The following is a 111,301-nucleotide window of genomic DNA, read 5'->3' on the forward strand; positions in this document are numbered from 1 at the left end:
CGAACGGCTGAAGGAAGGCGACATGCTGGAGTCCACCTTCAGCGAATTCGCCGAACAGTCGGAGGACCTCTATCGCACGCTGATCCACGAGCGCGACCAGTACATGGCGGCCCACCTGCGGCGCCTGGCCGCGTCCGGCAACCACCGCCGCATCCTCGCCGTGGTCGGTGCCGGGCACCTGTCCGGGATCGCAACCCAAGCGGAAGACGAACTGACGCCGCCCGACGCCATCCTGGACTCCCTCGACCAATCACCGCCCAAGGCACGCTGGCCCAAGGTCCTGCCGTGGGTGATCGTCGCCGTGATCCTGACCGGCTTCGTGATCGGTTTCCTGCGCAATCCGGACATCGGCCTGCAGATGGTGATGGACTGGGTGATGATCAACGGCGGCCTGGCCGCCATTGGCGCGATTATCGCGCTCGCGCATCCGCTGACCGTGGTCACAGCGGCGCTGGCCGCACCCCTGACCTCGCTGAACCCGACCATCGGGGTAGGCTTCGTCGCGGCCGCGGCCGAGCTGTTTCTGCGCAAACCGCGGGTCGACGACTTTGCCCGCCTGCGCCAGGACACCACCACCCCGAGGGGCTGGTGGCGCAACCGGGTCTCGCGCGTGCTGCTGGTCTTCCTGCTGACGACGCTCGGCTCCGCGGCCGGCACCTATATCGGCGGTGCACGCGTATTCAGCCACCTGTTCGGTAGCTGACCTACTCCGGGATCCGCAGCACCAGCTTGCCGCGACGCCCGCCGGCCTCGATACGCCGGTGCGCCTCGGCCGCCTCGGCCAGCGGCAGGCTGTCCTCCACGTTGACCTGCAGCCGCCCGCTGGCCAGGCGCGCGAGCCCCTCGGCCACCAGCGTGGCCTGGTGCTTCAGGCGCCGGCGATCCCCTTCCAGCATCGGGGTCAGCATCAGCTCCAGGCTGATACTGGGGTTGCGCAGGCGCGCCGCGTTCCAGTCGACGTCATCCGGCGGCGCCAGCAGGGTCACCAGATCACCGCCGTAGGCCACCTGTGCCAGCCCATCGCGGAAGACCGGCCCGCCCACGGTGTCCAGCACGATGTCGAAACCGCGCCCGTCGGTGTAGCCCCGGATCGACTCCCCGGCGTCGGGCCGGGTCAGGTCGACCACGTCGCCGCCCAGGCTGGTGACCAGGCGCTGCGCCTCTTCGCGACGCACCAGCCCCAGGACCCGGGCCCCGGCCGCGCGCGCGATCTGCACGGCCATCTGCCCCACCCCGCCTGCAGCGGCATGCACCAGTACGGTCTGTCCACGCTGCAGATCGGCGCGCTCGAACAATGCCTCCCAGGCCGTGAGCCAGGTCAGCGGCAAAGCCGCGGCCTGCAGGTCCGTCACCGCGGCCGGTACCGGCACCACGGCCGCCTCCGGGACCACCACCTGCTCGGCATAGGTACCCGGGTCCGCCCCCACGCCACCAAAGCAGAAGGCCACGCGCTGCCCCGGGCGGACATGGCGCACACCGCTGGCGCAGGACTCGACCACGCCGACACCGTCACAGCCGGGCGTGTTACGTGGTGCCCCTGGCACCAGCATGCCCCGTGCCCGAACCTTGGTGTCGACGGGGTTCACGCCGGCCGCCAGCAGCCGAATCTTTACGTCTTCAGTCCCTTCAAGCTCGGGCTCGGGGACTTCCTTCAGTTGCAGGACATCCGCCCCACCGGGCGCGTCGAAAACAATTGCTCGCATCGAGCGACTCCTCGTGCTTGAACATGCCTTTTGGATTTTGAGACCGCGTCAGGAAGTCTTGCCAGCGGCACACTAGAGCCCGATCCCGATGCCGATCCCGAAACGCACGCCCGACGACGGCCTCGGGGGTTCCGGGTCCGGCCACAGGTGGACCGAGTAGGCATCCAGCAGCGGGAAGACATAGGCCAGCTGCCCGATCGAGCCCTCCTCGGTCCCCGAGACCGTCCCCACCGCCGTAACGCGGCGTCCCGGGCGGTAGTCGACCGGATCGGCAAAACCATCGAGCTTGAGGCGAAAACGCCCCGTATTCGCCTGTCGTGTCTGCGGCTCCTGGCGCTGCAGCGGGTAGCTGACCACCTCTAGCACCGTACTGTCCGCACGGTTGTCGACGCGGGCAATCACCCCGCCCCAGACCTGGTCCTCGGCGGGCAGATTGTCAGCCGTCACGCTGCGCGGGGGCACCGGATCACCCACCGCATCGGGGATGTCCAGCGGGCCGGAGGCGCAACCCGCCAGCAGCACCGGCGCAAACACCAGCACCAGCGCAGCGACCCGGGTGCGCCATGCGTTACCAGTACCAGGGATCATATCGCCAGGGGTCGTGACGCCAGTGGTAGGGGTGCGGCCGCCAGTACGGGCCCATATAGCCCGGCGGGCCCCAAGGGTCGTAGTAATACGGATCGCGCGGCGGGGGGCGCTTGGCCCACAGGTGTACCGTCTGTGCGTCGATACGGACGAAGCGATAGTCGAACTCGCCAATTGAGCCGTCCTCTATGCCATCCAGCCGGCCGCGCACCGTGACCTCGCGCCCCTCCGCGTACACCTGGGGATCGAGGAAGTCGTCGATATAGGCACGGAACCGGCCCTCCGACTGGTCGACCTCGCGCGGACGAGCCTCGCGATTGAGCGGGCGCGCCACCACCTCGAGCCGGGTGCCGTCCCGGGTGTTCTCGACCTTTGCAATGACACCGCCCCAGACCACGGCCTGGCCCTTGGTCGCCTCGGGGTCGGCCAGGACCTCGGCGCGGGTCAGGGGCTCCTCCGGCAGGGGCTCGATCCCTTCGGGGATACTCGCACAGCCCACGAGCAACCCGCCCAGCAGCAAGCCGGTCAGCGCAGAAAAGTGACGCAGAAGGTTCATGCCTCTAGGACCGCCCGCAGCGCATCAAGGTTCGCGTCACTCCGGGCCTGACGCACAAAGCGCCTCGACATCCACGATCTCGTGCTGGGCCGCCTCCACGGCCCGCAGCAGGTCCTCCGGCTCCAGCCCGACGGCCTGCCAGACATCCTCGTCCACCGGTGGGGCATCGGCCCAGTCGCGCGAGTCAATCTCGGCCAGGTGGGCCCCGGTATTGGCAAGATGCACCAGCATCACCGCCAACCGGTGCCCCTCGGGCGCTGACTGCGGGTGGTGGTGCCCAGCCACACAGGCCACCAGCCCCTCCGGCAGTCCCCAGTGGGCGGCCAGCGCCCCGCCCAGTTCCGCGTGATCGAAACCCAGCTGCTCGCGCTCGGCCCGCTGCGGACTGGGCCCCGCCCCGATATCCAGGCTGGAGAGAAATGCGCGGTGCGCCGCCTCCGGCGACTGGGTGAACAGCAAGAGCTTGCCCAGATCATGCAGCAGCCCGGCGAGAAACACGCTACCGGCCTGGCGCGGCAGGACGCGGTCAGCCAGGTGGCGGGCGATGACCGCACAGTAGGCGGAATGGCGCCAGAACACCTCCAGCGGCAGACGCTCCTGGTCGGGGATGCGGCCGGTCGCGCGGGTGATCGCACCGGCCACGACCAGACGCTTGAGGGTGTCGCGTCCGAGCAGGTTCACCGCGCGTTCCACGGTATCGACGCTGCGCGTCTGTGCATACGCCGGGCTGTTGGCCAGGCGCAGAACGAGGGCCACCAGACCGGGGTCCCGCCCCAGGGTTGCGGCGATCTGTCCCGGTGTACTGTTGTCATCCTCCAGCAGGCGCGCGACTTCGAACACGACCTGCGGCATCGCCAGCAGCTTGTCGGCCGACTGGACGCGCGCCTCGAGGCTTTCCGTTGCGTGCATCTCGGACATCCTGGTTCTCCACAACAGGGCCGCACGCCCCGCTGTATCTACTGTAGCCCCATGCCCCCCGCCAGGGAAACGAAGCCCGGGCAAATCGCGGCGGAACGAACCATAATCAGGTACTCGGATCACTAATTGTTGCTTGCACCCCACAACGGAGGTTGTCCCATGGCGTTTCGACTGACCGCTGCACTACTGGCCTTTACCCTCCCCGGCCTGGCGCTGGCCGGCATCCAGACCGAGGAGGTCACCTACGATCATGATGGCGAGGAGATGACCGGCTATCTCGCCTACCCCGACAGCGACGGCCCCCACCCGGGCGTCCTGGTGGTCCATGAATGGTGGGGCCACAACGAATACGCCCGCGACCGGGCCGAGCAACTGGCACGCGAGGGCTATGCCGCCTTCGCACTGGACATGTACGGCAGCGGCAAGAGAGCCGACCACCCATCCGAGGCGGGAGAGTTCGCCGGACAGATTCGCGGCAACCGCGACCTGATGCTGGGCCGCTTCGAGGCCGCCCATGACTGGCTCAAGGAGCACGATGCCACAGCCGACCAGGCGCTGGCGGCGGTGGGCTACTGCTTCGGCGGCACGGTGGTGCTGGAGGCCGCGCGTGCCGGAATGGACCTGGCCCTGGTTGCCAGCTTCCATGGCGCACTGGTGACTGACCACCCGGCGAGTGCGGGCGACGTCACGGCGGAAGTCCTGGTCTTCAACGGTGCGGCCGACCCGATGGTCCCGCCGGAGCAGGTGGCGGACTTCCGCGAGGAGATGGATAACGCCGAGGCCACCTATACCTTTGTCGACTTCTCCGGTGTGGTGCACAGTTTCACCAACCCCGGGGCCGACGAGATCGCCGAGAAGTTCGACATGCCGGTGGGCTACGACGAGCGGGCTGACCGCGACTCGTGGAAGCACCTGCTGAGCGCCCTGGAACGCATGTAGTTCGAGTATCTGGCACTGCTCGAGCGTGGCGGGCCCGTTGCCCGCCACGCTCGATTTACGCTACCCGGCCCCGCCGATCCGGTCAGAAGTTGCGGAAAAAGATCAGGGTCCCAAGCCCCACCACCACGGCCACCATGACCAGGATCGCCAGCTTCAGCCAGCGCCAGCCGCGAGAAGGCGCCGGACGACTGCGGCGCTTGCGCGATGAAGGCCTGGCCGCGGGCGTATCGGCCGCCATCGCCGGTGCGGGCGACATCGGTTCGTTGGCACGGGCCACCAGCGGTTCATGCGCCTCCCCGCGCGCAGCGGGGGCGTCACGTTCCTGCCCCGAAAGAGACGTCGCCGACCCCAGCTCCAATTCGCGGATGCGGGCTCGCAGAGTCTGATTGCGTTCGCGCGACTCCTCCAGTTCCTGCTCACGACGGGCCAGCCGTTCAGCAAGGGCCGAGGAGGAGCCGTCCTGCTCCGAACAGCGGGCCTCCAGGTCGGCCCGTGCCCGCTCGGCTGCGGCGGCACGCTCACACTGCTGATTGCGCTCCTGACGCAGCCGGGACGCCTCTTCCAGGGCCTGATCCCGCTCCTTCTGCACGGTCTCGCGCAAGCGGTCCAGCTCGACCAGCTCGTGGTCCAGCCGGATATTCTCGTTCTCGAACTCGCGCACGCGGGCACGTAGTACTTCTAGCTCCTCGACCCGCTCGGACGAGTCCGGAGTGGCCGTCTCCTCGCCCGGATCTTCGCCCGCGATCAGCTCGGCCGCCTGCAGCTCGGCGAGCTGGCCTTCGCTTTCCTCGGCGCGCTGCAAGGCGGCCGTCGCCTCATCGCGCGCCTCGCTCAGCGCGGTGCGCAGGCGTTCGATCTCGCGCTGCGCCTCGCGCTCACTGGCGGATTGCTGGCGTAGCATCAACTCGCGACGCAGCCGGTCCACTTCCTGCCGCAGGAGCTGGTCGCCGCCACCCCCTGTAGTCAGCGGCAGCAGATCATTGACCACCTCGCGCACGCGACCGGGCACAAAGGGTTTCATCAACACAGCGTTGGCGCCCAGTTGCAGCCATTCGCGACTGGCTTCCTCGTCGCTCTCCTGACCGGTGATGATGGCCACCGGAAGATCGGCCGGGAGCCCTTCGGCACCATCGCGAATCCGCAGCAGCAGGTCCTGGCCATCCAGGCCCGGCATAGACAGGTCCGTCAGCACCAGACCGATATCGGCATTGCGCTGCAGGAGCGACCAGGCCTCTTCGCCGTCCGCCGCCTCGTAGACCACACGCTCACCCTGCAGGATGCGCTGCAGGGCGATCCGGATCACCTTGGAATCATCCACTACCAGAATGGCGGTGCGGGTCGTTGCCGATTGTTGTTCAGTCATCAAAGCCCCCCGGGGCACGTCACGTACCGCGCTCCCCTGCACGGCCGGACTCAAGTCCCGCTCTGAAGGTTACGCATGCGCCCGGCCCGGCGCCAGCGCACGCTGCGGCCCGGCGAGAACCGGGTCACGTTTTTGCGCAGCGCTTAAACGGGCTTCGACTTCCACTGGACCGCATACAGATCCCGCCGCCGATCGCGCAGGTTGCGCACCGAGCCGTGGTTACGCAGCTCCTTCAGGTTGTCGAGGTCGAGGTCGACGATCAGGGTCATCTCGGTATTCGGCGTCGCCTCCGCGGCCACCGCGTCATGCGGGAACGCGAAGTCGGACGGCGTGAACACCGCCGCCTGCGAGTACTGCATGTCCATGTTCTCGACCCTGGGGAGGTTGCCGACCGAGCCGGACATCACCACATAGCACTCGTTCTCGATGGCCCGCGCCTGGGCGCAGCGGCGCACCCGCAGATAGGCATTCTTGGTATCGGTCCAGAACGGCACGAACAGGATCTGCAGCCCCTTCTCGGCCATCACCCGGGGCAGCTCCGGAAACTCCACGTCATAGCAGATCAGGATGCCGATCTTGCCGAAGTCGGTGTCGAATACGTGCACCTCGTCGCCACCCTGCAGCCCCCAGTAGGCGACCTCGTCGGGGGTGACATGCACCTTGTACTGTCGGTCCCAGGTCCCGTCACGCCGACACAGATAGGAGACATTGCGCAGGACCTCGTCGCTGTACTCCGGCATCGACCCGGCGACGATGTTGATGTTGTAGGCGAGCGCCAGGCGCACCATCTCCTCGCGGATCTGCTCGGTGTATTCGGCCAGATGGCGCACGGCCTCGGCCGGATACTCCTGGTTGAACGCGCCCATCAGCGGGCCATTGAAGAACTCCGGGAACAGGACGCAGTCGGAGCGGTAGCCGGAGACGGCATCCACGAAGTACTCGACTTGCTGAAACAGCGAGTCGAGGTCCGGTGTCGGGCGCATCTGCCACTGGACCACGCCGATGCGCACGTCCGAACGGCTGCCCCCGATCAGCTTCTCCTTCTCCTCGTAGTAGATGTTCAGCCACTCGATCAGCGTCGCGTAGGCGCCCGATTTCTCGTCGTCCGGGAGGTAGTTGGTGATGATCTTGCGAACGTGGAAATCGTTGGCCAGCTGGAAGGTCAGGATCGGATCGGTGATCTCGTGATTCTTGACCTTCTCCACGTACTGCTGCGGGGTCAGGTCGTCCCGGTGCTGCTCGTAGCCCGGGATGCGCCCACCGGCCACGATCGCGCGCAGATTGAGCTTCTGGCACAGCTCCTTGCGCGCGTCATACAAGCGACGGCCGAGGCGCAGGCCGCGATACTCGGGGTGGACAAAGATATCGACGCCGTAAAGGGTGTCGCCATCCGGGTCGTGGGTCGTCAGGAACCCGTTTCCGGTGATCTGCCAGTAGCTGTGCTGATCACCGAATCGCTTGTACTCGACGATCAGGCTGATTGCCGCAGCCACCACCTTGCCCTTGTCCTCGATACAGATCTGGCCTTCGGGAAAACGGGAGATCTGTGACCGAAACTGGGCCTCGCTCCAGGCCCCGTCGAGGTCGTGGTAGACCCGCTCCATGATCTCGCGGATGTCGTCGTAGTCCTCCATCCGTGTCGGCCGCAGCGTCAGGCGGTGCGGGACATTGGGGTCGGCGTCTTGCTGATTGCTCACGCGTTAAGTACTCCGTGACGGGACCGCTCGCCGGTCGGTTCAGAAAATCCAGGCCAGCAGCAGCCAGAAAAAGACAAAGAACAAGAAAAAGCCGGGGATCATGAACTGCAACTCGCCGATCAGCCCCTCACCAGCGGCCAGCGCGAACACCAGCATGACCAGCACCGAGACGATCGCGGCGACCAGGGCCGCCATCTGCAGCCCAATGCCATCGTCGAACGTGATCGCGACCCACTCGGACAGCCCGGGCAGGGTGACGGCCGCGCCCAGCACGATCAACGCCACCAGCAACGCGGCCAGCGCCGAGGTCCCCAGCAGTATGCGCAGGGCCAGGCGGCTGTCGCGGCGATCGCCGGAACTCACGCGGCTGCCTCGCGACGATCGCGCACGTAGTCACGCACGCGGTGCGGATCGGGGATACCGCTCACACGGAACTCCGGGTTGTCGCCGGTGGTGTACACCGCAATCTCGCCGACCCGGAAGATCCGGTTCCAGAAGCTCTGATCGACCTTCACGGTGCGGATCTGGCCAATGTCCAGGTCCACATGGGACTTGCTGAGCAGGCCCTCCTCCAGGTGCACCTGATCGGCATCGATGCGCAGACGCACCGAGCGCGTCTGCAGATACCACCACAGCAGGATCAACAGCCCCAGACCAAAGGCCGCGATCAGCAGGACACTGAAGATGAAACCGAACGGGTGATTGCGAAACATCGCCGGGCGGGCGTCGATCGCGGGCGCACGACTGGACATGGGACCTCCGGTTCGCGGACAGGTCCCGACAGTGTGCCAGATGGAGCGCCCGCCGCGGGTGTCTCCAGGCGATGCTGCCGCGCCGGTCAAGGAACGCGGTATCGCGTATCAGGCGGGGCGGCTCATGTTCTTGCCGTAGAAGATCTCCATCATCTCGTGCTTGAGCAACTTGGCGATGCGCTTGGCCTCTTTCGCCGAGTAGTCATCCTTGCCCAGGCCGAACAGGTAGCTGTCGAGATCGAAATCCTTGAGCACCATCTTGGTGTGGAACAGGTACTCCTGGTACACGTTCACGTCCACCATCTGGTACTTCTCCTTGGTGTCGCGCGAGAGGAAGTCCTGGATGGAGTTGATCTTGTGATCGATGAAGTGCTTCTTGCCACGCACGTCGCGGGTAAAGCCGCGCACGCGGTAGTCCATGATCACGATGTCCGACTCGAAGCTGTGGATCAGGTAGTTCAGCGCGCGTAGCGGGGAGATGCGACCACAGGTGGAAACATCGATATCCGCGCGGAAGGTTGCGATCCCGCCCTCCGGGTGCGCCTCCGGATAGGTATGGACCGTGATATGACTCTTGTCGAGGTGACCGACCACCGTTTCCGGCAGCGGGCCCGGGCCTTCGGTGTAGCCGATCATCTCGGTCGCCACCGGCTCCTCGGATATCAGCATCGTCACCGAGGCGCCCTGCGGGTCGTAGTCCTGGCGCGAGATATCCAGGATGTTGGCCCCGATCAGGTGGGCCACGTCCGTCAGGATCTGCGTCAGACGCTGGGCGTTGTAGGCCTCGTCGATGTACGCAATGTACTCGTCACGATGGCGTTCGCCGGAGGCGTAGCAGATATCGTAGATATTGAAGCTCAGGCTCTTGGTCAGGTTGTTGAACCCGTGGAGCTTGATCTGCTTCTTGTGACGGGGCATGGCGTTTCCTCTTGCCCGGTGCGCAGGGAACGGCGGATTGTAGACGTCCCGGGGCGTCAGGGAAACACGCTACGCCCTTTGGGGAAAATTCCCGCCGACTGCGCGGGTGTCTCAGCGGGGCGCGGGGCCCTCGAGGATTTCGAAGTCGTGGGTAACCCGGGCCGCCGCCCCCAGCATCAGCGAGGCCGAGCAGTACTTCTCCGCGGACAACTCCACCGCGCGCCCCACCTGCTTCTCGGACAGGCCATGGCCGTAGACCCGAAAGTGCACGTGGATGTCGGTGAACACCTTGGGCACCGTCTCGGCCCGCGTACCGTCCACTGTGACCTCGCAGTCGAGGACCTCCTGGCGTCCCTTCTTGAGCATCGCCACGACATCGAAACTGGTGCAGCCACCCAGCCCCAGCAGCAGCATCTCCATCGGGCGGGCGCCCAGGTTCCGACCACCGGCATCCGGGGGGCCGTCCATCACGATCGCGTGGCCGCTGCCGGTCTCGCCGACAAACGCCACCTGTTCCAGCCACTTCACCCTGACCTGCATGCGCGTCTCCTTTTGCCCACAACTTCGGCCCGTTTGGAAGGCCCTGTGTGGCCTATACTCAACAAAAAATGCATGAACTTTGAGATGCAAGACACAAAATCAAATGCTGGTCGTTGGATTTTGTGACTCGATCCCGACACCCGGGTCCCGCTCACGGAGGGCTGAATTACACTGAAAACCGTCCTCACCAAGCGAGACGTTAAAAGCCATGGATGCCATGACTATGAATAATCCGTTCGTCTACCGCCCGGCGCAGCCGTCGCCGGCACTGGAGCGCTTCCTCGGTTACTGCCATCGCCGGCACTACCGCAAGCGCACGACGATCATTCACTCCGGCACGGTACCGGATACGTTGTACTACGTCGTCAGCGGTTCCGTTTCCGTGTTGGGCGAGAACAACGGCCACGAGCTCGTCCTGGCCTACCTGAACAAGGGCGAGTTCTTCGGCGAACTCGGCATGTTCGAGGATGACCCGCGTTCGGCGACGGTCGTCACCCGCGAGGATACCGAGACCGCCGAGATCCCCTACACCCAGTTCCGCGAGATCGCGCAGCGCGACCCGGAGATCCTGATGCTGCTGACCAGCCAGATCGCCACCCGCCTGCGCCAGACCTCGCGCAAGGTGATGGACCTGGCCTTTGTCGATGTCACCGGCCGCATTGCCCACACCCTGCTGGATCTGGCACGCCAGCCCGACGCCATGACCCACCCGGACGGCATGCAGCTGCGCATCACCCGCCAGGAGATCGCGCGCATCGTCGGCTGCTCTCGCGAGATGGCCGGGCGTGTCCTGAAGGACCTGGAGGAACGCGGGCTGATCACCGCCCACGGCAAGACCATCGTGGTGTTCGGCACCCGCTGAGCGGCACCCTGGCGAAAACCTGCCCGCAGCCAATACGGGCGGGCGCCGCGCCCGCAAGCAAGCAAGCAAGCAAACCCCGGGCGACTTGTTGCCGTGGTACTAGTCTTCGCCGCGGAACAGCCGGCCCAGCGCCTGGCCCGGATCCTCGGTCCGCATGAAGGCTTCGCCTACCAGGAAGGCATTCACCCCCGACTCCTGCATGCGCGCCACATCCTCACGGGTATGGATGCCGCTCTCGGTGACCAGTAGCGCCGAGTCCGGCACCTGGTCCTTCAGCTCCAGCGTGGTCTCCAGGCGCGTCTCGAAGGTGCGCAGGTCGCGGTTGTTGATGCCGATCAGATCCGCCCCGATCTTCTTCGCGCGCTCGAGCTCCTCGGCATCGTGCACCTCGACCAGGGCATCCATGCCCAGCTCGCGGGTCAGGAAGTACAGTTCGTGCAGCGCGGTGTCATCCAGCGCGGCGGCGATCAGCAGCACGCAGTCCGCCCCCAGCACCCGCGCCTCGTAAACCTGGTAGAGGTCGATCACGAAATCCTTGCGCAGGATCGGCAGCTGGCAGGCCACGCGCGCATCCCGCAGATCCCCGTCACGCCCCTTGAAGAAGTCCACGTCGGTCAGCACCGACAGGCAGGTGGCCCCGTGTTCCTCGTAGCTGCGGGCAAAGACCTCGGGGTTGAAGTTCGGGCTGATCTGCCCCTGGCTAGGGCTGGCTTTCTTGATCTCCGCGATCACGGCCGCGCGGCCGGCATCGATATCGCGCTGTAACGCCGCCCGGAACCCGCGCGGCTCCGGGGCCGACCCCATCCAGCCACGCAGCTCGCGCAACGGCCAGAAGGCCTCGCGTTCCTTCAGTTCCTCGCGCTTGCGCTCGAGGATCCGCTTGAGGATGTCCGGGACGTCAGTCATCAGCTTCCTGCTCCTTGATTGGTCAATCGTGCACTGGTCGCCTGCAGCCGCTCCAGGCGCTCGCGGGCGGCACCCGAATCGATCGCCTCGGCCGCACGGCCAACGCCCGCGGCCAGCGACTCGGCGCCACCCCCGGCGTAGATCGCGGCCCCGGCGTTCAGCAGGACGATATCGCGAGCCGCGCCGGCCTGCCCCTCCAGCACCCCGCGCAGCATCGCGGCCGAGGCCTCCACGCTGTCGACCCGGATCGCGTCCAGCCCGCTCCGTGCCAGCCCGAAATCCTCGGGCACGACGGTGTACTCCTCGATCGCGCCATCCTTCAGCTCGGCCACACGCGTCGGGGCACCGATGCTGATCTCGTCCAGCCCGTCCTCGGCGTGCACCACCAGCACATGCTCGCTGCCCAGTCCCTTCAGGGCCTCGGCCAGCGGCCGCACCCAGGCATCGGAGAACACGCCCAGCACCTGATTCGGCGCCCCGGCAGGGTTGGTCAGCGGGCCCAGCACATTGAACAGCGTGCGCACGCCCAGCTCCTTGCGCGGGCCGATCGCGTGTTTCATCGCACCATGATGGGCCGGAGCAAACAGGAAGCCAACGCCGACCTCTTCGATGCAGGACCCAACCGCCTCCGGCGCCAGCCCGAGATGGATCCCCAGGTGCTCCAGCACGTCCGCGGAGCCGGACTTCGACGACACCGAGCGGTTGCCGTGCTTGGCCACCCGCACGCCACCGGCCGCCGCGACCAACGCCGAGGCGGTGGAGATATTGAAGGTGCCGGAGGCATCGCCGCCGGTGCCGCAGGTATCGACCAGCCCGGTGCGCGGGACATCCACGCGGGTCGCCAGCTCGCGCATTACACCGGCCGCCGCGCGGATCTCCTCGATGGTCTCGCCCTTCATGCGCAGGGCCACCAGCAGCCCGCCAATCTGGGCGTCGGTGGCCTCTCCGGTCATCACTAACTGCATCACGGCGGTCATGGCCGCCTCGTCCAGGTTCTGACATTCGATCAGGGCCGCTATGGCTTGCTGCACGGTCACAGGGCTGCTCCTGTCGGGGAATGGGGAGCGCTAGTGTAACGCCCGCTCCCGCGCGGCACGAACCAGGGAAACGCTGCCCCCTATGCACACTCGCGTTGGTACCCCAGGTTTTCCGAGGCTAGGCGCGGCCCTTGCCGGTAGTGGTTCTACCGGCAAGGGCCGCAACGCAGGATCCGGGAACCTGGGGTGCCAGCCTCGAAGGGGCTCGGCCGCCCGTTTTTGATCACAACGGGCGCGGGAACAGCGTTGCGGTTCCCTTGTGCAGAATGACTGCACGGCAGTCACCGCGCCTTGTTCGCACGCAAAAGCGACTCGAGCGCGAGTGTGCATAGGGGTCAGCGTTTCCCTAATCCTCCGCCGAACCAGACAAAAGCAGCAAAGAGCCAGATGACCGCCGCACCGGCGACCAGGTGCAGCAGGACGTCATCCAGCCAGTCGACCACGAAGAGCGTGAGCAGGGCTGCAAACCCGAGCTGAATAAAGGCCTGCATCGCCGAGGCCATACCGCGCGCCCCCGGATAGCAGTCCAGCGCCAGCAGGGTCAGCGAGGGCATCCCGAGGGCCAGGGCAAAGCTGTACAGCGCAAACGGCAGGGTCACCGCCGCCACCGAGGGTTCCGGGGCCAGCGCCGCCCAGCCCACCAGCGCCAGCGAAATCCCGGTGAGCAGCAAGCCGATGCGGACCGTGACCTCGGGCGCCACGCGCCCGGCACTCCAGCCGGAGGCCACGCCCCCCAGCATCAGCCCGACCACCATGGGCGCGAACAGCCACCAGAAATCGCGCTCGCCCCCGCCGAGATGGACATAGATCAGCGCAGGCGAGGCCGCGACGAACAGGAACTTGGCCCCGAACAGGGTGGTATGCACCAGCACCGGCTGCAGGAACTGCAGGTTGCGCAACGTACCCGCATAGCGCCCCAGCACCAGCCGCGGCCGGCTGGACACGCGCCCGACCGGGGGCAGGGTCTCCGGCAGCCAGAGACGCGCGGCCAGCAACAGCACGACCCCGTAGAGCACCAGGAACGCGAACACCGACCGCCACCCGAACGCGGACTGCAGATAGCCGCCCAGGATGGGCGCGATCGCAGGCCCCATCGCGAACATGATCGTCACAATCGCGAATACGCGCCGCGAATCGATGGGGTCGAAACGGTCGCGCACCAGGGCACGGCTCACCACCACCCCCGCCGCCGCCGCGAAGCCCTGGCCGATCCGCAACCCGATCACTTGCCAGTACTCCACCGCCACCACCAGCAGCGCGGATGTCGCGACATAGGCCACTAGCGCCCACAGCACGACCGGACGCCGGCCAAAGGCATCCGACAGCGGCCCGGCTACCAGCGTGGCCAGGGCAAAGGCGACCAGATAGGAGGACAGCGTCGCCTGCATCGCCGCACCGTCGACGGACAGGTCCGCGGCCATCGCCGGAAACGACGGCAGGTAGGTATCCAGCGAGAACGGCGCCAACAGCGCCAGGGGCGCGACCAGCAGCGCGAAACGCAGCCGGGTGCGGCGTTCTAGGGAAGCACTGGTCAATGTACGCGCCCGCGCTCGAGTCGCTTTTGCGTGCGAACAAGGCGCGGTGACCGCCGTGCAGTCATTCTGCACAAGGGAGCCGCAACGCCGTGCGCACACCCGTTTTTGATAACAACGGGCGGCCGAGCCCCCGCATTGAATAGCTTGTGGGGTTGGAGCCCCATGTTCCCCGATCCTGCGTTGCGCCCCGAATCAATCAAAAACGGGCCGGTAGAACCACTACCCGCTGCACGATGCTCCTGGTCTCGGAAAACACGGGGCACCAACGCGGGTGCGTACATTGACCAGTGCTTCCCTCCGCTCACGCCGGCTGGGGCAGGCGGCGCAGGAAGTTGTCGAGGAGCTCGTGCCCCTGCCGGGTCAGGATGGATTCGGGGTGGAACTGCACGCCCTCGACGTCCAGTTCACGGTGGCGCAGACCCATGATCTCGTCGCGGGTGCCATCCTCGCGCTCGGTCCAGGCGGTGACCTCCAGGCAATCGGGCAGCGAGGCCGACTCCACTACCAGGGAGTGATAGCGCGTGGCCTCCAGCGGATTCTCGAGGCCCGCGAAGACCCCCACCCCGGTGTGATGCACCGGGGAGGTCTTGCCATGCATGATCTCGCGGGCCCGCACCACGCGCCCGCCGAACACCTGGCCAATCGCCTGATGCCCGAGACAGACCCCCAGGATCGGGATCTGCCCGGCAAAGCGGCGGATCACCTCCATCGACACCCCTGCCTCGTTCGGGGTGCAGGGCCCGGGCGAGATCATGATCCCGGCCGGTGCCAGCTCGGCGACCTGGTCGGGCGTGATCCGGTCGTTGCGGTGCACCTCGACCTCCGCCCCCAGCTCGCCCAGGTACTGGACCAGATTGAAGGTGAACGAGTCGTAGTTGTCGATCATCAGGATCATGCCGGGATTCCCTCCGCCGCACCGGGCCGGTACAGATCGCAGACTAGCGCGAGTGCGCCCCGCGTGCCCGACAACCGCGCTCGCGCTGCCCGTTCTGCGTCGGTCATCACGCCCTCAGCCACGGTGCCTGCGCGGCCCCAGTCCGCCCAGCGCCATCTCGGCGGCACGGACCACCGCGCGCCCCTTGTTCAGGGTCTCCTGCCACTCGTTCTCGGGCACCGAGTCATGCACCACCCCGGCACCGGCCTGGATGTGCAGCTCGCCGTCGTGCAGTACGGCCGTGCGGATCGCGATCGCGGTATCCATGTTGCCAGACCAGGAGAGGTAGCCGACCGCGCCGGAATACGGTCCGCGCTTGACCGGCTCCAGCTCGTCGATGATCTCCAGCGCGCGGATCTTCGGCGCGCCGGAGACCGTGCCGGCCGGGAAGGTCGCCCGCAGCACGTCCATCGGCGAGTGCCCCGGGGCGAGCTGGCCCTCGACGTTGGAGACGATGTGCATCACGTGCGAGTAGCGCTCGATGCTCATGGTGTCGGTCACCTCCACCGAGCCGATCTCGCAGACCCGACCAACGTCGTTGCGCCCGAGGTCGATCAGCATCAGGTGCTCGGCGCGTTCCTTCGGATCGGCCAGCAACTCGACCTCCAGCGCGCGGTCCTCCTCCTCGGTACGCCCGCGCGGGCGGGTACCGGCGATCGGACGCACGGTCACGCGGTCATCCTCCAGCCGCACCAGGATCTCCGGCGAGGCCCCGACCACATGGTGGTCGTCCAGGTCCAGGTAGTACATGTAGGGCGACGGGTTCAGCGCCCGCAGCGCGCGGTAGAGGTTCAGCGGGGGCGCCGAGAACGGCACGCTCATGCGCTGCGCCAGCACCACCTGCATCACGTCGCCGTCCATGATGTATTCCTGCGCCCGCGCCACGGCAGCCTGGAAGCCCTCGGCCGACCAGCCCGGCACATACTCCGGCACCGCGTGCGGGTGCGGCGGGTCCTCCGGCGGTACCAGCGGCTCGCCGATCCGGCTCTCCAGCTCGTCGAGGCGTTCGGCCGCCACGGCCTGTCCGTCGGGGCGCGAGGTATCGGCATGCACCACGAGATACAGCCGCCCGGAGAGGTTGTCGTAGACCACGACCTCCTCGGAGACCATCAGCAGGATGTCCGGCAGCCCCAGCGCATCGGGCTTTTCCGGGCCCTCCAGGCGCGGCTCGATCAGGCGCACGGTCTCGAAGCCGAAGTAGCCGACCAGGCCACCGGTGAAGCGCGGCAGGCCCGGCAGCTCGGCAACCTTGAAGCGCGCCTGGTAGGCCTCGATCCAGGCCAGTGGATCGGTCTCGGTGGTCTGCTCGACCAGGTCACCGTCGGTCTCCACCGTGATGTCGTGACCGTGCACCCGCACCCGGGTCCGCGCCGGCAGGCCGATAAAAGAATAGCGGCCCCAGCGTTCCCCGCCCTGCACCGACTCGAACAGGTAGGAATACGGCCGGTTGGCCAGCTTCAGGAAGATGGACAGCGGGGTCTCGAGATCCGCCAGGACCTCGCGCACCAGCGGGATGCGGTTATAGCCCTCGCGGGCCAGGGCGTCGAACTGTTCGGGGGTCATCACAAGGGTTCCTGACAAGAGAGGGGCAGACGGCGCGGCAGATCAATCGCCGTTTCGCCATCGCCCCGCTGTCCGGTCCATTGCGATCATGTCAGGCCGCCCGGGCTGGCAGCAGTCCCGGCAGTTCGTCCAGGCGATCCAGCACGGCGTCTGGATTTTCGTCGCGGATGTCGTCGCCGTGATTGTAGCCGTAGGTCATGCAGACGATCTGGAAGCCCGCCGCGCGCGCCGCCTTCACGTCGCTCTTCGAGTCCCCGACCATCAGCGACTCGGAGGGGTCGACACCCAGCTCGTTCGCCGCGTGCAACAGCGGCGCCGGGTCGGGCTTTTTCTGCGGCAGGGCATCACCGGCGACCACGATCTCGAAGTCATCGAGGATGCCCTTCTCGCGCAGCAGCGGCACGGTGAAGCGCTCGGCCTTGTTGGTCACGCAGCCCAGGCGGTAACCGGCGGCCTTCAGCTGGTCCAGCCCCTCGCGCACCCCCGGGTACAGCGGCGAGCGCCCGGCGGTGTTCTCCTGGTAGATGCGCATGAACACCGGCAGGGCCCGCTCGAAGGTCTCCGGGTCCGGCTCGCCGTCGAGCGCATTGAGCAGCGCCCGCTTGACCAGCCTCTCCACGCCGTTGCCGACCCAGTTGCGCACGGCCGCCTCGCCGCGCTCGGGCAGGCCGAGCTCGCGCATCATGGCATCCACGCTATAGGCGAGGTCCGGCACGCTGTCGATCAGCGTGCCGTCCAGGTCGATCAGGATCATGCGGGGGCGCTTCAGGGACATCCTGGTCTCCGGGCGAATCAGGCCTTGGCCATCTCGTCGCGCATCTGCTGGATGATGCTGTTGTAGCGGTTCGCGTCGGAGTCGCTGGACGCGCCGAAGATCGCGGAGCCGGCGACGAAGGTATCCGCACCCGCAGCCTTGATCTCGCGAATGTTGTCGGCCTTCACACCACCGTCGATCTCGAGGCGGATATCACGCCCGGATTCGTCGATCATCTTGCGCGCGGCGCGCAGCTTGTCGAGGGTGGCCGGGATGAACTTCTGGCCGCCAAAGCCCGGGTTCACCGACATCAGCAGGATCATGTCGACCTTGTCCATCACGTATTCCAGGTAGGACAGCGGGGTCGCCGGGTTGAACACCAGACCCGCCTTGCAGCCCTCGGCGTGGATCAACTGCAGGGTGCGGTCGATGTGGTCGGAGGCCTCCGGGTGGAAGGTGATGTAGCTGGCGCCGGCCTGGGCGAAGTCCGGGATGATGCGGTCCACCGGCTTGACCATCAGGTGCACGTCGATCGGCGCAGTCACGCCGTGCTTGCGCAGGGCATCGCAGACCAGCGGGCCGATGGTCAGGTTCGGCACGTAGTGGTTGTCCATCACGTCGAAGTGGACGATGTCCGCGCCGGAGGCCAGGACGTTGTCGACTTCCTCGCCCAGACGGGCAAAGTCGGCGGAGAGGATGGACGGGGCAATGAAATCGGGTTGTGCCATGGGAAGCCTCGCAGAAATCTCTGGGATAGCGGGACCGACCATCGGCCACGCTCTCGGAACCGCGGAACTTTACCGGATGCCGCCATGGCAGGCAAAAGGCGGCGCATGCGACAGGCCCTCCAACGCAAACGGGCCGGGGAAACCCCGGCCCGTCGGCTTGCCACTTCGCGGTTGCCTGAATCAGTTGAATTCGGACTCGATGAAGGCGGCCACGTTGGCGATGTCGTCATCGCTCAGCGCCTGGGCATGCGGGCGCATCAGACCGGTATGGGAACCGACCTCTTCACCGGCGCGGTAGCGCTCGAGCTTGTCGGTCACGTATTCGGCGTCACGACCGGCCAGCGCGGGGAAGATCGCCTGCCCCTTGCCCTGTGCACCATGGCAGCTCAGGCAGGTGGACTGGTACTTGGACTGGCCAGCCTGGATGTCGGCCGCCTGCGCGGCGGAGGACAGCATCAGCACACTCCCTGCGATCCCGGCCAGAACGAACAGCTTGGTTTTCATTGTTGTGGTCTCCTCGTTTGCAGCTCACCAACGGGGTTGCACCCCATCGTGAAGTGAACGTTAGCAGGGCTTCCCTGAACGGTTCATTAACATAAAAACCGGTAGGGAAATGCGGCCACAAGAAGGTTTGAACGGATCAGCGCCCGTGCACATAGCGTTCGTCAGACCAGGTCGCCAGCCACTCCGGGCGCACCATCACCAGACCGGTGACGACCATGCCGTTGAGGACAGCCTCGGGCAGCACGAGCAGGGCCAGATAGCGCACGTAATCGCGGTAGATATCGCCCCAGGCCAGGTCGGTGAACAGCCCGTAGATCACCGCCGAGGTCAGCACCGTGGCCGCCACCGTCAGGGCCCCGCCGAGGAACGCGACCCCGTACAGGTAGATGAACATGTGGCGGGGCAGCCAGGCCTCAGTCGCCCGCAGCAGCCCCCAGGTCACAGCTACCGGAAGCACGCCCGCCAGCAGGACTGTCAGCGGAAAGGCCGCAAGCGGCAGCGCCCCCAGCAGGGCCAGTCCCGCGACCACCAGAAATACCATCAAGATCGCCAGCTGCCAGCCGAACATCAGCGTAATCGTGGCCATGCCAAGAAAGTGCAGCGCCAGGCCCTCCAGGGTCTGTGCACGCAGACCCCAGATCAGAAACAGACACAGCGTGGCGATCACAAAGAGCTGCGTGCGCCCGGGGACAAAGAAGGCCTCCCAAGGCATGCGTCGCAGCATGATCAGCAGCCCCGCCCCCAGCAGGAGGGCGGACAGCACGCGGAGCGCAACCGGGAGTTCGCCCGCCCCCTCGACCATGGTCAGTCGGGCTCGCGTTCGGCGGCCGCGACGGTGTACTCGCGGCCCTGCTTGACCTTGTCGTAGTTGCCGAACACTTCCTTGAACCCCTTCTCGATAAACCGCCGCAACCCGGTAATGGTTACGACATAGATGCGACCACCGGGGTTCATCTGCTCGTGGGCATCCAGCAGATAGGTGTAGAGCATCTCCCGGCCCACCTTGGCCGGCAGGTTCGAGGCCACGAGATCGAAACGGCGGTCACGGATCTGGGCAAAACCGTTGCTGTTTACGCACTCGACGTTGGTAATGCCGTTGAGCTCGGCGTTGCGCCGGCTGTACTCGACCGCCAGGAAATTGGTGTCCACCAGCGTCGTCATGCCCTGCGGGGCCTTGCGCGCCAGGGTCAGGCCGATCGGGCCATAGCCGCAGCCCAGGTCCAGGCAGTCATCACTCGGACGCACATCGATGCGATCCAGCAGCATGCGCGTGCCATCATCGATCCGGCGCGGCGAAAAAAGCCCCCAGGTCGTGCGAAAGCGCAGGGACTCGCCCGCCAGGGTATCGGCGAATTCGAGGTCGCGCTTGAGCTCCGCCTGACGCGCCCGGCGCGAACGGGAATCCGGGAACGCCTCGGTCACTCGGACACCCCCGCCGCCCGCACCAGGTCCTGCCACAGCCCCTCGGCGATGGACGCCGGGGCCATCGCATCGTCCTCGCCAGGCAGGCCCAGCACGCTCAGGTGCCCCATCTTGCGCCCCGCCCGCGCCTCGCTCTTGCCATACAGATGCAGGCGCGCACGCCCGGCCTCCAGCACGTCGGACCAGTCCGGACTTCCGTCCGCGGGCCACAGCCCCCCCAGCAGATTGACCATCGCCACCGGGGTGGTCAGGCGCGCCGGGGCGAGCCCCAGACCGCAGATCGCGCGCACCTGCTGCTCGAACTGGGAGACGGTGCAGGCGTCCAGCGTGTAATGACCGGTGTTGTGCGGGCGCGGGGCGATCTCGTTGACCAGCAGGTCTCCACTCATCGTCAGAAAGAACTCGACCGCCAGCACCCCGCAATAGTCCAGGCGGTCGGCAATCAACTGCGCGATCGCCACCGCGCGCCCGGACAGTTCCTCGTCGACGCGCGCCGGCACCCGGCTCAGGTGCAGGATGCCGCCTCGATGCACATTTTCGGATACCGGGAAGGCCTCGCTGCGACCATCTGCGGTGCGCGCCACCACGACCGACAGTTCGCGCTCGAGCTGCACCCGCTCCTCGAGCACGCAGTCCACACCACCGAGCTCCGCGTGCGCGGCCGCCAGATCGCCGATGTGATCCATCGGGCGCTGTCCCTTGCCGTCGTACCCCAGGCGGGCCGTCTTCAGGATCGCCGGGAAGGATGGCGCGCCGGTGGTGTCCTCGCCACCATCGCCACCGGCCGTGACCGGGCGCCAAGGCGCGACCGCCACCCCGATCTCGGCGAGAAAGCGCTTCTCCTCCAGCCGGTCCTGGGCCACGCCCAGCGCGCAAAGGCCGGGCCGCAGACAGGCATTGGCCTCCAGCCACTCCAGTGCCGGGCGCGGGATATTCTCGAATTCGCAGGTAATCACCGCGCACTGGTCGGCCAGTGCCGATAGCGTCTCCGCATCCTCGTAGGGCTGGCAAAGGTGTCGCGTGGCGACCTGTCCGGCGGGGCTGTGCGGGTCGGGATCCAGCACCCACACAGCATAACCCATCTCGCGCGCGGCCCGCACAAAGTAGCGGCCGAGCTGCCCGCCGCCGAGCAGCCCCAGTGTGGCGGGAGGCAGGATCATGATGCGGCCGGCGGCAGGATCTGGTTCAGCACCGTATCGCGCTGCGCACGCCGGAAAGCGTCCAGACGTTCGCACAGGGCGGGGTCGGAGTTGGCGAGCATCGCGGTGGCAAACAAGGCGGCATTGGCCGCACCGGCCTCGCCAATGGCGAAGGTCGCGACCGGGATCCCCTTCGGCATCTGCACGATCGACAGTAGCGAGTCCTGCCCCTTCAGATGGCGCGAAGCCACCGGTACGCCAAGTACCGGCACCGAGGTCTTGGCGGCCAGCATCCCGGGCAGGTGCGCAGCCCCCCCGGCCCCGGCAATGATCGCGGCCAGGCCTCGTTCGCGGGCCTGCTCGGCATATTCGAACAGGAGATCCGGGGTACGGTGGGCGGAGACCACACGCGCCTCGTAGGGCACGCCCAGTTCCTCCAGCACATCTACCGCGCGTTCCATCGTCGCCCAGTCGGAGGTACTGCCCATCACCACGCCCACGCGCGCAGCGGTTGTGTCGTTGTTGGCCGTCATGGACGGAACCTTAGCCGCCCCGCCTCGGGGCGACAAGCCCGCAACGGGGCCGAATCCTTACGGCGCCGGGCGGACACCGCTCGATCGACCTCTCGCGCGCTGCTCATCTCAGTTCCGCCAGCAGCTGACGGATCATGCGCTCGGCCTGGGAACCATAGCCCCCGCCAAACAGGTGGTCGTGGTTCAGGATGTGGTAGAGGTTGTAGAGCGTCTTGCGCACCGGGTAGCCGGCATCGACCGGACGGATCTCCTCGTAGGCGTTGAAGAAGTCCTGCCCGGGATGACCGAACAGCTCCATCATGGCCAGGTCCGCCTCCGGATCCCCGTAGTAAACGGCCGGATCGAACAGCACGGCCGTACCATCGGACTGGAAGCCCCAGTTGCCGCTCCACAGGTCCCCGTGCAACAGCGACGGCTCGGGGCGGTAGTCGCTGAAGAACCCGCCCAGACTCGCTTCCAGAGACTCCAGCGCCTGGATCAGCGAATGCGCGGCCCCGCGCTCGCGCGCCAGACTCCGCTGGAAGCCCAGGCGCTCGTCGCGATAGAACGACACCCAGTCATCGTGCTGGCGGTTCGACTGCGGCGTCGAGCCAATGTAATTGTCGTGATCCAGCCCGAAGCGCGCCGCCATCTTCATGTGCATGTCGGCCACCCCGTGCCCCAGCGCGACCCCGTCGCGCCGGCCACCCAGGTCCAGCTCCTCCAGCACGATGAAGCAGGCACCCCCCGCCTTGCCCGTACCGATCACCGCGGGGATCTTCACCCGCTCGCAGCGGGCCAGCTCCTCCAGTCCGCGCGCCTCGGCGGCAAACATCGCCTCGGCCATCGCGCCCCGGTTGAGCTTCACGAAAAAACTCCGGCCATCGGTCCCGGTCACGCGCTGGGCCTGGTTGATCGAGCCCCCGGAACAGGCCTGGCTTCCTGTCGGCTCGAACGCGCTTGCGGTATGGTCCGTGATGCACTGGGCCACCGCCGCCGTGATGGCGTCAGGGCCCGCAGAATCCAATTGGTTCATCCTCGGTATCCGGCTTGCTGATCAACATGCAGGGTAACGGTTGCCGCGGGATTCGTCAGGAGACTCACCCATGGCCTTTCGCAAACTCGAGCCACTGTGCGACAAGATCGGCGCCGACCGCATCCGCGCGGTCATCGACGACTTCTATCGCCGCCTGTCCAGCGACCCGGAGATCGGGCACCACTTCGAACGCATTCAGGACTTCGAGTCCCATGTCCGGCGCATCTCGGATTTCTGGTACATGAACCTGGGCGGACGTCTGGAACAGCCGCCCACGATCGACATGGTCGGCAAGCATGCGCCGATGAACCTGACCGAGGCCGATCTGGCGATCTGGATGCGGCACTTCAAGGCGACCACCGAGGAGCATCTGGAGGCGCCACTAGCGGCCGAGTGGCAGCAGCTGGCCGAGGGCATCGCCAGCCGGATGCGCGAGGACATCATTCGCTAGCGTCGCCCTACCCTCCTGCCCTGTTGGGGCGGGGCCTGATTCGGCATCCGGTGTTTACGGTGCCTTCGGCCGGCCGCCTGCCTGCGCTGTCTCGGCAGCGCGCCCCGAGTTACTTCTTTGCTCGTGCAAAGGAGTAACCAAGAAACACGCCCGGGATTCGCCCAGGAACCTTGCTCCGGCCGCGCCAGGCCGGCGGCGCTGAAACTCGCTGCGCTGTCGCTCCGCTCAGACAGTCAGCGCCTCTCTTCCGGCCTGTCACGCCCTCCACAAGGGGCTCATATCGGGAGGGTAGGTCAAAACCAGTCGTGTTCCAGCGCTTCTGGCTATCCCTTACGCCGTAGGGTGCGTTGAGCGCAGCGAAACGCACCCTGCCAACGCCGGGGCAACCCCCTGATGCGATTCGCTGCGCTCATCCGCATCCTACATGGGGGTTGGCGCCCGCTCGCGGGCGCGGCACGCCAGGGCCACAGGCCGCGCGTGCCTAGATATGGGAACACCTAGCCTTCAACCATTGCCACGAACGTCTGGATCGCCGTTGTCTTGACCTTCTCCCCCCGTATGAAGCCCCTTGCGGAAGGGTCCTCGGGACGGAAAAGAGGCGCTGACTGTCTGAGCGGAGCCAAAGGCGTAGCGAGTTTCAGCGCCGCCGGCCCGAGGGCCCTGGAGCAAGGTCCCCGGGCGGAATCCGGGTGCCCTTCTTTGGGTACTTTCTTGGGCAAGCAAGAAAGTACCTCGCGGCGCGCTGGCGAGACAGCGCTTGGCAGGCGGCTGGACGAAGCCAGAGTAAACACCGACGACGAACCAGGGCCAGCCTCAGCGCGTGAAGCAGCCCCGGCCCGTCAGCAGGCGTTTTCGGTGTAGCCCGGCGCATCGCAGAAGGCGCGCCCGAGCGCGAGGTCCTCGCGCATGTTGCGCAGCGCCTGGAGGTGATCCTCGCGGCTCGCCGCGAGTTTGGACTCCGGCGCCACCGGGAACAGCAGCTGCGACAGCGACGGCGGGTCCTGCCCCAGACGCACCGCATAGACGATCTGGTAGGCATACACCCGGCGCACGTAATCGCGCGTCTCCGAGAACGGGATCAGCTCGGCCCAGATATCGGCGTCCAACTCGCCATCGTCCGGCAGCCAGGAGCGCACGCGATGCGCCCCGGCGTTGTAGGCCGCCGTAGACAGCAGGCTGTGCCCGCCAAAGCGGTCCAGGTTGCGCCGCAGGTAGTAGGTGCCCAGCGTCGCATTGGTCGCCGGGTCGAGGATGTCCCAATCGGAGTTGACCCGGACCCCGGCACTGGAGGCAATCGAGCGCCCGGTCGCCGGCATGACCTGCATCACCCCCAACGCACCGGCCCCGGAGCGCACGTCATGCAGAAAGGCGCTCTCCTGGCGGGCAATCGCCATCGCCCAGGCCGGGTCGATGCCCTGTTTCTCCGCGCCCGGGACGATCACGGAATCGAAGGCCAGCGGGAAGCGCAGCTCGATATCGTCCCAGTTGCGGGCCCGCGCAATGGTGAAGATCGCGCGGTCGTACCAGTTCCAGTCGGCGAACTCGGCGGCCGCGGCCTCGAGCTCGGGCGGCTCCATGTTGGCCACGGTACGGGTCCACTCGCGGCGTGCCTCGGCGTAGCGGTCCAGCGCCACCAGCTCGCGCATGCGCTGCATGGACGGGCGGTCCATGACCGATTCACGCGCACCATTGGCCAGCTGCAGGGGCTGGTGCCCGATGCGGTAGGGCTGGCCCAGACGATCGGCGGCCAGGAACCCGTGGAAGTTGCGCTCCCGCGCCGCCCGTTCGTAGAAGAAACGTGCCTCGTCGGCATCGTCCAGTTGCTCCAGCGCCCGTGCATACCAGTACTGCCAGGCGGTCTCGTCGCGGGCATCGCGGCTCATGGAGCGGATCGCGCTTTTGACCGTCTCCCAGTCGCCATCATGGAGCGCGGCACGTACCTGCCACTGGCGCAGCTGGTCGTCGAAGACCTCCGCGTCGAGCCCCTCCATGAACTCCAGCGTCTCGGAGCGGAAACGGAGGGCAAGGCGCAGCGCGAGCGCATGCTCAATCTCGCGGGCGGTCTCGGCCGGGAAGCCCAGACGCTCGCCGCGCTCCTCCCAGCCCTTCAGTGCCGCATCCAGGTCCTGCGGAATCCAGCGCTTGAACGCCTGTTCCAGCATCGCCTCGGCAGAACGATGATCGTCCGCGCGGACGTCGACCTCGACCACCCGTGCCGGGCGCGACTCGAGCTCCAGCCAGCGCTCCGCCCAGTCGCGATCGGCGCTGGCCAGGTAGCGGCGCAGGTAGCTCGCGAGCCCGGTCTGGCGCGCCTGCATCGCCAGGGTGAAACGCTCCCAGGCCAGCTCATCGGTCAGCCCGCCGGCATCGCGCCAGGCCTTGAGCGCCGGATCACAGGCACTGGGACGGGACTGGCCGTGCAGCCAGATGGAGTCCATGTCCTCGATCGCCGCGGAGGTGTTGCCGGTCTCGATCAGTGCCTTGCGCCGCTGGCAGTCCTGCGTGACGGAGAGATCGCGCCCGTCGTCGGCGAACTCGAGATACCGCGACCAGGCCTCTTCGCGGGCCAGATAGGAGAGGTAGTTGCTGCGCAACTGGCCGGCCAGCGGGGTGTCGTCGTGCTCTTCGATAAAGGCGCGCACGGCATCGGGGTCCGCACGCCCCAGGTCGCGAGCCAGCTCGCGATGATCCAGATAGGGCGTCAGCGGATAGCCCTCGAGCGTGCTGCGGGCATTGCGATAGGCCGTCATGTCGCCACGACTCAGGGCGCGTTCGGCATGCAGGAACAGGCTGCGTTCGAAGACCATCCCGGTTGGGCCCGGGTTAGCCGCCGGAGCCCCGGCGGCGAAGGCCATGACCAGACCGGTCAGACCCGTGGTGAGTATCCTGGGCAGGCGCATTGGATTGCGTTCTCGCTTGGCTGATCCGTTCATATTCCGCACGACCGGTGGCGGGCGCAATGGTCTTGTGGTGATTTCGCACCGGCCGGGCCGCATTCCGCGACAATCCCGCGACGCCCCGGCGCGGCGCTTGTGACCGGTTTCACTCGCGTTCGATCACCGAGAACGCCCCGCGTTCCAGGCCATCCAGGGTCCAGGAGGCCACCCGGTAGCGCACCAGTCGCAGGGTCGGATGCCCCACCGCGGCGGTCATGCGCCGCACCTGGCGGTTGCGGCCCTCGTGCAGCGACAGCGCGAGCCAGGTCGTCGGGACGGACTTGCGGAAGCGTACGGGCGGGTCGCGCTCCGGCAGATCGGGCGGCGCCATGCTCTCGACTTTCGCCGGCTGCGTGCGTCCATCCTTCAGATCCACCCCGGTGCGCAGGGCCTCCAGGGCGGCGTCATCGGGCTCTCCCTCCACCTGTACCCAGTAGGTCTTGCTGGTCTTGTGGCGCGGCTGGGTCAGCCGCGCATTCAGGCGCCCGTCGTCGGTCAGCACCATCAGCCCCTCGCTGTCGCGGTCCAGGCGCCCGGCCGGGTAGACCCCGGGGATGTCGATGTAATCCGCCAGCGTGGGGCGCCCTTCCGGGTCGGTGAACTGCGGCAGCACGCCCCAGGGCTTGTGGAACAAAACGATTCGGTGCATCAATCGCAGCGCACGGTTACACGCTCGGCAAAATGGCGCCCCAGGTCATAGTCCACCGTGGCTCCGTAATCGAGCATCATGGCCTTGGCGACGAGTTGGGGATCCGGGCGGGGGCGCTCCAGCTCTGCGCTGCAGCCCGCGGCCGCGAGCCCGTCGGCCTCGACGATGCGCGTACCGGCCGGCTCCTCGTGCAGGAGCTCGATGAAATAGGTCGGGTCGTAGACCTTGTACGCCAGGGTCTCGGAACCCACATCGACTGGCTCGTCCAGCGCCAGGCGGAAACGGAAGAACAGCAGCCCGTCTTCCATGCGCATGGACGGATCGGGCTCGGCAGCGACGTCCACCGCGCGCCCGCCGGCCTCGACATGGCTGTACCACTCGTATTCCTCGAGGTTGCCGAGGATCTCACGGGCGAGCGCCTGCAGCTTCTCCTCTTCGGTCGCGCCCTCCTGATGCGCCAGGGCATCCTCGTAGAGGTACTGCCCGTAGGTCGGGTCGAAGCGCCAGCGATGCAGCATATGGGTGATGCGCCCCTCGCCATCGCGCTCCAGCGTGATCTCCAGATCAATCCAGGCATGCGGATGCGCCTGTACCGGCGCACTGACCAGCAGCAACCACACCAGGCCCGCGGCAAGGATGGCGTAGAGAAGAGAACGTGGCCTCATGCAATCTCCGGGGTCGTGGACCGCCAGGCACCGGCGGCCGCCAGCAGGCGACCATGATAATCGCGCGCGACCCCGAGTTCCGCGAGCCAGCGCGCGGCATCGGGTTTCGGCCCGGTGGGTTGCAGGGCGTCGAGCCCCGGCAGGTCGGGGATGCGGTCCGCCAGCCCGGTCAGGCGGCGCGACAGGCGCAGCCGGTCCGACTGCTCGGCAATGCGCGCGGCCACGACATCAGCGCGGCGGATATTGCAACGCGCCACGGCCTGCGGTTCGGCCAGCACTGTGTCCAGATCGCCCAGGCGGCGCAGGATCCGCGCCGCGGTCCTGGGGCCCACGCCCTCGATACCCGGGATGTTGTCGCTGGCATCGCCCGCCAGGGCGAGCATGTCGGCCACCTGCTCCGGACGGATACGAAAGCGCTTCTCGATCGCACGACGATCCAGCGCGGTCCCGCGCTCCGGATCATGCATCCGGTCCTGGTCACCGAGGATGACCTGGGTCAGGTCCTTGTCCGCACTCTTGACCTCGATGCGACAGCCCGCGGCGCGGCCGACACGCGCCAGGCTGGCGATCAGGTCGTCGGCCTCGTACTCGGGATGGGCCAGGGTCCGGAAGCCGAGTTGACCAAGCAGCTCCCGGATACGCGCGAACTGTTCGCGCAGCTCCGGTGGCGCCGGCGGGCGGTGGGCCTTGTAGGTGGGGTCGAGCCGGTGGCGAAAGCCCCGGCGCAGGCTCTCGTCGAAACAAAAGGCGATCGGACCCGGGGCGCAGGCGGGCAGCCACTGGCAGAGCGAATGAACCAGCCCGTGCACGGCCCCTCCCGGCCTCCCGAGCGGATCCAGGTCCAGGCCGCGCGCGAACCAGGCACGAAAGACAAAGATGCTGGAGTCGACCAGCGTCAGGGTCGGGCACGGCAGCCCCGGGCGCGACTCAGTGCAGGCGCTCAAGGTCCTTGCGCACCCCGGCGATGGACTGGTCGAAGGCCGCGCGTTCATCCGCGTCCAGTTCCAGCTCGATCACCCGTTCCATGCCGCCCTGGCCAAGGATGCAGGGCACGCCCATGGCCACATCGCGTTCCCCGTACTCACCCTCCAGCAGGGCCACGGTCGGCAGCACGCGCCGGCGATCCACGGCGATCGCCTCGACCATCTCGGCGATGGCCGCGGCGGGCGCGCCATAGGCGCTGGAGGTCTGTTTCAGGGCAAGGATCTCGGCACCCCCGTGGCGGGTACGCTCGACGATGTTGTCGAGCGTCGCCTGGTCCATGAAGTGGTGCAGCGGCACGCCGTTGACACTGGAATAGCGCAACAGCGGCACCATCGCATCGCCATGACCACCCAGGACCAGGGCCTGGATGTCGTGGGTGGACAGCCCCGTCTCCAGGGCGATGAAGGCCTCCATGCGCGAGGTATCCAGCACCCCGGCCTGCCCGAAGATCCGGTCGCGACTCCAGCCGGTCTTCTGCCAGGCGCGGTAGGTCAGCACGTCCACCGGGTTGGACACGACCAGGATGCGGCTCTGCGGCGCATGGACGAGGATGTCCTGCAGGATCTGGTCGAGGATCTCGACGTTCTTGTCCAGGACATCGGAGCGCGACATGCCCGGCTTGCGCGGCAGCCCGGCCGTGACGATTACCAGTTCCGCGCCAGCGATCACCGAGGGTTCGTGACTACCGACCAGGCGCGTATCGAAGCGCAGCAGGGGCGCGGTCTCCTGGATGTCCAGCGCCGCACCGGCCGCCGCACCCTCGCGCACGTCCAGCAACGCGATCTCGCGGGCGACATCGCGCCGAGCCAGGAACTGGGCGGTGGATTCGCCGACGCGTCCGGCTCCGATAATGGCGATTTTCTGCATGCTTCCCTCGTATGACGGAGGTGGAGTTTGGAGAAGCGCTGATCAATCAGCGTCTCCTTAGCGGCGGGCAACCCCGCTGTCGCGCGCGGCCTGTGCGACCGCCTGCGGCACAGTATCGATCAGGCGCGGATCGAACGGGGTCGGCAGAATGTAGTGCGGACCAAACTCGAGCGCCTCCAGGCCATAGGCGTCCAGCACGGCCTGCGGGATCGGCTCGCGAGCCAGTTCGGCCAGCGCATGCACGGCCGCGACCAGCATCTCGTCATTGATCCGGCGCGCGCGCACATCCAGCGCACCGCGGAAGATGAACGGGAAGCCCAGCACGTTGTTGACCTGGTTGGGGTAGTCCGAACGGCCTGTCGCCATGATCAGGTCGTCGCGCGTCTCGAGCGCCAGTTCCGGCCGGATCTCCGGATCCGGGTTGGACAGCGCGAAGATCACCGGCTTTGGTGCCATGGACTTCAGCATCTCGGGCGTCAGCAGATCGGGGCCCGACAGCCCGATGAAGACATCCGCCCCCTCGCAGGCGTCCTCCAGCGTGCGCGCCTCGGTATCGACCGCGAAGATCTGCTTGTACTCGTTCAGGTCGTTGCGCTGGCTGTGGATCACGCCCTTGCGGTCCACCATGAACAGGTTCTTCTTGCTCGCCCCCAGGCGCAGCAGCAGTTGCATGGAGGCGATGCCGGCCGCGCCGGCGCCAACGCAGACGATCTTCGCGTCACTGAGCTTCTTGCCCTGGATCTCCAGGGCATTGACCAGACCGGCCGCGGTGATGACCGCCGTGCCATGCTGGTCATCGTGGAAGACGGGGATATCCAGACGCTCGGACAGGCGGCGCTCGATCTCGAAGCAGTGCGGCGCGGCGATGTCCTCGAGGTTGATCCCGCCGAAGCCGCCGGCAATGCGGGCCACGGTGTTGATGAAGTCCTCCGGCTGCGGCGCATCCACCTCGATGTCGTAGACGTCGATGTTGGCGAAGGCCTTGAACAGGACGCCCTTGCCCTCCATCACCGGCTTGGCTGCCAGCGCACCGACATTGCCCAGTCCCAGCACGGCCGTGCCATCGGTGATCACCGCGACCAGGTTGCCCTTGCCGGTATAGCGGTAGGCCAGCTCCGGATCGGAGGCAATCGCGCGCACCGGCGCGGCCACGCCCGGCGAATACGCCAGGGAGAGATCATCCTGGGTCGCCGTGGGCTTGGTGATGTGGATGGCCAGTTTCCCGGCCGGCTGCTGTTCGTGGTAGTCCAGCGCGCGCTGGGTGAAATCGTTGGACATGGCGTTGCGGGGCCTTTCAAGCAGTGGCTGTCAGAGTGCAGCGGGGTTCCGGGGGCGGTCCGGCCCCGCGACCGGTCAGTTGACCGGGTGGGTCGGCACCGAGGAGCGCCGGGCCTGTTCGTACAGCGGCCGGAACTCGTCGGCCATGCGGGTCAGGTCGCGCTGGCGCGACTCGGGCGCCGGGTGCGTGCTCAGGAACACCGGATGACTTCCGTTGGCCTGTTCCGCCATCTTGCGCCACAGGCTCGCGGCCGCATCCGGATCATAACCGGCCCGCGCGGCCAGTTCGATCCCAATGCGGTCGGCCTCCGCCTCCATCCGGCGGCTGTGCGGCAGCTGCACCGCGAGCGCGGCCCCCAGGGCGGCGCCGGTCAGTGCGACGGGCGAGCGGTCGCCGGTCATCGCATAGCCCGCTACCGCGAGATTGCTGGCCAGGGCCACCGACATCTTCTCGGCCGTGTGCGCGGACAGCGCATGGGCGATCTCGTGGCCGATGATCTGCGCCAGCTCGTCGTCGGTCAGTTCCAGTTGCTCGATGATGCCGGAGTAGATCGCCATCTTGCCACCGGCCATGGCGAAGGCGTTGACCGTGTCCGGTGCCTCGATCACGCGAATCTCCCAATCCCAGTCGGCGGTCTCGGGGCGATACTTGACCGCCTGTGCCACCACGCGCTCGGTAATCTGCTGTACGCGCGCGGTCATCTGGGGGTCGGCGTCCACCCGCCCCTCCTCGCGCGCCGGAGCGAGCATCTCCACATAGGCCGTGCGCGAGGCATCGATTGCCTGATTCTCGGAGACGAGCATCAGCTGCGAGCGCCCGGTGACCGGATTGGTGGTACAGCCCGGCAGCGCGACGGCCAGGCCCGCGCCGATCAGCAGCGTCAGGGCCAGCGCCGCCCAGCGTCGGGGAAACAGGCGGGACAGGGCGTTCATGGATCAAGTACCTCGAGATCAAAGGGGTGGCGGATGCGCATCCGCCCTCGCTCCCTCCAAGGATACACCGCGCCGCGCGCAACAACGGTGTTACCCAGCAGTGAGCGTGGTTCCAGATCCTCGAAAAAATCGCGGTCATCCCCGGAGATCAGCAGATCCAGTGGACCGTCCAGGACCAGGACCCAGTGCGGGTCGTGCACGCGCACGTCGATCACCTCGCCCTGGACCCGCAGCCGCCCCTGCGAGCGCTCGCGCGGCGGCTCCAGCCAGCCGACCGGGAAGGCCTCGAGCCGCTCCATCCAGAGCCCTCGCGACTCTGCCCGTGCCGCGGCCTCGGCCCCGTAGTAGCACTCATCCAGGGGATCCGGTTCCGGCCCAGGGCGCGGCATCGCCAGGCCATCCCCAATCAGGCTGGCCGCCAGCAGCGGCCCATCGTCGATCCAGGCATGCATGCGCAGGCGGCCATAGGCGTCGCGGGCCGGACGTCCCGGCAACAGCACCAGGCGCTGATCGACGCCGCGCAGGCGTTCCTCCAGGGACTCGCGCAAGTCCAGCCCGAAGCCCACTGGCAGCAGCTGTGGCGCGACCGATGGAAGTGGGGCCGCCGGTGCCAGACCCAGCAGACGGATGTGCCGCCCGTCTTCCAGGTCCAGGGCATCCGGCGTCCAGACACGCTCGACCGTCACGCGCTGCAGATCACGCGGATCGTGGTCCTCCAGCGCGCACTGCGCCGCGGCCACCGGGGCGATCAGCCACGCCGACAGCGCGACCAAACCAACGAGGGCGCCCCACGGGACGCCCTCGTTGAGTGGCACGAGCATCCGCTGGACGCCCCGCCAGAAACCGCCTCGCGCCATCGGGCGCGAACGCACTTTAGAATGCGAAGCGGCGGTTGAACTTGTCGACCTGACCGGCGGTGTCAACGATCTTCTGCTTGCCGGTGTAGAACGGATGGCACTGCGAGCACACGTCCAAATGCATCTCGTCCTTCGAGAGAGTGGAGCGGGTCTCGAACTGCGCGCCGCAGCTGCAGATGACCTTGACGTTGTGGTAGTTCGGATGAATGTCGGCTTTCATGGTCGGCTCACGCGTGTTCTGGCGAAAAGTGCGATAGCATAGCCGCCTTTCCGGGGCTGTTGCAAGGTCCTTCGTGAAGGCCGGGAGGCGGGCCCTGTGTATGCAAGCCCCTGAAGATAGAGCCCCTTCGAGGCATTTGGGGCGGCCTGTGGATAACCTTGTGGACGAATTGTCCGCGACTGCCGCACCCGGGACCAAGTGGCGCAGCGCCACCCACCCCCGACCGACAACCCGGCCGCGCAACCCGTTAAATCAAAAGGACAATCCGGGAGAACACCGGCTGACGCACCAGGAACCGGGCGCGCCCGGAACAGCTCCCAGAAGGCGATAACGTACTGTGAATAAAAGCAACACCCCGTCTCTCGACAACGCGCAGCGCGTGGGCTTTGTCAGCCTCGGCTGCCCGAAGGCACTGGTCGACTCCGAACAGATCCTGACGCGCCTGCGTGCCGAAGGCTACGAGATCGCCGCGGACTACGACGGCGCGGACCTGGTGGTCGTCAATACCTGCGGCTTTATCGACGATGCGGTGGCCGAATCCCTGGACGCGATCGGCGAGGCCATGGATGCCAATGGCCGGGTGATCGTCACGGGCTGTCTGGGCAAGGATGCCGAGCGCATTCACGAGACCCACCCGGGCGTGCTCGCGGTCACCGGCCCGCATGCCTACGAGGAAGTGGTGGGCGTGGTGCACGAACACCTGCCGCCGCCGGCGACCCCGTTCGAGTCGCTGGTGCCGCCGCAAGGGATCCGCCTGACCCCGCGCCACTATGCCTACCTGAAGATCTCCGAGGGCTGCAACCACCGCTGCAGCTTCTGCATCATCCCCAGCCTGCGCGGCGACCTGGTCAGCCGCCCGATCGGCGAGGTGCTGGCCGAGGCGGAGCGCCTGGCCGCGGCCGGCGTGCGCGAGATCCTGGTGATCTCGCAGGACACCTCGGCCTATGGGGTGGACGTGAAGTACCGCACTGGCTTCCATGGCGGGCGCCCGATCCGTTCCGACATCGCCCACCTGGCCGAGGCACTGGGCCAGCTCGGCATCTGGGTGCGTCTGCACTATGTCTACCCCTACCCGCACGTGGATCGGCTGATCCCGCTGATGGGCTCGGGCGAGGACGGTGGGATCCTGCCGTATCTGGACATGCCGCTGCAGCACGGCCACCCCCGGGTACTCAAGGCGATGCGCCGCCCGGCCGCCGCCGAGCGCGTACTGGAACGCATCGCGAGCTGGCGCGAGCAGGTCCCCGACCTGACCCTGCGCTCGACCTTTATCGTGGGCTTTCCGGGCGAAACCGAGGCCGAGTTCGAGACCCTGCTGGAGTTCCTGCACGAGGCGCAGCTGGACCGCGTCGGGGCCTTTGCCTACTCGCCCGTGGAGGGCGCGGCAGCCAATGACCTGCCGGACCCGGTGCCGGAGGCCGTGCGCGAGGAGCGACTGGCGCGCTTCATGGACGTGCAGGCCCGGATCAGCGCCGAGCGGTTGCGCCGCCGGATCGGCAGCCAGCCGGTAGTGCTGGTCGACGAGGTGCACACGGACGGGACCGTGATTGCCCGCTCTGCCGCGGAGGCCCCGGAGATCGACGGCGTGATCCGCGTGGCCGGGGTCGACCCGGAATCGGTGGATGCCGGGGACTTCATCGAGGTCGCGATCACCGACACCGACGAGCACGACCTGATCGCCGAACTGCCAGACGACTGACCACAAGCCGACCGAACGGAAGCACTGATGAGCGACGCCCTGCTGGAAAGCCACATCCCCGATCTCGAACTGGTCCATCGCGGCAAGGTGCGCGACCTGTACGCGGTCGACGCCGACCACTTGCTGATGGTCACCACCGACCGCCTGTCGGCCTTTGACGTGATCCTGCCCACCCCGATCCCGGGCAAGGGGCGGATGCTGACCGCAATTACCGAGTTCTGGATGCACAAGGTCGAACGCGAGCTGGGCATCCCCAACCAGCTGACCGACATCGCGCTGGAACAGGTGGTCCCCGACCCGGCGATCCGGGCGCCACTGGAGGGTCGCAGTCTGGTGATTCGCCGGCTCGAGGCGCTGCCGGTGGAGGCCGTGGTGCGCGGCTACCTGATCGGGTCCGGCTGGAAAGACTACCAGGCCAGCGGCGCGGTCTGCGGCATCCCGCTGCCGGCCAGCCTGGAACTGGCCTCGAAGCTGCCGGAGGCCATCTTCACCCCCAGCACCAAGGCAGCGGTCGGCGATCACGACGCGAACATCGACTTCGCCACCGTGGTAGGCACGATCGGCGAGGAACGGGCGCAACAGGTGCGCGACGCCGCACTGGCGATCTACGCGATGGCGCGCGACTACGCGGCCGAGCGTGGGATCATCATCGCCGATACCAAATTCGAGTTCGGGGTGGACGCGAACGGGGCCCTGCACCTGATCGACGAAGTCCTCACGCCGGACTCCTCGCGCTTCTGGCCGGCGGACCAGTATGCGCCAGGCCGCAGCCCCGAGTCGTTCGACAAACAGTACGTGCGCGACTATCTCGAGACCCTGGACTGGGACAAGACCGCTCCCGGACCCGAGCTGCCGCCCGAGGTCGCGGAGCAAACGGCTGCGCGCTACCGCGAGGCCCTGGAACGCCTGACCCGCGACGCATGATCGAAATGCCGCCACAGGGCTTGTTCGTCACGGGCAGCGACACCGGCGTCGGCAAGACCTTCGTTGGCTGCGCCCTGCTGGCAGCGTGGCGCGCCGAGGGCCTGGACCCGCAGCCACGCAAGCCGGTGGAATCTGGCTGCCCCGAGCGCGACGGCACGCTGTTCCCCGAGGATGGCGCCGCCCTGACCGCGGCGGCCGGCCTTCCCGCAACGGCCGTGGCGCAGGTGACGCCGTGGCGGTTTCCCGATGCGCTGGCACCCGATCAGGCCGCTGCGCGCCAGGGTGTGCAGCTGACGGTCGCGGAACTGGTTCAGGCCTGCGAGGTGCCGGGTGGTGGCCCCCGACTGGTGGAGGGTGCGGGCGGGTTCTATTCGCCGCTGTGCGGCGATGGCCTGAACGCCGACCTGGCGCAGACCCTGGGCCTCCCGGTCCTGCTGGTCGCCGAGGACCGGCTAGGGGTGTTGAACACCTGCCTGCTGACGCTGGAGGCCCTGGAACGTCGTGGCCTGCAACTGGCCGGGATCGTGCTCAACCGTCGCCACGCCGATACCGATCCCCTGCTGGACAATGCCGGGGCGCTGGCCCGGTACACGGCCGCACCCATCCTGTCGCTGCCGGAGGGGATAGCCCCGGAGGAGGCGACTCAGAAGCTCTCCACCTGGAAGTCGTCCTGGCGGATGCCGCCTTCGCCCGGGGTGACCTCGTCCAGGGTTTGATCCGGGCGCATGTCGCCGCTCCCGGTCGTCGGCTCGGCGGCCTCTTCGGGCTGGCGGAAGGAGGCCAGCAGGTCGCGCAGCTCGCGCGTCCCGGCGTGATCCACGCGTCGGCTCTCGATGATGTGCACCGGTCGCTGCGCCTCGCCGTAGTACGCCTCGTTGAAGTCGTCACGCACGGTCAGGCGCGAGCCGGACAGGCTCATCCCCAGATAGGCCCCACGCGAGCGGGAATAGGTCAGGAAGTCGGCCGTCGGGGTGGAGCCACGCCCGGCCCCGACCGGACCGGCGGCAACGGAGGCATCGGCGCCGAGACGGATCGCCGAACCGAACATCGAGTCCACCGCATCCTGGGTGCGCGCGACCATCACCACCTCGGCGGCATCACCCCCGAACTGCATACCAAAACTGATCGACCCGGCCGAATAGAAGGCAACCGGCGAGTAGTCGCCCTTGTCCTCGTCCCAGGCGAGGAACACACCCATGCCCCCGGAGCCCCCGATCAGGAACGCGCCGCGTCCAATACGCGGGAAGATGACGACACCTCGGGCGGTGCGCAGATCTTCCTGAAGGTGTTCGTATTCGGGGTGCGTGGCCATACGCTCCAGCGTGACCTTCGCCCGGTCGACAATGTCCTGCGGGTCAACCTCGCGGCTGAACGGGTTGGCGTGGGCAGTGGCGGACAGCGCAGCCACCACCAGCGCGGTCAGGCAAAGATGGATCAGTCGCTGCATTGGGTAAACGCTCCGGATTGCTCGGAATTGGCGACATGATCGCATAAAAAAAGGGGGCCGAAGCCCCCTTTTCCGTGCTGCGATCCGCAGATCAGTTGACCTTGGGATCCAGCTCGCCGGACAGGTAGCGCTTGACCATGTCGTCCAGGGAGATCGGCTTGATCTTGGACGCCATGCCGGCGCAACCGAAGGCCTCGTAACGGGCCTGGCAGATGTCCTTCATGGCCGCGGTGGAGGCCTTCAGGAATTTGCGCGGGTCGAATTCCTTCGGATTCTCGGCCAGGAACTTGCGCACCGCACCGGTGGAGGCCATACGCAGGTCGGTGTCGATGTTGACCTTGCGCACGCCGTGCTTGATGCCTTCCTGGATCTCTTCAACCGGCACGCCATAGGTCTCGCCCATGTCGCCGCCGTACTTGTTGATGATTTCCAGCCACTCCTGCGGAACGGAGGAGGAGCCGTGCATGACCAGATGGGTATCCGGGATGCGGTTGTGGATCTCCTTGATGCGCTGGATGGCCAGGATGTCACCGGTCGGCGGACGGGTGAACTTGTAGGCGCCGTGGGAGGTACCAATGGCGATCGCCAGGGCGTCGCACTTGGTGTTCTTCACGAAGTCGGCAGCCTCGTCCGGGTCGGTCAGCAGCTGGTCGTGGGACAGCTTGCCTTCGGCACCGGAGCCGTCTTCCTCGCCGGCCATGCCGGTTTCCAGGGAACCCAGGCAGCCCAGCTCGCCTTCCACGGACACACCACAGGCGTGGGCGATCTCGGAGACCTTGGCGGTCACGTCACGGTTGTAGTCGTAGCTGGCCGGGGTCTTCATGTCGGGCATCAAGGAGCCGTCCATCATCACCGAGCTGAAGCCGGACTGGATGGAGCGCAGGCAGACCGCCGGCTCGGAGCCGTGGTCCTGGTGCAGCACGACCGGGATGTCCGGATACTGCTCGATGGCGGCAATGATGTTGTGACGCAGGAAGGGCTCGCCGGCGTACTTGCGGGCACCGGCGGAGGCCTGAATGATCACCGGGGAGTCGACCGCGGCGGCCGCTTCCATGATCGAGTGGACCTGTTCCATGTTGTTGGCGTTGTACGCCGGCATGCCATAGCCGTGCTCGGCGGCATGGTCCAGCAGTTGGCGAAGGGAGATCAGTGCCATGGGTTCCTCCTTAACGGGATCGGACTGACGTAGAAAAAACTCTTGGGTTTGCCAGGGGGCCGCGTCGGCTCACAGCTCGTCGCCAACGCGCACGATCTTCATGGCATTGGTACCGCCATGTTCGCCCTGCAAATCACCCTTGGTAATGATAACCAGCCCGCCATCCTGCACGACGCCCTCGGCCCGGAGCAAGTTGACCGCCTCACGGTTCAGGCTCTCGTGGCTTTCGGGGATCGGCTCCAGGATCCGGGGGTATACCCCGCGATAGAGCGTCATACGGCGGCTGGTGGACTCGTGCTGGGTGAGCGCGTAGATCGGAATACCGGAGCTGATACGCGACATCCACAGGGCCGTGGAACCGGATTCGGTCAGTGCGGCAATGGCCGCCACGTCCAGGTGGTTCGCCGTGTACATCGTGGCCATCGCGATGGCCTCGTCGACGCGGCCAAAGGTCGAATCCATGCGGTGGTCCGACTGACGCGCGGCGCGTTGGCGCTCGGCGGCCTCGCAGATCCGGTCCATGCTCTCGACCACGCGCGCCGGATAGCGTCCCGTCGCGGTCTCGCCGGAGAGCATCACCGCGTCCGTGCCGTCAAGCACCGCGTTGGCCACATCGAAGACCTCGGCACGCGTCGGGATCGGGTTCTGAATCATGGTCTCCATCATCTGGGTCGCCGTGATGACCAGACGATTGAGCGTACGCGCCCGCGAGATCAGGGTCTTCTGCACGCCGGGCAGCTCGGCGTCACCAATCTCCACGCCGAGGTCCCCGCGCGCGATCATGATCACCTCGGAGGCCGCGATGATCTCGTCGATCACCTCCAGGGCCTCGGAGCGCTCGATCTTCGCGCAGATCCCGGCCTCCCAGCCGGCGTCATTCAGCAGGCTGCGCGCCAGGTGCAGATCTTGCGCGGAACGCGGGAAGGAGACGGCCAGGTAGTCCACCTGCAGCTCGGCCGCCAGACGGATATCCTCGCGGTCCTTTTCGGTGATCGCGGGGGCGGACAGGCCACCGCCCTGGCGGTTGATGCCCTTGTTGTTGGACAACTCGCCCCCGACCACGACGGTCGTCTCGATGCGCGCCCCGTTGACGGCGGTCACCTTGAGCACGATACGCCCGTCATCCAGCAACAGGATGTCGTCGGGGCGCACGTCCTGCGGCAGTTCCTTGTAGGTCAGCCCGACCTGGGTCCCATCCCCGGCGTCGCGATCCAGGTCCCCGTCCAGCGCGAAGGACGCGCCTTCCTGGAGTTGGACCCGACCTTCGCGAAAGCGGTCGATGCGGATCTTGGGGCCCTGCAGATCGCCAAGGACGCCGACGCAGCGACCCGCGCGATCCGCCGCGGCGCGCAGGCGGGCGAGCCGGGTACGATGGTCATCCGGGTCGCCATGCGAGAAGTTCAATCGAACGACATCCACGCCGGCCAGGATGATGGCCTCCATGGCCTCGTCGGTATCCGTGGCCGGCCCGAGGGTGGCCACGATCTTGGTACGTCTCATCCGCGTCGTTCTCCGTCAGCGGAGAGCGCGCCGGGCATCAGCCGCGGGCGCGCTCTTCCAGGATGGCGACGGCCGGCAGGGTCTTGCCTTCGAGAAACTCGAGGAAGGCGCCACCACCGGTGGAGATGTAGCTGATGCGATCGGCCAGGTTGTACTTGTCGATCGCGGCCAGGGTGTCGCCCCCGCCGGCGATGGAGAACGCATTGCTCTCGGCGATGGCCTCGCCCAGGGCCTTGGTACCGGCGGCGAACTGGTCGAACTCGAACACGCCGACCGGGCCATTCCAGACGATGGTGCCAGCGTTGCGCAGGGCCTCGGCGTAGGTCGCCGCGGTATCGGGGCCGACGTCGAAGATCATGTCGTCATCGGCTACGGCATCGACAGACTTGGTCTCGGCCGGGGTGGACTCAGAGAATTCCTTGCCCACGGTCACGTCGGTCGGCACCGGGATCTCGCCGCCCTTGGCGCGAGCCGCCTCCATCAGGCGCTTGGACTCATCGACCAGATCGGCCTCGTACAACGACTTGCCGACACCGTGGCCCTGGGCCGCGATGAAGGTATTGGCGATGCCGCCACCGACGATCAGCTGATCCACCACGCTGGACAGCGATTCCAGCACGGTGAGCTTGGTCGAGACCTTGGAGCCGCCCACGATGGCCACCAGCGGGCGCTTCGGGGTCTCGAGGGCCTTGCCCAGGGCCTCGAGTTCCTTGGCCAGCAGCGGACCGGCGCAGGCCTGCGGGGCAAACTTCGCCACACCATGGGTCGAGGCCTGGGCGCGGTGAGCGGTACCAAAGGCATCCATCACGAACACGTCGCACAGGGCCGCGTACTTTTTGGCGAGCGCCTCGTCGTCTTTCTTCTCGCCCGCATTGAAGCGGACGTTTTCGAGCAGGATGACCTCACCCGGCTGGGCGTCCACACCGTCGAGGTAATCCCGCACCAGGCGCACTTCGCGGCCCAGCAGACCGGCCATGTGCTCGGCGACCGGGGACAGGGAATCCTCCTCGGAGAACTCGCCCTCGGTCGGGCGGCCCAGGTGCGACATCAGCATCACCGCGGCGCCGGCGTCCAGCGCCTTCTGCACGGTCTCCAGGCTCGCACGGATACGCGCGTCGGAGGTGACCTTGCCGCCTTTCACCGGCACGTTCAGGTCCTGGCGCACCAGCACGCGGCGGCCATTCAGGTCGAGATCGGTCATCTTGATGACAGACATGGGAGTACCTCTCGGAAATACGTTGAACAGATAAAGGCTTCGGGCCAGCCCCGTTCGGGACTCGCCCCAGGCCTCTGGATCCCGGCCAACCCGGGACAAGGAAAACGGCCGGGCCCGCGAGGACCCGGCCGTCAGGCCTTACTTGGCGACGTGCTCCACCATGCGCAGCATGTTGCAGGTGTAGCCGTACTCGTTGTCGTACCAGGCGACGACCTTCACGAAGGTCGGGTCCAGCTGGATGCCGGCGCCGGCGTCAAACACGGACGGGGCGGTGTAGCCACGGAAGTCCGTGGAGACCACCAGCTCGTCGGTGTAACCCAGCACGCCCTTCAGCTCGCCCTCAGAGGCCTTCTTCATGGCCGCGCAGACGTCGTCGTACTTGGCGTCGCCGTTCAGTTCCACGGTCAGGTCGACTACGGAGACGTCGGAGGTCGGCACACGGAAGGCCATACCGGTCAGCTTGCCGTTCAGTTCCGGCAGCACCTTGCCCACGGCCTTGGCCGCACCGGTGGACGACGGGATGATGTTCTCCAGGATGCCGCGGCCGCCGCGCCAGTCCTTCATGGACGGGCCGTCAACGGTCTTCTGGGTCGCGGTGGCGGCGTGCACGGTGGTCATCAGGCCACGCTTGATGCCCCAGGTGTCGTTCAGCACCTTGGCCACCGGGGCCAGGGCGTTGGTGGTGCAGGAGGCGGCGGAGACCATGTTCTGGCCCGCGTAGTCACCGTGGTTCACGCCGTAGACGAACATCGGGGTGTCGTCCTTGGACGGCGCGGACATCACGACCTTCTTGGCGCCGGCGTCCAGGTGCTTCTGGGCGGTCTCGGCGGTCAGGAACAGGCCGGTGGACTCGATCACGATGTCGGCGTTGATGTCGCCCCACTTCAGCGCGGACGGGTCCTTCTCGGCGGTCAGGCGGATGCGGTTGCCGTTCACCACCAGGTGGTCGCCGTCGACGCTGATGTCGCCTTCGAAGCGGCCGTGCACGGAGTCGTAGCGCAGCATGTAGGCCAGGTACTCCGGATCCAGCAGGTCGTTGATACCGACCACCTGGAGGTTCGGGAAGTCCTTGGCGATGGCGCGGAAGGCCATGCGGCCGATACGACCGAAGCCGTTAATACCAACCTTGATCGACATAGGATGTCTCCTCTCTTTCTTGCTTATGCGAAATCGATGCGGACGTAAGCTTAGCCGTTCAGCACGTCACGGGCGATCTGGGCGACGTTCTCCGGCTTGAAGCCAAAGTAGTCGAACAGGGCGCCACCCGGGGCCGACTCGCCGAAGCGATCCATGCCGAACACGGCGCCGTCCAGTCCGGTGAACTTGTACCAGCCCGCGGTGGCGCCGGCCTCGACGGCCACGCGCTTGCGCACAGCGGCCGGCAGCACGGCCTCGCGGTAGGCGGGGTCCTGCTGCTCGAACAGTTCGACGCAGGGCATGGAGACGACGCGCGCCTTCTTGCCCTCGCCGGCGAGCTCCTCGGCCGCCTTCACTGCCAGCTCGACCTCGGAGCCGGTCGCGATGAAGATCAGGTCCGGGGTGCCGTCGCAGTCTTTCAGCACATAGCCGCCTCGGGCGATATTGGCGAGCTGCTCGCCATCACGCTCCATGTGCGGCAGGCCCTGACGCGACAGGATGAACGCGGACGGGCCATCGGTGCGTTCGATGCCGGCCTTCCAGGCGACGGCGGTCTCGACCGCGTCGCAGGGGCGCCAGACGTTCAGGTTGGGGATCAGGCGCAGGCTCGGGGTCTGCTCGATCGGCTGGTGGGTCGGGCCGTCTTCGCCCAGACCGATAGAGTCATGGGTCAGGACATACATCACGCGCTGCTTCATCAGCGCGGACATGCGGATACCGTTACGGGCATAGTCGGAGAAGATCAGGAAGGTACCGCCGTACGGGATAAAGCCGCCGTGCAGGGCGATGCCGTTCATGATCGCGGCCATGCCGAACTCGCGCACGCCGTAGTAGACGTAGTTGCCCGCGGCATCGTCCTTGCTGACGCCCTTGGAGCCGGAATACATGGTCAGGTTGGAGCCGGCCAGGTCGGCGGAGCCGCCCAGCAGCTCCGGGACGGCCGGGGCCATGCCGGCGATCGCGTTCTGCGAGGCCTTGCGCGAGGCGACCTTCTCGGCCTTCTCGACAGTTTCCTTGATGTAGGCGTTGGCCTTTTCGCTCCAGTCGGACGGCAGGTCACCGGCCATACGGCGTTCGAACTCGGCGGCCAGTTCCGGATGCGCCTGCTTGTACGCGGCAAAGCGCTCCTTCCACTCGGCCTCGGCCTTGGCACCCTTGTCCTTCGCGCTCCAGCCTTCGTAGATGTCGTTCGGGATCTCGAACGGGGCGTGGTTCCAGCCCAGTTCCTTGCGGGTCAGCGCGATTTCGTCGTCACCCAGGGCGGCGCCGTGGCACTCTTCCTTGCCGGACTTGTTCGGCGAACCAAAGCCGATCACGGTGCGGCAGCAGATCAGGCTCGGTTTGCCGGTTTCCTTGCGCGCCTCTTCGATCGCGGCCTTGACCGCATCGGCGTCGTGACCATCGACGCCACGCACGACGTGCCAGCCATAGGCCTCGAAGCGGCCGGGGGTGTCGTCGGTGAACCAGCCTTCCACTTCGCCGTCGATGGAGATGCCGTTGTCATCCCAGAAGGCGACCAGCTTGCCCAGGCCCAGGGTGCCAGCCAGCGCGCAGGTCTCGTGGGAGATCCCTTCCATCATGCAGCCGTCGCCGAGGAAGGCGTAGGTGTTGTGGTCGACGATGTCGTGCCCGGGCTGGTTGAAGTGCGCAGCCATCATCTTCTCGGCCAGCGCCATGCCCACCGCGTTGGAGATCCCCTGGCCCAGCGGACCGGTGGTGGTCTCCACACCCGCGGTGTAGCCGTACTCCGGGTGGCCCGGGGTCTTGGAGTGCAGCTGACGGAACTGCTTGAGCTCGTCCATCGGCAGGTCGTAGCCGGTCAGGTGCAGCAGCGAGTAGACCAGCATGGAGCCGTGGCCGTTGGACATCACGAAGCGGTCGCGGTCGGGCCAGTGCGGGTTGCCCGGGTTGTGCTGCATGTAGTCGTTCCACAGCACTTCGGCGATGTCCGCCATCCCCATCGGCGCGCCCGGGTGGCCGGAATTGGCCTTCTGGACGGCATCCATCGACAGGGCGCGAATGGCATTGGCAAGCTCTCTACGGGTCGGCATGCTGAACTCCTGCTCTTTCGAAATAGTGTTTGGGTTCGGCTGGCGGCGATCAGCGGCGCGGGGCACCAGCGGCGGCCAGACCCGGACAGGTCGACCGATCGAGGGCACACAGATCCTGCCGGCGCTCAAAGACACGGAATGGCCCGAGCAGCCCCAGCAAAGGCGATGCATTTTGGCCACTTTCCGCGATCGGGGCAAGTCGGCGCCAGGGCGCACCAGAACGCGGTCTCAACGGGATTCGTGCGGCCCGGGGCCCCACAAACACCGGGAGGGGGGCTTAGAAAATCTCGTCGAGTTGCGTTACAGTACTGGTCGTTTTGCGCAAAACTAAATCGAAACGACCCACAAAGGAACGCCTAATGTCCAACGATTACATCTTCACCTCGGAATCGGTTTCCGCGGGCCATCCCGACAAGATGGCCGACCTGGTCTCCGACACCATCGTCGACGCCATCATCGAGCAGGATCCGCATGCGCGTATCGCCTGCGAGACCGCCACCAAGACCGGCATGGTCATGCTGCTGGGCGAGATCACCACCGGCGCGCAGATCGATTACGAGCGCCTGGTGCGCGAGACCGTCTGCGAGATCGGCTACAACGATTCCGACGTCGGCTTCGACGGCAAGACCTGCGCCGTGCTGAACGTGCTGGGTGAACAGTCCCAGGACATCGCCATGGGCGTGGACCGCGACGTCTCCGACCGCGCCACCCAGGGTGCCGGTGACCAGGGCCTGATGTTCGGCTACGCCGCGCGCGAAACCGATACGCTGATGCCCGCCCCGATCTTCTACGCCCACAAGATGGTGCGTATCCAGTCCGAACTGATGAAGAGCGGCAAGCTGCCGTGGCTGCGCCCGGACGCCAAGTCCCAGGTCTCGCTGCGCTACGAAGACGGCAAGCCGGCCGGCCTGGACGCGGTGGTCCTGTCCACCCAGCACAGCCCGGACATCTCGCAGAAGGATCTGCAGGAAGCGATCTACGAAGAGATCTTCAAGAAGGTGCTGCCGAACGAATGGCTGAGCCAGGTCTCCGACGACAAGATCCACATCAACCCGACCGGCAAGTTCGAGATCGGGGGCCCGGTGGGTGACGCCGGTCTGACCGGCCGCAAGATCATTGTTGACACCTACGGCGGCATGGCCCGTCACGGTGGTGGCGCGTTCTCCGGCAAGGACCCGTCCAAGGTGGACCGTTCCGCTGCCTACGCCGGCCGCTACGTGGCCAAGAACATCGTCGCCGCCGGCCTGGCCGACAAGTGCGAGATCCAGGTCTCCTACGCCATCGGCGTGGCCGAGCCGACCTCGATCACCGTCGACACCTTCGGCACCGGCAAGGTCGACGATCGCAAGATTGAAGGCTTCGTGCGCGAAGTGTTTGATCTGCGCCCGTGGGGCCTGATCCAGATGATGGATCTGCTGCGCCCGATCTACAAGGCGACCGCCGCCTATGGTCACTTCGGCCGCGAAGACGTCGACCTCCCCTGGGAGCGTACCGACAAGGCCGAGGAACTTAAGAAGATGGCGGGCCTCTAAAAGCACCCGACATTTTGTAAGCGAAATACCCATCCGGCTGAGGAGCGCTGCAGCGGTTTAACCGTCAGGCTCAGCCGGATGCCCCCCTGAAACGTGAACACGGCGCTCATCCAGATAACCGGAGAAGTTGATCCATGAATGCTGTGATGAACGACAAGAAAACCACCGATTACGTCGTCAAGGACATCAACCTTGCCGAGTTCGGCCGCAAGGAAATTGCGATCGCCGAGACCGAGATGCCCGGTCTGATCCAGACCCGCGAAGAATTCGCGGCCTCCAAGCCGCTGAAGGGCGCCAAGATTGCAGGCTCCCTGCACATGACGATCCAGACCGCGGTTCTGATCCAGACCCTGGAAGCCCTGGGTGCGGACGTACGCTGGGCCTCCTGCAACATCTACTCCACCCAGGACCACGCCGCGGCCGCGATCGCCGACAACGGCACCCCGGTCTTCGCCGTGAAGGGCGAGACCCTGGAAGAGTATTGGGACTACTGCCACCGCATCTTCGAATTCGACGGCGGCGCCAACATGATCCTGGACGACGGCGGTGACGCCACGCTGCTCCTGCACATCGGCGCCAAGGCCGAGAAGGACCAGTCCGTCATCTCCAACCCGGAGAACGAAGAAGAAGTCGCCCTGTTTGCCTCGATCAAGGATCGTCTGGCCAAGCAGCCGACCTGGTACTCCGAGCAGCTCGCCAAGATCAAGGGCGTGACCGAAGAGACCACCACCGGTGTCCATCGCCTGTACCAGATGGCGAAGGACGGCGAGCTGGCCTTCCCGGCGATCAACGTCAACGACTCGGTCACCAAGTCCAAGTTCGACAACCTGTACGGCTGCCGCGAGTCCACCGTGGACTCCATCAAGCGCGCCACCGACGTGATGATCGCGGGCAAGATCGCCGTGGTCTGTGGCTACGGTGACGTCGGCAAGGGTGCGGCTCAGTCGCTGGCCGGCCTGGGTGCCACCGTGTGGGTCACCGAGATCGACCCGATCTGCGCCCTGCAGGCCGCCATGGAAGGTTTCCGCGTGGTCACGATGGAAGACGCGGCCGACAAGGCCGAGATCTTCGTTACCGCCACCGGTAACAAGGACGTGATCACCGAAGATCACATGACCCGCATGAAGAACCAGGCCATCGTCTGCAACATCGGCCACTTCGACTCCGAGATCGCCGTGGCCGCGATGCGCAAGTACGAGTGGGAGAACATCAAGCCGCAGGTTGACCACATCATCCTGCCGAACGGCAACCGGATCATCATGCTGGCCGAAGGCCGTCTGGTGAACCTGGGCTGCGGCACCGGTCATCCGAGCTTCGTGATGTCCAACTCCTTCACCAACCAGACCCTGGCCCAGATCGAGCTGTGGACGAAGGGTGACCAGTACGACAAGAACGTCTTCGTGCTGCCGAAGCACCTGGACGAGAAGGTCGCACAGCTGCACCTGTTCAAGCTGGGCGCCAACCTGACCCGTCTTACCGACGATCAGGCGGCGTACCTGGGTATGTCGGTGGATGGCCCGTTCAAGCCGGAACACTACCGCTACTGATCGGCCAGCCTCACATTTCAATTCGTTGCTAATGTGAACGCCGAGGCGGGCCGCATGTTCGTGCGGTCCGCCTTCTTTTTGTCTGGAGGACAAACATGTCTACCCAAAAACGCGTCTTCAGCGTTGAGTTTTTCCCGCCCAAGGACGAGGCCGGGGCCGAACGACTGGCCAAGGCCCGCAAGCGCCTGGGCGCACTGAATCCCGAGTTCTATTCCGTCACCTTCGGCGCCGGCGGCTCGACCCGCGACCGCACCCTGGAGACGGTCCGGGACATCATCGACAACGACGGCATCCCGGCCGCCCCTCACGTCTCCTGCATCTCCTCGACCAAGGGCGAGCTGCACGAGCTGCTGTCGACCTACCGCGACATCGGCGTTAACCGCATTGTCGCACTGCGCGGCGACCTGCCGTCCGGCACCAAGAACTCCGGCGGCGACTTCCGCTATGCCTCCGAGCTCGTGGAGTTCGTGCGCGCCGAGTTCGGCGACCAGTTCAAGATCGAGGTCGCGGCCTATCCGGAGTTCCATCCTCAGGCCCCGAACGCCGAGAAAGACCTGGAGAACTTCAAGACCAAGGTCGACGCCGGCGCGGACGCCGCGATCACCCAGTATTTCTACAACGTGGACGCCTACGAGGCCTTCATGGAACGGGTGGAGAAGATGGGCATCACCATCCCGATCATTGTCGGGATCATGCCGATCACCAACTACACCCAGATCGTGCGCTTCTCCGAGATGTGCGGCGCCGAGATCCCCCGTTACATCCGCAAGCGGATGGAGGCCTACGGTGACGACAAGGAGTCGATCCGCAAGTTTGGCATCGAGGTCGCCACGCGCCTGACCGACGACGTCCTCGACAAGGGCGCCCCGGGGATCCACTTCTACTCCATGAACCAGGCCGGTCCGACCGAGACCATCTGGAAGAACCTGGACCTGGACAACCGTCGGTAACACCCGATGCGCTGCCCCCGGCTGCTGATCAACGACACGGATCTGGCCGCGGGGCAGTCTATTCCCGCGTCGCAGGACCGGCTGCACTACGCCACCAATGTCCTGCGTCTCAAGAACCATGCTGCCTGCCGGGTGTTCGACGGTCAGGGCAACGAATTCCACGCCCGTCTGGATATCACCGGACGGCGCACCGGCACCTTCCACCTGGGCGAGCGCGCCGCCGCCGCCACCACACCCGCACGCCCCATTGAGCTGCTCCAGGGCATTGCCCGGGGAGACCATATGGATCTGGCGGTCCAGAAGGCGGTGGAGCTGGGTGTCAGCATGATCCGGCCCGTGCTCTGCGAACGCAGCCGTTCGGCCGCAGCCCATCGGGGACTGGACAAGCGCCATGCCCACTGGGCCGGGATCATCCAGGCCGCCGCCGAACAATGCGGCCGTAACGAGCTACCGCTTCTGGCACCACCAGCCACACTGGACGACGCGCTGGGCGCCAGCTCACCCGGCCTCGACCTGGTCGCGGACGAACAGGGCCCGCCCCTGTCCGGGGCACTCGACGCGTTCGGGAAGGGGGGCACGTCCGGACGGGTACGGATACTGATCGGACCCGAGGGGGGGCTAACTGACGAGGAACGCCTCCAGACGCGCAAGGCGGGGTTTCAATCCGTCTCCATGGGCCCCCGCACCCTGCGCACGGAGACGGCCGCGATCAGCCTTTTGACCCTGGTGCAATGGAAGCTCGGGGATCTCGACGGTGGGGCGGCCCTCACCTGACGTTCGAGGCCGTCGGCCTATGCCGTTTCCGGCTGCGAGAGCTCGAGCAAGCGATCCTCGATCGCATCAAGTCGCAGCAGGTGACTGGTCACTCCCGACGCCTTTACCCGCCACGCCCACGGAGAGGCATCCGCCTCATCGACGGCATAGATGTTTTGCGGCGTGATGCGCACCGGATGTGGCGTGCCGCGCACCTCCAGCGCATAAAACGGCAGCCGCTCCGGCTGGGTAATGGCCTGCATGACCAGCAGACGGGTGAACCGACGCTGCGCATCCTCGGTTGGGTGTTCGGGATACAACAGTCGGTGAACATTGACCACGGGCACCTGGACGTCCTGCCAGATCAGCGTGGGCTCCAGCCAGGGGATGTCCGCGTGCTCGTGATCAGTCTGCACGGCACCTGCCCGGGTGGTGACCTCGAGAAAGGCACTACGCGGCAACAGGATGGACCCGGTGTCCAGCTGCACAATCACCGACTCGACCGACGGCGCGCGGGTCTCTTCACTCATGCGACGACCTCCTCAAGATGACGCCGGATTTCGTCCAGCAGGTCATTCTCCAGGTACGGCTTGCCCAGATAGCCATTGACGCCCAGCCGCGAGGCCCGCTCGCGATGCTTCGTGCCACTGCGCGATGTGATCATGATAATCGGCACCTGGCTCAGCTCCGGATGGTCGCGGACATGGGCGGCGAACTCGAAGCCGTCCATACGCGGCATCTCCACATCCAGCAGGATCAGCTGCGGTCGCCGCTCCTCCAGCATCGTCACGGCATCGAGACCGTCGCGGGCCGTGACCACATCGTACCCATGGCGGGCGAGCAGACGCGCGGTGACCTTGCGGATGGTGATCGAGTCATCCACGACCATGACGCGTGGGGCGCCGGCAATCTCCGCCGGCATACCCGTGTCGACGGTGCCCGCCGTAGCCGCCGCGAAACGCACCAGCATGCTCAAGTCGAGGATCAGCATGACCGAGCCATCGCCCTGCAGGGTCGCACCAGCGACCCCCGGGATGCGGCTCAAGACCGGGCCTACCGATTTCACGACCACTTCCTGGCTTCCCAGCAACCCGTCGATCCGCAGCGCCACGCGCTGATCGTCAGCGCGCACCAGCAACAGCGGGAACGCGTGGTCCGGCAGATGGCTGGCGCTGGCCTGCGTCTCGATCCCCATCAGGTCACCCAGGGCCCGCACGGCATAGTCCTGACCCGCGTAAGGATAGCTCACATGCCCGTCGCCGCTGGCCACGACCTCGTCCGCATGCGCCCGCACGACGCCCTCCACGGACGCCATGGGCACGGCGAAGGTCTCCTCGCCCACCTGAACCAGCAATGCCTGCGAGATCGCCAGCGTAAACGGCAACCGCATGGTAAAGCGCGAGCCTCGTCCGGGCGTGGATTCGATCTCCAGCGTGCCGCCCAGCTGCTTGACGTCGCTGTTCACCACGTCCAACCCCACCCCGCGACCGGCCACCTGCGACACCTCCGCGGCGGTGGAGAACCCGGACTGCAGGATCAATTGCAGGGCCTGGGCATCGGTAATCTCGGCATCGGAGGCCAGCAGCCCGCGCTCCACGGCTCGCGTGCGGATGGCATGGGCATCAATCCCGGCGCCATCGTCCGTCACTTGCAGGCGGATCTCGCTGCCTGACTGTTCGAGCGACACCCCGATCTGGCCCGTTTCCGACTTGCCGGCCGCGCGCCGCGCGTCGCTGTCCTCGATCCCGTGCGCAATCGCATTGCGCAGCAGGTGCTCAAGCGGGGCGACCAGCCGTTCCAGCAATGCGCGGTCGAGCTCGGCCCCCTGCCCGGAAAACTCCACACGGACCGACTTGCCCATGTCGTCGCCGGCCTGGCGTACCACGCGCCGCAGGCGCGGGGCCATACGTGCGAACCGCACCATGCGCTGGCGCATCAGCTGGTCCTGGAGATCGGTCCCCACGCGACGCTGCTGCAGCAGGATGCCGCCGGCATTCTGTAGCTCGTCACCCACGTCCTGCTTCAGGGCCTCAAGGTCACTGACACTCTCGGCCAGCGCACGCGAGAGCTGCTGGATCCCGGAATAGCGGTCCATCTCCAGCGGATCGAAATCCACCGCCTCGTCACCGCTCTCCTTCTCGACCCGGAACAGAATCTGCGCCTCGGTCTCGATCTCGAGCTTGCGCAGCTGCTCGCGCAAGCGAGCGATCGTCCGCTCCAGTTCATCGACCTGACCTTCGACGCGACCCACGGTTTGCTCGAAGCGACGATGAAAGGTCGCAAGCTCGCCGGCATGATTGACCAGCGCATCCAGCACCTCGGCATCCATGCGCACCTGGTCCTGGATACGGCGCGCCTCCATCGGCACGGGGTGCGCGACCGTCTCCGACTCGTCGTCGTCCGCCAGGAGGGCCGCGGGTTCGATCTCCTCGGCCTCACTGCGGGCGGCCGGCTGGCTCTCGAACTCTTCGCCGCCACCGGATGCCCACTCGCGCAACGCCGGCAGGGTCTCGCTGGCCTCTTCGTTCGTCTGCCAGCTACCGACCCCGCGCTCGACCAGGTGCTGGACATCGGTCAATGCGCGCTCGACCAGCCGGAAGAATCCTTCTCGGGGCTCCAGTCCGGTCTCGGTCTCCACGCCCAAGGCACTTTCCAGGGCATGGGCAATCGCCCCTACCACCTCGAAACCAGCCATCCGGGCACTGCCCTTCAGCGTATGCACCTCGCGCTGGAAGGCATTCTGATCCGGCCCCGGACGGCCGTCGGGCTCGGCGCCCACCGCTTCGGCCTCCGCTGGCTCGGGCGTCAAAGGCGTCGCGGACTCGACATCCGGTTGCGGTGGCTCGAGCGCCGATCCGAGCCCATCCGACTGTGGCGGCTCGGAGACCTGCTCGGCGGCATCCTCGTCGGCAGCACGCAGCAACTGCTCGGCGGTCGCATGGTCGAGGAGCTCGTAGACCTCGGGCGACCACTCGGGTGGTGCCTCCGTCTTGACCGGGTCAGGGTGCTCGTCGGCCACTGCATCTGCCACGTAGCGCTCGAGTTCGGCGAGCAGAGTCTGAGCTCGCGCCGCCAGCGGCCACTCCATCTCGCGATGGATGCGCACGATGCGCTCGAACGGCCCGCAAACGGCGTAGATGCCGCGGATATCGGCCGTTCGGGCACTACCGTTCAGGGTATGCAGTGCACGTTCGAGCTCGTGATTCGGCACCCTGTCGGGCCGGTTCCCGGACGCGTCGATCCATTCGCGAAGGGTAGCCAGATGGGTACGGGCCTCGGCCGAGAACACCTGCCAGAGTTGCGGGTCAGTACCCGCGTCCTCGGGCAACTCGAGCGTTTCGTCGTTCGTTTCCAGCGCGGGCTCCACGGGGACACCCGACTTGAGCTCGGCCTCGGGCCCGTCCAGCGACACCCCCAGCTCCTGTGAATCCAGGTCGAGCGGCTCCGCCGACTCCAGTTCTTCTTCCGGGGCCTCCAGAATGGGGGCCGCCGGCCATTCGGGCTCGGCCCCGCCTGCGGCAGGCTCGAGGGCATCCATACTGCGCGCGAGCTCGGCAAAATCGTCCTCGGCACCGGCCGGCACCTCGGCGGCTTCTTCCGCCGGCTCCATCTCGCCGGACAGCAGTGCCTGCAGACGCAAGGCGATATCCAGCACCGGGGTGTCCGGGCCGGCATCATCCCGGACTTCTGCTACCAGGCCCGGCAGGACTGCAATCGCATCCTCAAGTGCCTGGATGGTCGCGAAGTCCGCCTCTTGGCCGCCTTCCAGCAGGCGATTCAGGAATGACTCCACAACCCAGGCGAATTCGCCCAGACGCAAGGCACCCGCCAGGCGGCCGGAACCCTTGAGCGTATGGAAGGAACGACGGATCACCGTCAGGGCATCCATGTCGGAGGGCGCGGCCTGCCAGCGCGGGAACTGCTCACCGAGGCTTTCGATCTCCTCGTCGGCTTCCTCGAGGAAGATATCGAGAATCTCGGGATCGATATCCGGCCCCCGGACCTGCGAGGACAACACAGACTCGTCGTAATGCAGATGTTCTGCACTCGAGACTTGCACCGGGGCCGGATTGGTTTCGGATACTGTCTCCTGCTCCGGGATATTCTCCTTGGCCTCACCAAACACGGCCAGCGGCTCTTCCTGTCCCGCGACCTCTTCAACGTCGTCACCCGGCGAGGCCCCTTCCCCGCTCGCACCCACGGACACATCGGTCAGTGAAACGGGGCGTTCGGCCCCATCGCCACCGGAGATGGCACCCAGACGCTGCAGTGCGGCCACGCCCCGCTCGTGGACACTATCCAGTTCGCGCCAGGGCTGCCCGGAGGACTCCAGCGCCAGCTCGATCGAGCTCAACACCTCCGCCAGCGCCCCGACCTCGTCCTCGCCCAGGTCCTGTGCCGCCAGCCCGGCGTCAGCGCGGGCCTCCAGGTAGCGGATCAACGGCTGCAACAGGGCCTGCAGGGCCTCGAAACCACCGATCGACATCGCACCGTCGACCCGCTCCAGCGCACCGCGGGCCTCGCGCAACCCGTTATCCGCGCCTTCCCCGGAGAGGTACCCAAGCAAGGTATCGCGCACACGCCGCACGTCCACCAGGGCCTCCTGGTAGACCGCCGCGGCCAGATGGCGATCGAAGTCGGCACGCGGGCCGCTGGCCGCGCGCCGACGCAGGCCCGATTCGAGCAGCGACTCCAGCGCCAGGAGATGCTCGGCCAACTCCATGTCGACCTGTTCATCGGAGTGCCCGGCCCGCTCCGGCGTCAGGGTCTCTGTCAGGGCATCGGTGTGGCGCTGCCCCGCCTCCAGGCCGAGCAGGCTCAGGGTCGAGCCGATACGCTCGACCTGTTCGCTCAGACTGGCCAGCTCCTCGTGGCCGCGCTGTTCCGAGCGCATCAGCACATCCAGGCGCTCTCGCACCTCGGCCAGGTCATCTTCCAGGGCGGCGCGCAGATTCTGATAAACCGCCTGGCCGACCCCTCCGCCGTCGTCGCCTTGCAGCGCGTGCAGACCGAACACCTCGCGCACCGCGCGCGCCTGCTCGCCATCGGAGCTTGACCCCGCAATGTGGAACAGCAAGGTCTTGATCAGGTCATCCGGAATGGCGTGATCGGGCTCCGAGCCATCGTCGTGCGACTCGCAGTGCTCGCTGAGGATGCCCAGGTAGCGCCCGAGCTCGCGGTCCACGCGCCCGATCAGGCGGCGAATGTCGGTACCGGCCTCGAGGCCCTCGTCGGCGAGCGACTCCAGGATGCCACCGGTAATCCAGAACAGGCGCCGGAGATCCCCGGGCGGGACCATTTCCTCGATCTGCTGTGCAACGGGCTTCAGGCGGCGGGCCGCCGCGGTCACATCACCGCGGACCAGCTCGAGAAGCTCGCGCTGAAATCCCCGACGAGCCTCCTGCAGGCGCCGTGCGCGCTCCTGAGGCTGCGGCGCCTCGCCACCGGCCCCAACGCGACCGTCGTCCACCGCCTGCAGATCCGGCATCAGGGCCGCGACGTCCATCAGCAAGGTGGCGCCCCGCGCTGCCCGCAGCTCGTTGAGCAGCGGGACCAGGATCATCGGCGAAGGCAGTTCCGAGTCGCCCTCCTGCTCAAGGTAGTCGGGCAACTGCAGCGCGGCACGCAAGAGCGCCTCGGTTGCCTCCGGGCTGGGCGGCTCGGCCCCCTGCTGCAGATCCATCACCTGCAACATCTCGTCGCAGATCAGGACCACGCTCTCGACCTGCACCATGGTCAGAGTGCCGCGAATCTGCTCCAGTCCCGCGCGGGCCTCCTCCAGACACTCGCCACAGGCGGGGTCCTCGGCATAACGACGCAGGGCGTCCTGGAGCTCGACAAAGAGCTTGTCGAGTTCGTCGCGGACCCAATTCAGTGCGCTGGGTGCCATATCTGCGGCCCGGCGTCAGGCGCGCTGCTCGTTCGGGACGGTTTCCTCGGACGACGCATCGGGCTCGGCGGCAGCCTCGCCAGGCTCGGGTAGCGTCGGGTCGGGGAGCTTGAAGTCCGACACCGAGGACTGGAGCTGCGCGGACAGTTGCGCCAGGTCGCCGATGGCGGCCGCGGTGGACTGGGTGCCCTGGGTGGTCTCCGAGGTGATCTCGCGGATCTGGCCCATGATCGAGGTCACGTTGCGCGCCATCTCGGACTGCTGGCGCGCCGAGTTCGCGATACCGTCGATCAGGTCCGCCAGATCGGCAGAGACCTGCTCGATCTCGGCCAGCGCCTCGCCCGCTGCCTGGGCCATCTCGGCCCCGGACACCACGTTGGCGGTACTTTGTTCCATCGACGAGACCGCCTCGCTGGTATCCGCCTGGATCGCTTTGACCAGACCCTCGACCTGACGGGTCGCCCCGGAGGAGCGTTCCGCGAGGCGCTGGACCTCGTCCGCCACCACCGCGAACCCGCGGCCCGCCTCGCCTGCGGCGGATGCCTGGATCGCCGCGTTCAACGCAAGCACGTTGGTCTGTTCAGCGATGTCATTGATCAGCCCGATGATGTCGCCGATCTCCTGCGAGGATTCGCCCAGGCGCTTGATCCGTTTCGCGGTCTCCTGGATCTGCTCGCGGATAGTGTCCATCCCCTCGATCGAGCGGCGCACCGTGGCCGCCCCCTTGGACGCGATTTCCACGGAGTTTCGTGCCACCTGGGCCGACTGCCCGGCATCCTGCGCGACTTTGTCGACCGAATGGCTCACCTCGTCGATCGCGTCGTTCGCCTGCTGGATCTCGCGGGCCTGTTCCTCGGACTTCTCGGCCAGCCCGAGCACCTGCGAGCGGGTGGCGGCCGAGGATTCGCTGATATCCGCCGCCACCGTGTTGATGGTCGCGACCAGCGTTCGCAGGTTCTCGATCGCGTAGTTCATCGAGTCCGCGATCGCGCCAGTGAAGTCCTCGGTCACGGTCGCGTTGACGGTGAGATCCCCGTCGGCGAGGTTCATCATCTCGTCGAGCAGGCGCAGGATCGCCTGCTGGTTACGTTCATTCTGCGCCTCGGTCTCGGCCAGTTCGCGCTTGGTGTCGCGATAGAGGAACAGGCCCATCGCGATCAGCAGCAACAGCGCCAGGCCACCCAGGGCGAAGCCGACCAGGGCGATCACACCCGCCTGTTCGGCCTCCCGGTTCAGGGCGACTTCCAGGCCACCGGTCACGTCCAGCATTGCCCCCGAGCGGGCCTCGACGGCCGAGGCCGCAGCGTTGATCTCGAAAATCTGCGACGAGGTATCCAGCACCCCTTCGACCGCCTCGCTGAAGGCGATGAACAGGGTCGCGATCTCCTGCAGAGTGCGCTGGGTCTCGGCATCGTTAACACGCTCGATGCCCAGGGGCTCGAAGCCCTCGATCAGGCCGTCGAGCACACGCCCGTACAGCGTGGCATCACGCTCGAAGCGCTCGATCGCGGTGGCCGCGGCCGCACCACCCTGCAACACCTGGTTGAGGTTGTTGGCGATACGCTGAATCAGCATCGTCTGGCGCGAGGCCACATAGATCTGCTCCGGCGATTCCCCAATCTGGACCATGCGCCGCACGACGTCATCGGACAGGCGTGCCAGCTCCGGCGAGAAGGCCTCCACCGCCTCGGAGAATTCCGTCACCTGCTCGATATCATCCGAGCCCACGATGACGGTGGTGACGTCGTCGCGATAAAGCGACCACTCGCGATTGACGGCCGCGAGCTCACTGGAGACCGCCTCCGGCAGCGGCAGCAGGCCGTCGCCACCATCGCGCAGGCGCTCGAGCTGGTCGTCGAAGCGATTACGCAACTCCGTGATATCGGTAATCGCCTGTTCGGAGCCCCCGGCCGCTTCCAGGGTACCCGTCGCCAATCGCTGCGAAAGCAGCTGCATCTCGCTGGCCAGGGCAACACGGTCGCGATACTGACTTTGCTCGAATTCGTGGTAGGTAAAGGCCACGCCCGTCGCGATCAGGGCCAGCACCAGCAGCCCCCCGAGGACGATATTGCGCAAGCGTCGACTCGATCCCATACGTCAAACCCCCTGTTGCAGCCCGTCGGCTCCGCTTATACAGCTGCCGCGGTCTGTTCGGTATTCGATGCCCCAGCCAGCTCCATGCCGGCAAAGCGATTGGTGTCATTCAAAAGCAGATCCAGATCCAGCACCGGGTGCAGTCGGTGCCCGAGATCGAATCCGCCGGTAATAAAGGGGCGCACGCCATCAGGCACCGACACCTCCAGTCGCCGTTGCGAAGGAATGCAGCGACGCATGCCCTCGACCTGGCTCACCAGCAACCCGGCCATCCCGTGCCCCTGAGGGGCCACCACCACACGCTGCCCGCTCGCGTCGTGCGGCAGCGGGGTGTCCAGCAGCAGCTTGCCCATATCGAAAACCGGCAGGACCAGCCCGCGCAGATTCCCCACACCCAGCACGGCCGGATCCGCCAGCGGCACGCGCGTCAGCGACAGCGGATCGGCCACCTCGGCGATCGAGTCCATGTCGACCAGAAAACGGAAATCGGCGACACGGAGCAACACCCCGCGCCAGCCCGTGCCGATATCCCGTCGCAGTTCACGGTTCACGCGACGCCCTTCGCGATCAAGACTCGCGAGCAGGGCGTAGGGCGTGGACCTCTCGACCTTCATGCGTTGAGGTACTTCCCGATGGTCTGCAGCAGCTCCTTCTCCGCCACCGGCTTGGTGATGTAGTCCCGGGCCCCCTGGCGCATGGCCCAGACCCGGTCCGTGGCCTGGTCCTTGGTGGACACCACGACCACGGGTACATGCGAGGTCTCGTCGGATTTCGACAAGTCGCGGGTGGCCTGGAAGCCATTGAGCCCCGGCATCACCACATCCATCAGCACCAGATCCGGGACCTGTGCTTTGGCCGCGGCCACGCCCTCCTCGCCGCTTTCAGCCGTGGTCACGGCATGGCCATGCTTTTCCAGCATGGTGCGCAGGACATGGATCTCGGTCGGGGAGTCATCAACGATCAGGATGCGGGCCATGGGTCGTTCCTTGTCGGCATCTTGTGGTGCGGCGGGTTTCAGCTTCCTGCCGGGCGAGTGTACTGGCGCATCGCACCCAGGAGGTCATCCCGGGTGAAGGGCTTGGTCAGGTAATCCTCGGAGCCAACCACGCGGCCCTTGGCCTTGTCGAATACGCTGTCCTTGCTCGACAGCATGATGATCGGCGTAGCCCGGAACCGTTTGTTGTTCTTGATCAGGGCACAGGTCTGGTAGCCATCCAGACGCGGCATCATGACATCGATGAAAATGATATCCGGGTTGGAGTTGGCCACCTTGGACAGGGCCTCGAAGCCATCCACGGCCGTAATCACGTCCGCACCGTGCTTCTGCAGCAAGGATTCGGCGGTGCGCCGAATGGTCTTGCTGTCATCAATCACCATGACTTTCAGCCCCTGAAACTCGGCAGCCGATTCCGCTTCTGCCAGTGCGTTCGCCACCCTGCTCCCCCTGAAGGCTCTCTGCGCCCCCGAATCTATCGGAAGCTCGAGTCCGTGACAAACAGCACCCAATGATATTGCCTGCCCCCGCGAGCAGCGCAAGGAGTGCGAGCGAGCGCACACAGTTGCCCTGCCTCGACGGAGATCCATGAGGGCCGCGATGACATGGCATACTCGGGCCACACTTCGACACCGCGGAACCGCTCGTGGCGCATGACATCGCTGTCCTGATGGACCCAATCACCAGCATCAAGCCCTGGAAGGACACCACCTTCGCCATGCTGCTCGCCGCCCAGGCACGCGGGCACCGCCTGCACTACCTGGAACCCGGCGACCTGTGGATCGAAGAGGGGCGCGCGCAGGTCCGCAGCCGCCCGGTGGCAGTGCGCGACCAGCGCGAGGACTACTACACCCTGGGGCCCGAGCAAGAAGGCGACGCCAGCCGCTTCGATCTCCTGCTGATGCGCAAAGATCCGCCGTTCGACCTCGAGTACATCTACGCCACCTACGCCCTGGACCTGGCCGAGCGGGACGGCGTGCGCGTGGTCAACCGACCCGAGGCCCTGCGCGACGTGAACGAGAAGGCCTTCGCCACGCATTTCGTCGACTGCGGGCCACCGACCCTGATCACCCGCGACCGCGCGCGCATCCGCGCCTTCCTCGAGCACCACGGCGACATCGTCGTCAAGCCGCTGGACGGCATGGGCGGGGCCTCGGTGTTCCGCATCCGCGAGGGCGACCCCAACCTCTCGGTCATCCTCGAGACCATGACCGAATTCGACCGGCGCACCATCGTCGCCCAGCGCTTCCTGCCGGAATACACCGCCGGCGACAAGCGCATCATCCTGATCGGGGGTGAACCCTACGATCATGCACTGGCACGGATCCCGGCCGAGGGCGAGACCCGGGCCAATCTGGCCGCCGGCGGGCGTGGCGAAGCCGTTCCCCTGACCGATCGCGACCGCTGGATCTGCGCGCAGATCGCCCCCGAGCTCAAGCGCCGAGGCCTGGACTTCGTCGGCATCGACGTGATCGGCGACTACCTGACCGAGATCAACGTCACCAGCCCCACCGGCGTGCGTGAGCTCGATGCCGCCCGCGGCGACGATCTCGCCGGCCATTTCATCGACTACCTGACCCATCCCTGACCCCGCGAGGTGATGCCCATGCCGATCCCGTTTCCGCGCACCCGCCAGGCCTTCCTTGGACCGATCCTGCTCGCCGCGCTGGCCCTGGCCGGCTGCGACCGCGACACACCGGACACCGAGACCCTGAATTTCTTCGCCTTCGGCACGATCGTGGATGTCACGCTCTACCCCGCCGGGGCCTACGACCTGGAGGCGCTGGAATCCGAGTTGCAGGCCGAACTGGAGATCCTGCATACCTCCTGGCATGCCTGGGAGCCGGGATCGCTCGGACGTACCAATGAACTGCTGGCGCTTCGGGCCGAGTTCAGCGCCCCGCCCTCTGTCCTGCCACTGATCGAACGTGGCAAGGAAATGGAAGAGCTGAGCGACGGCCTGTTCAACCCGGCGCTGGGCAAGCTGATCGCCGCCTGGGGCTTTCATCAGGACGAGCCCGAGGGCCCGCCACCGGACGACGACACCCTGGAGGCGCTGCTAGAGGATACGCCCAGCATGCGCGACGTCGAACGCAACGGGGTACGTCTGCGCGGCCAGCACGCGGACCTGCAACTGGACTTCGGGGGGCTCGCCAAGGGTCTCGCCGTCGAACGCATGCTCGACCTGTTGCAGGGCCAGGGCGTGGAGGCCGCGATCTTCAACGCCGGTGGCGACCTCATGACCCTCGGTCGCCCCACGGACCGGGCATGGCAGGTCGCGATCCGCCACCCGCAGGGCGGCATTCTCGGGAGCATCGAGCTTGATGCAGGCGAGGCGTTGTTCAGCTCCGGCGACTACGAGCGCGGCTACGAATGGGAAGGCGAACACATCCACCATGTGATCGACCCGCGCAGCGGGCGCCCCAGCGAAGGCATCCACGGCGCTACCGTGCTGCACAGCGACCCCGCCCTGGCCGACGCCGCCGCGACCACGCTGATGATTGCCGGCCCCGAGGAATGGCCGCGCTACGCCCGCAAGATGGGTATCGAGGCCGCCCTGGTGGTACTCGATGACCGCATCGAGGCGACCCCGGCGATGGCCGAACGCGTGCGCCTGGAAGAAGGCCAGCCCTCGCTCGAGGAGCGCCAACTGCCGTGACGTTTTCTGGCCTGCGCTGGGGCGACGGGGTGATCGCCACCCTGGCCAGTGGCGTTGTGGTCGCGGCCTTTGCCCTCGCCTACCTGCCGGATAGCGAGGCCTCCATGCTGGTCATCACCCAGACTGGCGAGCCGCCGCGGCAGGAACCCCTGGACCGCACCCGCGAGATCGAGATTCAGGGCCCAGCCGGCATCACCCGCGTGCAGATCGAGCCGGGCAGGGCCCGCTGCGCCGACTCCCCCGGTACACGCAATATCTGCGAGAACAGCGGCTGGCTGCAGCGACACGGCGAGATCGCGGTCAGCCTGCCCAACCGGCTGACCCTGCAGGTGCAGGGCCGCGGCCCCGGCTACGACAGCCTTCATTACTGAGCCCGGCGTGACCGCCTCCACCCCCGACACGCTGACACAGCGCGACCGTGCGATCGCCGCGCTGGCCGCCATCGCTATTGGCGTCCAGATTCTGGAGGCGGCGATCCCGAGCCCGGTTCCGGGCATCAAGCCGGGGCTCGCGAACATCGTGACCCTGATCGCCCTGCTGACCCTCGGCTGGCGCGCGGCGGTGGCGGTGACCCTGATCCGGGTCGTTGGCGCCGCCCTGCTACTCGGCACGCTGATGAGCCCCACCTTCTGGCTGTCGCTGGCCGGGGCCCTGGCCGCCCTGGCCGCGCTCGGCCTGCTGCGCCCACTGGCACCTCGGCATATCGGCGCGCTGGGCCTCGCCATCGCCGCGGCGATGGCGCACATCACCGGCCAGTTCCTGCTGGCCTGGGGCGTGATCATCCCCCACCCGAACCTGCCACTGGTGCTACCCCCACTATTGCTGGCCGCTCTGATTACCGGCAGCGTGACCGGTATACTGGCAGCACACGTGCTCGCAGACCCCCGGATCCAGCGCCATGTCCGTCTCGCACGGCACCCTTGAACCCGAATCTCCGCAGCGTCGCGGCCAACTGGGCCCGATGCTGTTTCTGGCCGTGGTCGCGCATGCCCTGATCATCCTCGGCATCGGCTTCGCCGTGGACCCACTGGACACGCCTTCCCGCGAGCCCCTGGACGTGACCTGGGTGACCGACCCGGACGCGCAGGCGCCAGAGCCGGAAGAGGTCGAACGCATCGCCACCGAAGACCAGGCCGCCAGCGGCGAAGGCGAGGAAGTGCAGGAGGCGTTATCCCCGGAGGCCGAGACCGAGGGTGTCGGCGAACCGGAACCCGAGGGCGTCGAAGCCCCGCTGCCAGACCCGGGGCCACTGGTAATGGAGCCCGCCCAGCCGGAACCGGAGCCCGAACCCGAGGCCGTGGAGGCCGAGACGGACGAAGCGGAACCGACTGCCCCCGAGGTCGCCGAACCGGACCCGATCGAATCGCCCGAGGCGGAGGAACGCCCGTCGGCCGCCGCGCTGATGAACCGGGGCCTGGACACCGCGCGCGCCGCCCCGGCCGAGGAGCGCCGCGAATTCTCCACCCGCGCCACCCGCACCCGCTACCTCGACAGCCTTGCTGCACGCAGCGCACCGGAGGCCGCCTACCTCCAGGCCTGGATCAACAAGGTCGAGCGCGTCGGCAACCTGAACTACCCCGACCAGGCCCGCCGCCGGGGCCTGTCCGGCACGCTGGTACTGTCGGTTCGCCTGAATCCGGATGGCGAGCTGATGGACATCGAGATCGCCCGCAGCTCCGGCGAGCCGGTGCTGGACCAGGCCGCGATGCGCATCGTGGAGCTGGCCGCGCCCTATGCCCCGTTTACCGAACAGATGCGCGAGGAATACGACGAACTCGTGATCACCCGGACCTGGGCCTTCCGCCGCGACCAGATGGAGCAGATTCGCTAGCAAGACACGAGGAACATCCGGGCTCGAGTTCCTTGCGGCATCACGGAGCAGCGTCGATACTGAACACATGACGCAAGCCCCTTCCAGCTCGAGCGCGGCCAGCCTGCGCGATCACTTCCTGATCGCGATGCCGAGCCTGAATGATGGCTACTTCAGCCATGCGGTCACCTATATCTGCGATCACGACGCCGAAGGGGCCCTGGGGCTGGTAATCAACCAGCCCACCGAGCTGTCGCTGCGCGACCTGCTGCAACACGTTGATCTCGAGCCTCGCGACGAGCTGCCGGAGATCCCGGTCTACCGGGGCGGCCCGGTCCAGCCCGAGCACGGCTTCGTGCTGCACACTGGAAAGCCCGAGTGGCGGGGCAGCCAGCCCATCACCGACTCCATCGTGCTGACCACCTCGCGCGACATCCTGGAGGCTATCAACGAGGGCCGCGGCCCGAGCCGCGTCCTCATTGCCCTGGGACACGCCGGCTGGGGACCGGGGCAGCTCGAGAGCGAACTGGCCGAAAACGCCTGGCTAACCACCCGCGCCGATGCCGACATCCTGTTCGACCACCCCAGCGCCGAGCGCTGGGCCGCGGCGGCCAAGCTGATCGGCATCGACGTCAACCTGATCAGTTCCGCGCCCGGCCACGCCTGAGGCGGGCCCGGCAACGTCATGGGGCTTCTGGCCTTCGACTACGGCCGCCGGCGGATCGGGATCGCGGTGGGCGAGGAACTGACCGGCGCCGCGCGCGGACTGCGCACGCTCAACACCGATTCACCGGAAGTCTGGTCCGTGATCGACACTCTGGTGAGCGAGTGGGCACCCGAGGGCTTTGTCGTCGGCTGGCCCACCCAGGCGGACGGGAAGCCCACGCCGCTGGCGAAACGCATCCGCGCGTTCGGGGCCGCCCTCGAAGCGCGCTACGGGCAACCGGTATACTGGTACGACGAGCATCTGACATCGCACCTGGCCCGCGAGCGCAGCGGGCGGGGACGCCACGACCCGGGGCTGGACGCCCACGCTGCCGCGGTCATCCTCGAAGGCTGGTTTCAGGAGAACGCATGAAGACGCCGGACGTCCCAACCCTGCTCGACAGCATGGCCGAGAAGGCACGCCAGTATCTGGACAAGCGCGGGATCGACAACCCGATGGTGGTCGGTATCCACTCCGGCGGTGTCTGGATCGCGGAGCACCTGCGCGAACGCCTCGGGGTGGAAAGGCCACTGGGCAAGCTGGATATCAGCTTCTACCGCGACGACTTCTCCCGCATCGGCATGCATCCGCAGGTCCGCCCGTCCGAGCTGCCGGAGGACCTGGACGGCGTGCATGTCCTGCTGGTGGATGACGTGCTCTACACCGGGCGCACGATCCGCGCCGCCCTGAACGAGCTGTTCGACTACGGGCGCCCCGCCTCGGTCACGCTCGCCGTGCTGGTCGAGCGCGACGGGCGCGAGCTGCCGATCGCCGCCGCGATCGTCGGGGAACACATGGAACTCGGCACCCGGGAGCAGATCAAGCTGCGCGGCCCCGAACCCCTGCGCCTGGAGCGCGTCACCCTGGAGACCGACGGGGACGCCGACGCATGAGCGATACCGTGGTTACCCCGGTCCTGGCCGGGGCTGCCCGCCTGCCGGAGCCGGGCCCGTTGCCCAATCGCCTGCAGCTGACCGATGACGGCCAGCTGCGCCACCTGCTGACCATCGAGGGCCTCAACCGCGATCTCCTGAACGAGATCCTGGATACCGCCGAGTCGTTCGCGAACATGAACGAGAAGGCGGTCAAAAAGGTCCCACTGCTGCGCGGCAAGACCATCGTCAATCTGTTCTTCGAGGCCAGCACCCGTACCCGCACCACCTTCGAACTGGCCGCCAAGCGCCTGTCCGCGGACGTGCTCAACATCAACATCAGCACATCCTCGGCGGTCAAGGGCGAGAGCCTGCTGGATACTCTGCGCAACCTCGAGGCGATGAACGTGGACATGTTCGTGGTACGCCACGAAGAGAGCGGGACCGCGCATTTCATCGCCCGCCATGTCGCCCCCGGCATCAGCGTGCTGAACGCCGGAGACGGCCGCCACGCGCACCCCACCCAGGCCCTGCTGGACATGTTCACCATCCGCCGGCACAAGGGCGACTTCACCAAGCTGAAGGTCGCGATCGTCGGCGACATCCTGCACTCGCGCGTGGCGCGCTCGCAGATCCACGCGCTCAACATCCTGCAGACCGGCGAAGTGCGCGTGGTCGCGCCCTGTTCGCTGCTGCCGGCGGATGTCGACCAACTCGGCGTGCACGTCTACAACAACCTCGACGCGGGACTGAAGGACGTCGACGTGATCATCATGCTGCGCCTGCAGCGCGAGCGCATGGAGCACGCCCACCTGCCCTCCGAGCATGAGTACTACCAGTTGTTCGGACTGACCTCGCGCCGCCTGCAACTGGCGCACCCCACCTGCCTGGTGATGCACCCGGGCCCGGCCAACCGCGGGGTGGAGATCGAGTCCGCTGTGGCGGACGGGCCGCACTCGGTGATCCTGCAGCAGGTGACCTACGGCATCTCGGTCCGCCAGGCCGTGATGTCCATGGTGATGGGGGCGCATCAGTCATGAGTGTGCTGATCGAGAACGTACGAATCATCGACCCGGTGGACGACTACGACGAGGTCGGGGCGCTCTGCGTGCAGGGCGCCGAGATCCTTGCGCGAGGCCAGATACCGGACGGCTTCGAGCCGCGCCGGCGCATTGATGGCAGCGGGCTGTGGCTGTTCCCCGGCCTGATCGACCTTTCCGCGCGCATGCGCGAGCCCGGCGAGGAGCACAAGGCCACCATCGCCAGCGAGACGCTGGCCGCCGCGCGCGGGGGCATCACCAGCACCGTGATTCCCCCGGATACCGATCCGCCCATCGACTCCCCGGCCGAAATCGAGCTGATTGCGCGCCGCGCCCGGCAGGCCTGCGGCGTGCGGGTCTACACCCTGGGCGCCCTGACACAACGCCTGGAGGGGCAGCAGCTGGCCGAGATGGCGGCGCTGCAGCAGGCGGGGGCCCGCGGTGTGAGCAACGCCCACAAGCCGCTGGCCAGCCTGCTGGTGCTGCGCCGAGCCCTGGAATATGCGACCACCTTCGGCCTGACCATCGTGCTGCCCGCCCAGGACCTGTCGCTGACCGGCTCGGGCTGCATGCACGAAGGCGCGGTCTCCACGCGCCTGGGCCTGTCGGGCATCCCCGAGGCAGCCGAGACCGCCGCGCTGGGCGCCATCCTGGCCCTGGTCGAACAGACCGGGGCGCGCGTACACGTCGCAAGGCTGTCGACGCGCCGCGGGGCCGAGATGATCGCCAAGGCGCGCGCCGAAGGCCTGCCGATCACCGCCGACGTCGCCGCCCACCAGCTATTTCTGACCGAAGTCGACGTGGCCGAATACGACCCGAACGGCCATGTCATCCCGCCGCTGCGGGCCCAACGCGACCGTGACGGTCTGCGAGCAGCCGTCGCGCGCGGCGATATCAGCGCCATTTGCTCGGACCACCAGCCGCACGAGGCGGACGCCAAGCTCGGCCCGTTCGCCGGTACCGAGCCGGGCATCTCGGCCCTGGAGACTTTGCTGCCTCTGACCCTGCGCCTGGTCGAGGATGGCCTTCTCAGCCTGGGCGAAGCACTGGCGCGCGTGACGTCCGGGCCCGCGGAAATTCTTGGTTTCAAACAGGGCCGGCTGGGCGCCGGCGCGCGCGCCGATTTCGTTTTGTATGACCCCACCGCGCTTCAGGAGGTCCGACAGCAGGACTGGCTGAGCGCCGGGCGCAATTCGCCGTTTTTCGGCTGGACCTTCTCCGGCCAGGTTCGCGAGACCTGGGTAGCGGGCCGTCCGGCCTGGACCCAGCCCACTAAGGGAAACACTGAATAATGTACACGCTCGCGTTGGCACCCCAGGTTTTCCGAGACAAGGCGCGTCGTGCAGCGGGTAGTGGTTCTACCCGCAAGCGGCGCAACGCCGGATCGGGGAACCTGGGATGCCAACCCCACAAGCCATTAAAGCAGGGGCTCGGCCGCTTTTGCGCGCGCACGGCGTTGCGGCTCCCTTGTGCAGAGTCACTGCACGGCAGTCACCGCGCCTTGTTCGCACGCAAAAGCGACTCGAGCGCGAGCGTGTACATTATCCAGTGTTTCCCTAAGGACAACGCATGACCCCCACCGGCGCCGAACGCCCCCACCGCGGCACGATCTTTCAGGAGACCGCTCGCATCCTCGATCACCAGGATGCCGGGGCCGGTCAGTGGATCCTGCGCGTCCAGGCACCGGAATGCGCGCAGCGCGCCGCGCCCGGGCAGTTCGCCCACATCCAGTGTTCGCCGAACCTGCCGATGCGGCGCCCCCTGTCGATCCAGCGGGTCGACCGCGAGGCCGGGTGGGTCGAGTTCCTCTACAAGGTCGTGGGCGACGGCACGCAGGCACTGTCGCAGCAGCCGGTGGGCGATTCCCTGAGCGTACTGGGGCCGATCGGGGTCCCGTTCCGGCTGAACCCGGATCGTCCGCTGCGGCTGCTGCTCGGGGGTGGCGTCGGGATCCCGCCGATGATCTTTCTGGCCGATCACCTGCGCCGCCAGGGCGAGGCGGGCCAGACCCGCGCGATCCTCGGCTCCGAGGTGCCGTTCCCGTTTCGGGCCAAGCCCTCGGAAATCCTCTGGCCAGGGCTGCCGGACGGGGCGATCGCGACCCTGCCGCTGCTGGAGGACTGGGGCGTGGCCTGCCGCCTGACCTCGAAGGCAGGCATCCCCGGTGCCCATGACGGCTTCGTGACCGATCTCGCCCGCGCCTGGCTCAAGACGCTCTCGCCTGTGGAACGTGATCAGGTCGAGCTCTATGCCTGCGGCCCGCACCCGATGCTCGAGGCCTGCGCGGAACTGGCGGCGGAGTTCGGCCTGCCCTGTCAGGTCTCGCTGGAGGAATTCATGGCCTGTGCAGTGGGTGGCTGCGCGGGCTGCACGGTACCGGTGCGCACCCCCGACGGCGTGGCGATGAAGCGTGTCTGCGTGGATGGGCCGGTGTTTGCGGCCGCCGAGGTGTTCCCGGAGCCTGCGCGGGCCTGAGGGACAGGACGCACGGAGGGGTTCTTGGTAAGCGCCGGACACTGGGGAGCGCCCCTCCGAGATCCACATTGAGGAGCCGAGGGTGATGCGGTTCGCTTCGCTCAGCGCATCCTACCGGTCGGGGAGTTGAAGGTCTTCCTCGGCCTCGTCGGCCGCGGAGACGCCGCCGCCGAAGTTGAGGCGCCATTCGAGGTCGGCACGCGAGTCTGCCTTGTTCAGGGCCTCGTCCAGCATCACTCGGCCACCCTTGAACAGCTTGACGATGGCCTGATCGAAGGTCTGCATGCCCACCGAGCTGCCCTTGGCCATAATCTCCTTGATCTCGCTGATCTTCTCGTCGCGGATCAGTTCGGAGATATACGGCGTGTTCACCATGATCTCCAGCGCAGCCACACGCTGTCCGTCCTTGGTCTGCAACAGGCGCTGGGCGATGATCGCGCGCAGGTTCAGCGACAGATCCGAGAGGATCTGCGAGCGGTTGTCCTCGGGGAATAGATTGATCACGCGATCGAGCGCCTGGGTGGCATTGGTCGCGTGCAGGGTGGTCAGCACCAGGTGGCCGGTATCGGCGTAGGTCAGGGCCGCACGCATGGTCTCGCGGGAACGCACCTCGCCGATCATGATCACGTCCGGGGCCTCGCGCATCCCCTCCTGCAGGGCGTGATCGTAGCTCGGGGTGTCGATCCCGACCTCGCGCTGACCGACGATCGAACGCTTGTGCGTGAACAGAAACTCGATCGGGTCCTCGACGGTCAGGATATGGCCGCTGGAGTGCGTATTGCGGTGATCAATCATCGAGGCGAGCGTGGTGGACTTGCCGGTCCCGGTCGCGCCGACGATCAGCACCAGCCCGTCATGGTGCGAGACGAATTCCTCCAGCACCGGGGGCAGCCCAAGCTGCTCGATGGTCGGGATGGACATGCGGATGAAGCGAATGACCATCGCGACCTCGCCGCGCTGGCGATAGACATTCACGCGAAAGCGCCCGAGTCCGGAACGCGAGATACCAAAGTTGACCGCGGTCTCGCGCTCGAAGATCTCGGCCTGATGCTCGTTCATCATCTCGCGCGCGATGGCCTCCGCCTGACCGGGTGCGAGTGCCTTGCGCGAGATCGGCTGCAGGACCCCGTCGACCTTGATGCTCGCGGGCGCGCCGGTCAGGAAGAACAGGTCCGAGGCGGCCTTTTGCGCCATCAGACTCAGGTACGGTTCGATCTGCATCTGGCTCATCACTAATCTCCCGAGCAGCAGGAGCCGCTAGCGGACACTGTAGTCCTCCGGGCGTTCGTCCACGGACAGGCCCTCGCCTGTGTCCGCCACGGCCGGGGCACCGTCATCCTGTGCCCGCTGCGAGTCGAGCTTGATGCGCAGCCGCAGGTCGTTCACCGAATCGGCATTGCGCAGGGCCTCCTCGTAGCTGATCTTGCGGGTCTCGTAGAGGTCGAACAGGGCCTGGTCGAAGGTCTGCATGCCCTGCTCGCGGGAGCGCGACATCAGCTCCTTCATCTCGTGCACCGCACCCTTCAGCATCAGGTCGGCCATCAGCGGGGTGTTGATCAGGATCTCCACTGCCGGCACGCGGCCCTCGCCGTTCTCGTGCCGCACCAGGCGTTGCGAGATCACCGCTTTCAGGTTCAGCGACAGGTCCATAAGGAGCTGCTCGCGCCGATCCTCGGGGAAGAAGTTGATGATGCGGTCCAGCGCCTGGTTGGTGCTGTTGGCGTGCAGGGTGGACAGGCACAGGTGACCGGTCTCGGCAAAGGCGATCGCGTAGTCCATCGTCTCCCGATCCCGGATCTCGCCGATCAGGATCACGTCCGGCGCCTGACGCAGGGTGTTCTTCAGCGCGATCTCGTAGCCCTCGGTGTCCACGCCCACCTCGCGCTGGGTGATGATGCTCTTTTCGTGTTCGTGGACGAACTCGATCGGGTCCTCGATGGTGACGATGTGATCGGGGGCATTGCGGTTGCGATGGCCGATCATCGCGGCGAGCGAGGTCGACTTGCCCGAGCCGGTCCCCCCAACGAAGATCACCAGCCCGCGGCGCTCCATGGTGATCTTCTCCAGCTGCGGCGGCATCTGGATGTCCTCGAACTTCGGGATCACCGAGTTGATCACGCGCAGGACCATGCCCGGGCTGCCGCGCTGAGTAAACACGTTCACGCGAAAGCGCGACACGCCCTGCAGGCCGATCGCGAAATTGCACTCCTGATGGCGCTCGTACTCCGCGGACTGCTTGTCGTTCATCAGTGCGCGTACCAGCGCCTGGGTATGCGAAGGCGTGAGCTTCTGCTCGGTCATCGGCACCACGCGGCCGTCAATCTTGGCCGCCGGCGGCATGCCGACCGTGATGAACAGGTCCGAGCCACCCCGGTCCACCAGGGCGCGGAGCAGGTCGTGCATGTACTTGATCGCCTTGTCACGATCCATGGTGCTTCTCCCCTTGCCGAATCCCCCGGGCGGGGGCGCGGGCTCAGAACGAATCCGGGTTGGCGGCCTTGCGCTTGGCGTCCTCGCGGCTGATCACGCCCTGCGCCAGCATGTCTTTCAGGCACTGGTCCAGCGTCTGCATGCCGGTGCCGGCACTGGTCTGGATGGTCGAGTACATCTGCGCGATCTTGTTTTCGCGGATCAGGTTGCGGATGGCCGGCGTGCCCAGCATGATCTCGTGCGCGGCGATACGCCCGCCGCCGATCTTCTTCATCAGGGTCTGCGCGATAACCGCCCGCAGCGACTCGGACAACATCGCCCGCACCATGTCCTTCTCGGCCGCCGGAAACACATCGACGATACGGTCGATCGTCTTGGCCGCGGAACTGGTATGCAGGGTGCCGAAGACGAGATGCCCCGTCTCGGCCGCGGTCAGCGCCAGGCGGATCGTCTCGAGATCGCGTAGCTCGCCGACCAGAATGGTGTCCGGATCCTCGCGCAGCGCGGAACGCAGCGCCTCGGAAAAGCCGTGGGTGTCGCGGTGTACCTCGCGCTGGTTGACCAGCGACTTCTTCGACTCGTGCACGAACTCGATCGGGTCTTCGATCGTCAGGATGTGGCCGTAGTCATTCTCGTTGCGGTGGTTGACCATGCCCGCCAGCGTGGTCGACTTGCCCGAGCCGGTCGGGCCCGTGACCAGCACGATCCCGCGCGGATAGTTGGAGATATCCTCGAAGATGCGCGGTGCCGCCAGCTCTTCCAGCGTGAGCACCTTGGAGGGGATGGTACGAAAGACCGCCGCCGCGCCCCGGTCCTAATTGAACGCATTGACACGAAAACGCGCCAGCCCGGTGACCTCGAACGAGAAGTCCGTCTCCAGGAACTCCTCGTAGTCCTTGCGCTGGCGGTCGTTCATGATGTCGTAGATCAGGCCCTGGACCTCCTTGTGGTCCATGACCGGCACATTCACGCGGCGCATATCGCCGTCGATGCGCACCATCGGCGGCATGCCCGCCGAGATGTGCAGATCCGAGGCCCCGTTCTTGACCGCAAAGGCCAGCAGCTGCGTGATATCCATGCATCCCCCTGTACAACCGGAAACGAGCCGCCAGCCCCAGCGCCCCGCCCCGGGCGACGCCCTGCCGGGCCCCGCAGCGTGTGACGGACACCGCCCGCCTGGCGGCGGTGCCCTTACGTTTCACCGGACTATATCATAGGGCCATGAGCGCACCAGACCACGCATTCAGGGCCGTTCGCGAACGTATCGTTCACGCCTGCGAACAGGCCGGGCGCGACCCCGGCAGCGTGCGTCTTCTGGCCGTATCCAAGACACGTACGGCCGACGACATCCGCGCGCTGCATGCCCTCGGGCAGACGGCGTTCGGCGAGAACTACGTGCAGGAGCTCATCGACAAGTTCGACGCCCTCGAGACCGGCCCGAACCCCCTGGGCCTCGAGTGGCACTATATCGGCGCACTGCAGAGCAACAAGACGCGCCCCGTGGCCGAACGCGCTCACTGGGTACACACCATCGACCGCGAGCGCATTGCCCGCCGCCTTTCGGAACAGCGCCCGGAACACCTGCCGCCCTTGCAGGTCTGCCTGCAGATCAATGTCTCGGGCGAGAGCCAGAAGGCAGGCGTCCCGCCGGAGGCTGCCGCCGCGCTGGCCGACACCGTCGCGAACCTGCCCGGGCTGACGTTACGGGGCCTGATGACCCTGCCGGCCGCCGAGAGCAATCGCGAGCGCCAGCGCCGGCCATTTGCCCGGCTGCGGCAGTTGAAGGACGAACTCAATGCGCGGGGACATGGCCTGGATACCCTGTCCATGGGCATGTCCGGCGATCTCGAGGCCGCGATCCTCGAGGGTGCCAGCCTGGTACGCATCGGCACCGCGCTGTTCGGGCCCCGCATCACACCCGAGAGAAACCAGTAAAAGAGGAGTCCGCATGACGGAACACCGCTTCGAAGTCGGCTTTATCGGCGCCGGCAACATGGGCGAAGCCCTGTTGCAGGGCCTGATCCAGTCCGGCCATGACGCCGAGCGCATCGCGATCGCCGACAAGAGCGCCGAACGCGTGCGCGATCTCCAGGCCCGCTACCCCGGACTGCAGGCCGCAAGTGCCGAGGCGCTCGCCGAGGACAGCGCCGCGCTGGTGCTCGCGGTCAAGCCGCAGACCCTGCCGGACCTGGCCCCCACGCTGCGCGAGGGCGTCACCCGCGGGCAGCCCCTGGTCATTTCGGTGGCCGCGGGCATCACCACGGCCCAGCTGGCCAGTTGGCTGGGTGACGGCACCCGCCTCGTCCGCGCAATGCCCAACACGCCGGCCCTGGTCGGCGCCGGCGTGACCGGCCTGTTCGCCGCCCCCACTGCGACCGCCGAAGACCGCGACACCGCCACCCGCCTGCTGGAGTCGGTGGGGCGGGCGATCCCGGTGGCGGACGAGGAGCTGATGCACGCGGTCACGGCGACCTCGGGCAGTGGCCCGGCCTATGTCTTTCTGATGATCGAGGCGATGCAGGACGCCGCGCAGTCGCTCGGGCTGCCGCCCGACACCGCGCTGGAGCTGACCCTTGGCACGCTGGCGGGTGCGACCCGACTGGCCGCCGAGAGCGACGAGCCGCCCGCCGAACTGCGCCACCGCGTGACGTCGCCGGGCGGCACCACCGAGCGGGCCTTGCAGGTGCTGGAGGATGGCAACCTGCGCGGACTCATGCGCCGCGCGATGGCGGCGGCGGCCGAGCGCTCGCGCGAACTCGGACAGTAGAGCTGCTCAGCGCGACCGCTTTCCAGGCTGGGCCGGGTTCGTCATCCGGTGTTTGCGGTGCCTTCGGTCCGGCCGCCTGCCTGCGCTGTCTCGCCAGCGCTCCGCGAGTTACTTCTTTGCTCGTGCAAAGAAGTAACCAAGAAACACGCCCGGGATTCGCCCAGGAACCTTGCTCCGGACGCGCCAGGCCGGCGGCGCTGAAACTCGCTGCGCTCAGACAGTCAGCGCCTTCTCCCGGCCTGTCACGCCCTCCACAAGGGGCTCATATCGGGAGGGAAGGTCAAAACAATCGGTGTTCGAACGTGTCAGCCAAACACCAAACGACAGAATAGAGAGCACGCCCTTGGCGCCCGCTCGCGGGCGCGGCACGCTAGGGCCGGAGGCCGCGCGTGCCAAGATGTCCGAATGCCTAGCCTCCTTCCACTGGCACGAACGCCAGGACCGCCGCTGTCTTGACCTTCGCCCCCGTATGAAGCCCCTTGCGGAAGGGTCCTCGGGACGGAAGAGAGGCGCTGACTGTCTGAGCGAAGCGACAGCGCAGCGAGTTTCAGCGCCGCCGGCCCGAGGGCCCTGGAGCAAGGTTCCCGGGCGGAATCCGGGTGCCCTTCTTTGGGTACTTTCTTGGGCAAGCAAGAAAGTACCTCGGGGTGCGCTGCCGAGACAGCGCAGGCAGGCGGTGGACCGAAGGCACCGTAAACTCCAGATGCCGAACCCGGCCCAGCCTAAACGACGCTGAGGGCCAACCAGGGCACGCCAAGGCCCGCTAGCTGGTGGGCGGGAGAAGGCTAGGCGTCGGGGAGGCCGAGGCGGCGCAGCCAGCGCGCCGGATCGCCGGCGCAGACCAGAAACTCGGGATTGAGCATGCTCTCCTTGGTGTTGTAGCGAAGCTCCTGCCCGTGGAGGTCCGTCACATGCCCCCCCGCGGCCCGCACGACCGCATGCGCCGCCGCGGTATCCCACTCGCTGGTCGGCCCCAGGCGCGGATAAATATCCGCGGCTCCCTCGGCCACCATGCAGAGCTTCATCGAGCTGCCCAGGCTCACCAACTCGTGCGTCCCAAGGCGTTCCAGCACCGCTTTGAGCCGCTCGGCCCCGTGCGAACGACTGCCCGCCACCAGCGGGTGCTCGGTATCAATACGGTCGCGTGCCACCTCGATGGCGCGCGGGGCCTCGGAACCATCGCGGCGGATGGCGCCGCCTCCAGCGTGGCCCGCATACAGACGCTGAAGCACCGGACTCCAGACCACGCCCATCAGCGGCTCGTGGTCATGGATCAGGGCAATGTTGACCGTGAATTCACCCGTACGCTTGACGAACTCGCGGGTCCCGTCCAGGGGATCGATCAGCCAGTAGGTCCGCCACTGCTTGCGGCGCTCGAATGGTACGTCCTGCCCCTCCTCGGAGAGGACGGGCCACTCCGGCGCGATCTCGCGCAGCCCCTGTGCGATCACGCGATGCGCGGCCAGGTCGGCCTCGGTCAGTGGGGAGCGATCGTCCTTTTCGGTGACCGCGAAGCGGGTCTCGTAGACCTCGAGAATGGCATGGCCGGCATCCTCGGCCAGACCACCCACTTCCTGCATCAGGGCGGTCAGGGCCGCGTCCTTGGGCGGTTCGTTCATCGGGGCATCCTTTCTGATTCGAACGGTACGGAATGCGCGTACCTTGGCAGAACCCGGGTCAGGCGTCGAGAAAATCGCGCACCATATAAAGTGCCGCGATGGAACGGGCCTCGGTGCAATCCTCGCGGGTGACCAGTTCGCCCAGCCGGTCCAGCGACCAGGGTACGACCTCGATGGCCTCCGGCTCGTCACCCTCCTCGCGCTGGGGGTAGAGATCCTCCGCCACGATCAGATGGGTCTCGTGCGACATGTAGCCGGGCGCGACCGTCAGCGCGCCCAGGTGGGTCAGGCGGTGACCGCCATACCCGACCTCCTCCATGATCTCGCGGTTTGCCGCCACCAGGATGTCCTCGCGCGCCTCGATGCGGCCCTTGGGCAGGCCAAGCTCGTAGCGGTGGGTGCCGGCCGCGTATTCGCGGATCAGCAGCACGGTGCGATCCGGCTGCACCGGGGCGACGATGACTGCGCCGTTGCCCCGGCTGATCAGGCGCTCGTAACAGGTGCGCGCCCCATTGCTGAACTCGAGATCCAGCTCCTCGACCTCGAACAGCCGACTTCGGGCTACGGTCCGGCGGCCCTGGACATCCGGTTTGTCTCGACTCATAGACGTTTTATTCGGCGTTGCGCAGCCGTACCTGGGTTCTCAGTTCGCCCTCGAACAGGGTGTCGAGGATGATGCCATGGTCGGACTCGACGACGTCGAAGCCTTCCTGTGCCTCGGGGTGGGTCTCCTCCAGACGCAGGTCCAGATCCCCCCAGTTTACGGCCATGGTGACCCGCATGGGGAAGTAGCCATCCAGGAAACGCCGCACGAAGGGCCCGTTCTCCATCGTGTAGACGCCATCACCTTCGTGTTCGATCACACGCATGCGTGCGGTGACACAGACCTCGGAATCCTTGTGGACACCGCGCAGGTCGACCCGGTCGCCCCGTGCCTCGGCCAGATCGATGTTGGTAGTGGATTCGACCTGAAGGTCCTCGATTCGCTCTTCGTTGTAGGCAATGACCATGCGCCGGATCGGCGCAATATCGCTGTGGCACTGGCGCAGATCCACCCAGCCGTCCTCCAGCGAAGACGAGCTCAGCGTGATCTGGTTCTGGTGGTGATGAGGGACCTGCTCCGGCTCCTCGGTCAGAAACTTGATCTCCGGGCTGGTGGTCTGGGTCTGGTCCGGCGATACGGTCTCGCCCCACAGGCTGTCGTCCTCGAGCGGGTCGTAATCGGGGTCGCTCGGGTCCATCGCCTGCGCGGAAAACGGCAGCAGCGCCAGGGAAACCAGCGCCAGAAAGAGCGGGCCAGGGGCCAGACGGGATTCAGGTACCATGGGAGCCATCGCAATCACCCTCTTTGAGGTTCCGTTCGCTGTGGACCCCAAAAACCCCGAAAAAAATCCGAATCCGCAAGAATCATCGGTGCATGTCGACTGGTCGAGCATCGACACCGTGCTGTTCGACATGGACGGTACACTGCTGGATCTGCACTTTGACAACCGCTTCTGGCGCGAGCTGATCCCCGCCGAGTACATCCGCTGCCAGCCGGACGACCCGGAATGCGCCCGCCGGCGCCTGGAAGACGAGATGCAACGCGTGCGCGGCAAGCTCGAATGGTACTGCGTGGATCACTGGACCCGGTTCACCGGCCTCGACGTGCTCGGGCTGAAGCGCGAACTGGCCCACCACGTCGCAATCAAGCCGCACGCCGAGGCCCTGCTGGGCGCCCTGCATCGCTCCGGCCGCCGACGCGTGCTGGTAACCAACGCCCATCCGAAGGTCTACAACTTCAAGCACCAGATCACGCGGATCGGGGATCACCTGGACACGATCGTCTCCGCCCACGACCTGGAGTGCGCCAAGGAAGACACCGACTTCTGGGAACGGCTGCAACGCATCACCCCCTACGATCCGGCACGTACGCTGCTGGTCGACGACAACCTGCTGGCCCTGGCCAGCGCGGCCCGGCAGGGCCTGACCGAGCTGCGCGGCATGCGCTACCCGGACGAGCGCGGGGAGCCGATGGACTCGCGGGAGTTTCTGCTGCTGGAATCGCTGGCCGACCTGCTGCCCGGACTTCCGGGCCGGGAACGGCCCGTTACTTGACCGGAGTCGGCAGGTTGCGGATCAGGTCCAGCCGGATCTGAACGTCACGCCCCTCGCACTCGCCGTCCAGCCAGTGATATCCGTCCGCCTCGCGGACCTCGCGCGGGGTCACCTTGCCCCACCAGGCCTGGCTGGAGTCGGGCTCGGCCCAGTTCAGCTGCAGGGTCTCACCTGTGAGAATGGCGATCTCCAGGCGTTCGATCACATGCTTGGGAAGGACGGATTCGGTCATCGGGGTGGTTCGCGGTAGTCGGTGGGATCCGGCACGCCCGCCGAGGCGAAGGCCGCGCGGCGCGCCTGGCACTGCGGGCAGCGCCCGCAGTGGAGCGATTGTGCCAGAAGGCAGCTCCAGGTGCGGGACCAGTCGATCCCCAGCGGATCGGTAGTGCGGATGATCTCGGCCTTGGACTGCGCGATCAGCGGCGCCTCGATCGCCAGACCTGGTACCAGCTCGTCCGCCAGCGCCGCGAGGCGCCCGATAAAGGACGGGCGCGAGCCCGGGCCATGCCCCTGGTCCTCGCGATTGAGCGCCAGGAGGATGCGCCCTGCCCCCTGGTGCTCGGCGAGATTGATCGCCAGTGCCAGCACCAGCAGGTTGCGCTGCGGCAGCGGCACATGCGCGACCCACTCCGAACGTTTGGCAAACGCCTGGCGCAGCGCGCGCAGGTCCATCTCGACGGGGTCGACCCCATAGTCGGCACCCATGGCACGGATCGCAGCCCGCTCACGCTCGGCATTGCGCTGGCCATAGTCCACCCACAGGGCGCGCAGCGGGCGGCCCTGCGCATGCCGCTGCGCCAGCAGGGCACTGCTCTCGATACCCCCGGACAGCAGGAGCAGATCGGGGGGCGATTCACCCGTGTACTTGTCCGTGGCGTGCATTCGGGCACCATACGCAAAGCACACGCCCGCAGAAAGGAACCCTGATGATCGACGAGCTGCGCCGCCACTGGCAGCGCCTGATGCGCACGGATCTGAGCGCCACCGAATCCGGCGACGACGAACACCGACTGCAGCGTGCGGCCGCCGCGCTGATCATGGAGGTCTGCCGCGCCGATTTCGAACTGCACGAGGCCGAACTCGACTCCGTGCGCGCCAGCCTGATCGAGTTGTTCGAACTGGATGCGGACACCGCCGACGGCCTGCTCGAAATCGCCCGGGAAAAGAGCGACGAACTCGTATCCATCCACCCGTTGGTGCGCGAGGTCAACGCGGCCTTCGATGCCGACCAGAAGGCCGACATCATGCGCGCACTGTGGCGCGCCGCCTGGGCCAACCAGGACCTGCACAAGCGCCAGGAAGCCGTGATCCGGCACCTGGCCGATCTGTTGTATGTCCCGCACTCGACATTCATCCGCACCAAGCACGAGGTCCTGGGCGATGCCGCCGATCCGAACTGACAGGGAGTGGCGCTGATGGGCGACCCGGGCACGCTGCTTGCCGCCCTTGCAGTGGGCATCCTCGGGGGCGTTCACTGCCTCGGGATGTGCGGCGGCATCGTGGGCGCGATCTCGCTCGGACATGGCCGCAGGGGTCCCGGGTTCGACCTGCTCCTGGCCTACAACCTCGGACGCATGGGCAGCTATGTGATCGCCGGGGCCCTTGCGGGCTGGCTGGGCGCCACCCTGCTGGGCGGGCTGCCGGCCGGGCAGGCGATCCTGCAGGGGATTGCCGCGGTATTCCTGGTCCTGCTGGGGCTGTACATCGGCGGCTGGTGGCCGGTACTCGCGCGTCTGGAGCAGGCCGGTGGCGTGGTGTGGCGTCGTATCGAGCCCCTGGGTCGGCGGTTTCTGCCAGTGCGCAATGCCGGCCAGGCCCTGCTGGTGGGCGGGCTTTGGGGCTGGCTGCCCTGCGGGCTGGTCTACAGCGTGCTGGCCTGGTCGCTCAGCGCCGGCGGGGCCACCGAGGGCGCGCTGCTGATGGCGGCCTTTGCCCTGGGCACGCTGCCGAATCTGCTACTGATGGGGGTCTTCGCGGCGCGTATGGCTGCGTTTGTGCAACAACGCTGGGTTCGCGCCCTGGCGGGAGCCGCGATCCTGCTCTACGGCGGCTGGATGCTACTGCGGCTGGCAATGTAACCCCCGCCTCCCGGCGGGGGTACCAATGGTTCAGTCAGCGAAGAACTCGCGGCTGAAGCTGATGGGCAGGGCCCGCTCGCTGCCTTCCGGCGTCACCTCGAGTGCGAACTCGAGGGTCTCGCCGCGGCGAACAGTCACCTCGGAAAGCTGATAGATGGCGTCGCCATCCTGGATCTCCCGAAAGCGCAGGTTGCGCATCTGATCGTTCATGTTGGTCGCGGTGCCGCTGAGATCCGCGGAGACGGCCTTGAGCCCATCGTCAGTCCGTTCCATCACGGTGACGTTGACCATTGCGCGGTTGGAACTGCGGCGCACGTCGTAGGCCTGGGCGACCTCGGGGGAGAGGAAGGTGGTGTTGATGACGTTGTAGTACACCACGTAGTTATCGAATTCCGCCTCGTTGGCGGACGCGATCGAGCTGCCGAGGACAACCGCCGCCAGGGCGACGATGAAGCCGGTGATGACCCGATGCACTCTTACCATGGCTGACTCCTCTGCCGTTGCGGGAATGCAGAGGCGGTGCCGCCGGCATGGCTGACACCATCCCCTGCCTTCGAGTCTAGCGCCTTTTCGCGCGGATGAAACCGCCAAAAAAGGAGGGTTTCGGGGCGCGGATGGTCTCGATCAAAAAGAGCGCACCAGAATCAGCAAGATGTACAGACCGACCAGTGCGACCATCGGCGAAAAATCGATCGCCCCGGCCCGCGGCAGCGTGCGGCGCAGCGGACCGAGGATAGGCCGATTGACGTCGCCGACCAGGCGCAGGATGGGGTTGTGCCCCCCGCCACCGCCTCCGGCCTGGATCCAGCTCATCACGACCTCGACAATCAGGGCGATGATGAACACCCAGATCACGGTGGTCAGGACCTCGCGGATGGCAACGTAGAAGATCACGCCAAACCCTACGTCCGCGCCGAGGATCGCGGCGCGCAGCCAGAGTTCAACGCACTTCAGCACGATAATCAGCACGATCGCGGCCAGGTCGACCCGCCCGACCGAGGGGATCACCCGCCGCAGGATGCGCAGCGGCGGGTCGGTCAGCATGACGATCGTCTGCGAGATCGGGTTGTGGTACTCCGCCCGCACCAGCCCGAAGATCGTGCGCAGGATCAGCAGGATGATGTAGATCCCGAAGACGACGCTGATCAGGAAGATGGCAATCTCTTGTCCGGGTCCGGCGGCGTTCATGCGGGCTCCTTGCGGCAATTCAACGGAAAGTGCGCAGCATTGTCCGGCATGCCCGGCGGGATGCCAAGAAGACGCTGAACGGACCGAGGGCGCCCAGCCGCCTCAGGTCCGGTCCAGGGTGTCGCGCACCTGGGTCGCGATCTCCTCGATAGACAGCTCGGTGACATCCAGGTGGGGGATGGCCCAGGTCTCGAGGAACTCCTGGATCGCGGCACATTCCGCGCGGCACTGGGCAAGGCTTGCGTACTGACTGCCGGGGCGGCGGCCCTCGCGGATCTGTGACAGACGCTGGGGGGTGATGGTCAGCCCGACCATACGCCCGCCGAGACCGCGCAGGCTGCGCGGCATGTGCGGGGTATCATCCCGGCCCAGGTCTTCCGGCACCAGCGGGTAGTTGGCCGCGAACAGCCCGTAATTCATCGCCAGGTAGAGACTCGTGGGTGTCTTGCCCGAACGCGAGGCGCCCAGCAACACCACATCGGCGACGGAAAGATCCTGGGTGGCCAGACCGTCGTCGTGCGACAGCGTGTAGTTCAGGGCCTCGATGCGACGGTCGTAGCGCGTCACATCGCCCATGCCGTGGGCCCGCCCGGATACCGACTGGGCCGTGACCCCGAGCACCTCCTCCAGTCGCCCGACCTGCTCCCCGAACACGTCGATAACCGGGACGGGGCTGTGGCGCAGTTCCTGGCGCAGGTCGGCATTGGCCAGGGTGGCCACGACGAGCGCCGGCTGCGGCCCGGCCTCGATCCGAGCGAACACGCTGGACAGCCGACCCGGGGTCTGCACGAAAGGCAACCGATGCCAGGCCGGATCCAGGTCCGGGAACTGGGTGAACAGCGAACGCGCCAGCGTCTCCGCGGTAATCCCGGTCCCGTCAGACACCAGATACACCTGCGGGCACCGCGGATCGGCCATGTCCTATCCCCTTGCCTTTGCCAGTTGCTCCCAGGTGGAGAGTAGTGCATCCGGGTTCAACGACAAGGAATCAATGCCCTCGTCCATCAGCCACGCGGCCATCTCGGGGTAGTCGGACGGGGCCTGCCCGCAGATCCCGACGTACTTGTCGGCATCCTTCGCGGCCCGGATCGCCATGGTCAGCAACGCCTTCACCGCATCGTCGCGCTCGTCGAAGGAATCCGCCACCAGACCGGAGTCACGATCGACCCCGAGCGTGAGCTGGGTCAGGTCGTTGGAGCCGATCGAGAAGCCATCGAAGTGCTCCAGGAAGCGCGCCGCCAGCAGGGCGTTCGAGGGGATCTCGCACATCATCACGACCTTCAGGCCGTTCTCGCCGCGGCGCAGCCCCTCCTCGCCGAGTACGCGGATCACGTCCTCGGCCTCGGTCAGCGTGCGCACGAACGGGACCATGATCTGCACGTTCTCGAGCCCCATCTCCTCGCGTACACGACGCAGGGCCTCGCACTCCATCGCAAAGGCCGGGCGGAAGGTGTCGGAGCGATAGCGCGAGGCGCCGCGGAACCCGAGCATCGGGTTCTCCTCCTCCGGCTCGTAGCCCGAACCCCCGATCAAATGGGCATATTCGTTGGACTTGAAGTCCGACAGGCGCACGATCACCGGCTCCGGTGCGAAGGCCGCAGCCAGCGTGGCAATGCCCTCGGACAGCTTGCGCACGAAGTACTCGCGCGGGCCGTCGTCAAACCCGCGCAGGCGCTCGGCGATGCGCTCCTGCACATCGGCATCCAGCCGCCCCGGGTCCTCGGCATAGTCCAGCAACGCCAGGGGGTGCACGCCGATGGTGCCGTTGATGATGAACTCCAGCCGTGCGAGCCCGATCCCGGCATGCGGCAGCTGGGAGAAGGCGTAGGCACGCCCCGGGTTGGCCACGTTCAGCATCAGCTTGACGGGCAGCTCCGGCAGCTCGCCGACATCGGCCTTCTTGACCGAATAGTCGAGCCGCCCGGCGTAGACATGACCATCGTCACCCTCGGCACAGGAGACGGTGGCCTCCATGCCATCGGACAGGGCCTCGGTCGCATCGGCGCAGCCGACCACCGCCGGGATGCCCATCTCGCGGGCAATGATCGCCGCGTGGCAGGTGCGCCCGCCGCGATTGGTCACGATCGCGGCGGCGCGCTTCATCACCGGTTCCCAGTCCGGGTCGGTCATGTCCGCCACCAGGATGTCGCCCTCCTCCATGGTGTGCATGGAATCCGGGGAGTCCAGCACACGGACGACCCCGGCACCGACCTTCGAGCCGATCGCCCTGCCGGTGACCAGCGGCGTCTCGCTGTGCGGGGCCAGCTCGTAGCGCTCGCCCGCACCGAGCTCGACGCGGCTCTCCACCGTCTCCGGGCGCGCCTGCACGATAAACAGCTCGCCAGTCTCGCCGTCCTGGGCCCATTCGATATCCATGGGCCGGCCATAGTGCTGCTCGATCGCGACCGCAAAGCGACCCAGCTGCTCGGCATCGGCGTCGCTGAGGCAGAAGCGCTCGCGCAGGTCCCGCGGCGTGTCTTCGGTGCGCGTGCCACCCTCGTCCAGGACCATGCGGACAGCCTTGGTGCCTAGGGTGCGACCGATGATCGCGCGCTTGCCCGCCGCCAGTGCCGGCTTGTAGACCTGATACTCGTCCGGGTTCACCGCGCCCTGCACGACGGTCTCGCCAAGACCCCAGGCGCCGGTGATGAACACCGCGTCGCGAAACCCGCTCTCGGTGTCGAGGGTAAAGATCACCCCGCTCGCCCCGACATCGGAACGCACCATGCGCTGCACGCCGGCGCTGAGGGCCACCTCGTCGTGGGCAAAGTTGTTGTGCACCCGGTAGGCAATCGCGCGGTCGTTGTAGAGGCTGGCGAAGCACTCGCGCAAGCGCGCAAGCAGCGCATCGATACCGCGCACATTCAGAAACGTCTCCTGCTGTCCGGCAAACGAGGCCTCGGGGAGATCCTCGGCGGTGGCCGATGAGCGCACGGCGACGGGCACGTCATCGCCCAGTTTGCCGTAGTGCTCGCGCACCGCCTGTTCCAGTTCGTCCGGCAGTGGCGCCGCCTCGATCCAGCCGCGCACCTCGCGCCCCGCCTCGCGCAGGGCCTCGATGTCGTTGATGTCGAGATCGGCCAGGCGCGCCTTGATCCGGGCAGCGAGGTTCTCGTGCTCCAGATGCGCACGGAAGGCGTCGGCCGTGGTCGCGAACCCGCCGGGCACGCGCACGCCAGCCCGCCCCAGCTCGCGCAGAAGCTCGCCCAGGGAGGCGTTCTTGCCGCCCACCCTGGCCACATCGTCCATATTCAGATCGTCGAGATCGACTACCCAGCGCATCGCGCCTCCCAAGAAGGTTTGTGAACTGTCTAACATGGGCCGTGACGCCTCTGGGATACACTAGGATCCATTTTGTCCCCCATGCCCGAGGAGGCCCCGTGTCCATACGCCCAACCCTTCCGTCCAGCTTAACGAAAACCGCTTTCGGGGGAATGCTGCTGGGCCTGGCCCTTGCCCTGGCCCCAGTACACGCGAAGGAAGATCCGTCATCCCTGGCCATTCTGGGCACCGTCGAAGATGTCGAGATCGTGGGCGAGGGGATTGTGCTGGAGGCGCGCCTGGACACGGGGGCGACATCATCGTCCCTGAACGCACTCAACAAGGAAAAGTTCGAGCGCGACGGCGAGGACTGGATCCGCTTCGATGTCATCGACCCGGATGACGACGACGCCTATATCACCCTGGAACGCCCGGTCGAGCGCATCGTCCGTATCCGCCGCCACAGCGGCGAGAGCCAGGAGCGCCCGGTAATCGCGATGGAGTTCTGCATCGGCGACCAGCGCATCAAGGGCGACACGACCCTCATCGACCGCACTAACCTCACCTATCAGGCCCTCATTGGCCGCACGCACCTGGCCGGGCATATTCTGGTCGACTCCGGGGCCGAACATACCTACGCGCCCGACTGCGGAGACGACGATTCGTGAGACGTTTTCATCTCCCGATCCTGATCGTGCTGTTGAGCACGATCGGGCTCGGGATCTTTGCGTACAAGGTCATCGCCCTGGACATGCCCGTCATGCCCGGGGCATCGGCCGAGACCTGGCAGGTTGAAGCACGCGTTCGCTATCAGCCCACCGGCGGTGCGGCCAACGTGCAGCTGCGCATCCCGGATCGCCTGCCCAATTTCGCCATCCTGGATGAAGGCTTCGTCTCGCGCGGCTATGGCCTGAATACGCTGCGCGGCCAGGACGACCGCATTGCCCAATGGACCACACGGCAGCCGCGCGGAGAACAGGTGCTGTACTACCGGGCGACCCTCTACCGCGACAGCGATGACCGCTCGGACGCTGACTACCCAGGCCCCGTCGGGGCCCCTGAATGGACCGAGCCCTACCGCTCCGCAGCGGATGCGCTGATCGAGGACGTCCGCAGCCGATCTTCGGATATTCAGACCTTCGCCTCGGTGCTGGTCAATGACCTTGCCCACGCCGCGCCCGCATCGAATGCCGCGGTATTCGCCGATGACGGCAGCGACCGCGTGCAACGCAGCCAGACCCTGATCGAACTCCTGGCCACGGCCCGGATTCCCGCGCGCATGGTCACCACGTTGCACCTGCGCGACGGGCGCCGCGACATACGCCCGGAAACCTGGATCGAGGTCCACAACACGCGGCGCTGGGTGCCCATTCACCCGCTGTCGGGCGAGATCGAATACCCGGACGATGTGGTCGTCTGGGCCCATGGGTCCGCGCCCCTGCTGGAGGTCTCCAACGGACGCGACGCCGAGGTCCGCTTTGCCGTCTCGCGGGGCGTACAGGACGCCCTGACCACTGCCCAGCGATTCGGCGAGACCGTCAACGCCCAGTTGATGGAGTTCTCCACCCTGAATCTCCCGCTGGGGACCCAGAACACCTACCGCGTGCTGCTCATGGTCCCCCTGGGGGCCATGATCATCGTGTTCCTGCGCAACGTGATCGGCGTCCAGACATTCGGCACGTTCATGCCGGTGCTGATCGCGCTGTCCTTTCGCGAGACGCAGCTGCTGGCCGGGATCATCCTGTTCACCCTGATCGTGTCGCTCGGCCTGGCCGTGCGCTTCTATCTCGAACACCTGCGATTACTGCTCGTGCCACGACTGGCGGCAGTGGTCAGCGTGGTCATCATGCTGATGCTCGGGATCAGCATCCTTTCGCACCAGTTGGGGTTCGAGCGGGCGCTCGCGCTGTCGCTGTTCCCGATGGTCATCCTGGCCATGACGATCGAGCGCATGTCCGTGGTCTGGGAAGAACACGGTCCATCGGACGCGATCACCCAGGGCATCGGCAGCCTGGCCGTGGCCGCCGCCGCCTATGGGCTGATGGCCAATCGCCACCTGGAACACCTGTTGTTCGTATTCCCCGAACTGCTGCTGGTACTGCTGGCGATGACCCTGCTGCTCGGGCGCTACACGGGCTATCGCCTGAGCGAGCTGTTCCGTTTCGGCCGCATGCAGGAGGCCATGCAGCCCTCCAGACGCTCGGAGGATCGCTAGCATGGGCTGGCTGCCACGCTTCGTGCTCCCACGGACCCTGCGCGAGCAGGGCATTGTGGGGATGAACGCGCGCAACGCCCGCTTCATCGCCCAGTACAACCACCGACGGTTCTACCCGCGGGTGGACGACAAGCTGGAGACCAAGCGCCTCGCCCTGGATGCCGGCCTTTCGGTGCCCGAACTCTACGGGGTCGTCCGTTCGCATCACGAGATTCGCAAACTCGAGCGTCTGTTGCGCGCCTATCCCGACGGCTTCGTGATCAAACCGGCGCATGGGGCTGCCGGCGACGGCATCCTGGTCATTACCGGCTGGCGCGGGGATCGGCTGCGGCGTGCCAGCGGCCGCACAATGGAGATGAGCGAGCTGCACGACCACTGCTCCAACATCCTCTCCGGGATGTACAGCCTGGGCGGACGTCCAGACGTCGCGATGGTCGAGCAGCGGGTCCGGTTCTCCTCGGCCTTCGACCAGATCACCTATCGTGGCGTGCCCGACATCCGGACCGTTGTCTACCGGGGGTACCCGGTCATGGCCATGATGCGCCTGCCCACCCAGGACTCCGACGGCAAGGCCAACCTGCACCAGGGTGCGGTCGGCACCGGGATCGACCTGGCCTCCGGCAGGACCATCGGCGGCGTGCAGCACAACCGGCCCATCTGGGAACACCCCGACACCGAACACTCGATTGTCGGGCTGGAAATCCCCGGCTGGAATGAACTGATGCAGCTGGCGTCAGGCTGTTACGAACTGAGCAAACTGGGCTATCTGGGCGTGGACGTCGTGATCGATCAGGACCGCGGCCCCCTGATTCTCGAACTCAATGCCCGCCCCGGGCTTGCGATCCAGATCGCCAATGGCGAGGGACTGGAGAGCCGGCTGCTCGCGGTGGACGCGCACCTGGTCGGGCGCGACGGCACCGAACCGCCCGAGCAGCGCGCGCGCTGGGCAGCCGGGGTCTTTGCGCGTCACGAAGCGACGCAAGCGGCGCCTGCGGATGCCGCCTCGGCCACCCCCGCGGCGCAAGACGCAGATTCAACAGAGATCGAGCGGCGCTAGCGAGGCAGGGGCCCTCGACCAACGCCGAGAGGCCCGAGCCACTTTCCGCTATCCTAGGCCCCATGACCTCGACAGCGCATTCCCACAGTCCGGCAGATATCGACCAGGCACTGGCGGACGCCGAGCGTGTCTGCACCCGACGCGGTGCGCGGCTGACCGAGCAGCGCCGCCGCATCCTCGAACAGATCCTGCGCACCGACGGCGTGATCAAGGCCTACGACCTGATCCATGCGCTGTCCTCGGATGACCACAGCATCAAGCCACCAACGGTCTACCGGACCCTGGCCTTCCTGCTGGAGCAGGGCCTGATCCACCGCATCGAGAGCCTGAACGGCTTCGTCGCCTGTTCCCACCCGGGTGAGCGCCATGAATCCGCGCTGATGATCTGTGACGGCTGCGGCCAGATCACCGAGTTCCATACCCCGGAGCCAGCCACCCAGGCACTCGAAGCCCAGGCCACCGCCCAGGGCTTTGCGATCGACTCGCGCATGGTCGAGCTGCACGGGCACTGCGCGGACTGCCGTAACGCCTGACTGCCGTGCCCGCCACCCTCCAGGCATTTCCCCCGGTCCTGGACACCCGCACCCGCGCCGTCGTGCTGGGCAGCTTCCCCGGCGTAGCTTCCCTCCAGGCACAGGCGTACTACGCGAATCCGCGCAACCAGTTCTGGCCGATCATGGCCGCCATCCTCGGCGAGCCCTTCCCCGATCTTGAATACCCCGAACGCATCCAGCGCCTGCTCACGCACCGCATCGGCCTCTGGGATGTCTACGGCACCTGTCGGCGCGAGGGCAGCCTGGACAGCGCCATCCGTGCCGCCGCACCCAACGACCTCACGCGGCTGACACGGGAAGCGCCGGAACTGCGCCTCGCCCTGCACAACGGCGCGGAAAGCGCACGCCGTCTGCACGAAACCCGGGCACTCGGCGTCGAGGCCCTGCGCCTGCCATCGACCAGTCCGGCCAACGCCCGCTGGAGCTTCGAGGCCAAGCTCGAGGTCTGGGCCAAAGCCCTGACAAGCGTCGGGATTCCCAGGCACCTGTAGTCCCTCCGGCCGCCGTCGGGGTTGCGCCCCAAAACGTTATCTTATAACGTGACATCGTCGTGTAACGATATAACAATTTATTCACGCTGAGGCCTTCGGCGTGTCTGTACATGTTTGGGAGTCCGTCATGCCGCACAACACACACCTGCTCCGCCCCGCCCTGGGCGGACTGACCGCCCTGGCGCTCGCCGTGCCGACCGCCGCCACCGCCCAGCAGTGGGAGACGCGCGCGGGAGACCGCAACTGGGGGCTGGATATCTCACTGATCCTGGAAGGGGTCTACTACAACGAGATGTCCCGCGGTATCAGCGACCCAGCCGGCTTCGATGACGGCCATGACCATGGGCACGACCACGGAAACGGGCATGACCACGGGTTCGACGACGGCTTCAACCTCGGGCACAGCGAGCTGGTGTTCGAGGCCAACCTCGGCGATCTGTTCGATGGCGTGCTGATGATCGGTTTCGACGAGGACCATGTTGAAGTCGAAGAGGCCTACCTGACCACCCGCGCCCTGCCCGGTGGCTTCCAGGTCAAGGCAGGTAAATTCCTGTCGGACATCGGCTACATCAACAGCCGCCACGTCCATGACTGGGACTTCGTCGACCGCCCGCTGGTCAACGAATATCTGTTCGGCGATCACGGCCTGCAGGAAACCGGCGTCCAGGCCACCTGGCTCGCCCCGACCGAGACCTACACCCAGCTCGGCGTGGAACTGCTGCAAGGCGAAACCAGCGGTATCGCGAACTATGAAGGCAGCCAGTCGGCTCGGAATGGTCAGGAGCGCATCCTGAGTGATCGTTCCGGACCACGACTGATTACCGCGTTTGCCAAATTCGGCCCGGACCTGGGCCCCGACCATGCCGCCCAATTCGGTATCTCCGGCGGCTACGCGCGCAGCTTCCAGAAGACCGACGAGCACTCCACACGTTTCGAAGATTGGGATGGAAGCGCCTGGTTCGCCGGCCTAGACGCCGTCTATAAATACAGCTCGGGCCGCGCCTATGGCCACGGCGACTGGCGCCTGCAGGGAGAGTATTTTTACCGTGAGATTGATGTCGACCGGCGCGATGTGAATTTCGAAGCGGATGGCAACGGACCGGAAGGCTTCGTCCGCAACGAACAGTCTTTCAAAAACAAACAGGATGGCCTTTACGTCCAGGGCGTATACGGCTTCGCCCCGCGCTGGGAGGCCGGCCTGCGCGCCGAGGCCCTCGGCCTGACCAACGACGTCGGCCGCGGTGATGGCGAGTCGTTCGGCACCTCATACCGTCAGACCGCTCAGGTGACCTTCCGCCCCGTGGAGCCGGTATTCCTGCGCGCGCAGCTGTCGCAGAACGACTTCGTCGACGAGCACGGTGATCGCGACCGCGGGCTGGAATTCATGCTGCAACTGAACGTGGCGCTCGGCGCGCACGGCGCCCACCGCTTCTGATCAGTATCGCGTCGTCGTCCAGGGTCGGCAGGACCGTTGATGCCCTGTCGGCCCCATCCGTATCCCGAAATCACCAGGAGTCCCGCATGTCCTTTAGCAAGACTCGCACCCGTATCACCCGGACCCTCGCCGCCGTTGCCTCGGTGGCCGCACTCACCTTCATCCTGCTACCCGCGCAGGCGGCTGCCGGACTGAACATCGTGGCCACTACATCCAGCCTCGGTGCCCTGGCCCGCGAGATCGGGGGCGACGAGGCCGAGGTCCGCGTGCTCGCGCCGCCGGACCGCGACGCACATTACCTGGATGCCCGCCCCAGCTTCATGGCCGCCCTGCGCCGGGCCGACATGCTGCTGGAATTGGGCGCCGGTCTGGAAGAAGGCTGGCTGCCCGCCGCCCAGCGCGGCGCCAACAACCGTGCAATCAACTCGGGGCAGCCGGGCCACTTCCGCGCGGCCGACAAGGTCGAACTGCGCCGTTCCATCACCATGGACGGGCCGAACATGGGCCACGTGCACGAGGAGGGCAATCCGCATTTCAATGCCGACCCGTTGCGTATGGCCGAACTCGCCCTGGCACTGGGACAGCGCATGGGAGAACTGCGGCCGGATCACGCCGAGGCCTTCGTGCAGCGTGCAGAGGCAGCCGCCGAACGTCTGCGTGAACACGCCGAGAAGCTGGCCGAGCGCGTGGAGCCTGACCAGCGCATCGTGGTCTACCACGAGGACCTCGACTATCTGGAAGAGTGGTTGCCAGTCGAGATCGTCGGCTATCTGGAACCGGCGCCGGGGATTCCGCCCACCGCGCGCCATCTGCGCAGCCTCGTGGACGATCTCGAAGGCACCGAGGGCACTGTCCTGTACGCCGAGTTCCAGCCACCTCGCGGCGCGGAATTCCTGGAACGGAACCTGGGCTGGCCGACGCACGCCGTACCGCTGGATCCGCCGGCGGACTCCGGCCTCGATGGCTACCTCGAACTGATGAGGACCTGGGCGCAGGCCCTGCCCCAGCGCTGAAGAAAGCAGAAGCCGCTGTCACGACGGACCCGGAAAGCCACTTTCCGGGTCCGTTATCATTGGCCACCGCCCCATTCTTACGAACCTGCATGCCACCCGAGCCTGTCCCGCCCATCCTGCACTCCCAGTCGGCCCTCCTCGGGTTCGACCGTCCGGTGATCGGGCCTTTGTCCCTGGAGATCCCGGCAGGTGCCCGCTGGGCCCTGACCGGACCCAATGGGGTGGGCAAATCGCTACTGCTGAAAGCCATTACCGGACAGGCCCGCGTTCACGGCGGGCGTTTTGAACTCGCCCCTCGTACGCACCCCAGCCTGCTGGCTCAGGACCACGCCCGCCCGCAGCCCTGGCCCCTGTCTGGAGACGACTGGCTTCGCGCGATGGGGGCCAGCGTGCCCGAACATGAAGGAGTTCGGGCCCTGCTGAATCGGCGGCTGGACCGCTTGAGCGGCGGTCAGTGGCAACTTCTGCGTCTGGCCGCCGTGCTGACCAGCCGAGGTGAAGACTCGTCGGCGCAGCGGTTGATCCTGCTGGATGAACCCGCCAACCATCTGGATGCCGAGGTCCGTGCCGACGCGGTGGAACTGATCAGGGCGGTCCCGGCCGAGACGAGCATGCTGATCACCAGCCACGACGATGAATTCCTGCAGGCGCTCGGCCTGGAGAACCATCCACTTGCGGAGTACCTGGATGCCGGGTGACCTGCTGCTGACACCCTTCATTGCCGGCGTGCTCGTCACCATGGTGCTGGCGCTCGCCGGGGCCGGTCTGTTCCTGCGCGGATCGGTCTGGCAGGCGCTGGCCCTGGGGCAATGGGCAGCCGTGGGCGGGGTTCTCGCCTCGGTCCTGCACTGGCCGGTGCTACCCGTGGCGCTGCTGCTGGGTGGCGGGATCATGGTGCTGCTGCAGCGCAGCCGGGATCGGGAACGCCTGCCCCTGGCCGTTTTCCTGGCCGGCCTGGCGGCGGTCACGCTACTGGCCGCCAACTTTGCTCAGGCCAGCCTGGCGGCCGCTGCCTGGGCCGAAGGCCAGCTCTACTTTGCCGGCCCCAATGAGCTCTGGGCGGCGATCGGTCTGAGCCTGCTGACCCTCCTGATGGTCCCGGTGCTCCTCCGCGTATGGCTGCATGCGCAGATCGCACCGGATGTGTCGGCGGCAAGCAGGCCGGCTGTCTGGCAGCATCTCGGCGAAATCGTCTGGCTGGTCGCCGCTATCGTTCTGGGGAGCATGGTCCTGGGACTTCCGGCTGCACTGGCCACCCTGCTACTGCCGGCCTGGGGTGCAGCCTGGCTCGCACGCAACCTCACCGGGCTGGTGCTCTGGACGCAGGGCATCGCCCTGTTCGGGTTCCTTGTCGCCTGGACCATCAGCCTGCCGCTGGATCAGCCCTTCGCACCGGTGCTGGTCCTGGTCAACGTCATGCTCGCGCTCGGCGCCCGCCTCGCCGCCATGCTGCGCTGACCCGACGCGTTCATCCCCACCGCAAGCAACGACTGACGCCATGACATCCAACACCGCCCACTCGTCATCCACCAGTGCGAATGGCACTTCGCCGATTTTCCAGGCCATCGAGAAGGCGCAGGGCGACCAGCCCTGGGGCAGCTTTCTTGATGCCGGGACGGGTCGCAAGTCCATCGAGTGGATCAGCCACTTGGACACCGAGCGCTGGACGGCGGTAACGGCCTCCCAGGAGATGGCGCGCACGACCCGCAAGGCGGCGGGCACGGCGCGGCGCCGGCAGGACCGCATCCTGGTCGGCAACTGGATGTCGGATCAGCTTCTGTTCGGTGAACGCTTTGACACGGTGCTGCTGGACTACTTTATCGGGGCCATCGAAGGTTTCGCGCCCTACTGGCAGGACCGCGCCCTGCACCGGTTGCGGCCGCACGTGGGCGACCGGCTGTATCTGGTGGGCGTCGAACCTTACGTGCTGGTGGAACCGAAAGATGAAGCCGGCGCGCTCGTGAGGGAGATCGGACGCCTGCGTGACGCCTGCCTGCTGATTGCGGGCAACCGGCCCTATCGCGAATACCCATCATCCTGGGTCATGCGCCAGCTTGGAATCGCGGGATTTCGGGTTCTGGATGTCCGCTATTTTCCCATCCACTATCGCGAACGGTTCGTCAACGGCCAGCTCGACCTGTGCCTGCGGCAGCTGCCGCATTTCAGCGACGAGGGTCTGGCCAAGGCCATGCACCACCAGATCGAGGTCCTGCGTGAACGCGCCCTGCCTTTGGCCCGCAGCCAGGAGGGGCTGAAACACGGCGCAGACTACCTGATCGTGGCCGAACCGATGGCCGACCGGCATCGCGGCCTGCACGACCCGCTGCAGCCTCATCAGACCCTCCCGAACCCGGAGTAGCCTCAAGCCGATACCGGCTCACCAAACGGCACACAGCATTACTGACCGAGCATGTTGACACTAATACACAGTTGCGTATGATTCTCATTTAGATGCGCAGCCCGGACAGCTGTGTGTCGCCAGGACGAAAGGCGGCTTTCTGCCTTTGGTCTCTCCAACCTCCGTAAGCGTTGCCGCCGGATATGCAATCCGGCGGCTTTTTTATGCATCGTCGTCACCGCCAGGCATGCCGGTACGCAACGGGCCGACGGCTTCAGCGATGGTCGGTCACCCTTCGTTCAACACGGGCGACCGCGTCATGCGCATGCAGACTCTCGCGATGGCGAACGTGGATGCGATAGCCGCGGGCGGAGTACTCCGGGCGCAGGGTGCTGTCCAGGCGCCGTACGGCGTCTTCGCAGAACATCAGGTTACGGCCGTTGGCGAGCGCGAAGGCCTTCTCGTCGACACGCTTCACCGCCGTTTGCAGGGCTGTGCCCAGCGTCTGTTCCACACCATCGATCAGATCGGGCAGGGGCAGCGTCGATATCAGCGGATCCAGACCGACCGTAACGGTTGCCTCGCTGCGCTGGCTATGGGGCGTCGCGACAATCCCCTCGGCCCGGCCCAGCCATTCGCGCACGGTTGCCGCATCCACGGCCGAGCGTGTGAAGTCGCGGTCGAACTGCTCCTGGATCGCCTGCCGCGCCAGGGCGGCGGAGCAGGGACAGGTGGAGGAATAGCCCACCTGAACCTCCAGTTCCAGGGACACAGCCCCGGACTCGCTGCGTGCAGCGATCCGGAACGGGTAGCGCTTCCAGCCAGCGGCCGCACTGACCAGGGCCGGCCGTTCCAGCGGCAGCTCCCCGGCAAGACGGACCTCCGCCACGCTGGACAGGCCACCGTGCGAAGCCAGAAACGCCTCGAGCACATCACACAGCCGCGCAACGTCCAGCTCGCGGGACTCCAGCTGCCGCAGGGCCCTGTAGAGCCGTGACATATGGATACCGCGCGCGCCCGCGTCATCGAGGCTCACCCCCGCGCTGGCCCGGGCGACCACTGGCTGGCCGGTCAGATACAGCGGAAGGGTGATGTCTTCCATACCCACCCAGTCGAGTGCGGAGGCGTGCGTAGCAGCCGACGCGGCAATATCCGGTAGCGGATCGGTCGCGGAGGTTTCCGTATCCGGTGAGACCGGAGACACACAGGTAGAGGACATAAGACACCTTGTTGCAGGCGGGTCGACCCCATCACGGGACGGTGGCCGATCCGTGTTGTCGGGGCTCAATCGAGACGTTATGGTATAACATCCTTAGCGCAACCGACGGAACCCCATGACCCGCGACGAACTGCTGGCCATGCCTGCCGAGGCCTACATGAGCGAGCCCCAGCTCGCGTACTTCCGCGAGCGCCTGCTCGAAATGCGCGACGAGATCCTGGCCGACATCGAGGGTGCCCGAGATGGGCTGCTCGACAACGAGCGCACCCCGGACGAACTGGACCGCGCGGCAATGGAGGAGTCCCGGCTCCTCTCCATGCGTGTACAGGAACGCGAGGGACGCCTGCTGCGAAAGATCGACCAGGCCCTGGATCGTATTCAGACCGGCGAATACGGCTACTGCGAAGTGAGCGGTGAACCCATCGGCCTGCCACGCCTGCTGGCGCGTCCCACGGCGACCCTCTGCATCGAAGTCAAGGAACGCCAGGAAAAGACCGAGCACGTAATCGTTCGCTGAGGCCGCATCCCCATTCGACTCGGGCGCGCTCCAGCGGCCCGAGCATTTCCCCTGGAGGTAGCAATGAAACGTCTTCCCGTCACCGTCCTCTCCGGCTTTCTCGGCGCCGGCAAGACCACGCTGCTGAACAACATCCTGCACAACCAGTCGGGGCTGCGCGTCGCGGTCATCGTCAACGACATGAGCGAGGTCAACATCGACAGCGCCCTGGTGCGCGGCGGCCAGGATGCCGTCACCCGTACCGATGCCCGCATGGTCCAGATGACCAACGGCTGCATCTGCTGCACGCTGCGGGACGACCTGCTGGTGGAGGTGCGCCGCCTCGCCGAATCCGGGCAATACGACTACCTGGTCATCGAATCCACCGGCATTTCCGAGCCCATGCCCGTGGCCGCCACCTTCGCCTTCCGCGACGAGAACGGTCAGTCCCTGGATGATGTCGCCCGCCTCGACACCATGGTGACCGTCGTCGACGCCGGCGCCCTGCTGAAGGACTATGCCTCCACCGATTATCTAGGGGATCGGGGTGAATCACTGGGCGAGGAGGACGAGCGCACCGTCGTCGACCTTCTGGTGGATCAAATGGAGTTTGCAGATGTCATCATCATCAACAAGGTGGACCGCGCGACGCCCGATGAACTCGCGACCGTTCGCGGCGTGGTCCGCGGCCTGAACCGCGAAGCGCATGTGATCGAGGCCACCCATGGCAACGTTCCCCTCGAACTGCTTCTGGGCACCGGCCGCTTCGACTTCGACCGCGCATCGCAGGCCGCTGGCTGGGCGCAGGAGATGATGGGCGGACACACGCCGGAAACCGAGGAATACGGGATCTCGAGCATCGTGTATCGGGTGAATCGCCCGTTCCATCCGGCCCGCTTCTTTGACCTGCTGCACCAGGAGTGGCCCGGCGTGATCCGCAGCAAGGGCTGGTTCTGGCTGGCCTCGCGCCCGGACTGGGCCGGCACACTGTCGCAGGCCGGCGGCGCGTTGACGCATCACGCCGCCGGCTTCTGGTGGGCCGCCGTACCGCCGGAGAAACGTCCCACTAACGAGGACTGGTGGGACACGGCCATAGCGCCAGTATGGGACGAACGTTTCGGCGATCGCCGCCAGGAGATCGTACTGATCGGTATAAAAATGGACGCAGACGCCATGCGCCAGCGTCTCGATGCCTGCCTGCTCACCGACGACGAAATGGCGGCGGGCCCGCAGCAATGGCAGTACTTCGAGGACCCGTTTCCGGTCTGGCGCCTTTCGGACGAGCCCTAGGGATCGCCGGAAGAATCCCGGACCCGAGAGGTTTCATCCGCATGAGTCCGGAGAATCAACCCGCGAATCGCCCAGGGCCTTCCAGCCGTCACCGCTTCGTCGACCAGGCCCGGGAGCTCCTGGGCATCCACCGTGAAGAGGTCAATGCCCTGATCTGGAGGCGATCTCTGGGTCCAGCCCTGTCAACTCAGTCGGAAGCCCTGGCCAGCACCGAGCCGGGTATGCTGCTGGATACCCGCTGCCGTCCCGACCAGGTACGGCTCCGGCTCCTGGAAGCCACCGGACAGCCCCCATTCCAGGTCCATCTGCTGGGCCGGGACATTGAACATCTCGCCCATGCATTCGCCATCGTTGCGAGCGCGGTCAGCGTCAGGATTCAGCTCGAAGTCCTCGATCACCAGCCCTGCCCTTTGTTCCATGTAGACAACAATGTCCTTCGGATGTTGTGCACCTACGTCGGGCCCGGCACCGAGTACGCGGACGAGCGACACCTGAACCGCGAACGACTGCAACAGAACGACAACGAGGGCGTGCTAGGCGGGCGCTCTCCGTTAATCACCGAAGCTGGACAGGCCATCCTGATGAAGGGCAAACGCTACTCGTCGGAAAATGGGCGCGGTGCGGTGCATCGATCGCCCCCTATTCCCCCCGGCCAACGCCGCCTCGCGCTCCGTCTGGACTATCCATGACGATTGTCTCCGGTATCGCGCGGGGCCTGCCCCACTGAAACAACCTCCTGGGCGCGAGCGGCAGGAGCCGCAGCATCTCTCCCTTGGCAACCCAAGAGGCGGATCTGAATTTTTCACAAAAACCCGGAAAGCCACTTGACCCGTGCGCTGTCTTTCTTCAACCTTCAATTGCGAACGCTTCTCATTTTCTTTAGGAGGTCTCGGATGTTCACACTGGATGCCTGGCTGGAACGCACCCACCCTTCGCTGCGGATCATCGACAGCGCCTCACGCCGCGTCATCGCCGAGTGGCAGGGAGAGGATCTGCACCACCTGTTCGAGTCCGGCACAGTCGCACCAGATGACTGCTGCGGGCCACGCTCCCGGGAGTCCGAACATGAAACGATTCGGGAGCTCATGCTGGAAGCATGCCTGGAAGGGCTGACCGTCTGTCGGCGCAATTCGCAACGCGAAGCTTCATCGACATCGCCGTGCCCCCTTGCACAATTAACGGCCTGCGAAGACACACATCGCTCCGAACGCCGTGCACGAAACCTCCAGGTCATCGGCTCGACCGGGAGCGCTCCGACCCACCATCAAGCCCACAGCATTGCGAAAAGACCGCATTTACGCTTAGCGTTCCGAACATGACCGTCTCCCTGCTGACCCGGTGAACCGCGCCGAACGCATCTTTCATCTGCACCGCCTGCTGCAGGCGCGGCGCCCGCCGTCACTGGCGGACCTGATGGAACGGCTCGAGGTCTCGCGCGCCACCATCAAGCGCGACCTCGAGTACATGCGCGACTTCATGCAGGCGCCGATTGAGTACGACCCGCAGGCCAACGGCTACCGATATGGGCAGGACGCCCCGGCCTTCGAACTGCCGGGGCTGTGGTTCAACGAATCCGAATTGCTGGCGCTTCTGACCATGGAGCAGCTGCTGGAGGACGTGCAGCCGGGTCTGCTGGCGCCCACGCTGGGCCCACTGAAGGATCGCATCCGCGAGCTGCTCGCCAGCGGCGGACACCAGCCGGACGCCGTGCGTCGTCGCATCCGCATCCAGCCGCTGGCGCAGCGGGGTGGGCGGAGCGAGGGCTTTCAGGCCGTGGCCGCCGCCACGCTGGACGAACAGCCAATCGCAATCGAGTACCACGGTCGCGCCCGCGACACCGCGACCCGGCGCGTCGTGCACCCGCAACGCCTGCTCTACTACCGCGACAACTGGTATCTGATCGCCTGGTGCGAGCAGGCACAGGACCTGCGCACCTTTGCCCTGGAACGCATCCGCACGACAACCCTGGCCGAGGGCACCTACCGCGATATTGACGAGTCCACGCTGGATGCCCACACCGGCGCGGCCTTCGGCATCTTCACCGGTCCCGCGCAGGAATGGGCGGTGCTGCGCTTCACCCCGGAACACGCCCGCTGGGTCGCGGACGAGACCTGGCACCCGGACCAGACCGGCCACTTCGAAGGCGAGCACTACCATCTGCGGGTGCCCTTCGGGGATCCCACCGAGCTGATCCAGGAGATCCTGCGCCACGGCGCCGGGGTCGAGGTCCTGGCCCCCGAAACCCTGCGCGCCCGCGTCGCCGCCACGCTGCACGAGGCCGCTGCGCAATACCCGGCTTCGTCCTGATGCTGCGCCGTTGGCTGGCCCACCGCAAATCCACCACCGCCTCCGGCCGACTGGAGGCGATCTGGATCGCCGACCAGGCCGGCGCACCCATGTGCGAGCGCGCCGCCGTGGATGTCACCGAAGCGGGCCTGACCGGAGATCGCTACGCCACCGGACATGGCCACTGGCACACGGTGGAAGCCTGCCCCGTCACCCTCATCTGCAGCGCCGAGATGGAGCGCGCCACACGGCGGGCGCGCCGCCTGCGCCAGCCCGCAACCCCGGTGCCCGGCGACCACCGCCGCAACCTCGTGGTCAGCGGCCTCCGACGCAGCCCGCGCGCGGGGATCCTGCGCATCGGTGCCGTGCGTTTCGCCATCACCCGGCCGCGCCCGCCCTGCGGCTGGCTCAACCAGGTGGTCGGCTACAACCTCGCGGGGGCCCTGCGCCAGGACAGCGGTATCTGCCTGCGGCCCTTGGGGCCGGGCACCATTCGGCGTGGCGACACCGCGCACTGGGAAGCCGCCCAGGGGCATTCAAGAGGTGATTAACGGGGGTGGCTCATTCTGTGAGCCACCCCCAGTGCTACAACGGACCCCAAGATCCAGACCACAGGGAGTCCGAAATGCCGAACAAGACCCAGCAGGCCCGCCCGATCCCCACCCTGCGCGGCTACTACGCCAAGCGCGGGCGCTACAGCGCCACCGCCACCACCGAGGAACTGCTGCAGACCATCCCGCTGGCCGGCTTTCGCCACCACGATGCGCCGAAGCTGTGGAACGCCCTGAAGCGCGGCCAGGCCCTGACCCTGCGCCGGGAGCGGCTGAACCCCCACGACGACAAGGCCGTCGCCATCGACTGGGTCGACCACCAACTCGGCTACCTGCCACGGGACCGCAACGGCCTGGCCGCCGAGCTGCTGGACCGCGACGAGCCCCTGGTGGCCCGCATCCTGGAAAAGCGTGATCACGCCGACCGCCACAGCCGCCTGGAACTCGGCCTGTACCGCGCCCGCCCCCGGAGCGCTCCCGCGCACTAGAGGACGCTCCTGGCCAGGGTGGTGCTATCCCACCCAGATCGTCTTGGCGTTCTGGAACTCGCGGATGCCGAGTTCGGAGAGCTCGCGGCCGTAGCCCGAGTCCTTGACCCCACCGAAGGGCAGGCGCGGGTCGCTCTTGACGATGCCGTTGACGAAGGCGCAACCGCATTCCAGGCGCCGGGCCAGGGCCTCGCCACGTACCGGGTCGGCGGTCCAGACACTGCCGCCCAGACCGAAACGCGAACGATTGGCGAGCGTGATCGCGTGATCCGCGTTGCGTGCGCGGGTCACCGCGGCGACCGGGCCAAAGGTCTCCTCGTCGAAGGCGGGCATACCCGGTTCGACCGCGTCCAGCAGCGTGGGCGGGTAGAAGTAGCCCGCCCGCTCGAGCGGCTCGCCGCCGGTAACGAGCCGCGCGCCGGCGGCGACACTGCGCCGGACCTGGTCGTGCAGCTCGTCACGCAGGTCGTCGCGCGCCAGCGGCCCGATATTCGTGTCATCGCTCATCGGGTCGCCGATTACCAGCGCCTCGATGGCCGTCCGAAATCGCTCCACAAAGGCGTCCGCGATCGATTCTTCAACGATGAATCGCTTGGCGGCGATGCAGGTCTCGCCGTTATTCTGGAAGCGCCCGCGCACCGCCTGCTCGACGGTATGGTCGAGGTCGGCGTCCGCCAGCACGATAAAGGCATCGGAGCCGCCCAGTTCCAGCACCGAGGTCTTGAGCGCCTTGCCCGCAGCCGCGCCCACCGCGCGCCCGGCCCTTTCCGATCCCGTCAGGCTCACGCCCTGCACGCGGGCATCGGCAATGATGCCCTCTACCGCGTCCGACCCGACCGGCAGGTTCTGGAACACGCCTTCGGGCAGACCGGCTTCAGTGAACACACGCTCCAGGTGCTCGGCGCAGCCTGGGACATTGGAGGCATGCTTGAGTAGCACGGTGTTGCCGGCAAGGGTCGCCGGGAGCGCCTGACGAAAGGCCTGCCAGTAGGGGAAGTTCCAGGGCATGACCAACAGGACGGTGCCCAGTGGCTGCCAGGCGATGAACGAGCGGCTCGCGTCCGAGGCGATCATCGTGTCCTGGAGAAAGTCCGGACCGCGATCGGCGTAGTACTCGCAGCCATTCGCACACTTGTCGACCTCGGCACGTGCCTCGACCAGGCGCTTGCCCATCTCCTGAGTGGCAGTGCGCGCCAGCGCCTCGCGCTGATCCCGCAGCACGGCAGCCAGATCGCGCAGGCACTGGGCCCGTACCGAAGCCGGATGCGCCGCCCAGTCCTGCTGGGCGCTGGCCGCCCGCGCCAGCGCGGCCTCCAGGGCCTCGGGACCCATCCGCGGGTACCGGGCCAGTGTTTCGCCAGTGGCGGGATTGATCGCGGTCAGGTCGGTCATGTCGAGGCCTCTGAAGTTTAAAGGGCGCTTGCGGAACCCGGTTTGAAGATTGACAGTCACCCGAGTATAAGACCAGCCCCACTGGCTTTCGGAAGGACCTTGGGACCATGTCGATTGATTCGATTCGCTCTGTCTGCCTCCTCGGCGGCACCGGCTTTGTCGGCCACCAGATCATCCGCCGCCTGATCGATCGCGGTATCCGCGTGCGCGTGCTGTCGCGGCGCCCGCACCGCCACCGTGACCTGCTGGTGAACCCCGAGGTCGATCTGGTCGAGGGCAGCGCCCACGACCCGGCCACGCTGGAGCGCGTCTTTGCGGGGCAGGACGCGGTGATCAACCTGGTCGGCATCCTGAACGAGCGCGGCCGCAACGGCTCGGGCTTTCGCGCCGCGCATGTGGAACTGACGCAGAAGGCCCTGGCGGCCGCCGAAAGCTGCGGAGTGCGCCGCTTCCTGCAGATGAGCGCGCTGAAGGCCGACATGGAGAACCCGCCCAGCCACTACCTGCGCACCAAGGGCGAGGCTGAACAGCTGGTATTCGCCTGCGATGCGTTCCCGGTCACGGTGTTTCGTCCGTCGGTGATCTTCGGGCGCGACGACTCCTTCCTGAACCGCTTCGCCACCCTGCTGAAGATCTCGCCGTTCATGCCGCTGGCAAGGGCGGACGCGGAGTTCGCGCCCGTCTACGTGGGCGATGTCGCCGAGCATTTCGTGGATGCCCTGGAGGATCCGGAGACCTTCGGCGAAGGCTTTGAGCTGTGCGGTCCGCAGACCTACAGCCTGGAAGAGCTGGTGCGCTATGTCGGCCGCCTGATCGGCCACCGCCGCCCGGTCATCGCGCTCCCCGACTGGGCCGGAAAGCTGCAGGCCAGCGTGTTCGAGTTCGTGCCCGGCAAGCCGCTGTCGCGCGACAACTTCGCCTCGCTGACCATCGACAGCGTCTGCGAAGGTGAGTCCCGTCTGCCCTGCCCGACGCGCCTCGAGGCGATCGCCCCGGAGTACCTCGGTGGCGGCATCGAGGCACGCAAGCAGGCCCTGCGCACCCATACCCGCGAGGTCGACCGCGGCTAGCGGCCGCGCGGGCGCCATGCAGACCTATCTCGTCGGGGGCGCGGTGCGCGACCGGCTGCTGGGGCGCCCGGTGCATGAACGCGACTACGTGGTGGTGGGCTCCACGCCCGAGGCCATGGAGGCTGCCGGCTTCCGCCCGGTGGGGCGGGATTTCCCGGTCTTTCTGCACCCCGAGACGCACGAGGAATATGCGCTGGCGCGCACCGAGCGCAAGACCGCGCGCGGCTACCACGGCTTCCAGTTCAATGCCTCGCCCGAGGTCACGCTGGAGGCCGACCTCGAACGGCGTGACCTGACCATCAACGCGATGGCGGAGGACGCCGACGGCCATCTGATCGACTGCTACAACGGCCAGGCCGACCTCGAGGCGCGCCTGCTGCGTCACGTCTCGCCCGCCTTCGCCGAGGACCCGGTGCGACTGCTGCGCGTGGCCCGCTTTGCCGCACAACTGGAGCCATGGGGCTTTCGGGTCGCCGATGACACGCGGGAGCTGATGCGCGAGCTGGTCACCTCCGGCGAGGTCGATGCGCTGGTACCGGAGCGCGTCTGGGCCGAGTGCGAAAAGGCCCTGAAGAGCCCGGCCCCGCGCCGCTTCATCGAGGTGCTGCGCGAGGCCGGGGCGCTGGCCCGCCTGTTCCCCGAGATCGAATGCCTGTTCGGCGTCCCGCAGCCGGCGCGCTACCACCCGGAGATCGATACCGGCGTGCATACCCTGATGGTGCTGGACCAGGCCACCCGCCTGTCCGAGTCCCCGGAGGTCCGCTTCGCTGCGCTGGTCCACGACCTCGGCAAGGGCAACACCGACCCCGAGATCCTGCCCAGCCACCACGGCCACGAGGAGCGCGGGGTCGTACTGATCCGCGCACTGGCCGAGCGCCTGCGCATCCCCAACCGCTACCGCGAACTGGCCGTGCGGGTCGCGCGCTATCACGGACTGGTGCACCGGGTCTTCGAGCTGCGCCCGAAGACGGTGATGAAACTCGTAGACGGGCTCGATGCCCTGCGCCGGCCGGACAACGTCGAGCCCTTCCTGCTCGCGGTGGAGGCAGATTTTCGCGGGCGCACCGGCTGGCAGGACAAGCCCTATCCCCAGGCCGATGCGGTGCGCCGCGCCGTGGCGGCCGCGCAGGGGGTCGACGTCCAGACCCTGATGGCCGAGGGGCACAAGGGCAAGGCCCTCGGCGAGGCCCTGGAGCGTGCGCGTATCCGGGCGATCGAGGATGCCCTCCACACCGCCCCGAACCCGTAGGAGGCCAGCCCTCTGGCCGATCGGCTGTCGGTCCGGGCCCATCGGCCAGAGGGCTGGCCTCCTACAGCAACTTGCCTGGACGAGCGTGCGAACGTACTCTTTCGCCGCTATTGACGTACTCGAGGACTCCGCGATGGATTTCGCCCTGGCCCGGATGAACATGGTTGAACAGCAGGTCCGTCCCTGGGACGTGCTGGACATGCGTGTACTGGACGTGATGGAAACGCTTCCACGCGAACGCTTCATGCCGGACGCCTACAAGGCCCTGGCGTACGCCGACTCCGAAATCCCGCTCGGCCATGGCGCGCACACCCTGCCACCGGTGGTGATCGGCCGCCTGCTGCAGGCCGCCGCCGCGCAGCCGACCGAGACGGTGCTGGAGATCGGTACCGGCTCCGGCTATGTCACCGCCTGCCTGGCACGCCTGGCCGCGCACGTCGACTCCATCGAGCGCATTGACGAACTGCGCCTGAATGCGCGCAATACGCTGGTCGACTTGGGGCTGGAGAACGCCAGCCTGCGCACCGCCACCGTGACCCCCGAGTGGGCTCCGCCGCGCGAGCGCTATGACGTGATCGTGCTGACCGGCGCGATGACCGAATACAACGACTTCCTCGAACGCTACCTGACCCTGGGTGGCCGGCTGTTCGTGATCACCGGTGACGGCCCGATCATGCAGGCCAACCTGATTACCCGCACCACCGAGGACAGCGTCCGCCACGACGTGCTGTTCGAGACGCGTGTGGAGCCGCTGGTCGGTTTCGAACCGAAACCCGCGTTCGAATTCTGACTTCCCACCCCCGGCCGTCCGCCCGCCGGGGTCTCCATCGCAGAAACACGGGTCCGCGTGCACATTGCCCGGTGTTTCCCTACGATGGAGCTTTCCCTGTCTATTCAGGAAGCCGCGCCCATGAACCGGTCCGTCAAACGTATTTTTTCCACGCTGGCGACTGCCGGCATCGCCCTGCTGGTGGCCAGTCCGGCCCCGGCCGCCAGCCTGCTTGAGGTCTACGAGCGCGCCGCGACGGAAGACGCCGAGCTGCGCGCGGCCAAGGCCGAGTACCGCAGCGTGCTCGAGAACCGCCCGATCGCGCGCTCCGCGTTCCTGCCGCAGATCACCGGTGACGCCGAGGCCGGCGCCTTCTACAACAACTATCGCAACCGGGACAGCTTCGACGGACGCCAGACCAGCTTTGGCGTATCGCTGATGCAGAGCCTCTACGACCGCCGCAATTTCATTGAACTGACCCAGGCCGATCTCGAGATTGCGCGCGCGGAGGCCGAACTGGACGCCGCCCGCCAGGACCTGATCCTGCGGGTATCCGAGGCCTACTTCGATGTACTGGTTGCACAAGAGACACTGGCCTTTCGCGAGGCGGAGCTCGAGGCCATCGGCCGCCAGCTGGAACAGACCGAGCGCCGCTTCGAGGTGGGCCTGATCGCCAGCACCGACGTGAAAGAGGCCCAGGCCCAGCGCGACATCGCCGTGGCCGAACGCATCGCCGCGGAGAACCAGCTGGACGTGGCGCGCGAACAACTCGCGGTAATCACCAATACGTACTGGGACGAACTCGACGTGCTGCGCGAGGATGCCGAACTAACCCCGCCAGAACCGGCCGATGCCCAGGCATGGGTCGATATCGCGCTGGAAAATAACCTGGAGCTGGCTGCCCAGCGTCTGACCACCGAGACCGCCCGCGAGCAGATCCAGCGTCAGCGCGCCGAGGGCCAGCCAAGGCTGAACCTGAACGCCTCGGTCAGCGAAAACCGTTTCCACGGTATCGATGACGGCGGCGCTGGCGCGCAGGGCGTGGGGCCCCTGTTCAACGAAGGCACCGAGGCCCAGGTGGGCGTGCGCCTGGAGGTGCCGTTCTATACCGGCGGGCGCGTGAGCGCGCTGACCCGCCAGGCCCGCGAGGACTTCCAGGCCGCACAGGAAGGCCAGTCGCTCGTTGAACGCCGCACCACCCAGGACACGCGCAATGCCTATCTGTCGGTGATCGCGAACAGCTCGCGCGTGCGCGCCCTGGAGCAGGCACTGATCTCCACCCAGGCCGCCTTCGAGTCGGCCGAAGCCGGGTTCGAGGTCGGCACGCGTACCCAGGTCGACGTGCTGCTGGCCCTGCGCGAGGTGTTCCGCGCCGAGCGTGACTACGCCGAGGCCCGCTACGGCTTCCTGACCGACTCGCTGCGCCTGCAGCGCGCCGCCGGCCGCCTGAGCGTCGCGGACCTGGAGTCGATCAACCAGCTGCTGGAGCGATGACCGTCGATCCACACGCCCGCTGCGACCGTGCCCGTTCCCGCCTGGTCCTGATCGACCTGCAGGAGCGGCTGCTGGCCGCAATGCCGGACAGCGAACGCGATGCGGTGGAACGCCACACCGCACGGCTCGTCGAGGCCGCGCGCAAGCTGGACATCCCGATCGAGGTCTCGCGCCAGTATCCGAAGGGGCTGGGCGAGGTGACCGCGAGCCTGCAGCAGGCACTGGACGGACATGGCACGCTGACCGACAAGACGGCCTTCTCCTGCTGCGCGGAAGACGACCTCCACGCGCGCCTGACCGGCGGCGACCAGATCATCCTGACCGGCGCCGAGACACATATCTGCGTCACGCAGACGGCCCTGGAACTGCTGGACGCAGGTGTTACCGTGTTCGTGGTCGAGGATGCGGTCTGCTCGCGCGACGCCACGCGCAAGCGCAACGGACTGGAGCGACTGCGCGCGGCGGGCGCGATCATCACGAACCACGAATCGGTACTGTTCGAGTGGCTGCGCGACGCGGCCGACCCGCAGTTCCGCGAGCTCAGTCAACTGATCCGCTAACGATAGACGGGGAGAAACGCAGGGATGCGCATGCTAGGAAACATTCTGCTGGGCGCGTGGCTGATCCTGTTCGGCCTGCGCGGCCTGCTGGGGCTGCAGTTTCAGTACGACCACTATGTGATCAGCGGTCTGGCCGTGATCGCGGGTATCCTGTTCATCCTGCGACGTTAAACGAAACCCGGACATGCGCCTTTCGCCCGAAGAATACCGCCAACTGGACCATCGCCGGATCACCCTGCTAGGGATGTCCGGTGTCGGCAAGACGCGCCTGTCCAACATGCTCCGACGCGAGGAGTGGTTCCACTACTCGGGTGACTACCGCATCGGCACGCGCTACCTGAGCGAACCGATCCTGGACAACATCAAGGCCCAGGCGATGGCCGTGCCGTTTCTGCGCGACCTGCTCCGCTCGGACTCGATCCAGATCATCAACAACATCACGGTGGACAACCTGCACCCGGTCGCGAGCTTCCTCGGCAAGCTCGGCAACCCGGAACAGGGCGGCCTGCCGCTGACCGAGTTCAAGCGCCGCCAGAACCTGCACCACGAGTCCGAGGTGCAGGCGATGCTCGACGTGCCGGACTTCATCCACAAGTCGCAGACGCTGTTCGGCTATCCGCATTTCGTCAACGACGCCGGCGGCTCGGTCTGCGAACTGGACAGCCCCGGCGTCCTGGAGACCCTCGCCGAGCACACGCTGATCCTCTACATCAAGGCGACTGACGAAGACGAGCGCCAGCTGATCGAGCGCGCGGAACGCGACCCGAAGCCGCTGTACTACCGCGAGGCCTTCCTCGACCAGCAGCTTGCCGAGTACATGCGCGACGAGGGGCTGGACTATGTCGCCCAGATCGACCCGGACGCCTTTGTGCGCTGGGTGTTCTCGCGCCTGTTCCGCGCGCGCCTGCCACGCTACGAGGCAATCGCGGAGGCACACGGCTACACCATCAGCACCACCGAGCTCGCGCAGGTCCGCAACGCCGCGGACTTCGACGACCTGGTGTGCATGGCCCTGGAGCGGGAGGCGCGACTGTAATGCCTCTCGTTGCCCACTCCGACCTGCCCACCTTCGCCCGCCTGAAGAGCGAGGGCGAGACCGTACTGCCCAGCGACTTCGCCCAGCAGCAGGAGATCCGCGCGCTGCACATCGGGCTGCTGAACATGATGCCGGACGCCGCCCTGGCGGCCACCGAGCGCCAGTTCTTCCGCCTGATTGGCGAGAGCAACCAGATCGCGCAGTTCTACATCCATCCCTTTACCCTGCCGCAACTCAAGCGCGGGCCGAAGGGGCGCGATCACATCAAGCAGTACTACGAGGACTTCGAGGATCTGAAGAAGGATGGCCTCGACGCGCTGATCATCACCGGGGCCAACGTGACCCAGCCCGATCTGGCGCTGGAGCCGTTCTGGGAGCCCCTGGCGGAGGTCGTCGACTGGGCCTGGGACAACGTGACCTCCACGCTGTGCTCCTGCCTTGCCACCCACGCCGTACTGCAGGCCCGCTACGGCGAGCATCGCGTGCACATGGGCGAGAAGCTGTGGGGCGTGTTCCCGCATCGCGTGGTGGACCGCGGCCACCCGCTGGTCACCGGCGTGAACACGCGTTTCGACGTGCCACACTCGCGCTACAACGACGTCTCGCGCGAGCAGTTCGAGCGCCACGGCCTGCGTGTACTGGTGGAGAGCGAGCAGTCCGGCATCCATCTGGGTGCATCACCGGATGGTTTCCGCATGGTCTTCTTCCAGGGGCATCCGGAGTACGACTCGATCAGCCTGCTCAAGGAGTACAAGCGCGAGGTCGTGCGCTACATCCAGGGCGAGCGCGAGAGCTATCCGCCCCTGCCGGAGAACTACCTGCTGCCGCAGGCGGCGGCGATCCTCGACGAGCACCGCGAGCATGTGCAGGTCGCGGTCGAGCACTGCACCGAGATCCCGGCACTGCCGGAGGCACTGCTGCTCGACCGCCTGGACAACACCTGGCACGACACCGCACTGGCGGTGATGAACAACTGGCTGGGCAACGTCTACCAGCTGACGAACCTCGACCGGCGCAAGCCGTTTCGCGACAGCGTCGACCCGAACGACCCGCTCGCCGGGCGGCGCTAATCCGGCTCTGCCCCTCATGGCGAGGAGGTGACGAGGCAGCCTCCTGACGATGGCAGGGCCGCGGGGCCGGTTGTTTCGAGAATCGATGGATTCGTCGCTTCGCTCCTCGCAATGACAGCGCGGGGGGATCTCCTCGTAACCAGGGATACCGATGGCCGAGACTGATTCGGAAAAGCTGCCGCGTCCGATCCTGCACCTGTACGAGACCATCGCCGGGGAAGAGGACGCGCGCGTCTGCAAGGACATCCCGGAGGATGCCTGCCGCGCGCAGCCGGTCAATTTCTTCGTCCACCTGGTCTCCAACACGCTGAGCAAGATTGGCGACGAGCTGGCCTCGGCGCGGCTGGTGCTGGCCTGGCTGCTGGGGGCACTAGGCGCCCCGGCCGCGTTTGCCGGCTTCCTCGTCCCGATCCGCGAATCGGGGTCGCTGCTCCCGCAGCTGTTCGTCGCCGCCTCCATTCGCCGCCGCGCCATCCGCAAGGGGTTCTGGATCCTGGGCTCGGTCCTCTCCGGGCTGGCGGTCGCCGGCATGGCGATCGTCGCCCTGACCCTGGAGGGCGCGGCGGCGGGCTGGGCGATCCTCGGGCTGCTGACCGTGTTCGCGCTGGCGCGCGGGATCAATTCGGTGGCCGCGAAGGACGTGCTCGGCAAGACGATTGCCAAGCAGCGCCGCGGCACCGTGATGGGCTATGCCGCCTCGCTGGCCGGCTTCTTCACGCTGGGGCTGGGGGTCTATCTGACCCTGGCGAACCTCGAGGATGCCGGTATTGGCATATTCGTCGCCCTGTTGGCCGCCTCCGCCGGCGCCTGGTGGGTGGCGGCCGCGACCTTTACGCGCCTGCACGAGGCCCCGGGCTCCACCGAGGGCGGCGGCAACGCGATCACCCAGGCGCTGTCCTCGGTACGCCTGCTGTGGACCGACCGCGCGTTCGGGCACTTCGTGTTCACCCGCGCGCTGCTGATGAGCACGGCCCTGGCGCTGCCGTTCTATGTGCTGCTGGCCGAAGATGCGACCTCGGGGGATCTGGGCACGCTGGGGCTGCTGATCCTGGCCAGCGGGCTGGCCTCGGCGGTCAGCGCCCCGGTCTGGGGACGCCTGTCCGATCGTTCCTCCCGCTGGGTACTGATTCTCTCGGGCCTGCTGGCCGCAGGGCTCGGCATCCTGGTCGCCCTGGGTGTCTGGTTCGCGCCGGTGGATACCGACTCGGCGCTGGTGCCGGGCGGGGTCGTCTACGCGCTGCTGTTCTTCCTGCTGGGGGTCAGCCATGCCGGCGTGCGGCTGGGGCGCAAGACCTATCTGGTGGACATGGCCACCGAGAAGACCCGCGCCGCGTTCACCGCCGTCAGCAATACCGTGATCGGCGCGCTGCTGCTCGTGGGCGGGCTGTTCGGGCTGCTGGCCCAGCTCGCGGGCACCGAGGTCGCGATTTTCGTGCTCGCCCTGATGAGCCTGGCCGGCGCGGTCAGCGCCTGGTGGATGGGCGAGGCCTGAGGCCCGTCAGGCCTCGGCGTCGGTGCGCCTGTAGAGGAGATCGGCCACCGCGTGGCCGCGCCGCTCGCCGCGCCGCTCGAACTTGGTCACCGGGCGTTCCGGCGGCCGCCCCGGGGCCGGCACCGGGCCATCCGGTTCAAACCACGGCGCGCACTCTTCCAGTACCGCCATCATGTGCTCGGCGTATTCGGCCCAGTCGGTCGCCAGGTGCAGCCGCCCGCCCGGGCGCATACGCGAGGCCAGCAGGCGCACGAACGGTGGCTGGATCAAGCGGCGCTTGTGGTGGCGCTTCTTGTGCCAGGGATCGGGGAAATACACCTGAACCCCGTCCAGGGCCGCCGGCGCGATGTAGTGCTCCAGCAGTTCCACGGCGTCGTGGTCGGAGACGCGCACGTTGGTCAGACCGCGCTGCTCCACCTCGCGCAGCAGGTGACCCACGCCCGGGCGATGAACCTCGGTGCCGATGTAATCGCGCCCCGGGTTCTGCGCGGCCTGCTCGGCCAGGCTCTCGCCGTCGCCAAAGCCGATCTCCAGCGTGACCGGCGCTTCGCGGCCGAAGACGGCCGCCAGGTCCAGCGGTGCCGCGGGCTCCGGCAGCGCGAGCCCGAAGCGCGGCAACAGCTCGTCCAGCGCACGCTGCTGGCCCGGCGTCAGCCGCCCCTCGCGGCGCACGAAACTGCGGATACGCCGGTAAAAGGGCTTGTCCTCGGAGGCAGAATCAGCAGACTCACTCATGCTCAGCTGAAGAACAGGCCGGTCTGCGGCGAGGAGGCCGAGGCGTAGCGGCGCGGCGCCATGCGCCCGGCACGGTAGGCCTGACGCCCGGCGATGATCGCGTGACGCATGGCCGAGGCCATCATCACCGGGTCCTCGGCAGCCGCGATGGCGGTATTCATCAGCACCCCGTCGCAGCCCAGCTCCATCGCGATTGCGGCATCCGAGGCCGTGCCGACACCGGCATCGACCAGCACCGGAACGTTGGCGTTTTCGACGATCTCGCGGATGTTGTAGCGGTTCTGGATACCCAGCCCGGAGCCGATCGGGGCGGCCAGCGGCATGATCGCCAGACAGCCGATCTCTTCCAGGCGCTTCGCCAGCAGCGGATCGTCGGTGGTGTAGACCATCACGTCGAAGCCCTCGGCGACCAGGGTCTCGGCGGCCTTCACGGTCTCGAAGACATCCGGGTACAAGGTCTTCTCGTCGCCCAGGACCTCCAGCTTCACCAGGTTGTGCCCGTCCAGCAGCTCGCGCGCCAGGCGGCAGGTACGGATCGCGTCATCGGCGGTAAAGCAGCCGGCCGTGTTCGGCAGCAGCGTGTAGCGCTCCGGCGAGATCACGTCCAGCAGGTTGGGCTCGTCCGGGTTCTGGCCGATGTTGGTGCGGCGGATCGCGACCGTGACGATCTCCGCCCCGCTGGCCTCAATGGCATCACGGGTCTGATCGAGATCGCGGTACTTGCCTGTGCCCACCAGCAGACGGGAGGTGAACTCGCGTGAACCCACGCGGAAGAGGTCGTCGGCAGACGCGGCGGCCGATTCGGTCATGGTGATTCCTTCGTTGAAAGTAGTTACGGACGGCGACTCGGACTCAACCGCCCCCAATCGCCTGCACGATCTCCACGCGATCGCCGGGATGCAACGGGTGCGCGGCGTGCTCGCTGCGCGGTACCAGCTCCTCGTTGACCTCCACTGCCAGGCGGCGACCGCCCAGGCCACGCGCCTCGATCAGCGCAGCCAGGGTGGCCTCGCCATCTTCGGGGAGTTCGAAGGGTTCGCCGTTCAGCTGAATCTGCATAGTTCTTCGACTGGTCAATTTGCCGTTGAGCCGGAGGCCAACAAGACCTACAATCGCCGACTCAAGCGGGTGTAGTTCAATGGTAGAACGGGAGCTTCCCAAGCTCTTAATGTGGGTTCGATTCCCATCACCCGCTCCATTCTATCAGAGGCTTGCGCCTCCGGACCCCCATCGGACTGACGTGATCTGGACGCGATCCAGCAGCTGTTATATTGTCCGGAATATGTCTGCTACATCTGACAATCCGAATCTGCTGGACGTCGACGACGCCCGCGCGTTGCTGCGCGAACACACGATCTCTCCGACGGAGCAGCGCGTGGAGATTGCACGCGTAATGTTCGCGCGTCATCAGCACCTGAGCGCCGAACAAATCCTCGGCCGCCTGGTGCAGCATTCGTCGCGCGTCTCCAAGGCCACGGTCTACAACACGCTCAAGCTGTTCGCAGAGAAGGGCCTGGTGCGCGAGGTCGTGATCGACCCGACCAAGCTTTTCTACGACTCAAACCTGAATCCGCACCACCACCTGTTCCACACCGACACCGGCGAGCTGGAAGACGTCGATCCCGCACGGGTCGATATCTCGCACCTGCCCCCGCTGCCGGAAGGCAAAGAGCTGCTGGGTGTGGACGTGATTATTCGGGTCAGCGAGCGCACGGCCTGATCCGGAACCCGCGCCGCCGGTCGCGCGGGATTGTTGTCGAGCCCCACCCCCGCTATTATGGCGCGCTTCGCCGACGTAGCTCAGTTGGTAGAGCAATCGATTCGTAATCGATAGGTCGCAGGTTCGACTCCTGCCGTCGGCACCATTTCCCCCTCCCTGCTCCCTCTTGCGCCTGTTCGCAGAACGGCTCAGGAGCCTTTTGGCTTGCCGCCCCCGCTGCGATGGCGGTGCCCGCCGCCGCCCGACGGTTTACCCGATCCGCGCGCACCGCCACGTCCACCGCCGCCGCGCCGGTCGTCGCGCGGCTTGCGCGGGCGCGGCTTGGGGCGCACCGGGTCGCTGAACAGGGCTGCGGGGTCCACGGTCTCCGTGGGGATCCGTTCGCCGAGATAGGACTCGATGTCCGGCAGGTAGAACGCGGAGTCCTCGCAACCGAAGCTGATGGCGTCGCCCTCGGCCCCGGCGCGCGCCGTGCGCCCGATGCGGTGCACGTAGTCCTCGCCCGACTGCGGCAGATCGAAGTTGAACACGTGGGTCACGGCCGGGATGTGCAGTCCGCGCGCCGCGACATCGGTCGCCACCAGAAAGGCGTACTCGCCTGCGGTGAAGCGCTCCAGCAGGCTCGAGCGCTTGTTCTGCGGCACAT

At 66.8% G+C, this 111,301-nt stretch carries 115 protein-coding genes, 2 tRNA genes, 1 pseudogene and 1 riboswitch (2 of these 119 running past the window's edge); of the genes and pseudogenes, 56 read left to right on the forward strand and 62 right to left on the reverse strand.

Features of this window, described 5'->3' with window-relative positions:
* A protein-coding gene (locus F467_RS0100825) for a TraB/GumN family protein (RefSeq protein ID WP_018137905.1) crosses the window boundary here: on the forward strand, positions 1–703 show its 3' portion. Its footprint begins 512 nt before the window's first position; 703 of the gene's 1,215 nt are visible here — the last part of the coding sequence; its start codon lies off the left edge, out of view; it ends in the stop codon at positions 701–703.
* A gap of 1 nt (position 704) precedes the next feature.
* Here F467_RS0100825 and F467_RS0100830 read toward each other — a convergent pair whose 3' ends face one another.
* From F467_RS0100830 to F467_RS0100845, 4 genes are all read right to left on the reverse strand, one after another.
* Positions 705–1,703 (reverse strand): zinc-binding dehydrogenase, encoded by a 999-nt coding sequence (locus tag F467_RS0100830; RefSeq protein ID WP_018137904.1) that lies wholly within the window; start codon positions 1,701–1,703, stop codon positions 705–707.
* A 72-nt stretch (positions 1,704–1,775) separates the two neighbouring features.
* The gene (locus tag F467_RS0100835) at positions 1,776–2,291 is read right to left on the reverse strand and encodes a Slp family lipoprotein (protein WP_081601190.1); all 516 of its coding nucleotides are present in this window, start codon (positions 2,289–2,291) and stop codon (positions 1,776–1,778) included.
* A complete protein-coding gene (locus tag F467_RS0100840) occupies positions 2,272–2,844 on the reverse strand; it encodes a Slp family lipoprotein (protein WP_018137902.1) in 573 nt (190 codons plus the stop codon). The genes F467_RS0100835 and F467_RS0100840 overlap by 20 nt, the downstream gene beginning before the upstream one ends.
* A gap of 36 nt (positions 2,845–2,880) precedes the next feature.
* Positions 2,881–3,762 (reverse strand): HDOD domain-containing protein, encoded by an 882-nt coding sequence (locus F467_RS0100845; RefSeq protein ID WP_018174916.1) that lies wholly within the window; start codon positions 3,760–3,762, stop codon positions 2,881–2,883.
* A gap of 159 nt (positions 3,763–3,921) precedes the next feature.
* Here F467_RS0100845 and F467_RS0100850 point away from each other — a divergent pair, with 159 nt between their 5' ends.
* On the forward strand, positions 3,922–4,701 hold the full coding sequence (locus tag F467_RS0100850; RefSeq protein WP_018137900.1) for a dienelactone hydrolase family protein: 780 nt from the start codon (positions 3,922–3,924) through the stop codon (positions 4,699–4,701).
* Between the two features lie 82 nt (positions 4,702–4,783).
* On the opposite strand, the gene F467_RS0100855 is transcribed toward F467_RS0100850, so the two are convergent.
* The 6 genes from F467_RS0100855 to F467_RS0100880 all read right to left on the reverse strand — a co-directional run bounded on the left by F467_RS0100855 (position 4,784) and on the right by F467_RS0100880 (position 9,971).
* Positions 4,784–6,064, reverse strand: coding sequence for a response regulator (locus F467_RS0100855; RefSeq protein ID WP_018137899.1), 1,281 nt, complete (start codon positions 6,062–6,064; stop codon positions 4,784–4,786).
* Positions 6,065–6,207: 143 nt separating this feature from the next.
* Positions 6,208–7,761, reverse strand: coding sequence for a bifunctional GNAT family N-acetyltransferase/carbon-nitrogen hydrolase family protein (locus F467_RS0100860; RefSeq protein ID WP_018137898.1), 1,554 nt, complete (start codon positions 7,759–7,761; stop codon positions 6,208–6,210).
* Positions 7,762–7,800: 39 nt separating this feature from the next.
* On the reverse strand, positions 7,801–8,124 hold the full coding sequence (locus tag F467_RS0100865) for a hypothetical protein (protein WP_018137897.1): 324 nt from the start codon (positions 8,122–8,124) through the stop codon (positions 7,801–7,803).
* The gene (locus F467_RS0100870) at positions 8,121–8,513 is read right to left on the reverse strand and encodes a PH domain-containing protein (RefSeq protein WP_018137896.1); all 393 of its coding nucleotides are present in this window, start codon (positions 8,511–8,513) and stop codon (positions 8,121–8,123) included. Before F467_RS0100870 ends, F467_RS0100865 begins: the two co-directional genes overlap by 4 nt.
* Before the next feature lie 108 nt (positions 8,514–8,621).
* On the reverse strand, positions 8,622–9,431 hold the full coding sequence (speD, locus tag F467_RS0100875) for an adenosylmethionine decarboxylase (protein ID WP_012983717.1): 810 nt from the start codon (positions 9,429–9,431) through the stop codon (positions 8,622–8,624).
* Between the two features lie 111 nt (positions 9,432–9,542).
* Entirely contained in the window at positions 9,543–9,971 is a 429-nt protein-coding gene (locus F467_RS0100880) for an OsmC family protein (protein ID WP_018137895.1), read from the reverse strand.
* Between the two features lie 223 nt (positions 9,972–10,194).
* Between F467_RS0100880 and crp the strand changes: the two genes are divergently transcribed.
* Complete coding sequence (crp, locus tag F467_RS0100885; RefSeq protein ID WP_018137894.1) at positions 10,195–10,833, forward strand: cAMP-activated global transcriptional regulator CRP; 639 nt, start codon at positions 10,195–10,197, stop codon at positions 10,831–10,833.
* Between the two features lie 99 nt (positions 10,834–10,932).
* On the opposite strand, the gene trpC is transcribed toward crp, so the two are convergent.
* From trpC to F467_RS0100950, 13 genes are all read right to left on the reverse strand, one after another.
* On the reverse strand, positions 10,933–11,739 hold the full coding sequence (gene trpC / locus F467_RS0100890) for an indole-3-glycerol phosphate synthase TrpC (RefSeq protein ID WP_018137893.1): 807 nt from the start codon (positions 11,737–11,739) through the stop codon (positions 10,933–10,935).
* Positions 11,739–12,776, reverse strand: a complete 1,038-nt coding sequence (gene trpD, locus F467_RS0100895; RefSeq protein ID WP_018137892.1) for an anthranilate phosphoribosyltransferase — start codon at positions 12,774–12,776, stop codon at positions 11,739–11,741. Before trpD ends, trpC begins: the two co-directional genes overlap by 1 nt.
* Before the next feature lie 335 nt (positions 12,777–13,111).
* A complete protein-coding gene (locus F467_RS0100900; RefSeq protein WP_018137891.1) occupies positions 13,112–14,311 on the reverse strand; it encodes a multidrug effflux MFS transporter in 1,200 nt (399 codons plus the stop codon).
* Positions 14,312–14,612: 301 nt separating this feature from the next.
* The gene (locus F467_RS0100905; RefSeq protein WP_018137890.1) at positions 14,613–15,206 is read right to left on the reverse strand and encodes an aminodeoxychorismate/anthranilate synthase component II; all 594 of its coding nucleotides are present in this window, start codon (positions 15,204–15,206) and stop codon (positions 14,613–14,615) included.
* A gap of 114 nt (positions 15,207–15,320) precedes the next feature.
* A complete protein-coding gene (trpE, locus tag F467_RS0100910) occupies positions 15,321–16,808 on the reverse strand; it encodes an anthranilate synthase component I (RefSeq protein ID WP_018137889.1) in 1,488 nt (495 codons plus the stop codon).
* Between the two features lie 91 nt (positions 16,809–16,899).
* Positions 16,900–17,583, reverse strand: a complete 684-nt coding sequence (locus tag F467_RS0100915) for a phosphoglycolate phosphatase (RefSeq protein WP_018137888.1) — start codon at positions 17,581–17,583, stop codon at positions 16,900–16,902.
* 17 nt (positions 17,584–17,600) lie between these two features.
* Positions 17,601–18,290, reverse strand: coding sequence for a ribulose-phosphate 3-epimerase (gene rpe, locus F467_RS0100920; protein WP_018137887.1), 690 nt, complete (start codon positions 18,288–18,290; stop codon positions 17,601–17,603).
* Between the two features lie 180 nt (positions 18,291–18,470).
* A complete protein-coding gene (locus F467_RS0100925) occupies positions 18,471–18,794 on the reverse strand; it encodes a c-type cytochrome (protein WP_018137886.1) in 324 nt (107 codons plus the stop codon).
* A 136-nt stretch (positions 18,795–18,930) separates the two neighbouring features.
* On the reverse strand, positions 18,931–19,596 hold the full coding sequence (locus tag F467_RS0100930; RefSeq protein WP_018137885.1) for an energy-coupling factor ABC transporter permease: 666 nt from the start codon (positions 19,594–19,596) through the stop codon (positions 18,931–18,933).
* A 2-nt stretch (positions 19,597–19,598) separates the two neighbouring features.
* Positions 19,599–20,216: a class I SAM-dependent methyltransferase gene (locus tag F467_RS0100935; RefSeq protein ID WP_018137884.1), complete on the reverse strand. Its 618-nt coding sequence runs from the start codon at positions 20,214–20,216 to the stop codon at positions 19,599–19,601.
* Complete coding sequence (locus F467_RS0100940; RefSeq protein WP_018137883.1) at positions 20,213–21,376, reverse strand: 5-(carboxyamino)imidazole ribonucleotide synthase; 1,164 nt, start codon at positions 21,374–21,376, stop codon at positions 20,213–20,215. The genes F467_RS0100935 and F467_RS0100940 overlap by 4 nt, the downstream gene beginning before the upstream one ends.
* Positions 21,373–21,888 (reverse strand): 5-(carboxyamino)imidazole ribonucleotide mutase, encoded by a 516-nt coding sequence (purE, locus tag F467_RS0100945; RefSeq protein WP_018137882.1) that lies wholly within the window; start codon positions 21,886–21,888, stop codon positions 21,373–21,375. Before purE ends, F467_RS0100940 begins: the two co-directional genes overlap by 4 nt.
* 103 nt (positions 21,889–21,991) lie before the next feature.
* Positions 21,992–22,903 carry a fructosamine kinase family protein gene (locus F467_RS0100950; protein WP_018137881.1) on the reverse strand — a complete coding sequence of 304 codons (912 nt, stop codon included), beginning with the start codon at positions 22,901–22,903 and terminating at the stop codon, positions 21,992–21,994.
* A gap of 70 nt (positions 22,904–22,973) precedes the next feature.
* Here F467_RS0100950 and F467_RS0100955 point away from each other — a divergent pair, with 70 nt between their 5' ends.
* Positions 22,974–23,354, forward strand: coding sequence for a group III truncated hemoglobin (locus tag F467_RS0100955; RefSeq protein WP_018137880.1), 381 nt, complete (start codon positions 22,974–22,976; stop codon positions 23,352–23,354).
* Positions 23,355–24,193: 839 nt separating this feature from the next.
* Here F467_RS0100955 and F467_RS0100960 read toward each other — a convergent pair.
* The 9 genes from F467_RS0100960 to rpmE all read right to left on the reverse strand — a co-directional run bounded on the left by F467_RS0100960 (position 24,194) and on the right by rpmE (position 32,743).
* Complete coding sequence (locus F467_RS0100960) at positions 24,194–26,254, reverse strand: transglycosylase SLT domain-containing protein (RefSeq protein ID WP_018875242.1); 2,061 nt, start codon at positions 26,252–26,254, stop codon at positions 24,194–24,196.
* A gap of 142 nt (positions 26,255–26,396) precedes the next feature.
* Positions 26,397–26,939, reverse strand: a complete 543-nt coding sequence (locus F467_RS0100965) for a pseudouridine synthase (protein ID WP_038049530.1) — start codon at positions 26,937–26,939, stop codon at positions 26,397–26,399.
* On the reverse strand, positions 26,939–27,604 hold the full coding sequence (locus F467_RS0100970) for a DUF1007 family protein (RefSeq protein WP_018138112.1): 666 nt from the start codon (positions 27,602–27,604) through the stop codon (positions 26,939–26,941). Before F467_RS0100970 ends, F467_RS0100965 begins: the two co-directional genes overlap by 1 nt.
* Complete coding sequence (locus tag F467_RS0100975) at positions 27,601–28,548, reverse strand: 5'-3' exonuclease H3TH domain-containing protein (protein WP_018138113.1); 948 nt, start codon at positions 28,546–28,548, stop codon at positions 27,601–27,603. The genes F467_RS0100970 and F467_RS0100975 overlap by 4 nt, the downstream gene beginning before the upstream one ends.
* Positions 28,532–29,455, reverse strand: coding sequence for a malate dehydrogenase (mdh, locus tag F467_RS0100980; protein WP_018138114.1), 924 nt, complete (start codon positions 29,453–29,455; stop codon positions 28,532–28,534). Before mdh ends, F467_RS0100975 begins: the two co-directional genes overlap by 17 nt.
* 57 nt (positions 29,456–29,512) lie before the next feature.
* Positions 29,513–30,733, reverse strand: a complete 1,221-nt coding sequence (locus F467_RS0100985) for a malic enzyme-like NAD(P)-binding protein (RefSeq protein WP_018138115.1) — start codon at positions 30,731–30,733, stop codon at positions 29,513–29,515.
* Between the two features lie 75 nt (positions 30,734–30,808).
* Complete coding sequence (locus F467_RS0100990; RefSeq protein WP_018138116.1) at positions 30,809–31,666, reverse strand: M48 family metallopeptidase; 858 nt, start codon at positions 31,664–31,666, stop codon at positions 30,809–30,811.
* Positions 31,663–32,439: a thermonuclease family protein gene (locus F467_RS0100995; RefSeq protein ID WP_018138117.1), complete on the reverse strand. Its 777-nt coding sequence runs from the start codon at positions 32,437–32,439 to the stop codon at positions 31,663–31,665. Before F467_RS0100995 ends, F467_RS0100990 begins: the two co-directional genes overlap by 4 nt.
* Positions 32,440–32,539: 100 nt before the next feature.
* Entirely contained in the window at positions 32,540–32,743 is a 204-nt protein-coding gene (gene rpmE, locus F467_RS0101000) for a 50S ribosomal protein L31 (RefSeq protein WP_018138118.1), read from the reverse strand.
* Positions 32,744–33,080: 337 nt separating this feature from the next.
* On the opposite strand from rpmE, the gene rimO reads away from it, so the two are divergent.
* From rimO to bioD, 3 genes are read left to right on the forward strand one after another with little or no spacing between them, the layout of a single operon-like run.
* The gene (gene rimO / locus F467_RS0101005) at positions 33,081–34,442 is read left to right on the forward strand and encodes a 30S ribosomal protein S12 methylthiotransferase RimO (RefSeq protein WP_018138119.1); all 1,362 of its coding nucleotides are present in this window, start codon (positions 33,081–33,083) and stop codon (positions 34,440–34,442) included.
* Between the two features lie 27 nt (positions 34,443–34,469).
* A complete protein-coding gene (locus F467_RS0101010; protein ID WP_018138120.1) occupies positions 34,470–35,366 on the forward strand; it encodes a phosphoribosylaminoimidazolesuccinocarboxamide synthase in 897 nt (298 codons plus the stop codon).
* On the forward strand, positions 35,363–36,082 hold the full coding sequence (gene bioD, locus F467_RS0101015; protein WP_018138121.1) for a dethiobiotin synthase: 720 nt from the start codon (positions 35,363–35,365) through the stop codon (positions 36,080–36,082). Before F467_RS0101010 ends, bioD begins: the two co-directional genes overlap by 4 nt.
* Here the strand turns inward: bioD and F467_RS0101020 are convergent.
* The 6 genes from F467_RS0101020 to tkt form a co-directional block, all read right to left on the reverse strand.
* Complete coding sequence (locus F467_RS0101020) at positions 36,010–36,813, reverse strand: lipid-binding SYLF domain-containing protein (protein ID WP_018138122.1); 804 nt, start codon at positions 36,811–36,813, stop codon at positions 36,010–36,012. The two genes, bioD and F467_RS0101020, sit on opposite strands and share 73 nt — an antisense overlap.
* A gap of 91 nt (positions 36,814–36,904) precedes the next feature.
* Positions 36,905–37,969: a class II fructose-bisphosphate aldolase gene (gene fba / locus F467_RS0101025; RefSeq protein ID WP_018138123.1), complete on the reverse strand. Its 1,065-nt coding sequence runs from the start codon at positions 37,967–37,969 to the stop codon at positions 36,905–36,907.
* A 69-nt stretch (positions 37,970–38,038) separates the two neighbouring features.
* Positions 38,039–39,469 (reverse strand): pyruvate kinase, encoded by a 1,431-nt coding sequence (gene pyk, locus F467_RS0101030; RefSeq protein ID WP_018138124.1) that lies wholly within the window; start codon positions 39,467–39,469, stop codon positions 38,039–38,041.
* Between the two features lie 37 nt (positions 39,470–39,506).
* Positions 39,507–40,685: a phosphoglycerate kinase gene (locus F467_RS0101035; RefSeq protein WP_018138125.1), complete on the reverse strand. Its 1,179-nt coding sequence runs from the start codon at positions 40,683–40,685 to the stop codon at positions 39,507–39,509.
* A gap of 138 nt (positions 40,686–40,823) precedes the next feature.
* On the reverse strand, positions 40,824–41,822 hold the full coding sequence (gene gap / locus F467_RS0101040) for a type I glyceraldehyde-3-phosphate dehydrogenase (protein ID WP_018138126.1): 999 nt from the start codon (positions 41,820–41,822) through the stop codon (positions 40,824–40,826).
* Positions 41,823–41,872: 50 nt separating this feature from the next.
* Positions 41,873–43,873: a transketolase gene (tkt, locus tag F467_RS0101045; RefSeq protein ID WP_018138127.1), complete on the reverse strand. Its 2,001-nt coding sequence runs from the start codon at positions 43,871–43,873 to the stop codon at positions 41,873–41,875.
* A gap of 359 nt (positions 43,874–44,232) precedes the next feature.
* On the opposite strand from tkt, the gene metK reads away from it, so the two are divergent.
* The 4 genes from metK to F467_RS0101065 all read left to right on the forward strand — a co-directional run bounded on the left by metK (position 44,233) and on the right by F467_RS0101065 (position 48,676).
* Positions 44,233–45,405 (forward strand): methionine adenosyltransferase, encoded by a 1,173-nt coding sequence (metK, locus tag F467_RS0101050; RefSeq protein ID WP_018138128.1) that lies wholly within the window; start codon positions 44,233–44,235, stop codon positions 45,403–45,405.
* 33 nt (positions 45,406–45,438) lie between these two features.
* Positions 45,439–45,520: riboswitch (S-adenosyl-L-homocysteine riboswitch) on the forward strand.
* Positions 45,521–45,539: 19 nt separating this feature from the next.
* On the forward strand, positions 45,540–46,952 hold the full coding sequence (gene ahcY, locus F467_RS0101055; RefSeq protein ID WP_018138129.1) for an adenosylhomocysteinase: 1,413 nt from the start codon (positions 45,540–45,542) through the stop codon (positions 46,950–46,952).
* A gap of 95 nt (positions 46,953–47,047) precedes the next feature.
* Positions 47,048–47,902 carry a methylenetetrahydrofolate reductase [NAD(P)H] gene (metF, locus tag F467_RS0101060; protein ID WP_018138130.1) on the forward strand — a complete coding sequence of 285 codons (855 nt, stop codon included), beginning with the start codon at positions 47,048–47,050 and terminating at the stop codon, positions 47,900–47,902.
* A gap of 6 nt (positions 47,903–47,908) precedes the next feature.
* A complete protein-coding gene (locus F467_RS0101065; protein WP_018138131.1) occupies positions 47,909–48,676 on the forward strand; it encodes a 16S rRNA (uracil(1498)-N(3))-methyltransferase in 768 nt (255 codons plus the stop codon).
* Positions 48,677–48,693: 17 nt separating this feature from the next.
* On the opposite strand, the gene F467_RS0101070 is transcribed toward F467_RS0101065, so the two are convergent.
* The 6 genes from F467_RS0101070 to F467_RS0101095 are packed head-to-tail and all read right to left on the reverse strand — an operon-like array spanning position 48,694 to position 58,073.
* Positions 48,694–49,185, reverse strand: a complete 492-nt coding sequence (locus tag F467_RS0101070) for a hypothetical protein (RefSeq protein WP_018138132.1) — start codon at positions 49,183–49,185, stop codon at positions 48,694–48,696.
* Positions 49,182–54,545, reverse strand: coding sequence for an Hpt domain-containing protein (locus tag F467_RS0101075; RefSeq protein WP_018138133.1), 5,364 nt, complete (start codon positions 54,543–54,545; stop codon positions 49,182–49,184). Before F467_RS0101075 ends, F467_RS0101070 begins: the two co-directional genes overlap by 4 nt.
* Positions 54,546–54,560: 15 nt before the next feature.
* A complete protein-coding gene (locus F467_RS0101080; RefSeq protein ID WP_038049531.1) occupies positions 54,561–56,639 on the reverse strand; it encodes a methyl-accepting chemotaxis protein in 2,079 nt (692 codons plus the stop codon).
* A 35-nt stretch (positions 56,640–56,674) separates the two neighbouring features.
* Positions 56,675–57,253 carry a chemotaxis protein CheW gene (locus F467_RS0101085; RefSeq protein WP_018138135.1) on the reverse strand — a complete coding sequence of 193 codons (579 nt, stop codon included), beginning with the start codon at positions 57,251–57,253 and terminating at the stop codon, positions 56,675–56,677.
* Positions 57,250–57,615, reverse strand: a complete 366-nt coding sequence (locus tag F467_RS0101090) for a PleD family two-component system response regulator (protein WP_018138136.1) — start codon at positions 57,613–57,615, stop codon at positions 57,250–57,252. The genes F467_RS0101085 and F467_RS0101090 overlap by 4 nt, the downstream gene beginning before the upstream one ends.
* Before the next feature lie 38 nt (positions 57,616–57,653).
* On the reverse strand, positions 57,654–58,073 hold the full coding sequence (locus F467_RS0101095; RefSeq protein ID WP_018138137.1) for a PleD family two-component system response regulator: 420 nt from the start codon (positions 58,071–58,073) through the stop codon (positions 57,654–57,656).
* A gap of 206 nt (positions 58,074–58,279) precedes the next feature.
* Here F467_RS0101095 and gshB point away from each other — a divergent pair, with 206 nt between their 5' ends.
* The 11 genes from gshB (at position 58,280) to F467_RS0101150 (ending at position 67,195) form a co-directional block, all read left to right on the forward strand.
* Positions 58,280–59,221: a glutathione synthase gene (gene gshB / locus F467_RS0101100; protein WP_018138138.1), complete on the forward strand. Its 942-nt coding sequence runs from the start codon at positions 58,280–58,282 to the stop codon at positions 59,219–59,221.
* A gap of 18 nt (positions 59,222–59,239) precedes the next feature.
* Positions 59,240–60,292: an FAD:protein FMN transferase gene (locus F467_RS0101105; protein ID WP_018138139.1), complete on the forward strand. Its 1,053-nt coding sequence runs from the start codon at positions 59,240–59,242 to the stop codon at positions 60,290–60,292.
* The gene (locus tag F467_RS0101110; protein WP_018138140.1) at positions 60,289–60,663 is read left to right on the forward strand and encodes a NusG domain II-containing protein; all 375 of its coding nucleotides are present in this window, start codon (positions 60,289–60,291) and stop codon (positions 60,661–60,663) included. Before F467_RS0101105 ends, F467_RS0101110 begins: the two co-directional genes overlap by 4 nt.
* A gap of 7 nt (positions 60,664–60,670) precedes the next feature.
* Positions 60,671–61,216 carry a Gx transporter family protein gene (locus F467_RS0101115; protein ID WP_018138141.1) on the forward strand — a complete coding sequence of 182 codons (546 nt, stop codon included), beginning with the start codon at positions 60,671–60,673 and terminating at the stop codon, positions 61,214–61,216.
* Complete coding sequence (locus F467_RS0101120; protein ID WP_018138142.1) at positions 61,191–62,123, forward strand: energy transducer TonB; 933 nt, start codon at positions 61,191–61,193, stop codon at positions 62,121–62,123. Before F467_RS0101115 ends, F467_RS0101120 begins: the two co-directional genes overlap by 26 nt.
* Positions 62,124–62,190: 67 nt before the next feature.
* Complete coding sequence (locus F467_RS0101125) at positions 62,191–62,769, forward strand: YqgE/AlgH family protein (protein WP_018138143.1); 579 nt, start codon at positions 62,191–62,193, stop codon at positions 62,767–62,769.
* An 18-nt stretch (positions 62,770–62,787) separates the two neighbouring features.
* Entirely contained in the window at positions 62,788–63,180 is a 393-nt protein-coding gene (ruvX, locus tag F467_RS0101130) for a Holliday junction resolvase RuvX (RefSeq protein ID WP_018138144.1), read from the forward strand.
* Positions 63,177–63,701, forward strand: a complete 525-nt coding sequence (pyrR, locus tag F467_RS0101135) for a bifunctional pyr operon transcriptional regulator/uracil phosphoribosyltransferase PyrR (RefSeq protein ID WP_018138145.1) — start codon at positions 63,177–63,179, stop codon at positions 63,699–63,701. Before ruvX ends, pyrR begins: the two co-directional genes overlap by 4 nt.
* Positions 63,698–64,720: an aspartate carbamoyltransferase catalytic subunit gene (locus F467_RS0101140; RefSeq protein WP_018138146.1), complete on the forward strand. Its 1,023-nt coding sequence runs from the start codon at positions 63,698–63,700 to the stop codon at positions 64,718–64,720. Before pyrR ends, F467_RS0101140 begins: the two co-directional genes overlap by 4 nt.
* Positions 64,717–66,012 carry a dihydroorotase gene (locus F467_RS0101145; RefSeq protein WP_018138147.1) on the forward strand — a complete coding sequence of 432 codons (1,296 nt, stop codon included), beginning with the start codon at positions 64,717–64,719 and terminating at the stop codon, positions 66,010–66,012. Before F467_RS0101140 ends, F467_RS0101145 begins: the two co-directional genes overlap by 4 nt.
* Positions 66,013–66,289: 277 nt before the next feature.
* Positions 66,290–67,195, forward strand: a complete 906-nt coding sequence (locus tag F467_RS0101150) for a dihydroorotate dehydrogenase electron transfer subunit (protein ID WP_018138148.1) — start codon at positions 66,290–66,292, stop codon at positions 67,193–67,195.
* A 111-nt stretch (positions 67,196–67,306) separates the two neighbouring features.
* Here F467_RS0101150 and F467_RS0101155 read toward each other — a convergent pair whose 3' ends face one another.
* The 3 genes and pseudogenes from F467_RS0101155 to F467_RS13130 all read right to left on the reverse strand — a co-directional run bounded on the left by F467_RS0101155 (position 67,307) and on the right by F467_RS13130 (position 70,703).
* On the reverse strand, positions 67,307–68,425 hold the full coding sequence (locus F467_RS0101155; RefSeq protein WP_018138149.1) for a PilT/PilU family type 4a pilus ATPase: 1,119 nt from the start codon (positions 68,423–68,425) through the stop codon (positions 67,307–67,309).
* Positions 68,426–68,452: 27 nt separating this feature from the next.
* Positions 68,453–69,625, reverse strand: a complete 1,173-nt coding sequence (locus tag F467_RS0101160) for a PilT/PilU family type 4a pilus ATPase (protein WP_018138150.1) — start codon at positions 69,623–69,625, stop codon at positions 68,453–68,455.
* Between the two features lie 43 nt (positions 69,626–69,668).
* Positions 69,669–70,703 (reverse strand): annotated as a pseudogene (locus F467_RS13130) (type IV pilus twitching motility protein PilT).
* A 143-nt stretch (positions 70,704–70,846) separates the two neighbouring features.
* Between F467_RS13130 and F467_RS0101170 the strand changes: the two are divergent.
* Together F467_RS0101170 and proC are read left to right on the forward strand one after the other, a co-directional pair.
* Positions 70,847–71,560, forward strand: a complete 714-nt coding sequence (locus F467_RS0101170; protein WP_012983777.1) for a YggS family pyridoxal phosphate-dependent enzyme — start codon at positions 70,847–70,849, stop codon at positions 71,558–71,560.
* A 13-nt stretch (positions 71,561–71,573) separates the two neighbouring features.
* Positions 71,574–72,392 (forward strand): pyrroline-5-carboxylate reductase, encoded by an 819-nt coding sequence (proC, locus tag F467_RS0101175; protein WP_018138153.1) that lies wholly within the window; start codon positions 71,574–71,576, stop codon positions 72,390–72,392.
* Positions 72,393–73,177: 785 nt separating this feature from the next.
* Here the strand turns inward: proC and cysQ are convergent.
* From cysQ to F467_RS0101190, 3 genes are read right to left on the reverse strand one after another with little or no spacing between them, the layout of a single operon-like run.
* Complete coding sequence (gene cysQ, locus F467_RS0101180; protein WP_018139432.1) at positions 73,178–74,011, reverse strand: 3'(2'),5'-bisphosphate nucleotidase CysQ; 834 nt, start codon at positions 74,009–74,011, stop codon at positions 73,178–73,180.
* Positions 74,012–74,069: 58 nt separating this feature from the next.
* Positions 74,070–74,615 carry an ADP compounds hydrolase NudE gene (gene nudE, locus F467_RS0101185; protein ID WP_012983780.1) on the reverse strand — a complete coding sequence of 182 codons (546 nt, stop codon included), beginning with the start codon at positions 74,613–74,615 and terminating at the stop codon, positions 74,070–74,072.
* Between the two features lie 7 nt (positions 74,616–74,622).
* Positions 74,623–75,336: a hypothetical protein gene (locus tag F467_RS0101190; RefSeq protein ID WP_018139433.1), complete on the reverse strand. Its 714-nt coding sequence runs from the start codon at positions 75,334–75,336 to the stop codon at positions 74,623–74,625.
* Between F467_RS0101190 and F467_RS0101195 the strand changes: the two genes are divergently transcribed.
* Entirely contained in the window at positions 75,335–76,108 is a 774-nt protein-coding gene (locus F467_RS0101195; protein ID WP_018139434.1) for an HAD family hydrolase, read from the forward strand. The two genes, F467_RS0101190 and F467_RS0101195, sit on opposite strands and share 2 nt — an antisense overlap.
* Here F467_RS0101195 and F467_RS0101200 read toward each other — a convergent pair.
* The gene (locus tag F467_RS0101200) at positions 76,101–76,340 is read right to left on the reverse strand and encodes a hypothetical protein (RefSeq protein WP_012983783.1); all 240 of its coding nucleotides are present in this window, start codon (positions 76,338–76,340) and stop codon (positions 76,101–76,103) included. The two genes, F467_RS0101195 and F467_RS0101200, sit on opposite strands and share 8 nt — an antisense overlap.
* Positions 76,337–76,990: a 7-cyano-7-deazaguanine synthase gene (locus F467_RS0101205; RefSeq protein ID WP_018139435.1), complete on the reverse strand. Its 654-nt coding sequence runs from the start codon at positions 76,988–76,990 to the stop codon at positions 76,337–76,339. The genes F467_RS0101200 and F467_RS0101205 overlap by 4 nt, the downstream gene beginning before the upstream one ends.
* A 44-nt stretch (positions 76,991–77,034) precedes the next feature.
* On the opposite strand from F467_RS0101205, the gene F467_RS0101210 reads away from it, so the two are divergent.
* Both F467_RS0101210 and F467_RS0101215 read left to right on the forward strand, forming a co-directional pair.
* The gene (locus F467_RS0101210) at positions 77,035–77,508 is read left to right on the forward strand and encodes a TerB family tellurite resistance protein (RefSeq protein WP_018139436.1); all 474 of its coding nucleotides are present in this window, start codon (positions 77,035–77,037) and stop codon (positions 77,506–77,508) included.
* A gap of 15 nt (positions 77,509–77,523) precedes the next feature.
* Positions 77,524–78,186: a sulfite exporter TauE/SafE family protein gene (locus F467_RS0101215; protein ID WP_018139437.1), complete on the forward strand. Its 663-nt coding sequence runs from the start codon at positions 77,524–77,526 to the stop codon at positions 78,184–78,186.
* 30 nt (positions 78,187–78,216) lie between these two features.
* Here F467_RS0101215 and F467_RS0101220 read toward each other — a convergent pair whose 3' ends face one another.
* The 4 genes from F467_RS0101220 to ppsA form a co-directional block, all read right to left on the reverse strand.
* The gene (locus F467_RS0101220; RefSeq protein ID WP_018139438.1) at positions 78,217–78,669 is read right to left on the reverse strand and encodes a DUF4426 domain-containing protein; all 453 of its coding nucleotides are present in this window, start codon (positions 78,667–78,669) and stop codon (positions 78,217–78,219) included.
* Between the two features lie 141 nt (positions 78,670–78,810).
* Positions 78,811–79,374: a YggT family protein gene (locus tag F467_RS0101225; RefSeq protein ID WP_018139439.1), complete on the reverse strand. Its 564-nt coding sequence runs from the start codon at positions 79,372–79,374 to the stop codon at positions 78,811–78,813.
* A 102-nt stretch (positions 79,375–79,476) separates the two neighbouring features.
* Positions 79,477–80,292, reverse strand: a complete 816-nt coding sequence (locus tag F467_RS0101230; RefSeq protein ID WP_018139440.1) for a pyruvate, water dikinase regulatory protein — start codon at positions 80,290–80,292, stop codon at positions 79,477–79,479.
* A 3-nt stretch (positions 80,293–80,295) separates the two neighbouring features.
* Positions 80,296–82,656, reverse strand: a complete 2,361-nt coding sequence (gene ppsA / locus F467_RS0101235; RefSeq protein ID WP_018139441.1) for a phosphoenolpyruvate synthase — start codon at positions 82,654–82,656, stop codon at positions 80,296–80,298.
* A gap of 152 nt (positions 82,657–82,808) precedes the next feature.
* Here ppsA and F467_RS0101240 point away from each other — a divergent pair, with 152 nt between their 5' ends.
* The 10 genes from F467_RS0101240 to F467_RS0101285 all read left to right on the forward strand — a co-directional run bounded on the left by F467_RS0101240 (position 82,809) and on the right by F467_RS0101285 (position 91,759).
* Positions 82,809–83,303, forward strand: a complete 495-nt coding sequence (locus F467_RS0101240) for an ATP-dependent zinc protease (RefSeq protein WP_018139442.1) — start codon at positions 82,809–82,811, stop codon at positions 83,301–83,303.
* On the forward strand, positions 83,300–84,850 hold the full coding sequence (locus F467_RS0101245) for an inactive transglutaminase family protein (RefSeq protein ID WP_012983792.1): 1,551 nt from the start codon (positions 83,300–83,302) through the stop codon (positions 84,848–84,850). Before F467_RS0101240 ends, F467_RS0101245 begins: the two co-directional genes overlap by 4 nt.
* Position 84,851: 1 nt before the next feature.
* Positions 84,852–85,907 carry an alpha-L-glutamate ligase-like protein gene (locus tag F467_RS0101250; protein WP_018139443.1) on the forward strand — a complete coding sequence of 352 codons (1,056 nt, stop codon included), beginning with the start codon at positions 84,852–84,854 and terminating at the stop codon, positions 85,905–85,907.
* 62 nt (positions 85,908–85,969) lie between these two features.
* On the forward strand, positions 85,970–86,440 hold the full coding sequence (locus tag F467_RS0101255) for a transcriptional repressor (protein WP_012983794.1): 471 nt from the start codon (positions 85,970–85,972) through the stop codon (positions 86,438–86,440).
* A gap of 5 nt (positions 86,441–86,445) precedes the next feature.
* Positions 86,446–86,952, forward strand: a complete 507-nt coding sequence (locus F467_RS0101260; RefSeq protein ID WP_018139444.1) for a DNA-deoxyinosine glycosylase — start codon at positions 86,446–86,448, stop codon at positions 86,950–86,952.
* 127 nt (positions 86,953–87,079) lie between these two features.
* Positions 87,080–88,387, forward strand: a complete 1,308-nt coding sequence (locus F467_RS0101265) for a hypothetical protein (protein ID WP_018139445.1) — start codon at positions 87,080–87,082, stop codon at positions 88,385–88,387.
* 86 nt (positions 88,388–88,473) lie between these two features.
* Positions 88,474–89,400, forward strand: a complete 927-nt coding sequence (locus F467_RS0101270; protein WP_018139446.1) for a metal ABC transporter substrate-binding protein — start codon at positions 88,474–88,476, stop codon at positions 89,398–89,400.
* A gap of 89 nt (positions 89,401–89,489) precedes the next feature.
* Positions 89,490–90,098 carry an ATP-binding cassette domain-containing protein gene (locus F467_RS0101275; RefSeq protein WP_018139447.1) on the forward strand — a complete coding sequence of 203 codons (609 nt, stop codon included), beginning with the start codon at positions 89,490–89,492 and terminating at the stop codon, positions 90,096–90,098.
* Positions 90,088–90,858 (forward strand): metal ABC transporter permease, encoded by a 771-nt coding sequence (locus F467_RS0101280; protein ID WP_018139448.1) that lies wholly within the window; start codon positions 90,088–90,090, stop codon positions 90,856–90,858. Before F467_RS0101275 ends, F467_RS0101280 begins: the two co-directional genes overlap by 11 nt.
* A gap of 40 nt (positions 90,859–90,898) precedes the next feature.
* A complete protein-coding gene (locus tag F467_RS0101285; protein ID WP_018139449.1) occupies positions 90,899–91,759 on the forward strand; it encodes a class I SAM-dependent methyltransferase in 861 nt (286 codons plus the stop codon).
* Positions 91,760–92,012: 253 nt separating this feature from the next.
* Here F467_RS0101285 and folE2 read toward each other — a convergent pair whose 3' ends face one another.
* Positions 92,013–92,957 (reverse strand): GTP cyclohydrolase FolE2, encoded by a 945-nt coding sequence (folE2, locus tag F467_RS0101290; RefSeq protein WP_081601221.1) that lies wholly within the window; start codon positions 92,955–92,957, stop codon positions 92,013–92,015.
* A 115-nt stretch (positions 92,958–93,072) separates the two neighbouring features.
* On the opposite strand from folE2, the gene dksA reads away from it, so the two are divergent.
* The 7 genes from dksA (at position 93,073) to F467_RS0101320 (ending at position 98,068) form a co-directional block, all read left to right on the forward strand.
* Positions 93,073–93,474 carry an RNA polymerase-binding protein DksA gene (gene dksA, locus F467_RS0101295; protein ID WP_018139451.1) on the forward strand — a complete coding sequence of 134 codons (402 nt, stop codon included), beginning with the start codon at positions 93,073–93,075 and terminating at the stop codon, positions 93,472–93,474.
* A gap of 63 nt (positions 93,475–93,537) precedes the next feature.
* Positions 93,538–94,743 (forward strand): zinc metallochaperone GTPase ZigA, encoded by a 1,206-nt coding sequence (gene zigA, locus F467_RS0101300; protein ID WP_018139452.1) that lies wholly within the window; start codon positions 93,538–93,540, stop codon positions 94,741–94,743.
* A gap of 41 nt (positions 94,744–94,784) precedes the next feature.
* The gene (locus F467_RS13285; RefSeq protein ID WP_081601222.1) at positions 94,785–95,432 is read left to right on the forward strand and encodes a DUF1826 domain-containing protein; all 648 of its coding nucleotides are present in this window, start codon (positions 94,785–94,787) and stop codon (positions 95,430–95,432) included.
* A 204-nt stretch (positions 95,433–95,636) separates the two neighbouring features.
* Positions 95,637–96,062, forward strand: coding sequence for a hypothetical protein (locus tag F467_RS13650; protein WP_155987372.1), 426 nt, complete (start codon positions 95,637–95,639; stop codon positions 96,060–96,062).
* 19 nt (positions 96,063–96,081) lie between these two features.
* Positions 96,082–97,050: a YafY family protein gene (locus tag F467_RS0101310; protein WP_018139454.1), complete on the forward strand. Its 969-nt coding sequence runs from the start codon at positions 96,082–96,084 to the stop codon at positions 97,048–97,050.
* Complete coding sequence (locus F467_RS0101315; protein WP_018139455.1) at positions 97,050–97,580, forward strand: MOSC domain-containing protein; 531 nt, start codon at positions 97,050–97,052, stop codon at positions 97,578–97,580. The genes F467_RS0101310 and F467_RS0101315 overlap by 1 nt, the downstream gene beginning before the upstream one ends.
* 74 nt (positions 97,581–97,654) lie before the next feature.
* The gene (locus F467_RS0101320; RefSeq protein ID WP_018139456.1) at positions 97,655–98,068 is read left to right on the forward strand and encodes an HIRAN domain-containing protein; all 414 of its coding nucleotides are present in this window, start codon (positions 97,655–97,657) and stop codon (positions 98,066–98,068) included.
* 24 nt (positions 98,069–98,092) lie between these two features.
* Here F467_RS0101320 and F467_RS0101325 read toward each other — a convergent pair whose 3' ends face one another.
* The gene (locus tag F467_RS0101325; protein WP_018139457.1) at positions 98,093–99,460 is read right to left on the reverse strand and encodes an NAD-dependent succinate-semialdehyde dehydrogenase; all 1,368 of its coding nucleotides are present in this window, start codon (positions 99,458–99,460) and stop codon (positions 98,093–98,095) included.
* A gap of 107 nt (positions 99,461–99,567) precedes the next feature.
* On the opposite strand from F467_RS0101325, the gene F467_RS0101330 reads away from it, so the two are divergent.
* From F467_RS0101330 to F467_RS0101370, 9 genes are all read left to right on the forward strand, one after another.
* Positions 99,568–100,530, forward strand: a complete 963-nt coding sequence (locus tag F467_RS0101330; RefSeq protein WP_018139458.1) for a complex I NDUFA9 subunit family protein — start codon at positions 99,568–99,570, stop codon at positions 100,528–100,530.
* Positions 100,531–100,546: 16 nt separating this feature from the next.
* The gene (locus F467_RS0101335; RefSeq protein ID WP_018139459.1) at positions 100,547–101,779 is read left to right on the forward strand and encodes a multifunctional CCA addition/repair protein; all 1,233 of its coding nucleotides are present in this window, start codon (positions 100,547–100,549) and stop codon (positions 101,777–101,779) included.
* A gap of 133 nt (positions 101,780–101,912) precedes the next feature.
* Positions 101,913–102,569 carry a protein-L-isoaspartate O-methyltransferase gene (locus F467_RS0101340; protein WP_018139460.1) on the forward strand — a complete coding sequence of 219 codons (657 nt, stop codon included), beginning with the start codon at positions 101,913–101,915 and terminating at the stop codon, positions 102,567–102,569.
* A gap of 120 nt (positions 102,570–102,689) precedes the next feature.
* Positions 102,690–104,042, forward strand: a complete 1,353-nt coding sequence (locus F467_RS0101345; protein WP_018139461.1) for a TolC family outer membrane protein — start codon at positions 102,690–102,692, stop codon at positions 104,040–104,042.
* The gene (locus F467_RS0101350; protein ID WP_018139462.1) at positions 104,039–104,602 is read left to right on the forward strand and encodes an isochorismatase family protein; all 564 of its coding nucleotides are present in this window, start codon (positions 104,039–104,041) and stop codon (positions 104,600–104,602) included. Before F467_RS0101345 ends, F467_RS0101350 begins: the two co-directional genes overlap by 4 nt.
* Positions 104,603–104,632: 30 nt before the next feature.
* The gene (locus F467_RS13715) at positions 104,633–104,773 is read left to right on the forward strand and encodes a hypothetical protein (RefSeq protein ID WP_196799362.1); all 141 of its coding nucleotides are present in this window, start codon (positions 104,633–104,635) and stop codon (positions 104,771–104,773) included.
* Between the two features lie 13 nt (positions 104,774–104,786).
* Positions 104,787–105,638, forward strand: a complete 852-nt coding sequence (locus F467_RS0101360; protein ID WP_018139464.1) for a hypothetical protein — start codon at positions 104,787–104,789, stop codon at positions 105,636–105,638.
* Positions 105,638–106,708, forward strand: coding sequence for a homoserine O-succinyltransferase (locus F467_RS0101365; RefSeq protein WP_018139465.1), 1,071 nt, complete (start codon positions 105,638–105,640; stop codon positions 106,706–106,708). The genes F467_RS0101360 and F467_RS0101365 overlap by 1 nt, the downstream gene beginning before the upstream one ends.
* Before the next feature lie 151 nt (positions 106,709–106,859).
* Positions 106,860–108,200: an MFS transporter gene (locus F467_RS0101370; RefSeq protein WP_018139466.1), complete on the forward strand. Its 1,341-nt coding sequence runs from the start codon at positions 106,860–106,862 to the stop codon at positions 108,198–108,200.
* A 6-nt stretch (positions 108,201–108,206) separates the two neighbouring features.
* Here the strand turns inward: F467_RS0101370 and trmB are convergent, their stop codons facing one another.
* Genes trmB through thiS form a run of 3 tightly spaced genes read right to left on the reverse strand, consistent with a single transcriptional unit; the run spans position 108,207 to position 109,994 of the window.
* Positions 108,207–108,935 carry a tRNA (guanosine(46)-N7)-methyltransferase TrmB gene (trmB, locus tag F467_RS0101375; RefSeq protein WP_012983825.1) on the reverse strand — a complete coding sequence of 243 codons (729 nt, stop codon included), beginning with the start codon at positions 108,933–108,935 and terminating at the stop codon, positions 108,207–108,209.
* A gap of 2 nt (positions 108,936–108,937) precedes the next feature.
* Positions 108,938–109,744, reverse strand: coding sequence for a thiazole synthase (locus tag F467_RS0101380; RefSeq protein WP_012983826.1), 807 nt, complete (start codon positions 109,742–109,744; stop codon positions 108,938–108,940).
* 43 nt (positions 109,745–109,787) lie between these two features.
* Positions 109,788–109,994, reverse strand: a complete 207-nt coding sequence (gene thiS, locus F467_RS0101385) for a sulfur carrier protein ThiS (protein ID WP_012983827.1) — start codon at positions 109,992–109,994, stop codon at positions 109,788–109,790.
* 65 nt (positions 109,995–110,059) lie between these two features.
* On the opposite strand from thiS, the gene F467_RS0101390 reads away from it, so the two are divergent.
* From F467_RS0101390 to F467_RS0101400, 3 genes are all read left to right on the forward strand, one after another.
* A tRNA-Gly gene (locus tag F467_RS0101390) sits at positions 110,060–110,133 on the forward strand.
* Positions 110,134–110,217: 84 nt separating this feature from the next.
* Complete coding sequence (locus tag F467_RS0101395) at positions 110,218–110,655, forward strand: Fur family transcriptional regulator (protein WP_012983828.1); 438 nt, start codon at positions 110,218–110,220, stop codon at positions 110,653–110,655.
* Between the two features lie 69 nt (positions 110,656–110,724).
* Positions 110,725–110,800, forward strand: a tRNA-Thr gene (locus F467_RS0101400).
* Between the two features lie 43 nt (positions 110,801–110,843).
* Here F467_RS0101400 and F467_RS0101405 read toward each other — a convergent pair.
* On the reverse strand, positions 110,844–111,301 hold the 3' portion of the coding sequence (locus F467_RS0101405; protein ID WP_012983829.1) for a DEAD/DEAH box helicase. Its footprint extends 865 nt past the window's final position; the window shows 458 of its 1,323 coding nt (coding positions 866–1,323); the start codon falls outside the window, past its right edge; it ends in the stop codon at positions 110,844–110,846.

The organism is Thioalkalivibrio sp. ALJ12 (assembly GCF_000378305.1).
Lineage (GTDB): Bacteria > Pseudomonadota > Gammaproteobacteria > Ectothiorhodospirales > Ectothiorhodospiraceae > Thioalkalivibrio.

Coding starts and splice junctions, on each gene's coding strand:
- F467_RS0100830 (WP_018137904.1), bottom strand. CDS start 1,703: ATGCGAGCAATTGTTTTCGACGCGCCCGGTGGGGCGGATGTCCTGCAA.
- F467_RS0100835 (WP_081601190.1), bottom strand. CDS start 2,291: ATGATCCCTGGTACTGGTAACGCATGGCGCACCCGGGTCGCTGCGCTG.
- F467_RS0100840 (WP_018137902.1), bottom strand. CDS start 2,844: ATGAACCTTCTGCGTCACTTTTCTGCGCTGACCGGCTTGCTGCTGGGC.
- F467_RS0100845 (WP_018174916.1), bottom strand. CDS start 3,762: ATGTCCGAGATGCACGCAACGGAAAGCCTCGAGGCGCGCGTCCAGTCG.
- F467_RS0100850 (WP_018137900.1), top strand. CDS start 3,922: ATGGCGTTTCGACTGACCGCTGCACTACTGGCCTTTACCCTCCCCGGC.
- F467_RS0100855 (WP_018137899.1), bottom strand. CDS start 6,064: ATGACTGAACAACAATCGGCAACGACCCGCACCGCCATTCTGGTAGTG.
- F467_RS0100870 (WP_018137896.1), bottom strand. CDS start 8,513: ATGTCCAGTCGTGCGCCCGCGATCGACGCCCGCCCGGCGATGTTTCGC.
- speD (WP_012983717.1), bottom strand. CDS start 9,431: ATGCCCCGTCACAAGAAGCAGATCAAGCTCCACGGGTTCAACAACCTG.
- F467_RS0100880 (WP_018137895.1), bottom strand. CDS start 9,971: ATGCAGGTCAGGGTGAAGTGGCTGGAACAGGTGGCGTTTGTCGGCGAG.
- crp (WP_018137894.1), top strand. CDS start 10,195: ATGAATAATCCGTTCGTCTACCGCCCGGCGCAGCCGTCGCCGGCACTG.
- trpC (WP_018137893.1), bottom strand. CDS start 11,739: ATGACTGACGTCCCGGACATCCTCAAGCGGATCCTCGAGCGCAAGCGC.
- F467_RS0100905 (WP_018137890.1), bottom strand. CDS start 15,206: ATGATCCTGATGATCGACAACTACGACTCGTTCACCTTCAATCTGGTC.
- trpE (WP_018137889.1), bottom strand. CDS start 16,808: ATGACCCCCGAACAGTTCGACGCCCTGGCCCGCGAGGGCTATAACCGC.
- F467_RS0100915 (WP_018137888.1), bottom strand. CDS start 17,583: ATGTCCCTGAAGCGCCCCCGCATGATCCTGATCGACCTGGACGGCACG.
- rpe (WP_018137887.1), bottom strand. CDS start 18,290: ATGGCACAACCCGATTTCATTGCCCCGTCCATCCTCTCCGCCGACTTT.
- F467_RS0100925 (WP_018137886.1), bottom strand. CDS start 18,794: ATGAAAACCAAGCTGTTCGTTCTGGCCGGGATCGCAGGGAGTGTGCTG.
- F467_RS0100930 (WP_018137885.1), bottom strand. CDS start 19,596: ATGGTCGAGGGGGCGGGCGAACTCCCGGTTGCGCTCCGCGTGCTGTCC.
- F467_RS0100940 (WP_018137883.1), bottom strand. CDS start 21,376: ATGATCCTGCCTCCCGCCACACTGGGGCTGCTCGGCGGCGGGCAGCTC.
- purE (WP_018137882.1), bottom strand. CDS start 21,888: ATGACGGCCAACAACGACACAACCGCTGCGCGCGTGGGCGTGGTGATG.
- F467_RS0100950 (WP_018137881.1), bottom strand. CDS start 22,903: ATGAACCAATTGGATTCTGCGGGCCCTGACGCCATCACGGCGGCGGTG.
- F467_RS0100955 (WP_018137880.1), top strand. CDS start 22,974: ATGGCCTTTCGCAAACTCGAGCCACTGTGCGACAAGATCGGCGCCGAC.
- F467_RS0100960 (WP_018875242.1), bottom strand. CDS start 26,254: ATGCGCCTGCCCAGGATACTCACCACGGGTCTGACCGGTCTGGTCATG.
- F467_RS0100965 (WP_038049530.1), bottom strand. CDS start 26,939: ATGCACCGAATCGTTTTGTTCCACAAGCCCTGGGGCGTGCTGCCGCAG.
- F467_RS0100970 (WP_018138112.1), bottom strand. CDS start 27,604: ATGAGGCCACGTTCTCTTCTCTACGCCATCCTTGCCGCGGGCCTGGTG.
- mdh (WP_018138114.1), bottom strand. CDS start 29,455: ATGCAGAAAATCGCCATTATCGGAGCCGGACGCGTCGGCGAATCCACC.
- F467_RS0100985 (WP_018138115.1), bottom strand. CDS start 30,733: ATGTCCAACGATTTCACCCAGCGCGCGCTGGACTACCACGAACAGCAG.
- F467_RS0100990 (WP_018138116.1), bottom strand. CDS start 31,666: ATGAACGCCCTGTCCCGCCTGTTTCCCCGACGCTGGGCGGCGCTGGCC.
- rpmE (WP_018138118.1), bottom strand. CDS start 32,743: ATGAAAGCCGACATTCATCCGAACTACCACAACGTCAAGGTCATCTGC.
- F467_RS0101010 (WP_018138120.1), top strand. CDS start 34,470: ATGAGCGACGCCCTGCTGGAAAGCCACATCCCCGATCTCGAACTGGTC.
- bioD (WP_018138121.1), top strand. CDS start 35,363: ATGATCGAAATGCCGCCACAGGGCTTGTTCGTCACGGGCAGCGACACC.
- F467_RS0101020 (WP_018138122.1), bottom strand. CDS start 36,813: ATGCAGCGACTGATCCATCTTTGCCTGACCGCGCTGGTGGTGGCTGCG.
- fba (WP_018138123.1), bottom strand. CDS start 37,969: ATGGCACTGATCTCCCTTCGCCAACTGCTGGACCATGCCGCCGAGCAC.
- pyk (WP_018138124.1), bottom strand. CDS start 39,469: ATGAGACGTACCAAGATCGTGGCCACCCTCGGGCCGGCCACGGATACC.
- F467_RS0101035 (WP_018138125.1), bottom strand. CDS start 40,685: ATGTCTGTCATCAAGATGACCGATCTCGACCTGAATGGCCGCCGCGTG.
- gap (WP_018138126.1), bottom strand. CDS start 41,822: ATGTCGATCAAGGTTGGTATTAACGGCTTCGGTCGTATCGGCCGCATG.
- tkt (WP_018138127.1), bottom strand. CDS start 43,873: ATGCCGACCCGTAGAGAGCTTGCCAATGCCATTCGCGCCCTGTCGATG.
- metK (WP_018138128.1), top strand. CDS start 44,233: ATGTCCAACGATTACATCTTCACCTCGGAATCGGTTTCCGCGGGCCAT.
- ahcY (WP_018138129.1), top strand. CDS start 45,540: ATGAATGCTGTGATGAACGACAAGAAAACCACCGATTACGTCGTCAAG.
- metF (WP_018138130.1), top strand. CDS start 47,048: ATGTCTACCCAAAAACGCGTCTTCAGCGTTGAGTTTTTCCCGCCCAAG.
- F467_RS0101065 (WP_018138131.1), top strand. CDS start 47,909: ATGCGCTGCCCCCGGCTGCTGATCAACGACACGGATCTGGCCGCGGGG.
- F467_RS0101070 (WP_018138132.1), bottom strand. CDS start 49,185: ATGAGTGAAGAGACCCGCGCGCCGTCGGTCGAGTCGGTGATTGTGCAG.
- F467_RS0101075 (WP_018138133.1), bottom strand. CDS start 54,545: ATGGCACCCAGCGCACTGAATTGGGTCCGCGACGAACTCGACAAGCTC.
- F467_RS0101080 (WP_038049531.1), bottom strand. CDS start 56,639: ATGGGATCGAGTCGACGCTTGCGCAATATCGTCCTCGGGGGGCTGCTG.
- F467_RS0101085 (WP_018138135.1), bottom strand. CDS start 57,253: ATGAAGGTCGAGAGGTCCACGCCCTACGCCCTGCTCGCGAGTCTTGAT.
- F467_RS0101090 (WP_018138136.1), bottom strand. CDS start 57,615: ATGGCCCGCATCCTGATCGTTGATGACTCCCCGACCGAGATCCATGTC.
- F467_RS0101105 (WP_018138139.1), top strand. CDS start 59,240: ATGCCGATCCCGTTTCCGCGCACCCGCCAGGCCTTCCTTGGACCGATC.
- F467_RS0101120 (WP_018138142.1), top strand. CDS start 61,191: ATGTCCGTCTCGCACGGCACCCTTGAACCCGAATCTCCGCAGCGTCGC.
- F467_RS0101125 (WP_018138143.1), top strand. CDS start 62,191: ATGACGCAAGCCCCTTCCAGCTCGAGCGCGGCCAGCCTGCGCGATCAC.
- ruvX (WP_018138144.1), top strand. CDS start 62,788: ATGGGGCTTCTGGCCTTCGACTACGGCCGCCGGCGGATCGGGATCGCG.
- pyrR (WP_018138145.1), top strand. CDS start 63,177: ATGAAGACGCCGGACGTCCCAACCCTGCTCGACAGCATGGCCGAGAAG.
- F467_RS0101140 (WP_018138146.1), top strand. CDS start 63,698: ATGAGCGATACCGTGGTTACCCCGGTCCTGGCCGGGGCTGCCCGCCTG.
- F467_RS0101145 (WP_018138147.1), top strand. CDS start 64,717: ATGAGTGTGCTGATCGAGAACGTACGAATCATCGACCCGGTGGACGAC.
- F467_RS0101150 (WP_018138148.1), top strand. CDS start 66,290: ATGACCCCCACCGGCGCCGAACGCCCCCACCGCGGCACGATCTTTCAG.
- F467_RS0101155 (WP_018138149.1), bottom strand. CDS start 68,425: ATGAGCCAGATGCAGATCGAACCGTACCTGAGTCTGATGGCGCAAAAG.
- F467_RS0101160 (WP_018138150.1), bottom strand. CDS start 69,625: ATGGATCGTGACAAGGCGATCAAGTACATGCACGACCTGCTCCGCGCC.
- F467_RS0101170 (WP_012983777.1), top strand. CDS start 70,847: ATGAGCGCACCAGACCACGCATTCAGGGCCGTTCGCGAACGTATCGTT.
- proC (WP_018138153.1), top strand. CDS start 71,574: ATGACGGAACACCGCTTCGAAGTCGGCTTTATCGGCGCCGGCAACATG.
- cysQ (WP_018139432.1), bottom strand. CDS start 74,011: ATGAACGAACCGCCCAAGGACGCGGCCCTGACCGCCCTGATGCAGGAA.
- nudE (WP_012983780.1), bottom strand. CDS start 74,615: ATGAGTCGAGACAAACCGGATGTCCAGGGCCGCCGGACCGTAGCCCGA.
- F467_RS0101195 (WP_018139434.1), top strand. CDS start 75,335: ATGGGAGCCATCGCAATCACCCTCTTTGAGGTTCCGTTCGCTGTGGAC.
- F467_RS0101190 (WP_018139433.1), bottom strand. CDS start 75,336: ATGGTACCTGAATCCCGTCTGGCCCCTGGCCCGCTCTTTCTGGCGCTG.
- F467_RS0101200 (WP_012983783.1), bottom strand. CDS start 76,340: ATGACCGAATCCGTCCTTCCCAAGCATGTGATCGAACGCCTGGAGATC.
- F467_RS0101205 (WP_018139435.1), bottom strand. CDS start 76,990: ATGCACGCCACGGACAAGTACACGGGTGAATCGCCCCCCGATCTGCTC.
- F467_RS0101210 (WP_018139436.1), top strand. CDS start 77,035: ATGATCGACGAGCTGCGCCGCCACTGGCAGCGCCTGATGCGCACGGAT.
- F467_RS0101215 (WP_018139437.1), top strand. CDS start 77,524: ATGGGCGACCCGGGCACGCTGCTTGCCGCCCTTGCAGTGGGCATCCTC.
- F467_RS0101220 (WP_018139438.1), bottom strand. CDS start 78,669: ATGGTAAGAGTGCATCGGGTCATCACCGGCTTCATCGTCGCCCTGGCG.
- F467_RS0101225 (WP_018139439.1), bottom strand. CDS start 79,374: ATGAACGCCGCCGGACCCGGACAAGAGATTGCCATCTTCCTGATCAGC.
- F467_RS0101230 (WP_018139440.1), bottom strand. CDS start 80,292: ATGGCCGATCCGCGGTGCCCGCAGGTGTATCTGGTGTCTGACGGGACC.
- ppsA (WP_018139441.1), bottom strand. CDS start 82,656: ATGCGCTGGGTAGTCGATCTCGACGATCTGAATATGGACGATGTGGCC.
- F467_RS0101240 (WP_018139442.1), top strand. CDS start 82,809: ATGCTGCTGGGCCTGGCCCTTGCCCTGGCCCCAGTACACGCGAAGGAA.
- F467_RS0101250 (WP_018139443.1), top strand. CDS start 84,852: ATGGGCTGGCTGCCACGCTTCGTGCTCCCACGGACCCTGCGCGAGCAG.
- F467_RS0101255 (WP_012983794.1), top strand. CDS start 85,970: ATGACCTCGACAGCGCATTCCCACAGTCCGGCAGATATCGACCAGGCA.
- F467_RS0101265 (WP_018139445.1), top strand. CDS start 87,080: ATGCCGCACAACACACACCTGCTCCGCCCCGCCCTGGGCGGACTGACC.
- F467_RS0101270 (WP_018139446.1), top strand. CDS start 88,474: ATGTCCTTTAGCAAGACTCGCACCCGTATCACCCGGACCCTCGCCGCC.
- F467_RS0101275 (WP_018139447.1), top strand. CDS start 89,490: ATGCCACCCGAGCCTGTCCCGCCCATCCTGCACTCCCAGTCGGCCCTC.
- F467_RS0101280 (WP_018139448.1), top strand. CDS start 90,088: ATGCCGGGTGACCTGCTGCTGACACCCTTCATTGCCGGCGTGCTCGTC.
- F467_RS0101285 (WP_018139449.1), top strand. CDS start 90,899: ATGACATCCAACACCGCCCACTCGTCATCCACCAGTGCGAATGGCACT.
- folE2 (WP_081601221.1), bottom strand. CDS start 92,957: ATGTCCTCTACCTGTGTGTCTCCGGTCTCACCGGATACGGAAACCTCC.
- dksA (WP_018139451.1), top strand. CDS start 93,073: ATGACCCGCGACGAACTGCTGGCCATGCCTGCCGAGGCCTACATGAGC.
- zigA (WP_018139452.1), top strand. CDS start 93,538: ATGAAACGTCTTCCCGTCACCGTCCTCTCCGGCTTTCTCGGCGCCGGC.
- F467_RS13285 (WP_081601222.1), top strand. CDS start 94,785: ATGAGTCCGGAGAATCAACCCGCGAATCGCCCAGGGCCTTCCAGCCGT.
- F467_RS13650 (WP_155987372.1), top strand. CDS start 95,637: ATGTTCACACTGGATGCCTGGCTGGAACGCACCCACCCTTCGCTGCGG.
- F467_RS0101315 (WP_018139455.1), top strand. CDS start 97,050: ATGCTGCGCCGTTGGCTGGCCCACCGCAAATCCACCACCGCCTCCGGC.
- F467_RS0101320 (WP_018139456.1), top strand. CDS start 97,655: ATGCCGAACAAGACCCAGCAGGCCCGCCCGATCCCCACCCTGCGCGGC.
- F467_RS0101325 (WP_018139457.1), bottom strand. CDS start 99,460: ATGACCGACCTGACCGCGATCAATCCCGCCACTGGCGAAACACTGGCC.
- F467_RS0101330 (WP_018139458.1), top strand. CDS start 99,568: ATGTCGATTGATTCGATTCGCTCTGTCTGCCTCCTCGGCGGCACCGGC.
- F467_RS0101335 (WP_018139459.1), top strand. CDS start 100,547: ATGCAGACCTATCTCGTCGGGGGCGCGGTGCGCGACCGGCTGCTGGGG.
- F467_RS0101340 (WP_018139460.1), top strand. CDS start 101,913: ATGGATTTCGCCCTGGCCCGGATGAACATGGTTGAACAGCAGGTCCGT.
- F467_RS0101345 (WP_018139461.1), top strand. CDS start 102,690: ATGAACCGGTCCGTCAAACGTATTTTTTCCACGCTGGCGACTGCCGGC.
- F467_RS0101350 (WP_018139462.1), top strand. CDS start 104,039: ATGACCGTCGATCCACACGCCCGCTGCGACCGTGCCCGTTCCCGCCTG.
- F467_RS13715 (WP_196799362.1), top strand. CDS start 104,633: ATGCTAGGAAACATTCTGCTGGGCGCGTGGCTGATCCTGTTCGGCCTG.
- F467_RS0101360 (WP_018139464.1), top strand. CDS start 104,787: ATGCGCCTTTCGCCCGAAGAATACCGCCAACTGGACCATCGCCGGATC.
- F467_RS0101365 (WP_018139465.1), top strand. CDS start 105,638: ATGCCTCTCGTTGCCCACTCCGACCTGCCCACCTTCGCCCGCCTGAAG.
- F467_RS0101370 (WP_018139466.1), top strand. CDS start 106,860: ATGGCCGAGACTGATTCGGAAAAGCTGCCGCGTCCGATCCTGCACCTG.
- trmB (WP_012983825.1), bottom strand. CDS start 108,935: ATGAGTGAGTCTGCTGATTCTGCCTCCGAGGACAAGCCCTTTTACCGG.
- F467_RS0101380 (WP_012983826.1), bottom strand. CDS start 109,744: ATGACCGAATCGGCCGCCGCGTCTGCCGACGACCTCTTCCGCGTGGGT.
- thiS (WP_012983827.1), bottom strand. CDS start 109,994: ATGCAGATTCAGCTGAACGGCGAACCCTTCGAACTCCCCGAAGATGGC.
- F467_RS0101395 (WP_012983828.1), top strand. CDS start 110,218: ATGTCTGCTACATCTGACAATCCGAATCTGCTGGACGTCGACGACGCC.